Below are 115,343 nucleotides of genomic sequence, written 5' to 3' on the forward strand. Positions count from 1 at the left end.
GGAATCTGACACTGTCTCAGCTGTCGATTCATTTTGCCGGGCGGTTAGACGCTCATATTGATCTGTAATTCGCTGACACAGAATTTTGAACACCCTCGTCATTACTCGTCATCATAGTTACGATGCTGCTGGTCATCCGGTATCGGTTGAGACCATAAATGATTATGACGCAGATGGCACTCCGGATTCTGTTGATAAAGTATTACGGGAGTTCGCTGCTGATGGTGCAGTTCTTAGCGAGGTGACGTTGCGCGATTATGATGGCGACGGCGTATTTAATGGGTCCCCTTACGATGATTACGAGCGCCAGCACACTACTGATGCTTTAGCTTATTTGATCGAATTCAACACGCCCTGGGTCATATTGTCACGCATACCGGGAGATAATGAACCGAATGATTTTTGGTTGGCTCAGCTACCATTCGGTTTCGGGCTGGCGGTAATGATATCCAATATGCCAAGTAACTAGCAGTGACGTCTTAGCAGTTTGTTTCTGAACTCCGCCGGATCTTTCTGCAGCGCCATTTCCCCCGCCTGTTGCTGCTGAATGCGGCGGGTTAATAAGCGGCTCAGCCAGAAGCGCAGGGCTGCGCCTCTTAACACTAAATTCCAGTTGTTTTTTTCTGCATCGTTTAATGGCCGTACGCTTTCGTAGCCGTTTAATAAGGCTTCCGTACAACCGGCTTTCCAGTCGCCGTTAATATCGCAGCACCAGTCGTTGGCGATAATCGCCAGATCGTAGAGCAGCGCGCCATCGCAGGCGTTGTATAAATCAAGAATGGCGCCAACCTGGCCATCAGCGGTGAAGAGGGCGTTATCGTGAAACAGGTCGCCATGAATCCAGCCCTGCGGCAGACTCAGCCACTGGCTGCGCTGTTGTGTCTGAAAGCGCAGTTCGTCTTCAAGCAGCCTCTGTTCTTCGCGGGTTAAATCGCTGCTCAGCTCCGGGCTGATCGCAAGCCACCAGTCAAAACCACGGCTGTCACTGCGGCGGTTATGCAGCGGCAGGGCGGCCAGATGCAGTTCCGCCAGTGCGCGGCCAATGGCTGCGCAGTGTTGCGGTTGCGGATCATGGATATGTTCGCCGGGCAGGCGCGGACAGATAATCGCCGGTTTGTCTTTCAGGCTGTGCAGCCATTCGCCATCACGTGCGGCCAGTGGTGCCGGAACCTGCAGCCCCTGTTGCCCCAGATGATGCGCCAGACGCACAAACTCACGCACCTCACTGCTGTTATGGTGCTCAAACAGGGTGAGCACATACTCACTCTGTCGGCCTTGCTGCTGGCAGGTAACGAAGTAGTTGGTGTTCTCGATACCGGCGGCGATGCCTTTATATGAAACTAACGTACCCAATTCAAATCGGGCAAGAAAGGCTTCGGTGTCGCTCTGGCTCAGCGAGGTATAAACAGACATGGGAAGTATCCGGAGGTCAGCAGGCTGGTTGATTTTGGTCGTGTTGCGGGCCTGATTGCCGCTGGCGCCACAGGCGGGGCCATACTGGCATTCATGCCCGTCAGGGGTAATCGCCCGACAGGCTTAAAATATGGGCTTATTACCAGCGGAAGATAACCCATTTCGGTACGCGCATCTGCGGGTTATCTTTGCGTACAAACTCGTTGGTTTCCTGCTCGGAAGGAATCAGGTAGTAGGCCGGGCCGACTTTAGGCACAACTTTGATCTCGCTGATTTCGCCGTTAATGCGGAATTCGTAATAGGTATTATCGCCATCGTTGCGGATGGTGACGGTCTCGCCGACAGGCTCGGCCGCAAGGGCGCTGCCGCTGGCCAGCAGAGCCGGAACAAACAGGATTGTCGCCAGAAGTTGCTGAATCTTCATGGTAAACTGCGCCTCAATAATGAATCTTCTGGTGGCATTGTACGCCGCCCGCCACCGAAACCCCAGCCAAGGATTTGACCAATATCATGTCTAAGCCAGTGATTCTCGTCGATGGTTCGTCCTATCTGTTCCGCGCCTTCCATGCGATTCCGCTGCTGACCAATTCCAAAGGTCTGCACACCAATGCCATCAAGGGCGTGATCAGCATGATCAAACGTCTGCAGAAAGACTACACTGGCTCACAGTTGGTGGTGGTGTTTGATGCCAAAGGCAAAACCTTCCGCAACGATATTTATGCTGACTACAAAGCCCATCGTCCGCCGATGCCGGATGAGCTGCGTGAACAGATTGAGCCTATTCATAACATTATCCGCGCGATGGGTTTACCGCTGCTGATTATCGAAGGAGTAGAAGCGGATGACGTGATCGGTACGCTGGCATCCCAGGCCATTGAGCACAATCAGGATGTGGTGATTTCCACCGGCGATAAAGATATGGCGCAGCTGGTCAACAGCCATGTGTCATTGATTAATACCATGACCGATACCTTCCTCGATGTGGATGGCGTTAAAGAAAAATTCGGCGTACCGCCCGAGCATATCATCGACTACCTCGCCTTAATGGGCGACAAGGTTGATAACATTCCCGGCGTGCCTAAAGTCGGTGAAAAAACGGCTGTCGGATTAGTCGCTGGTTTAGGCAGTCTGGAAACGATTTACGACAACCTCGATAAAGTCGCTACGCTGGAATTCCGCGGTGCAAAAACCATGGCCGCCCGTCTGGAAGAACATAAAGAGCAGGCGCTGTTATCGAAAGTGCTGGCCACCATTAAATGTGATGTCGATCTGGAATTCAGCCTGCCTGAAATTAAAAGCAGCGAGGCCGATAATGCTCAGCTGCTGGATTTATTCCGCGAGATGGAATTTAAAGCCTGGATTGCCGAACTGAGTCATTCGGCCGATGCTGTTCCGGCGTTTGAATTAACCGCCTCGGCCGGTTCTGTTTCCGGTCAGCAGCAGGCCGCCGAACAGGCCATGGCCGCAGCATTCAGTGGTGAAACTCAGTACGATATTATTTTTACCCAGACAGAACTGGATGCCTGGCTGGAGAAGCTTAAAAAAGCAGAGCTCTTTGCCTTCGATACTGAAACCACCTCGCTTAATTATAAAGAAGCCCGCATTGTCGGTGTCTCCTTTGCGGTGGAAGCCGGCAAGGCCGCCTATGTGCCGCTGGCACATGACGCGGAATGTATTCCGGAAGGTAAAACCCAGCTTAATCGCGAAGAAGTTTTAGCGCAGCTGCAGCCAATTCTGGAAAGCGAGACGCACAAAAAAGTCGGCCAGCATATGAAATACGATATGCACGTACTGGCGAACCACGGTATTCAGCTGCGCGGTGTGCAGTTCGATACCATGCTGGAATCCTATATTCTCGATTCGGTTGCTACCCGTCACGATATGGACAGCCTGGCGCTGAAATATCTTGGCCATAAAAATATCAGCTTTGAAGAGATTGCTGGTAAGGGCACCAAGCAGCTGACCTTTAATCAGATTCATACCGATAAGGCCGGGCCTTATGCCGCCGAAGACGCCGATATTACCCTGCGTCTGCACCAGCGCTTATGGCCGGAATTACAGGCCGTACCAAGCCTGCAAAAAGTCTTTGAAGACATTGAAATGCCGGTTATGCCGGTACTGTGTGCTATGGAAGAAACCGGCGCATTAATTGATGCCGATTTACTGCACGAACAGAGCCAGCAGATAGAGCAGCGCCTGCAACAGCTGGAGCAGGAAGCCCATAACGCCGCCGGTCAGGTATTTAATTTAAGCTCGCCAAAACAGCTGGGCGAAATCCTGTTTGAGAAACAACAGCTGCCGGTGAAAAAGAAAACGCCCAAAGGTGCGCCCTCCACCGCCGAAGAAGTGCTGCAGGAACTGGCCGACGACGGTTACGAGCTGCCAAAACTACTGATGGAACATCGTGGTCTGGCGAAATTAAAAAGCACTTATACCGATAAGCTGCCATTAATGATTGCGCCGGAATCCGGCCGCGTACATACCTCTTACCATCAGGCGGTGGCAGCGACCGGACGTTTATCCTCTACAGACCCTAACCTGCAGAATATTCCGATCCGCTCGGAAGAAGGCCGGAAAATCCGTCAGGCTTTTATTGCGCCAGCCGGTTATAAACTGGTCGCGGCGGATTACAGTCAGATTGAACTGCGCATTATGGCGCATCTTTCTGATGATCCGAGTCTGCTGAAGGCCTTTGCCGATGGCCGCGATATTCACCGTGCAACCGCAGCGGAAGTGTTTGGTGAAACGGAAGAAAACGTCAGCGATAACCAGCGCCGTGCCGCCAAAGCCATTAACTTTGGTTTGATTTACGGCATGTCGGCTTTTGGTCTGGCGAAACAGATTGGCGTTGGCCGTGGCGAAGCACAGGATTACGTGAACCTGTATTTCCAGCGTTATCCGGGCGTGCGCGACTATATGGATAACACCCGCGAACATGCGAAAGAACAGGGCTTTGTTGAAACCATTTTTGGTCGCCGTTTATACCTGCCGGAAATCCGCGCGAAAAATGCACCACGTCGCCAGCATGCCGAGCGTACCGCGATTAACGCGCCGATGCAGGGTTCCGCCGCCGACATTATCAAACGCGCCATGATTCGCGTTGCCGGCTGGTTACCTGACAGCGGTTTTGATGCACGTATGCTGATGCAGGTGCACGATGAACTGATTCTGGAGGTGAAGGAAGATCAGGCGAAAGCCTTTGCGGCAGAACTTAAACAGCAAATGGAACAGGCAGCAGAATTAAAAGTGCCGTTAGTGGTAGAAGCCGGAATTGGTGATAACTGGGAGCAGGCACACTGATTTTTTGGGTGGTGACCACCCTGCGGAACTGGCTGGTATATCTGGTGGGTATTTCCCCACCAGATACAGCAATCTTCAGAAAGCCCACTTACCAATCCGGTCCATATGCAATGTACCCAGATACAGCCCATCCTCTTCCGGCTGAACTGAGGTCACTTCTCCAATAGCAACCGCTGCCTGGTCGTGCAGACTCTGCAATATTTCACCTTGGGCATTAATCTGCAGAATCAGACCATAAGGCTTGGGTACCGGTGCTAATGATTTTGGCAATTTAGCCAGCTGATTTTTTACCCATGGGTTAGCGTGGAATTTATCCACCAGTTTCGGCCGCAGGCCGTACATCGCAACCCAGTAAGTGCCATCGGCGGCGCGGGCAATACCATCCGGCAGGCCGGGCAATTTATCCAGCAGGATTTCTTTCTGTCCGGCTTTTTCTCCGCTCAACCAGACCTTGCTGATCTGATAGGTAAAGGTTTCGTTAATCAGCACATAACTCTGATCGGCCGATACCGCCACGCCATTGGCAAAGGCAAAACCATCAGCCAGTAAGGTCAGCTGGTTATTCTCCGGATTAAGAGCAAATAAGCGTCCGGACGGGCGGCCATCAAGAATATCGAGCACGATATCTTTCAGTGCATAACGGTTACTGGCATCGGAGAAATAAATGGTGCCGTCGGCGCCGATATCCACATCATCGACAACGCCCAGTTTTTCATTGTTATAGCGGTCGGCCAGCACGCTGATTTTGGCGGTCGGGCTCATGCTCAGCAGGCCTTTTTCTGCGTCGGCGATAATCAGGTTCTGCTCGCTGTCAAAATGCAGCCCCAGTGGCCGGCCGCCGGTATTGGTCAGCGTTTCCCAGTTGTTGTACGGGCATTTGCGCAGAATGCTGCCGTCGAGTGTGCCTGTGTATAAGCAGCCGAGTTTATCTTTGGCAATATCTTCGCCGCCAGCTTTGCCAGCCGGAAGTTTGGTTATCTGCGTGCTTTGCAGCATATCGTTAGGCGCGAGTATGCCGGCAAAATCCAGCGGACGGGATGCGTTAACCGCAACAGAGTCTATGGGTGAAGGCCAGAAAACAGCGCCGGCAAGTGCCAGTCCTGTAATCAACAGCAGTTTTTTCAGCATCGGAATGTCCTTTTTTATTTGATTATGTTGGCCACTAAGCAGGTTGCACAGGGGCAATATTGCCACAGCCGGCACAAGGGGGCTCAGGGCTGGACGGGTTGTAAGCACATTAATGTTAAAAATATTAAGAAAGCGGATGCTTTTTAAGCCATGTTTGGCAAAAATAGTGTCTTTGCACCATAGCAGGGCGTCATACGCGTTGATGGTGTGCCATTCAATGCGCGATGTGAGGCCTGTTATGCGTTATGAGTCAGTAAAAGAATTTCTCCATTTTGTTGCTCAGCGAAACCCTGGTCAGCCTGAATATCTGCAGGCCGTAGCTGAGGTGATGGAGAGTCTGTGGCCTTTTATTACCAGCCATCCGCATTACGCTGAACAGGGGCTGCTGGAGCGGCTGATTGAGGCTGAGCGCATTATCCAGTTCCGTGTGTCCTGGGTGGACGACAATGGCGATGTGCAGGTTAACCGTGGCTATCGCGTGCAGCACAGTGCTGCCATCGGGCCTTATAAAGGTGGTTTGCGTTTTCATTCGTCGGTGAACCAGTCGGTGCTGAAATTCCTGGCCTTTGAGCAGATGTTCAAAAATGCCCTCACAACCCTGCCAATGGGCGCCGGTAAAGGCGGCTCTGACTTTAATCCAAAGGGTAAAAGCCAGGGCGAGATCATGCGTTTCTGTCAGGCCTTTATCAGCGAACTATACCGCCATATCGGTTCTGATACCGATGTGCCGGCCGGGGATATTGGTGTTGGTGCGCGTGAGATCGGCTACATGGCTGGTATGCTGCGTAAGCTGACTAACCGTTCCGACTGTGTATTTACCGGCAAAGGCCTGAGTTTTGGCGGCTCCTTAATCCGTCCGCAGGCAACAGGTTATGGCACCGTTTATTTTGCTCAGGAAATGCTGCTGCATGCCGGACGTTCACTGGAAGGAATGCGTGTTGGTATTTCCGGTTCCGGCAATGTTGCGCAGTACGCCGTTGAAAAAGCCATGCAGCTGGGCGCGATCGTTGTCTGTGTATCCGACAGCAGCGGTACGGTCTACGACGAAGAAGGCTTTGACGCAGAAAAACTGGCACTGCTGATGAGCATTAAAAATGAGCGCTATGGCCGGGTGGAAGACTATGCCAAAGCCGCGGGTCTGCCTTATATGGCCGGCCGTACGCCATGGCATATTCCGGTGGATGTGGCGCTGCCATGCGCAACCCAGAATGAACTGAATGAAGACGATGCGCAGGCACTGGTTAAAAACGGCGTGCAGTGCATTGCCGAAGGCGCCAACATGCCCTGTACCGCCGAAGCCATCAGTGTGTTTGAACAGAATTCCGTGCTCTTTGCGCCGGGTAAGGCGAGTAACGCCGGTGGTGTGGCAACCTCAGGTCTGGAAATGAGCCAAAACGCCATGCGCCTGTGCTGGACCAGCGAGGAAGTGGATGCCCGCTTGCTGGAAATTATGCAGGGTATTCACCGCGCCTGTCTGAAATACGGCTGCCGTGATGACGGTAGCGTAAGCTATGTCGATGGTGCGAACATCGCCGGTTTTGTGAAAGTGGCCGATGCCATGCTGGCGCAGGGCGTTATCTGATATGAAAAATGACGGCGTTCTGTAACAGGGCGCCGTTATCGCCGTATTTTATCACCTCGTGCCCACGCTCCTAACACCTCGTTCCAACGCTCCTGCGTTGGAATGCGTACCCGGTTACTGATCGTCTTCTGATCATTTCTGTCGTCTGCTCCGTTGCCGCAAAGCATTAAAAATTTGCTCAGGCAACATCAGCAACAACAAAAGCGGATAACCCAGCGCCGGAAAGAACAACAGCAGCAGTGGCAGGCCAAGAGCGAGAATAAGTACCCACAGCAGCGCCGAGATGAACAGGTAGGTAATGCCGATTTTCACGTCCAGCGTGATCAGCAGGCCTGCCAGCAGCAAAACAAACAATGCTGATGCGGCGGCGCTGACTATCCGCTGGCGGAATGATCGGGGCGGCGGTAACGGTTTCTTCTCTCTGGTCATGTTCACATCCTTGTGTTGTTTGCCCTGTGTTTCGGTCAGCCTTTCAGGCTGTACATGCCGTCGTGCTCCGACACTATGCCAAGTTCCAGCAGTGCTCCCAATACTGACTCTACCTGTTTCCCTGGTTTGCCTTTAAATTGCTGGGTGATGGCGGCAGCAGACAGGTCGCCAATCGCCAGAGCCGCACGCACGGCCGCTACCTGCTCGCGCATATTTTTGGGCCATGCAGCTTTCTTTGCGGCTTTGGGTTTTTCGGCCGGAGTCTCGCTGTCGTCCATCGCCAGATCGGCTTCGGTTTGCTGCGGTGCTGCGCAGCTGGTTTGCTGATCCTGATTTGGGTTCTGATATTCCGGGCGCAGCCAGCGGATATGGCCGTTGGCTTCTTCGGCGGCGCGCTGGGCATTCAGTGCCACTAAACGCTGCAATAACTCTTCTTCGGCGGCGGCCTGTGCGTCTGATTTATCCGGCAGCGGCGTGGTGGCACCGGGCAGGCCAACTAGCTGATCGGCTAAATCATCCCAGCCATAGGCGGCGAATACCGCGCGGTCGAGTTCATCGTGAATTTCGCGCAGTACCGATACCAGGCCTTGTTGGTGAATCACTTTTTCTTTATCGCTGAGCACGTCGCCCGCGCGGATTTTTTCCAGCACGTTGTACATGCCGGTTAAGGTTAATTCCGGAAATTGCGCCTGCTGTTGTTTGCGGTGGGCGTCTAGCCGTTCTGAGAGCATTCGTATCTCATCTTTTTGGTGAGGCGTAAGCTCTGGCAGAGGATATGGCTCGAAGCAAAGAGTGTTGTTATATCGAGGGGTTGGCCCCAAATCAGCTCCTGCGCTTAGCGCCCATAATGTATGTGCTCTGCTAGATAAGATACCAAGCAATAGAGCGTCTTCCGAAGCAATTCCAAAGAGCGATCCATCCCAGAGACAATCAGCAGATATAAAGGTAAATACACGATGTTTGGATGTTTCTAGTGTTGCTATATAACGGGATAGGCCTTTGAGTCCATTTCGAATGACTGGACGATCCCAAGCAAACTTCCACCATTGCTCTCGGATTGATTTGCGAGGATTTTTATCTCTCAGAGGTTTAACTTCAGTTAAAACTTTTTGATAAGCAATAGGAGATATACTTTTAGCTTCCTGTTCACTGAGTCCAAAAAAATCGATAGCTATACGACCTTTGGTTCCGTTAAGTATATCCTTAGGCCCCATAATGACTCTTTTGATTGGCATTTTCGTAACAGGGTTTTGCTCACTGATACTTTCTCCCTTCGTAATATAGAATCCATCACCAACCAATTTTATTCCTTGCCCTGATAGTCCTCGATTTGATATGAGTCGAGTCGTAGAGGATATGTTCACTCCGAGACTTAAATCAGGATTAATTTTTCCCATTTTGGAATCAAATTCAACACGATATTCGTCCGAACCCGTAGATGACTCACTTCGAACAGACAAGTAGTTCCCTGAATGGTTTCCTAGTGTGGCTACGTTAATGGATATTCTAACTGCGGCCCCGTCTCCAGAATCCACCCAAGGGTGATCTGGTATAGTGAAGACGAGTGATATTGGATGGTTTTTATCTGTAATGTAGGTTTCAAGAAGTCTTCTATTGAAACTTTGTTTGATACTGTTTGTAGTGATAAAGCCAAACTTTCGAACTTCTTCATTTCTAACTTTTTGTGCTGCGATATTCCACCAATACATAACAAAATCGATTGATTCGGGCACTTCATTCCAGGTGTTACGTACGGCATCAACATACCCATCACCCAAGGCAGTGCGCATGCGTTTGTTTCCAATAAACGGCGGGTTGCCGACAATATAATCGGCTTTGGGCCACTCGGCCTTGCGCGGGTTGATATAGCGGTATTGCTCCACCTGTGCGCGTTCGTCCGGAATGGGTTCGCCGGTAATGGGGCTGGGTTTGTAGGTAATACCATCCCAGCGGGTTTGCGGAATGCCGGCGTCGTTGGTAATCACTTCCTGCTTTTCGTAAGTAATTAACGCATCGCGGTTTTCGATATTGTGGAAGTCGCGCAGCACGGGTTCGGGCGGGTTTACCTTGCCATGGGTGCGGAAGTGCCATTGCAGGTAACCAATCCACAGCACCATTTCGGCAATGCGGGAGGCGCGCGGGTTAATTTCCAGGCCTAAAAACTGGTGCGGGTCGACCGTTACACCTTCCAGTTCCAGCAGGCCTTGTGACTCACCTAAATCGTGCAGCAGGTTGAGCACTTCACCTTCGAGACGTTTCATATGCTCCAGCGTGACGTACAAAAAGTTGCCGCTGCCACAGGCCGGGTCGAGCACGCGGATATCGCACAGGTGTTTATGAAAGGCGCGCACTTCGGCGACGGCTTCTTTGTGTTTGCCTTGCTGTTCGTAGGTTAAGGCGGCGGTCTGGGTTTCCTGCCATTCGTCGCGTAAGGGCTCAATAATGGTGGGCAGTACCAGCCGTTCGACATAGGCGCGAGGCGTATAGTGCGCGCCTAATTTGTGGCGCTCGCGTGGGTTTAACGCGCGCTCCAGCAGGGTGCCGAAAATGGCCGGTTCTACATAACGCCAGTCGGCTTTGGCGGCGTTTAATAACAGTTCCATCTGGTCGCGGTTTAATGGAATGGCGTGGGCGCTGGCAAACAGGCCGCCGTTAAATTTCAGTACGGTGCTTTCCAGAATGGGTGAGAAGCCGCCGCTGTTCATGGTTTGCCACAGCTGCTCGAGCATGGGGGCAAAAATATCGGGCTTATTCTGCAGGCGTGTGAGTAATTCGGTAAAGCTGCGCTCGGGCAGCAGGCCCACGTCTTCCGAGAACATGGTAAACAGGGCGCGCATTAAAAAATCTGCGACCATTTGCGGCCCGTTGCCATCGGCTTCTAATGATTTAGCCAGCTTAGCCAGTTGGTCGGCAATGTCGCGGGTAACTTTGGCCGAATGGCGGCTGGGGTCGAGGCTGAGCGGGTTTAACCAGACGGTGCGCAGGCGTTGTTGTATTTCGGGTTTGTGTAAATCGGTAAGGCCTATGCGGTGGCTGCGGGCGTCGGGGTAAGGCGTGTAGGTGGCGCCCGAGCGGCTGAACTCGGAGTACATCTCAATGCTGCGGCCAACGTCGGTGACAATAATAAACGGTGGGCGGCCTTCGTCGGCGGGCAGGGCGCGGGCGTATTGGTCGGCCTGATTGTGGGCGCGCAGCATGGCTTTGTCCCAGCCGCTCGATTCCAGATTCAGCCCGCTTTGTTTGGCTTCCAGTACAAAGCAGCCACGCTTGTACAGGTCGATAAAACCGTTGCTGTCGGTGCCGTCGGCTTTGCGGATAATGACGCGCCGTTCAAATACATAAGCGTTATCGCGCGTATCGTCGCCGGCGGGGTCGGCTTTGGGCAACTCCAGCAGCTCACACAGTTCCAGTAAAAACAGCTGGTAGTTTGCCCGCTCTGTGCCACCGCCTTCCTTCCAGCGGCTAATAAAAGCTTCTGTTTTTTCGTGGTCGATGGGCCTTACATCCATGCGGGTACTGCTCCTGAGCGTTTTATTAATCGGCGAAGCCTAACGGCAGATAACCGGTCTGGCAACCGAAACAAAAACGCCCCGCTCAGGGGCTACCTGGCGGGGCGATTATTCGCGGGCATGGCCCGCTCCTACGGTGGTTACACCAGCAGATAACCGCCATCGACGTTAATGGCAGCACCGGTGGTGTAGCTGGAAGCATCAGAGGCCAGATACAGCACAGTACCTGCCATCTCTTCCGGCATCGCAACACGCTTCATCGGAATATGCATCATCGCCATTTTCAGGATGGCGTCGTTGCTGGTCAGGGTGCTGGCGAATTTGGTATCGGTCAGACCTGGCAGCAGGGCATTTACACGGATGCCCAGTTGCGCACATTCTTTGGCGAAGGTTTTGGTCATGGCAATAACGGATGCTTTGGTGATGGAGTAAATACCCTGCATATCACCCGGAATCACGCCGTTAACAGAAGCAACGTTAACGATGGAGCCACCGCCGTTTTTCTTCATTAATTTTGCGCCCATCGACGACATAAAGAAGTAACCACGGATATTCACATCAACGGTTTTCTGGAACGCGTCCAGACCGGTATCCAGCACGTGGCCGAAGTATGGGTTGGCGGCCGCGTTATTAATCAGAATATTCAGCTTGCCGTGTTTTTCTTCAATAGCTTTGAAGCAGGCTTCAATCTGATCCATTTCACCGATATGGCAAGCCAGTGCTTCAGCGCTGCCGCCGGCTTCTTTAATTTCGTCAGCAACACGCTGGCAACCGTCGATTTTACGGCTGGAAACAATAACGTGTGCGCCGCTTGCGGCCAGCAGTTTGGCAATGCTTTCGCCGATACCACGGCTGGCGCCGGTAACCAGAGCAACACGGCCAGACAGGTTAAACAGTTCTTGTGGGTTCATTATGGACTCCCTTTTTATGCTTCTCAGCGATACGTCAGAAAATGTTTTCCGGCCTGAGCCAGATGTTGTTGTTCGTTAAACGATGCCAGGCTGACTTTACCCTTACTGTTATACAGCAATTGGGTAATGCCACCATTCAGCAGCGTCCAGTTCATATCAAAAGCTTTATCGTGGGTTAAACCGAGGCACTGCTGGGCAATGGCGGTAATAGGGCCGCCGGAGGTAAATACCACCACATGCTTGCCCTCAGCCCTGATCAGTAATTCCTCTAAGGCGGCTGTTACCCGTCCGGTAAATGCCGCCCAGGACTCCAGATAATCGCTGTCGTGATTGCCGCTGGTCCAGCGCTCAACCGCGTTGGCAAATAATTCCTGAAAGGCTTTACGTTTGTTGGGCTGAGCCAGAATCCAGGCGCCCAGCACCGCTTTATTTTTAAATTGCGGGTAAGCACAGGCGATCACATCGTCGGAGTCAAATTCATTGAATCCGGCCATCTCGCTGACCGGGCCAAAGGTATGCCAGTGCTTCTGCGCACCCTGCATGGTTTCGCGATGGCGCTGCATCGCGCCATGCACAACCATGCCGGCCTCAATACCGCGCAGCGCCAGCGATTTACCGACTAATTCGCCCTGCAGGTGACCGGTATCGGACAGCTGATCGTAATTCAGCTTACCGAAGCCGGCCTGACCGTGACGTACCAGATAAATACCGGCCATTATTTAAAACCAGCCTTACGGGCTTTTTTCATAATGCGGTTACAGCGCCAGTTCAGGTAATGGACAAATAACCAGAAATTTTTAAAGGCCGGGTTATCGGTTTGCTTATGGTGATAGCGGTAATAAATCTGCTGCACGATGACGGCAAGACGGAATAATCCGAACACTTCGTAAAATGGCCAGAGCTTCGCATCCAGTCCCATTTTTTCGCAGTAATAATCGACAATTTCCTGCCGTGTCAGCATGCCGGGTAAATGGCTTGGCTGACGGCGGATCGCACGCATTAAAAAGTCGTCGTCGGCCTGAACCCAATACGCCAGAGCGCCGCCGAGATCCATTAACGGATCACCGAGGGTGGCCATTTCCCAGTCCAGCACGCCGATAATTTCGCCGGGGTTATCCGGATTAAGCACGACGTTATCCATACGGTAATCGTTATGAATAATGCAGGTTTTTACATCCGCCGGCATATTGGCCTTCAGCCATTGCATGGTTTTGTTAAAGCTGGGGACATTCCAGGTTTTGGATTTAACAAAACGGCTGCTCCAGCCTTCAACCTGGCGCTGCACATAGCCTGCGCCTTTGCCCAGATCGTCCAGGCCATTGGCCTGATAATCGACCTGGTGCAGATCGATCAGTTTGTCGAATACCGAAATACAGAGTGCGCGCGCCTGTTCTTTGCTGAGGCTCATGCCGCGTGGCAGATTGCCGCGCGGAATAATGCCGCGCATGCGTTCCATTACGTAGAAATCACTGTCCAGTACGCTGTCGTCTTCGCAGAAGGCGATCATTTTCGGCACGAAGGGGTACACAGGTTTAAGGCGATCCATCACGCTGTATTCGCGTTTCATATCGTGCGCCCCGGCGGCTTTGTGGCCAGCCGGTGGGCGACGCAGAATCAGATCGTTATTGCTGTACTGATCGGCGTATTTGAGGTGGTAGGTCAGGTTCGATGCGCCACCGGAAAACTGCTTAACGGCAGGTAGTTCGTCACCATAGTCATGGCCCTGCGCTTTCAGCCAGTTGTGCACGGCCTGAATATCAAAGGCATCGCTGTCACGCAGTGCCCTGGCTTCATCGATAAACTGTTCACTCATATCAGGCGTCCTTTCCCTCTTTAAAGGCTTTGCGCTGATCTTCGCGCTTCTTCAGGCCCAGCGCCATTTTGTCCATCTCGCGACGGTAGAGGAATGGCAGGTATTGCTTGATGAAATAGGCGCGACGGCCAACCGGATGCGGATTGCAGATCATCTGCTTTTTCACCATCGCCTGGTAAGCCGCGTCGGCAATGTCTTCGGCATCCAGTGCGGAAGCGGCGAACACTTTATCGACAAACTTCAGCATATCCGGGTCAGAGGTTTTCATGCCGTGATTGAGATTGGTGCGGAAGAAGCCCGGACACAGGGCGGTGGTACCGATGCCGTATGGCTTAAGCTCGAAATGCATGGTTTCGGAGATGGCAACCACGGCCGCTTTGGTGGCGTTGTAAGAGGCCATCGACGGCGCTTTCATCAGGCCGGCCAGTGAGGCAACGTTAATAAAATAACCGCTGCCCTGTTCTTTCATCATCGGCGTGAAGGTACGGCAGCCAAGGGCGACGCCTTTCAGGTTGATGTCGATCACCCAATCCCACCAGGCCCATTCACCGGCTTCGATACGGTCACCGGTCGCTACCCCGGCGTTGTTAATCACAACGTCGATTCCGCCCCAGCGTTTTTTCACTTCCTGTTCGAGCAGGGCCCACTGTTCCGGGACGGTGACGTTCAGTTCGTAGATCCAGCCTTTACCGCCGGCCTGTTCGACCATGTTCAGGGTTTCGGCTGCACCGCCCATATTGATATCTGCGATGCAGATGTCTGCGCCTGTTTTAGCAAACCGCAGAGCCAGTGCCCGGCCCAGTCCGCTGGCGGCGCCGGTGATCAGTACCTTTTTCATCCCGTATCCTCAAATGCAACAGCGGCTGAAGACGCCGCTGGAATGATTCTGATTGTGTTGTGTGCTTAATGGCCTGTTAAGGGGCGTTTGTGACATAAGTCTGGGAGTGCCGGCTGCTTACCGGCACTCCGGCAACGCCTCAGGCTTCTTTCATATATTTTTTGTATTTCATCATTTCGATCTTGGCGATCAGACCGCGGTGCACTTCGTCCGGACCATCGGCCAGACGCAGGGCGCGGGCGGCGGTATACAGGCCAGCCAGCGGCAGATCTTCAGACAGACCACCACCACCATGCATCTGCATGGCCGCATCGATGATCTGCTGCGCCATATTCGGAGCGATCACTTTGATCTGGGAGATTTCACTCATCGCCCCCATGGCACCGACTTTGTCGATCATCCAGGCGGCTTTCATGACCAGCAGACGGGCCTGCTCAATGTTCATACGGGCGTTGGCGATAATGTCGCGGTTACCACCCAGGTTCATCAGCGGCTTGTGGAAAGCGGTACGGCTGGCGGCGCGGATACACATCAGTTCCAGCGCTTTTTCCGCCATGCCGATCAGACGCATGCAGTGGTGGATACGGCCAGGTCCAAGGCGGCCCTGAGCAATTTCGAAACCACGGCCGGGGCCGGCGATCATATTGCTCAGTGGTACGCGCACGTTATCGAAGCTGACTTCGCCGTGGCCGTAGGGCTCATCGTAGAAACCGAATACCGGCAGCATACGCTCGATTTTTACGCCCGGCGCATCGAACGGAAACAGCACCATGGAGTGTTGCTGATGGCGCGGTGCATCGGGGTTGGTCAGGCCCATAAAAATACCGACTTTACAGTTCGGGTGGCCAATACCGGTGCTCCACCATTTGCGGCCGTTGAGCACAACTTCGTCACCTTCCACGGTGGCCGTGGCTTCCATATTGGTGGCATCAGAGGAGGCGACCCCGGGCTCTGTCATACAGAATGCGGAGCGGATTTCACCGGCCAGCAGCGGCTTCAGCCATTGTTCCTGCTGTTCCGGGCTGCCGTATTTTTCCAGCACTTCCATATTGCCGGTGTCGGGCGCGTTGCAGTTAAAAATTTCCGGAGCGATAAAAGAACGGCCGGTCAGCTCGGCCACAGCGGCGTATTCCTGAGTGCTCAGACCGGCACCATAGTGTTCGTCCGGCAGGAACATATTCCACAGGCCGGCTGCTTTAGCTTTGGCTTTCAGTTCTTCGATGATGGGCAGTACCACCCACTTGTTATCCAGGCTGTGCAGCTCGCGCAGGTAGTCTTCTTCAACCGGTTCGATTTCATTTTTTATGAAAGCTTTAACGCGTTTGATGTAGTCCTGTGCTTTGGCTGAATGTTCAAAATCCATAGGAATGCTCCGTAGAGTGGATGGTTAATACAGCCAGTCTACGGAGGCTTTTGATATGTATGAACTGAATAATCTGAATTGCTTGGTATTTATGGTGCTTATGTATTAGCCAGGCGGAATGCCCTGTTATGTCGCGCTGCGATGATGGTTACGGCCATTCTGTTTGGCCTGATACAGCGCCTGATCGGCAGCTGAAAGGATGCTTTCCAGGCTGTTGTGATTGCGTGCCAGATAACTGCCGGCGCTGAGGGTAAGGGCGATGGGCTGCTGCTGGTCGTCGAGTACCTCCTGCTGTGCAGCAACAGCCTGGCACAGCCGCTCTCCCAGCTGATCAAGCAGTTGCTGGTCATCGGTGCGGATCAGGATCAGGAATTCATCGCCCCCCCAGCGCGCGGCATGGTCATAAGGGCGCAGCAGATCGGTAATGATACTGGCGGTGGTCATCAGCGCCTGGTCACCACAGGCATGACCGTAACGATCATTAATGCTTTTGAAATGATCGAGATCCAGCCAGATCAGGCCAAAGGGTTCTCCTTCCCGTTGCAGGCGCTGGTATTCAAGGCTGAGTTGCTGGGTCATGCCACGACGGTTAAGCAGGCCGGTAAGGGTATCGGTCTGGGTCAGGCGCTCCAGCGCTTCGGTTCTTTCCCGTACTTTCTGCTCCAGTTCACTGCGCGCCAGCAGAGTACTGGCTGCCATTTCCTGAAAATGACGCAGCAGCCGGCCGACTTCACCGGCGCGGTGGCGTGGCAGCAGCGGCACGGTGTGCTGCCCGGAGCGCAGCTGGCCGATGGCATCTTCGAGCAGGGAAAGTGGCTTGAGGACGTAACGGTTAAGAGCAATATGAAACAGCAGCAGCGCCAGCAGCAGGCTCAGGCCGGCGGCAATAAATATGCTGTTAAAGGTGCTGAGTGGCAGCAGGGTATTGAGATCGAGCAGGGTAATTTCATACCAGTCGATCTCGGGCAGGTAGATCACTCCGGCCAGATAACGCTGCTGCTCTATGGTGAGATACATGCTGCCGACCTGCCCGGGGTTGTGCATAACCTGCGGCAGTAATGCCTGCAGCTGCGCGCGTTCCCGCGGATCACTCAGCAGCTGCTGGATGGTTTTCTTGTCGCTTGCCTGCTTGGTGATGCTGGCAAAATCAATCTGGCTGGGGTCACGGGATACCTGTATCGCGCCTTCATGGTCAAAAAACAGATTACTGATACCGGGCTCGGTCTGGCTCACAACCTGCTCGATAAAAGTGGTGAGATCGAGCCCAGTGCCGACCACGCCCAGCACGTGTTCACCATCGCGCAGCAATACATCGATCCACAGCTTGGTGACGCCCAGCGGAATATCCGGATTCACATTCAGGTGAATATCGCGGTTTTGCCCGATGATGCTGTAAAACCAGCGGTCGTTGGGATTATCGGCGCGCAGGGTGTAGCGGTATTCGGCCCCGGCAAACTCGTTGGCGGCATTGTTATGGTAATAATCGCCGGATTCGCGCAGGGCGACAAAATAGCTCTGGTCGGCAAAGTTATGGCGGAAGGTCTCCATCTCGGCCAGTGCCTGTGCCTTTAATTGCGGGTCGTCAGGCTGGCGGGCCCAGGCACGTAATATCTGGGAATCGGCCAACTGCCGGGCAAGGGTAACTTCGCGGATGATTGGCTGCAGGGTGCGGGTTTTCTCCAGTTTTACCTGGGTTTCAAAGTGACGCAGCGCCCATTCCTGCATAATCCCCAAAGCAATCTGCTGGGTGAGCAGCCACAGGCCTGCACCGCTCAGCGCGATCAGAACGGTGGTCAGCAGCAAAAACCGGGGGCGAAGATTCATGTTATATCCTGATTCATTAATGCATAAAGAATAGGCGTTTACGGCCACATCGTGCGGTTAAGGATATAACTGGTTACAAATTTCCGGCAGACGGAAACAGCGTAACCCATGCCAGCGGCTAAAGTGATAGACAGACAACATTATGGGGATGCCGCTATTTCTCCGGATCAGAACAAGGTCCCGCTGCTGGGCCATGATGCCAGTGTTCTGCGCTCAAAGCGTTTGTTGCAGATCACCAGTCTGACGCTGATGGGTCTGCTGCTGGCGGCATTTGTGGCTACAGGGCATACGCAGCTGACAGTACTGGCTGGCTGTGCCGTGTTGGTGTTGGCCGGTTGGTTTGCTCATCAGCAGCAGCCTGGTATTGCCGCCAATATTCTTCTTTGGGCACTGACGGCTATGCTGTCGGTGCTGGCCTGGCACTCCGGAGGCGTGCGCGATATGGCGGTGCTGGGTTATCCCGGCGTACTGATCTTTGCCGCCATTCTGGGCAATGTGCGGCTGTTTTCGGGGTTGTTGTTTTTTATTGTCAGCTATTGCTCGCTGATGGCCGGGCTGACGATTACTGGTTACTTTCATCCTTTTCTGCCGGAAGTCGAATTCAAACATCTGATTTTTACCGATGTGATCCTGCTTATTACTGGTTTCAGCGCTTACCTGTTATTACGTGATCAGCGCCGGCTGATGGATGGACTCAGGGAGGAAAATCAGCGGGTACGGAACAGCCAGAAGACCATTGCCCGGCTGGCCAGCCAGGATCAGCTGACCGGTTTATCTAACCGCCGCTTTGCTGAAGAATCTTATACCCGGTTATATCAGCAATGTTTGCGTGACGAGCATCCACTGGCGGTGCTTTTTCTGGATCTGGATAGTTTTAAACCGGTGAATGATTCACTTGGGCATGCCGCCGGCGATTTACTGCTGCAGCAGCTCGCCGGACGTTTGCAGGCACTCAGTCGTCCCGATGATGTGCTGTGCCGTTTTGGCGGTGATGAATTTCTGCTGATGGCGGCACTGGATGGTGATGAGGATCAGCTGACCCGGCTGGCGCAAAGTATGACTGCAGCAGCAACCACTCCCTTTTTTATTATGCAGACCCAGATCGAAATCTCCGGATCGGTAGGGGTTGCTCTGGCTCCAGAGCACGGTACGGAATTCAATACCCTGTGTAAGTATGCGGATCTGGCGATGTATCAGGCCAAGCATGAAGGGCGCAATGTTTTCCGCATATACAATGATGATATGGGCCGCGCCAATATCGATAAATTCAATCTGATGACGCAAATCCGTCAGGCATTAAAAGACAAACAATTCCGCCTGTTTTATCAGCCCAAAATTGATATCAGCAATGGCCGGGTCTGTGGTGTTGAGGCGTTGATCCGCTGGCCACAGGCGGATGGTTCTTACATTACACCGGATGAATTTATTCCGCTGGCCGAGAGCAGTGGTGTTATTGCGGATATCGGCCACTGGGTATTACAGGAAGCCTGCGCGGCCTGTACGCGCTGGCGCCGGGAGGGACATTACGGGGTAGGGGTTGCGGTTAATTTATCTTATGTGCAGTTCCGTGATGGCTCACTGGAGCGCAATGTACAGCAAGTATTGCAGCAGTCCGGCTTGCCATCGTCGGCGCTGGAGCTGGAGTTAACTGAATCGATGTTAATCGGTGAAGGCGATGATATCAGCCGTCAGCTAAGTACGATTCATAGTATGGGAGTGTCTTTTGCCATCGATGATTTTGGCACCGGTTACTCCAACCTGGGTTACCTGCGCCGCTTTAATGCCTCGCGGCTGAAAATTGATAAATCCTTTATTACAGCTCTGAGTGTCTCACAACGGGATGAGCCTCTGGTGCGTGCCATTATCCAGATGGCCGCCAGTCTGGGGTTACAGTCGGTTGCCGAAGGGGTGGAAGACGAAGCAACGCTGAACCTGTTAAAACAACTGGGGTGTGATGAAGCTCAGGGCTATTTCTGGTCGCAGGCACTTCCCGAGCATGAATTAATAGAATGGCTGAATGCTCATAACAGCCATCAGGAGTTACCGCATTCATCGGAATTGTGACAGACTCAAAGCCTTTCAATAATCAGTGGGAGTCTGTGTGAAACGACGTACTTTGCTTAAAACAGCAGTTGCTGTTCCTCTGGTTCTGGCAGGTGGTGCCGCAGGCGTTAGTGCTGTTGCCCGGAGTAAGGAATATGATCTGTCAGGGTTACTGCAGGAATTGCAGGCACTTAATGGTCAGCGTTTACGCAGTGGTACGGCCTGGTCGGTGAGTGAGGTTTTTCAGCACTGCGCACAAAGTATCCGCGGTTCAATGGATGGCTATCCTCAGCATTATTCTTCCCTGTTTAAACACACCGCCGGCAGTGCGGCGCTGGCGGTATTCCGTGCCGCGGGTTCCATGCGTCACAATCTGACCGAAGGTCTGCCGGGGATGGTGGCAGCCGATCCGGCGCTGGAACAGGAGCTGGCATTGCAGATGTTGCTGGTGGCTCTGCAGGATTTTATGGCTTACAGCGCAGAGCTGGCGCCCCATTTTGCGTATGGTGAACTGGATAAAACAGCCTATGCTGCTGCGCATGAACTGCATATCCGCAATCACCTGCAGCAGATATTTCCCGCCTGATTTTCTGCACCAGAATGTACGGGGCTTAATAATATGCCCCGTTCTGATGCACGATATTTTCTTTTTTGCGCTTAAACCGCGCGCATATTTTCTGAGTTATTTCTGATTTTTTCAGCGACTGATTACAGGAAGCCCGCCAATACCGTGGTTTTGACTCACATTACGCCGACATAGTAAAAACTGGCACGACTGTCGCTCTGTAGCTTGTATACAAGGTTGAACACACTGGCAGTGCTATGAGCGACATCACATCAGAAAAATCGGGAAAATCATTACTGGGCTGGAGTCTTGGTGACTGGAATCAGGCCTATCGTAACGGCGCTAATGCCAGCGAATTGCTGAATGCATTACGGGCAGAAGTGCATCAGCAGGAAAGCTGCAACGGCGTGCTGAAAGAAGGCAGCGTCTGGATTGAACTGGCCAGCGAGCAGCAACTGGGAGCGCAGTTAATTCAGTTGCAGCAATTACTGGATGCCGCCGATGGCGATATGCAGGCGCTGTCGTTATACGGCGTTCCTTTTGCGGTAAAAGACAATATCGACGTTGCCGGTTTTGCGACAACCGCAGCCTGTCCGGAGTTTGCTTATGAGCCACCGGCGGATGCCACGGTGGTGCGTTTGCTGCGTAATGCCGGTGCCATTGTATTGGGCAAAACCAATCTCGATCAGTTTGCCACCGGGCTGGTGGGCAGCCGTTCGCCCTATGGCGCGGTGGCTAATCCATTTAATGAAGACTATATCAGTGGTGGTTCCAGCTCAGGTTCTGCGGTTGCGGTTGCGCGCGGTTATGTGCCTTTTTCATTGGGTACCGACACGGCGGGCTCTGGTCGTATTCCGGCAGGCTTTAATCATATCGTCGGGTTGAAAGCCAGTAAGGGGGCGCTCAGTACTCAGGGGGTCGTACCGGCATGCCGCAGCCTGGATTGTGTTTCTGTTTTTGCGTTAAACACCCTCGATGCCGAGCGCATTTTTGCATTGGCCGCGCAATTTGATGCGCAGGATGCGTATTCCCGCCCAGTGGGCAATCCGCCATTAAAAACCATCCGCCGGCTGGCGGTACCAGCCGATATGCCATGGTTTGGTGATGACGTACAGCAGGCTGCATTCACAGCGGCTTTGGCAAAAGCTGAAAGTCTTGGCTTTGAATTAATCACCACCGATTTTTCGCCGTTATTTGAACTGGCTGCGCTGCTCTATCAGGGCCCCTGGGTGGCTGAGCGTTATGCCGCTGTGGGTGAATTTATCCGGCAGGATTTACCCGGCATTAATCCGGTGGTGAAAAGTATTATTGCCGGTGGTAACAGCGGAACAGCGGTTCAGGCCTTTAATGCCGAGTACCGGCGTATGGAACTGCTGCGGGAAATTCAGCAGTTATTTCAGAGCTTCGATGCACTGCTTGTTCCTACCGCACCCTGCTTTCCAACTCTTGCAGAGGTCGAAGCCGAGCCGGTTAAGGTCAACAGCCAACTGGGTACTTATACCAATTTTGTTAATCTGGCCGATTTATGTGCCATCGCTTTACCGGCCAATTTACGCAGCGATGGGCTGCCTTTCGGTATCACGGTTATTGCACCAGCCTTCAGTGAAAATGCATTACTGACTTTTGCTGCGCACTGGCAGGCGGCGCTGCGTTTACCACAGGCGCCGGTATTACTTGGCGCACGCGATGACGAATCGGTGGTGGTGGCGGTGGTCGGCGCCCATTTAACCGGTATGCCGCTGAATCATCAGCTGACCAGCCGTGATGCATTATTGCTGGAGCAAACGCTGAGTGCAAAAAAATACCAGCTTTATGCCCTGGCCAATACAGTGCCGCCAAAGCCAGGCCTGGTGCGCATTAATGATGCATTACTGAATAGTGGCTCTGAAACAGGGCATGAAATCATTGTCGAATTGTGGCGAATGGACGTTGCCGCTTTCGGCAGTTTTGTTGCGGAAATTCCACAGCCCTTGGGAATCGGCACGCTGGAGTTAGCCGATGGCCGCCTGGTAAAAGGCTTTATCTGTGAACCGGAAGCGGTGGCCAGCGCAACCCATATCAGCGGGTTCGGTGGCTGGCGTGCGTATATCGCTCATCTGCAATCCCAGAGTGGAAATTAAGCATGTATCCAACGGATACTGAAGAAAAAAAGCGCCCGCTGAATCTGGCCGAACGGATTTATCAGCAACTGAAAAACGATATCTTCGATTTCCAGTTGCTGCCCGGTGATCGCTTCAGTGAGAACGAAATTGCCAGGCGTATGCAGGCCAGTCGTACTCCGGTACGTGAAGCACTGTACCGGCTGGAGCGCGATGGTTTTGTGCAGGTGCATTTCCGCAGTGGCTGGCAGGTCCGGCCCTTTGATTTCCGTTATTTTGAAGACTTATACGACGTTCGCACCCTGCTCGAAGTGGCTGCGGTAAAACGTCTATGTGGGCGCGCCGGTCTTAAAGAGCAGCTGGCCGGTTTGCTGACGCTTTGGTGCTGCCATGAAGGCCAGCGGCTGAACGACAGTTCGCTGCTGGCAGAGATGGATGAAGACTTTCATTTTGCTCTGCTGGAGCTCAGCGGCAATCAGGAAATGGCGGCGATTCACCGTATGGTGTGTGAACGTCTGCGCATTATCCGCCGGCTGGATTTCACTCAGCAGGGGCGTATTAAAGCGACCTATGATGAGCACTCTCATATTCTGAATTTAATGCTGAATGGCAACGCAGAAGAAGCGGCCGGTTTTCTCAGCCAGCATATCGATGTCAGTAAAAATACCGTGCGCCATATTACCCTGCACCGCATTCAGGCAGCGAAGAGCCGCTACAACATTAATATCAGAGCAGATTAATGATTTATCTGGCCTGCACCAATGCGGTGAATATTTAAAAGCAGCTGAGCAATAACGGTGCGTGAATTTTCAGTAATGCGGGTTTATTCCTGTATATGGCACCTTGCTGGCTGAAAACTCTTAAAAAACAATTGGTTATAAGTTGGTACAGGCTTTGCTCTACAGGGAATGCTAACTCATAAATGGAGCTGATCAGCAGTAATCGGACTCCGGATAAAATCAAAGTACATTAAGGACGGACTCAAGATGAAAAAACTGGGATTAAACACGCTGTCAAAAGCGACCAAAGTTCTGGCGATGACCACTCTGGCTGCTGGTATCAGTCTTGCCAATGCCGCCGATACCATTAAGGTCGGTGTGCTGCATTCATTGTCCGGCACCATGGCGATTTCTGAAACCACGCTGAAAGATACCGTGCTGATGATGGTGGAAGAGCAGAATAAAAAAGGCGGTCTGCTGGGCAAGCAACTGGAAGCTGTGGTGGTCGATCCTGCCTCTAACTGGCCTTTATTTGCGGAAAAAACCCGTGAGCTGCTGGAGAAAGATAAGGTCGATGTGATTTTCGGCTGCTGGACTTCGGTTTCCCGTAAGTCTGTTTTACCTGTTGTAGAAGAGCTGAACGGTCTGCTGTTTTATCCGGTGCAGTATGAAGGTGAAGAGTCTTCAAAAAATGTTTTCTATACCGGTGCGGCTCCTAACCAGCAGGCTATTCCGGCCGTTGATTATCTGATGAATGACGTTGGCGTTAAGCGCTGGGTTCTGGCCGGTACCGACTACGTTTATCCACGTACCACCAATAAAATTCTGGAAAGCTATCTGAAGTCGAAAGGCGTTGCTGCTAAAGACATCATGATTAACTACACACCGTTCGGTCATTCTGACTGGCAGACCATTGTCTCTGACATTAAAAAATTCGGCAGCGCCGGTGTTAAAACCGCAGTGGTTTCCACCATTAATGGTGATGCCAACGTTCCTTTCTATAAAGAACTGGCGAACCAGGGTGTAAGCGCGGAAGACATTCCGGTGGTTGCCTTCTCGGTAGGTGAAGAAGAACTGTCTGGTTTCGATACCAAGCCTCTGGTTGGTCACCTGGCCGCCTGGAACTACTTTATGAGCGCTGATGGTAAAGAGAACGATGCCTTTATCAAACAATGGCACAGCTTCACCAAAGACGATAAACGCGTAACCAACGATCCGATGGAAGCAACCTATATCGGTTTCAATATGTGGACCAAAGCGGTGGAAAAAGCCGGTACTGCTGACGTCAGTAAAGTACAGGATGCCATGATCGGTATTTCTGTTCCTAACCTGACCGGTGGCATGGCGGTGATGAATAAAAACCACCATCTGTCCAAGCCGGTACTGATTGGCGAAATTCAGGAAGATGGCCAGTTCGATATCGTCTGGCAGACTGAAGGTGTGGTACCGGGTGATGCCTGGACTGACTACCTGCCTGAAAGCAAAAACCTGATCTCTGACTGGACTGCACCAATCAACTGCGGCAACTACAACACAGCAACCAAAACCTGTGGTGGCGCCGTAGCGGCCGAGTAAGCCCGACCCGCTGCACGTTTGCCGGCGTTAATATAACGCTGCGCAGGCGTGCAGTTCCTTTCCAACAGGATGTTCCCATGTTCACATTATTCAGACGTGTTTTTTTCGCCGTCTTATTACTTTCTGCCAGCCATAATCTACTGGCAAACAATGCTGATACTCAGCCTTCTCTGGCAGAACTCAGTCAGCAATTAATCAGTGCAAACTATAAAGAAAAAGCGGCGCTGGCCGAGCAGATTGCACTGGCTGAAGATGATCAGGCCATTGTTATTTTGCAGGCATTACTCGACAGCCGCCTGTATTACGTTAAAAGCAACGGGCAATTGTTACTGGTCGACAGTTCCGGTGAGCCGGACAGTGCGCAGGACGCCTTTACCCTGCAAGCCGTCACCGGGCTGGGTAAGCGCGATATTAAAAAAATTGGTGTTAATAATTCATTGCGGGTTGCATTACGCAGCCTGATTTCCCGCGCACAGATTTCATCGAAGCATAAATCACAGCGCATGGCGGCTGCACAGAATCTGCTGAAAAGCAGTGATGATATCGACCGGGCCTTTATTGATCAGGCACTGCAGCGGGAAGCTGACAATTCTGTGGCTGAGGTTCTGCACCTGGTACGCGCGTTGATGCAACTGAAAGCCGATCAGACTGAAGAGCGGATTGAGGGGCTTACCGCATTGGATGGTGCACTGTATCCGGAAGTACGTGCCGGACTGAGTGAATTTATCCGCAGTTTCAGTGATGAAGAAAAACTGTCACGTAAAAATGAATACCAGCTGGCGCAAACCACGCTGACCGATATCGAAAAACTGGTCAGCATTAATGGCTATATCGAGAATCTGTATTTTGGTCTGGCGTTGGGCGCGGTCTTGCTGCTGGCGGCTATTGGTCTGGCCATCACGTTCGGCGTGATGGGCGTTATTAATATGGCCCACGGCGAAATGATTATGCTCGGTGCCTATACCACCTATGTGGTGCAGTTGCTGATGCCGGAGCATATCGGTTTATCGCTGGTCGTGGCCGTGCCTGCAGCATTTCTGGTCAGTGGTTTAGTTGGCGTGCTGATTGAACGCAGCGTGATCCGCCATTTATATGGCCGTCCGCTGGAAACCTTATTGGCGACCTTTGGTATCAGTCTGATTCTGCAGCAGGCTGTGCGCTCGATTTTCAGTCCGTTAAACCGTGAAGTGGCCACGCCAGACTGGATGGCCGGTACCTTTATGATTAACCCGGCGCTGGAGCTGACCTGGAACCGGTTGTACATCATTATTTTCAGCCTGATGGTGCTGGCTGTATTGGCACTGGTATTAAAGCGCACCTTGTTTGGTCTGCAGATGCGCGCGGTCACCATGAACCGGCCAATGGCCAGTTCCATGGGGATTAAAACCGGCTGGGTTGATGCGCTGACTTTTGGTCTGGGATCCGGCATTGCCGGGATTGCCGGCGTGGCCTTATCGCAGCTGACCAACGTCGGCCCGAATCTGGGGCAGGCGTATATTATCGATTCCTTTATGGTTGTGGTCTTCGGTGGTGTTGGCAATTTATGGGGCACGCTGGTCGGCGCTATGACGCTGGGTGTGGCCAATAAAATCTTCGAACCATTAGCCGGTGCTGTTCTGGCAAAAATTATGGTGCTGGTATTTATCATTCTGTTTATCCAGAAACGGCCACGCGGATTATTCGCGCTCAAAGGCCGTGCTGTGGATAACGGTTAAGGGGCAGGGATATGACACAGACAAAACAATTCGGCCCTTTAACCCGTTTGCTGATGAACGATGCCGCAGGACGAAAATTACTGCTGATACTGGTGCTGATGGCGGTGTTTATTCCGCTCAGTAATCTGTTATTACCGGAAGGATCATTCTTCCACGTATCGACTTACACCATGACATTGCTGGGCAAATACCTGTGTTATGCCCTGCTGGCGATTGCGGTGGATTTAATCTGGGGCTACTGCGGTATTTTAAGTCTGGGCCATGGTGCATTTTTTGCGCTGGGTGGTTATGCGATGGGCATGTATCTGATGCGTCAGATTGGCGACCGCGGTGTGTACGGTAATCCGGAACTGCCTGACTTTATGGTGTTCCTTAACTGGACGGAGCTGCCATGGTACTGGCTTGGTTTTGATCAGTTCTGGTTTGCCATGCTGATGGTGCTGCTGGCGCCGGGCATTCTTGCTTTTGTATTCGGCGCGCTGGCATTCCGTTCGCGGGTAACCGGGGTGTATCTGTCGATTATTACCCAGGCGCTGACTTATGCCTTGTTACTGGCCTTTTTCCGCAACGATATGGGCTTTGGTGGCAATAATGGGTTAACCGACTTTAAAGATATTCTCGGTTACAGCCTGCAGTCGGATAATACCCGTGCAGTGCTCTTTGTGGCCTCGGTGCTGGCTTTAATACTGGGTTATTTAATCAGCCGCTTTATTGTCACCTCAAAACTCGGAAGGGTGCTGGTGGCTATCCGTGATTCGGAATCCCGTGCTCGCTTCCTCGGTTACCGGGTTGAGCATTACAAGCTGTTTGTCTTTGTGGTGTCGTCGATGCTGGCCGGTGTGGCCGGAGCCTTATACGTACCTCAGGTCGGCATTATTAATCCGGGTGAATTTGCGCCGATTAATTCCATTGAAATTATTATCTGGGTGGCGGTGGGTGGCCGCGGCACGCTGTTTGGTGCGGTGATTGGTGCCATGCTGGTGAATTATGCCAAGACCTATTTCACAGGTGCCTTTGCTGAACTCTGGCTGTTTATGCTGGGTGGCTTGTTTGTGCTGACCACACTGTATCTGCCGAAAGGTGTGGTGGGCTTATGGGCACAGCTGAAAGAAAAATATCAGGCAGAAGCTGAAGACAATCCGCCGGCGTTGAATACTGAAACGCAAAGCAAGGCTGCACCTGAGCAGCAGGATAAACTGAACTTTGTGCAGGGAGAAAAAGTATGAGCCTGCAAACGCCAAAGCATATTGATAACCCGGCGGTGCTGTATATGGATGGTGTCAGCGTCAGCTTCGATGGTTTTAAAGCGCTGAATTCGTTATCCATGGTCATCGCTCCGGGTGAAATGCGCGCCATTATCGGCCCGAACGGCGCCGGTAAAACCACCATGATGGATGTTATTACCGGTAAAACCCGCCCGGATACCGGCACCATTATCTTTACCGATAATGCCAACAGTCAGCACGACCTGACCCGCTTTGATGAAGCGGATGTCGCCAACCTCGGCGTCGGCCGTAAATTTCAGAAGCCCAGCGTGATCGAAAGCCTGACGGTATTTGAGAATCTGGAAATGTCGCTGAAAGGCGGACGCAGTATCTGGCAGGCGTTGCTGCATAAGCTGACCGCCGAAAAAGCACAGAAACTGGATGAGATTCTGGACATGATCGATCTGGCGGATAAACGCGATGAACTGGCCGGTAATTTATCCCATGGTCAGAAGCAGTGGCTGGAAATCGGCATGCTGCTCGGACAGGAGCCACAGCTGTTGCTGATTGATGAACCGGCTGCCGGTATGACCGATGAAGAAACCATGAAAACCGCCGAACTGTTTAAGCGCCTGGCGCAGAAACATTCATTAATGGTGGTAGAACACGATATGGATTTTATCGAAGCACTCGACTGCAAGGTCACTGTGCTGCACGAAGGTCATGTGCTGGCGGAAGGTTCGCTGGCAACGGTGAAAGCCAATCCACAGGTGATCGAAGTCTATCTGGGACGCTGATCCGGTACGGAGGATGATGGGATGTTAAATGTAAACCAACTGGATGTTTCTTATGGTGCGAGTCAGGCGCTGTATAACGTCTGCATGAGTGCCTCTGTCGGTAAGGTCACCTGTGTGCTGGGGCGCAACGGTGTGGGTAAAACCACGTTAATGAAAGCGCTGTCGGGCCACCTGAGTGCCGGTAAAGGGGATATTCAGTGGCAGGGAAAATCGCTGAACGGCATCGCTCCTTTTGATCGTGCACGTCAGGGCATTGCCTATGTACCGCAGGGCCGGGATATTTTTTCTCAGCTGACGGTGGAAGAAAATCTGCAGACGGCATTTTCAGCGCTGCCGAAAAGTCAGCGCCGTATCGACCCGGAAATCTATTCGCTGTTTCCGGTGCTGCAGCAAATGCTGAAACGCCGTGGCGGTGATTTATCCGGCGGACAGCAGCAACAACTGGCGATTGCCCGGGCGTTATTGCTGAAACCCAAACTGCTGATTCTGGATGAACCGACCGAAGGGATTCAGCCCTCCATTATTAAAGACATCGGCAGTGTGATTAAGCTGCTGCGTGATCGCGGCGAAATGGCCATTGTGCTGGTTGAGCAGTATCTTGATTTTGCCGCCGAACTGGCGGATGAATTTATTATTCTGGAGCGGGGGCGGGTGGTGGCATCCGGCGCTGGCAGCGAGTTAGCCAGCTCGCAGCAGGCGAAAGAGCTGCTGGCGATTTAGCGCGGATGCAGATGCACTAATAGAAAAAGCCGGAGCATGCTCCGGCTTTTTTATGCGCTGCTATTACTGCGTCTGATTCTGCTGCTGTTCCAGCTGGCTGAGTTTGCTTTCCAGCTCCGCCAGTTTCGCCTGGGTGCGGCGCAGCGCTTCCGCCTGTACTTCAAATTCTTCACGGCTGATCAGATTGGCGCTGCTCAGCAGGCTCTGTAACTGGCTTTGCAGCATTAAGCGTACATCGGCTGACAGACCGGCCAGTGGGCTTTGTTGCAACAGTTGTTCGACACGGTTACGGATTTGTTCGCTGTTCATCATAGGGCTTCCTTATATACCGGCGGGAGTTTACCACGCCAGGCAATATGGCCCCAGTACCGGGCGTGACCTGCGATGCCGCCATGCTTTTGCTTTATGTCAATCCGGGCCTTTGCCCCGTTTTATTTCCCCCGACCTGCTCGTGCATCAATTTAGTGCCTATGCTGATTTGCAGGTGCACCAAAAGGGGCTGAAAAACAGCCCGATGCACCGCCGTTGAACTGCTATGAGGGCTTTTTAGCGGATGGTTGTTGCTAACTCCCTGAAAAACCGCATTTTTTAAAAGTTGGCACAGCCGCTGCTATAGGACATGTACAAGGTAAGTACAGAAAGAAAACGGTGCGCTCACCGGTTTACTTAATAAAAGCTTTGAATAACTGATGAAGGAAAAGAACCATGAAAAAACTGTCTCAAGCAATCGCTCTGGCTGGTGTGATGACTGCAGGTCTGGCCGCTGTTTCTACTGCGCAGGCTGAAGTTGAAGTTTCTGCATCGGCAACTGTTGCCAGCATGTATTTGTGGCGTGGTAAGGATCTGGGGAATGGCGCTGCTGCTGTTTCTGGTGATCTGACAGTTAGTGCTTCCGGCGCTTATGCAGGCGTATGGACTTCAAGCGGTGATACCTCTTGGGGTAATGAATACGATCTGTACCTGGGCTATGGCGCTGAAATGGGTGACTTCAGTTATGACGTAAGCCTGTTGAACTACGTATATCCAAAGGGTGATGGTGCAGCTGGTAATCCGGATGATCGTGGCAATACCTTTGACTATGCCGATGCAATTATCTCTTTGGGTTATGCCGGTGCTTCTTTCACTTACTACAAGCCTATTGGTGCTGAGAGTGACGATAACTCCAGCTACTTCACCCTGGGTTATGGCTTGGATGCCTACTCTTTCACGCTGGGTAAAGCCGATGATGGCGATGACAGCGATTACACCCACCTGGATGTAGGTTATGCCTATAACGATAACCTGGCGTTCACTCTGTCCAAAGTAATCGACCAGAGTGCTGATCTGGACAAAGGCGAAGCCGGTGTTGATGAGGACCTGAAAGTGGTTGTTTCTTACAGCCTGCCTATCTCCATGTAAAAAGCATACAATGGCCCGTGCCCCCGCATGGGCCATTAATAAAACCTAAACTCGTAGCGTTTAACAAAGGGGTTTTCTATGAAACTCATTACAGCTGTGGTTAAGCCATTCAAACTCGACGATGTGCGTGAAGCACTGTCAGAGATTGGCGTTCAGGGCATCACAGTGACCGAAGTAAAAGGTTTCGGCCGTCAGAAAGGTCACACTGAACTGTATCGTGGTGCTGAATACGTGGTGGATTTTCTGCCTAAGGTAAAAATTGACGTAGCGGTAGCTGACGACCTGACCGAAAAAGTCATCGAAGCCATCACCAAAGCGGCGAACACCGGCAAGATTGGCGACGGAAAAATCTTCGTTACCAACCTGGAACAAGTCATTCGTATCCGTACCGGTGAAACCGGCGCAGACGCGATCTGATCCTTCCTCATTAAATGAATCAGAGCCTTATGCGGGGGGCTTAGAATGGAAAATAATATTTTCGAACTCCAGTACGCGTTGGATACCTTTTATTTTCTGGTATGCGGTGCGTTAGTAATGTGGATGGCGGCAGGTTTCGCCATGCTGGAAGCGGGTCTGGTCCGCTCTAAAAATACCACTGAAATTCTGACTAAAAACGTCGCTCTGTTTGCGATTGCCTGCACCATGTACCTGGTGTGTGGTTATCAGATTATGTACGGCGGCGGTTACTTCCTGTCTGGTATCACTGAAGTGGATTCTGCTGCAGTACTGGCTGATTTCGCGGCACGTGAAGATGGTTTCCAGGGTGGTTCTATCTACTCCGGCGCTTCAGACTTCTTCTTCCAGGTTGTGTTCGTAGCGACTGCAATGTCCATCGTATCCGGTGCTGTTGCTGAGCGTATGAAGCTGTGGGCTTTCCTGGCTTTTGCGGTAGTTATGACTGCGGTTATCTACCCGATGGAAGGTGCCTGGACCTGGGGCGGTGCTTCTGTATTCGGCATGTTCAGCCTGGGCGATGACTTTGGTTTCAAAGACTTCGCAGGTTCCGGCATCGTACACATGGCAGGTGCTGCTGCAGCACTGGCTGGTGTGATCCTGCTGGGTGCCCGTAAAGGCAAGTACGGTCCTAACGGTGAAATCCGTGCGATTCCTGGCGCTAACCTGCCACTGGCTACCCTGGGTACTTTCATCCTGTGGATGGGCTGGTTCGGCTTCAACGGTGGTTCTGTACTGAAACTGGGCGACATCGGTAATGCACACGCAGTAGCTGTTGTGTTCATGAACACTAACGCTGCCGCTGCTGGTGGTCTGATCGGTGCTCTGGTTCTGGCTTACATCCTGTTCCGCAAAGCGGACCTGACTATGGCTCTGAACGGTGCTCTGGCTGGTCTGGTTGCTATCACTGCAAGCCCTGATACTCCAACCCCTTTCGCTGCGACCATTATTGGTCTGGTGGGTGGTCTGATCGTGGTACTGTCTATCCTGACGCTGGATAAAATGAAAATCGACGACCCGGTTGGTGCTATCTCTGTACACGGTGTGGTTGGTCTGTACGGTCTGCTGGTTGTACCGGTAACTGCAGACGGCACTACCTTCGGCGGTCAGCTGATGGGTGCAGCAACGATCTTTGTATGGGTATTCGCGGCTTCTTTCATTACCTGGATGCTGCTGAAAGTCATCATGGGTCTGCGTGTGACTGAAGAAGAAGAGTACGAAGGCGTTGATCTGTCTGAGTGCGGTATGGAAGCTTACCCTGAGTTCACCAATAAATAATTGGTCACTCAGCAAGAGCTGAAATAAAAAAGCCGGTCAGGAAACTGACCGGCTTTTTTTGTTGGAGCAATAAACCCGGACGAAAACAGAGTGTGAACTACATCAGACATTCTGTGACACGTACTAATGCTAAAGTGCTGTATTTGGCATTTGGTATGTCGTAATCGTGACAGTCATTTGCAAGAATGCCCGCTCTTGAGAACAGGGATGGTCTCTTTTGCTGCGCAATGGAATCTGCGCATCTGCGTACTCCAGCGTCCTTCCCTGATTTCATTCTGATTCGCCATACCCCATGGCTTACTCTCTGCTTAGGAAGGAACCGATGGAACATTCGATTTTTAAAAAAGCCAAGCTGGCTGCTGCTATTGCTCTTGTCTCCTCTACAACGCTGATGACAGGCTGTTTGTTTGAGGGTGATGAAGCCAAATCCGTAACAACTGCTGAAGTTGGTAATAACTCCGAGCACGTTCAGACTCCAGTCGGTACCGTAATGGGTACTGTAGTCGACACCAATGGTAATCCTGTTAAAGGGGCTAAGATCTATGTGGGTGGTCGTGCAGTCACAACAGGCGCTGGCGGTAACTATGAACTGCGTAACGTTCCGGTCAGCAACCTGACCGTTACCGATAAAGGTAACTTCGTTGGTGGTGATATCCGCTTAACAATCGTTCCGCCAGCTGGTTTCCTCGGTGCGATTGTGACTGTTGAGCCGACAGCTGTTATTGATAATGGCCGCAGTGATCAGGGTACCACTGACGAAACCAATACTGGTTCAACCAACTACTTTATTGATGGCTTTACTGCAGTTGCTGGTGATGCAGTGTTACCAGCAATTGGTACCGGTGGTGCCACTGTAACTGGTGTGCTGCGCGATGCGGATACTGAAGCTCCTATCGCTAACCAGACTATTAATCTGGAACTGCAGGACGTTAACGGCAGTCCGCACACGAATGGTGGCGGTAATGCTATCTCTTACACCAGCGTATCCTACCCTGCAACTACTGATGCCAATGGTGCTTTCTCCATCGCTGGTGTACCAAATGACTCCGACCTGAACTTTATTGTTGGTGGTTATGCTGTTACTGGTGTTGATGCCAATAACTTTGGTGCAACCGGTGTTACTACTGATGATGAAGTAGAAACCGTACACGTAGGTAACGTCTATGCCAGCGTTATTACAAATGCGGACGATGCACGTCCATATGTAACCTCTATTGAAGAAGTTGCCACTAATGGCTCTCGTGCAAAACTGCATGACGACACCACTAATGTGCTGACTGTGCACTTCAGCGAGCAGCTGCAGGCCGCGATGATTGATGCAAACTCTGTCATCGTACGTGATCTGGATGCTGGTGCTTATCTGAATGTAACTACTGCGGTTGCAGCTGATGCGCGCTCAATGACACTGACCGCGGACAGCAATTTTGTTGCCGGTAACCGTCTCGATATTTACCTGCTGAAAGTAGACTTCCGCGATACTTCTTCTAACTTGCTGGATGAAGACAGCAACGTTGCAGCTAACGACATTTCTTACGACTTTGATAATGTTAACGGTAATAGCGACTACGTTAAGCTTCAGGTTGAAGTTTACCGTGAGCTGAATATCAATGCGGCGGTTGTTACCAACCTGACTCAGCTGACCACCGATGACAGCCCATTACGTCTGGCTAATGATCTGGATAACGCCAGCTCAGCATTCGCAGACGTTGACATGGCACTGGCTCTGAATGGCGTACAGCAGCTGAACAGTGCTGATGATGACGATTCAGCTTCCGGTATTGATACCAAAGAGCGCCTGGCGAATCTGGTCGTTGCACTGGATAAAGCGGGTATCGTTGATGCCTCATCCATCATTCAGTTAAATGAAGATGGTACTCCGGATACTTCTAACCTGGGCCTGAACAGTAACTTCTTTGTTGATGTGGCTCGTGTTAGCTTTACTCCAAGCAATGCTTCCACTTACCGCTACTGGATCCAGCGCAATGGTGCTGCTGTAACAACCAACATCGATATCGATGAGCAGAGCAGCCCGGATGCAAAAACCACCAACACTGCTTCGAACTTTACGACTATTGCCAACAACCAGGGCTACGGCACAATTGAGCCTGCGACTGGTAGTGAATATGCCGATTTCGTTGCAACAGATATTGCGTTCCTGATTTCTGCAGTTCAGCCAGGTGACATGCTGTATATCCAGTCAATGGATGACTTCGGTAATGAAGGCTCTACAACTTCCATTGCTCTGGCAGATAACGTTCCGGTAACAACTGGCCTGCAAGACTCTTATGGTGAGCAGGATCTGACTTCCACCTCAACTGTATTTGGTGAGCAGTATGGTAATGGTGGTGAGCTGGCGAACCCGGATGCGCAGTCGCTGATCGGTACCCCGCTGCTGAACATCAATGCGGGCATGCTGGCCGATCAGGATATCTATACAGATGCAACACCATCTCTGGATGACCTGTACGAGTCCAATGAGACAAACACCACAACCGGTGATTTCTACATTGATCCAGCACTGGAAATCTACGATGCGACCGCTTATGTAGCCTGGAGTGCTGATATGAGCCGTACCATTGCTGTTTCCTTTACTGAGGATCTGGCTTGGGTTGCGCCTCTGGCTGCAGATTCCAGCAAGCCTGCCGTTGGTAGCGAGCCTGTTGATACTGCCAGCGCCGCGCTGACTAACTGGACGATCATGAACGATATCACTATCGCTTCTGATACTGATGTTGTGAATGCCGACCTTGCAGCATTCAGTGTTAACAACATTTTCACTTTGGGTAATACCGATGGTCAAACCGCTAAGGTGATCGACTTTAGTGATTTGGTTGCTGATAGCGCTGGTAATGTATCAACTGCAGCTGCAAATGCTAAAGTTGTGATTAATGATGCTCTGCCACCAGTAATGACCCGTGCGGTTTATACCGGTAATGCATTGACTCTGACCTTTAACGAACCAGTTAAAGTCAGCACCGACACTGCCATTCCGGTTGTGACGCTGGGTGGTGTAAACATCTTCCTGGATGAAGACACTATCGCAGCTCATAATGCTCTGGCTGCAGCCTCTCGTACCACGCTGACCATTCCGTTCACCACGGATAATGCTGATGACATGCTGCCTCTTAACCGTGCAGCTCTCTTTGGCCTTGCTCAGTATGACGAGCCAGATGTTAGCCTTGCTGGTGCAACTGTTGGTTTCCACGGTTCTCTGAACTTCGTCAATGTACAGGATGACTTCGGTAATACCTGGGCTAATGACGCTGCCAACCTGACGGCACCGACCTTCGCTGCTTTCGATAACCTGGGTGCCATGCAGATCACTGCACAGCCAGTAGCAACTGCGATTGCGAATGGTGTCAATACCATCACGCTGACGTATACCTTCAGTCACGCAATTGATCTGGACGCTATGCTGGGTAATGCCTTTGGTACTAACCAGACTGCTCTGAATGCTGCTGATGTGTTGACCATCATGACCTATACCGGTGCTGCAACTGTGGATAATGGTGCTGCAACTAACGGAACGCTGTCTAACAATGGCAAAACTCTGACCGTTACTGTCGCTATGTCTGCTGGTACTTTTGCTACCACCGAGACCTTAGGTTTCAGCGCTGCAGTCCCAAGCTTGTGGGATAGTGTTGATGCCGTTGCTGTTCCTGTACTGACCGTACAGTAAGCAAATTGGGAGGGACTCCGGTCCCTCCCATCTTTTAATGCAGAATTATTTTGAATACCGGTGTATTCAAAATAACTTTGCCTATCTTCGATAAAGGACTGGGTTTTCATGAAACGGATTGTGCTGGGTTTTTTCTTAAGCATGTCGCTGGCAAATGTCTCTGCTTACCAGAGTGGCATTGATGCTGGTGGTTATCGTTATATAGATTCTGCAGAGGCAGAAGTTTCCTATGATTTTGACGATATCAGCACCAACCCTGATAGTGGCGTTATCTCTTTGGGAGACGATCAGAGTAAGATAATCAGCATTGGATTTACTTATAAATTCTATGGTGTTGATTACACACAGCTTTATGTAAGCTCTAATGGATTTATCTCTTTCACAAGTTCTAATCAGGGGTGCTGCACCGGTTATGTGATTCCTAGCAGCAATGCCTTTTCACGACTTGGTGTTGGTATTGCTGCCTGGTGGGAGGATCTTAATCCAGGTAATGGTGGCACGGTTCACTATCTGCTCAGTGGCACAGCTCCGGAGCGTGTATTAACTATTCAGTTTAAAAACGTCCCTGCCTATAGCAACAGTGGTCGCAACACTTTCCAGTACAAATTGTATGAAGGCAAAGAGGTTGCTGAAGTTCACTATCAGGAGCTTTACGGTGACAATGGCAATTATTCTGCGGGGATTTCCGGCAGCTCCACTGTAGGTACATCGCTATACTATGGTGTGGGTGGTAATAGTCAGAATGCTGTTCCTGGTATTACTCTGCCTTATGCTGTTCGTTATGAGCGGGCTGAAATTGGTTTTAGCTATAACGGTGGTAAACCGGTGGAATTGATTGCCCCCGGAAGTCAGCGGACAATGAATATTGATCTGAAGAGCTTTATGCCTACGGATCAGGATATGCAGTTCAGCTATCACAGTGGAAATACCGCAGTATCAGTTTCTGGCCCGGGTTATCTCTCAATTAATGCCGGGGCGACCATCGTATTGCCACTTGAACTGACTTCAGCTCCGAACGCAGAAGGTTTCTATGATGTGACCGTCAGTGTATCCAGCCCGGATAATACTTTCTCTGCATTCACCATTACGTTGCGCTTGTACACCTACGAGTTGGAGCAGATTACACCTTCCAGTTCTGATATTTCCCGTACGCCATCTCTCAGCTCAGATGGGCAGAGTGCTGCGCTACTTTCCAAAAGAGATCTTGCCAGTACCGGTAAATCAAACCTGGTTTATGATGCTTTCCTGTATAACCGGGCCCTCGACAGTTACCAGCAACTGACGGTTAACCCGGCAGGCAGAAATTGTAATAACGTGGTTATTTCAGGAGATGCCAGTACGGTTGCAATGCTGTGTAACAGCAGCCTTGATCCTACATTTCCTAATACAGGCGTAACCGACGAGCTGTACATTTATGATGTCGATTCGGGAACCCTGAGCAGGGCCCCTTACAATGTTATTGCAGACACGACAGCGGGCCGCTTAAGCATTAATTATGATGGCCAGGTTATCGCTTTTGTCAGCAGCATTAATCCGCTGGGAAGCAACACCGATGGCAGCAAAGAAGTATTTGCTTATCACCGCGGGCGGGAAAAGCTGATCCAGTTAACCGACTTCAATATCAATGGCATTGATAGTGTTGATCTTGATTATAACGGTGAGCGCTTTGTTGTTTCGGCTAACGGTAATCCGCTGGGTGCGAATGCAACGAACAGATATCAGGTATTTACAGGCACGATTAATAATGGCATTCAGCGTCAGATTACCATTGCCACTGCCCGTGATTCGAAGCAGGTAACTATCTCTGCAGATGGTGAGAAAGTAGCGTTCAGCAGTAATGCCAGCCTTCTGGGTACGAATAATCGCTACAATATTTTCGTGGCTTCATTCCGTGGCGAAGTTGAAAAGCAGATTACAGACTCCGCGTTGTTTGATTCTGTATTACCTTCGTTGTCGGGTGATGCTTCCCGGGTTGCTTTTGTTTCCTCCGCCAGCCTCGATGACCGCGGATTGAGCAATAATTCAAATAATCAGGAAGCTTATGTTTATGATCTGAAGCGTGAGCGCGGTTATCAGGTAAGTGAAGTCAATGAAAGCCGTAACGTTGAAGATCTGACTCTTGCAGATAACGGCAATGCATTACTTTTCTCCGGTACAGCTGACTGGGATACCGGCAGCAACCCGAGCGGTACCCGACAGATGTTTATCATTGAAGGCTTTGGAGATAACAGTGTTTCCGGTTATGAGGAAGAAATGACACCATGGCCTGTTGTGAAGTCGGATAACGGGGAGTTTGCAGAGAAATTCATTTCTAACGGCGGTCATACCTCGTTGTTGTGGATTGCCGGATTGGCATTACTCGGTCTGCGACGTCGCAGGAATAAGTAAATAAAAAAGCCCGCTGAATGCGGGCTTTTTTATTGGATTTTTTTTAGTCAGATTTCTTCGGCGTAGAAATCTTCCAGATCGCGTTCCAGTCGCTTACGTTCCAGGTGGGCTTCAATAGCACGGCGTGCCATCAGTTTCTTTGACATCTGGGAGTCTTTATTAACAACGACTTTGCCTTCCTGATCAAAGGAGACAACTTCTTCGTGGGCTTCGAATTTCATTGCTGCTTCCATTATCTTTCCCTCTGGTTGATCACAGTAAATCCTGCTGTGATTTTTCTTTTTATTGGTTGCAAAAGAATGACAGTAAACGCTGTTCAGGCCAAATTCTGTTCAGTGGCACTCAGGCGGTACAAAAGTACCCCCTATGGCGCTCAGCCCGCAGAAATAGTGGCATAGCATCCGCAGCTGTTTATTGAGGGATATTCGAAAGGAAGTGTACTGAGCAAAAAGTCATCGGCATTTTGGAATCATGTCGCAAAATGTCTGACCGTAAAATCTGGAACCTGACTGGTTAGTCAGATTCCAGCCGTAAAGACTTGATACTGCGCTTAATTGCATTTAGGTGTGCCGCAAACTCGGGTCCACGGCGCTGGGTTACGGCAACGGCCAGCATATCGATCACCATCAGATGGGCGATGCGCGAGGTCATTGGTGTGAATTGTTCGGTGTCTTCTTCAATATTGATATTGATTGGCAGATCGGCGGCCGCACTCAGAGCGGTGTTGGCGGGCGCCAGACTGACCACCATAGCGCCATGTTGCTGGGCCAGCTGTACCGAGTGCAGCAGATCTTTGGTGCGGCCACTCTGGGAAATCGCCACCACCACATCCTGTTCGCTCAGCGTAACTGCCGACATCGACTGCATATGCGGATCACTGTAGGCAGCCGTGGCCACCTGCAGGCGGAAGAACTTGTGCTGGGCATCAATGGCTACCGCCCCGGAAGCGCCAAAACCGTAAAACTCTACCCGTCGGGCATTACTGATGGCATTGGCCGCGGCGGCCACCTGAGTGCTTTGCAGCTGGGTCTTCACCTGATGCAGACGCTGAATGGTGGTGTCGGCAATCTTGTCGCAGATATCTTCGATACTGTCGTCTTCGATGATGGCGAACTGGCCGATATTATTGGTGATCGCCATTTCCTGCGCGATACGAACCTTAAACTCCTGAAAGCCGTTGCAGCCAATACCACGGCAGAAACGCACGATGGTCGGTTCGCTGACCTGTGCTTCCTGCGCCAGATCGACGATGCGCATATGCATCACCTGTTGCGGGGCACGCAGCACGTACTCGGCAACCTTTACCTCAGACTTGCGCAGGCTGGGGATGGCGGCGGCGATTTCGGCCAGAATCGGGCTGTTTCTCACAACAGGATTTCCTGGTGTCGGCTGGTAAGTAGGGAATTATAAAGGGCTTTTTGCAGTGAAGCCTATGGAATACTGGCCGCAGACAGAATCTGGCCGCAGTGGTGGCGTAATAGCGGCGGCGAATACGGCAGGATACTGTATAAAACAGCAGCATTTTTACCCCGGCATCTGATAGACTCGCACGCCATGGATATTTCATTACTTCTCGATCAGTTAAACGATGGCCAGCGCAATGCGGTGGCTGCAAGTTCACGCCATCAGCTGGTACTGGCCGGCGCCGGCTCGGGTAAAACCCGCGTGCTGGTGCATCGTATTGCCTGGCTGCTGCAGGTGGAAAATGTCTCGCCGTTTTCAGTGATGGCGGTGACCTTTACCAACAAGGCCGCCAAAGAGATGAAAGGCCGTCTGGAGCAGTTGCTGCAGATACCGGCGAATGGCCTGTGGGTAGGAACCTTCCACGGTCTGGCGCACCGCCTGCTGAAGTTGCACTGGCGTGAAGCGCGATTGCCGCAGCATTTCCAGATTCTCGACAGCGACGATCAGCAGCGGCTGATCAAGCGGCTGATGAAAGCCAACAATATTGATGACAGCCGCTATCCGCCGAAGCAGATTCAGTGGTTTATCAACGAACAGAAAGATGAAGGTCGCCGTGCAGCGCATGTGATGCCGTCAGCCGATCCGTTTTCGCGCACCATGCAGCAGGTCTATCAGCTGTATGAAGACAACTGTCAGCTGAACGGACTGGTGGACTTCGGTGAAATTCTGCTGCGTGCGCACGAACTGTGGTTACAGCACCCGGACTTACTGGAGCATTATCAGCAGCGCTTCCGCAATATTCTGGTTGACGAGTTTCAGGATACCAACAACATCCAGTACGCCTGGATCCGCATGCTGGCCGGGGATCGTGTGTCGGTGATGGCGGTGGGCGATGACGATCAGTCTATTTACGGCTGGCGCGGTGCCAATATCGATAATATCCGTAACTTCCAGCACGATTTCCCCGGTGCCGAACTCATTAAGCTGGAACAGAATTACCGCTCGACCAAAACCATTCTGGAAGCTGCCAACGCGGTGATCGCCAACAACACCGGACGTCTGGGCAAGAGCCTGCACACCGAAGGTGAAGAGGGCGAAACCATCCAGCTGTACAGCGCGTTTAACGAGCAGGATGAAGCGCGTTATATCGCCGATCAGGTCGATGAGTGGGCGCGCAGTGGCCGTCGGCGTGCCGAAATGGCCGTGCTGTACCGTTCCAATGCGCAGTCGCGTACGCTGGAAGAAGCCTTGTTGCGTGCCGGTATTCCTTACCGCATTTATGGCGGCCAGCGTTTCTACGAGCGGCTGGAAATTAAAAATGCCCTGGCTTATCTGCGTTTATTACTGAACCGTCAGGATGACGCATCGGTTGAGCGTGTTATTAATGTTCCGGCGCGCGCAATTGGCGAAAAAACCGTGGATATTCTGCGCAGCTATGCCCGCGATCAGGGCAGCTCGTTATGGGCGGCGGCTGAGGCGGCGGTACAGCATGGCATGCTGCCGAAACGTGCCAGTGCGGCGGTGCAGAGTTTTCTCGATCTGGTCGAAGAAATGAGCGTCGGTATCGACGAGCTGGAGCTGCATGAAATTGTCGATCAGGTCATTAATCAGAGCGGTCTGATTGAGCACCATAAAAAAGAAAAAGGTGAAAAGGGCCAGGCGCGCCTCGATAACCTTGAAGAATTAATTAATGCCGCACGCCAGTTTGAAAGCGACGATGGTTTTAATGCCGATGACAACGATGATGCCGAAGCGAATGAGCTGGCATTATTCCTCGACCGCGCGGCGCTGGATGCCGGTGACGGTCAGGCCGACGAATACGAAGATGCTGTGCAGTTAATGACGCTGCACTCGGCTAAAGGTCTGGAATTTCCGCAGGTGGTTCTGGCCGGCCTGGAAGAAGGCTTATTTCCGCACAAAATGTCGATGGACGAAGCCGAAGGCCTCGAAGAAGAGCGGCGGCTGGCTTATGTCGGCATTACCCGGGCAATGGAAAAACTGATTATTACCCATGCTGAAAGCCGGCGTTTACACGGCCAGGAAAATTACAGTACGCCATCGCGTTTTATCCGCGAAATTCCATCCGAACTGATTGCCGAAGTGCGGCTGAAAAACAGCGTCAGCCGGCCACTGACGGCCCGTGATCCTTCAGCAAGAATGAAGCAGCCTTCTTTTGTGCACGGTAATCTGCCCTACACCTTAGGACAGCGCGTGTACCACGAAATGTTCGGTGAAGGCACGGTGCTGCAATTTGAAGGGCAGGGCAGCGGTCTGCGGGTACAGGTTAATTTTGATGACGCCGGCAGCAAATGGCTGGTGGCCAGCTTTGCCAAACTGGATGCACTTTAATTCAGAACACAATACGGTTGAAACAATAACAAGGAGCAAACGGAATATGAAACGCCTGACGACCCTGCTGCTGTCCGTAGTGGCTATCGCCGGACTCAGTGGCTGCCAGAAAGATGCAGAACAAGCCGCTGTAGCCGCACCGCAGCAAACCTTTAAATGGAAGCTGGTAACGTCCTGGCCAAAAAATTTCCCGGGTCTTGGCACGGCGCCAGAGCGTTTCGCGACGATGGTGAACGATATGTCCGCCGGCCGTTTGCAGATCAAAGTCTATGGTGCCGGCGAACTGGTTCCGGCATTGCAGGTGTTCGATGCGGTATCTCAGGGCACCGCCGAAATGGGTCATAGTGGCGCGTATTACTGGAAGGGCAAAGCCGCCGCCGCACAGTTTTTTACCTCGGTCCCTTTTGGTCTGACGGCGCAGGAAATGAACGGCTGGATTCAGTACGGTGGTGGTCAGCAATTATGGGAAGAGGTTTACGCGCCGTTTAATTTATTACCGCTGCCGGGTGGTAATACCGGTGTGCAGATGGGCGGCTGGTTTAATAAAGAAATTAACAGCGTCTCCGATCTCGAAGGTCTGAAAATGCGTATTCCGGGTCTGGGCGGCGAAGTACTGGCCCGTGCCGGTGGTACGCCGGTGACCTTGCCGGGCGGTGAAATTTTCACCTCGCTGCAGACCGGTGCCATCGATGCAACCGAGTGGGTTGGCCCGTATAACGATCTGGCGTTTGGCTTATATAAAGTCGCCAAACACTACTATTACCCGGGCTGGCACGAGCCGGGTTCGATGATGGAATTTGTGATTAATAAAACCGCCTTCGAAAAACTGCCAAAGGATCTGCAGGCCATTGTGCGGGTGGCAACCAAAGCGGTTAACGAAGACATGCTGGCGGAGTACACCACGCGCAATCAGGCAGCGCTGACTGAACTGAAAGAAAAACACGGCGTGGATGTGCGTGCATTTCCGGATGATGTGCTGAGCAAACTGCAGGTGTTGTCGGAGCAGGTAGTGGCTGAAGTGTCGGCGGCTGATCCGCTGGCACAGAAGGTTTATAACTCGTACAAAAATTACCGTGATCAGGTGAAGGCTTACCATGCGGTGAGCGAGCAGGCCTATATCAACGCGCGGGATTAAATAACAGGGATTGGTTGCGGTACAGGCCGGGCGTCAGATGCCCGGTCTAATATTTATAATTACGGTAGCCAATTCCCAGCTCTTCAAAATTAGCCTCCATCTGCTCGATATCGTATTCCCCCAAACCCAGATAGGTTAATACCTCACTGCCGATATTCTGCCATTCCAGATCTTCTGACTGACGGCCAAGAATGCGGTAATTTCCGCAGATATGCTCCGCCAGCTTGAGAATAGCGAGCAGCGTTTTTGCTTCCGAATCTTTGTAATTGTCGCTGGCGAAATAGCGTGATGCGCTGTGGTGCTCAGCAATGACATCGCACAGCAGTCTGGGCAAATTCCACGACTTGGCGGTGTAATAACCGACGACCGCGTGGTTGGTATTCAGCTGCAGGTTTTCCACATCTACCACCCGCAGTTCCGGGTGGGCGTAAGACTCTTCCATTACCTGCAGATAATTATCGAAGCGTGCCATCAGTAACGGGATGCCACAGTTATGAAACAAGCCCAGCAGGTAAGCCATATCCGGATTGGGATAGCCGACCTGTTTGGCAATGGCAGTTGCTACCTGGGATATATCATTTGCGGTATCCCAGAAGCGGTTCATATTCACGATGGTTTCGTCACTCATCTGACTTTTAATGGATAAGCCATTGATGATGTTCACCACACTGTTCAGACCAATCAGGCTGACTGCCTGTGCGACGGAAGTAATACGGTTTTTAAGGCCATAAAACGGAGAGTTCACCACTTTAAGTACCGTACCGGCCAGCCCGACATCCTGGCTGATCAGTTTGGAAATACGCCCAAGATCCGGGTCGGGCATAAACTGTTCCATTTGCAGATCGACCAGAATCTGCGGCTGTGGCGGGATTTTAATCCCCTGCATGATGTGCTGTATCTGCTCTTCCGACAGTTGCTGAGGCATGACAAGTCCGGAGAAGGGAAACGAATGTCATCAAGAATAGCACCGCTTTCTGGGGAAGTTTGTCAGAGCATGCGTATAATGCGCTCCTTTTTGTAACCGGCCCCAGAGGTGAATCATGCTCCCGACACTGCGACTCAAAGCCAAGGCTGAACGCCGTCTGAAAGGCGGTCACCTGTGGGTATACAGCAATGAAGTGGATATCGCTGTTACGCCACTGAAAAACATGACCGCCGGTACTGAGGTAGTGGTCGAAGCCGCCAATGGTAAAGCGCTGGGAGTCTCCGTGGTCAGTCCGGAGCAGCTGATCTGTGCGCGCCTGTTCAGTCGTGACAGTAAACAGACGCTGGATACCTCTCTGATTGTGCATCGTTTGCAGGTAGCACAGAGTGGCCGTGAATTGTGGTATCCGCAGTCCTGTTACCGCTGGGTGTTTGGTGACAGCGATGGTCTGCCGGGACTGGTGATTGACCGTTTTGGCGATGTGGTGGTGATCCAGATTTCCAGTGTGGCAATGGAGCTGCGTCGTCAGGCCATTATTGATGCCGTCAATAAAGTCGCCAAACCACAGTGCATCGTGCTGAAAAACGATGGCAAGCTGCGCGCGGTCGAAGGTTTGCCAGAGTACGTGGAAGTGATTCAGGGCGCGCTGGAAGACGATTGTGCCCCGTTGGTAGAAAACGATACCCGTTTTATGGCGCCGGTGATTCACGGTCAGAAAACCGGCTGGTTCTACGATCACCGTGAAAACCGTGCACAGCTGAACCGTCTGGTTAAAGGCAAGCGCGTGCTGGATGTATTCAGCTACGTTGGCGGCTGGGGTGTGCAGGCGGCCAATCATGGTGCGGCGGAAGTGCACTGTGTTGACGCCTCTGCTCAGGCGCTCGACTGGGTAGAGCAGAACGCAGCGCTGAATGGTGTGGCAGAAAAAGTACATTGCTGGGAAGGCGATGCCTTTGCAGCGCTGCGCCAGCTGAAGGATAACGGTGAGCGTTTTGATGTGGTGGTGATGGACCCGCCGGCGCTGATTCCGCGTCGTAAAGATATCAAAGCCGGTGAGCAGGCTTATCACCGCCTGAACCAGCTGGCGATGCGTCTGCTGAGTAAAGACGGTTTGCTGGTGGCGGCATCCTGTTCCATGCATCTGGCGGAAGATCGTCTGCCGGATATGCTGCGTGTTATGGGGCGTGAGCTGGATCGTGAAGTGATGATTCAGCATGTCGGCAGTCAGGGCGCTGACCATCCGGTATTACCGGCCATCGCCGAAACCCGTTATCTGAAAGCGGTGTTTGCCCGCGTGTTACCGACCCGCTGAACGGCAGCCGACCGGCGGTGGTATAAAAACTGGTGGTATAAAAAAAGGGAGCTCAGGCTCCCTTTTTATTATGTGATCGTTCGCTTCAGTTGGCGCTGGCGAGTGGCACTTTAAGGGCGCTGGCGGTGCGTTGCAGCAGCGACATCAGCTCAATAAGACGCTGGCGGCATTGCTGACGCGCTTCGGCATCGGCGACGCCCTGCTGTTTCCAGTTTTCCACACTGTCATCGAGCAGCTGTAACTGCTGCTGCCATTCCAGACTCAGGTCCTCGTGGCGCTGGCCAAGCAGAGCCGGTAATCCGGTGCCGGCTTCGGTTTCACTCAGCGGAAAGTACAGGTTGCGAATACCCGCTACGATAGCACCGGTATCAGCCCAGGTGGTCTGGCTGAACTCACTGCTGGTGCCACTCAGGCGTTTGGCCAGCAATTCATCTGACAGCAATTTCTGCGTAGCGCTGAAAGCCGCTTTTAATACCTGATCCGGCTCTGAGCGCTGCAGCAGGTTGGCATAGTAACCGTTGCTTGGCTCCCAGCGGCGTTGCAACCGGTGCAAATGTTTCTGCAGCTGTTCGCTCAGCAGCTGCACGTACTGGCGACGGCGGTTATGGTTCTGAACATCAATATCGGCCGGTTCTTCATCGGCGCTGCTGGCGGCATCTTCGTGATGAACCACGTCACCGGTTTCCGCTTCGCTGTTGCTGCCACCTTCGCTGGCTACCACAACGGGAGCAGTGTTTTCCTGTGGAAAGAAGTCGCGCGGCGAACGCTGGCCCTCGGCGCCCCACAGCATAAATTCGAACGCGTGGTAGCCCAGACTGGCGTAACTCGGGTCAGAGAAACCGTGCTGTGCCAGCAGGCTGTCTTCATTCAGTTCCAGCGTCAGATCGTTAACGATGCCGCTGAATGGATAGCCGGGCACATGGTCGATATAGCCGCCCTCAATCGGCCAGCTGTCGAGCAGGCTCAGGGTATGCTGATAGTCGATGCCTTTCTTGTGCCAGTCCGGTGGATCATTGATCGGCAGCTTGGCGTAAATCAGTGTCTGCAGATACGCGCTGTAAGCATTACGCCAGGCCTGACGCACCTCGCCGAGGCTCATGGGGTTGGGATGATATAAAAAGGAGGCCAGGCGGCTGTCGAGTTCCTGCGCGGTCTGCGCAGCCATCGACACCTCTGTGTAGGCGCTCAGACCCAGGTGAGCGGCGAATGCACTGCTGTCCGGAATACTGTCCTGTTCGTTTCCAGTATCTGCGGTCTGTTCTGCAGGGCTGTCCTGTTGCAGGGCTGGCTGATCACAGCCGGCCAGTAATCCGCTTAACAACAGGGCGCTGACCAGCACCGGCTTTGCGTACTTCACAGGCTTACTCCTGATCCCTGAGGCTGATAATTGGCCAGCCTTTCTGTGCGGCGATGGCGGCCAGACGGTCATCCGGATCAACCGCTACCGGGTTATCCACAATTTCCAGCAGCGGCAGGTCATTATGGGAATCACTGTAAAAGTAGCTGCCGGCCAGTTCAAACCCCTGTTGCTGCAACCAATCCTGCAGGCGGACCACTTTACCCTGCTGGAAACTTGGTATACCGACAATATTGCCGGTATAGCGCTCATCCTGCATCTCCGGATGCGGGGCGATAATATGCTCAATGCCCAGCAGCTCGGCTATCGGGTAGGTCACAAAACCATTGGTTGCGGTGATAATCAGCAGGGTATCACCCAGACGCTTATGGTGGGCAATAAGGTCACGGCTTTTTTGTGAGATCAGCGGCATGATGCGCGCTTTGAGAAACGCGGCGCGGGTATCCAGCATATGTTGCAACGGATACTGGGTCAGAGGCTTAAGCGCAAATGCCAGATATTCGTTAATATCCAGAGTGCCGGCCTTATATTGCTCGTAAAAATAATCGTTACGGAGCTTGTGTTGTTCAGGGTCTGCAAGCCCCTGATCGACCAGATATTGTCCCCAAGCATGGTCGCTGTCGCCATCCAGCAGGGTGTGGTCGAGATCGAAAATAGCCAGTGCCACGAGAGTCAGCCTTTTTCCGGTGCCGGTTAGAAAATTAGTCGCTATTCTAAGGGCAACAGCGCATACTTTCCTTATAATTCTGAGTTTCAAACGAAGAAATAATCGAACATATTGGTTCTAAACAATGCCGGCTGCCAGGGGGCGGATTGTGGCAATTTCCGGACAATTCAGCCTGTCTCCCAGAGTCTGAATTAAGGTGAGTCCGCCACCGGATTCCTGTATGCCTTGCCCCCGTTATTGCCTGCCTTATCTTCAACTGCTTGACCTTTGTGGTGAAATCGGCAAGTTTTGAACCATCAGACTGTACTGGACGGCATTGTGATTGACGAACATGGTTACCGCCCTAATGTCGGTATTATCCTTTGCAACGACAAAGGACAGGTCCTCTGGGCCAGACGCATAGGCCAGGATGCCTGGCAGTTTCCCCAAGGGGGGATCAAAGAAGGTGAATCGCCGGAGAAGGCGCTCTATCGCGAGTTGATGGAGGAAGTTGGCCTGAGTGCGCAGGATGTGCAGATACTGGGCTGCACCCGTGGCTGGTTACGTTACCGCTTACCACGGCGTATGGTGCGCCATGACAGCCGGCCTGTTTGTGTCGGGCAAAAACAGAAATGGTTTCTGCTTAAGCTGGTGGGTGACGATTCGCGGATCAACGTCAGCGCTACCGATAAGCCGGAATTTGATGGCTGGAGCTGGGTCAGTTACTGGTTCCCGCTGGGAGGGGTGGTTGCATTCAAACGCGATGTGTATCGTCGTGCCATGACGGAACTGGCACCGCGCATTGCCAAGCTGCAACGGAAAACCAGCTGAGGGTTTATGCTTGATATTCTGAGACGCATTGTACAGGAAGTCAGTTCTGCAACCGACCTGAGCGATGCTCTGAAAGTGGTTGTGGCACGTATCCGTGCGGCCATGAATACCGAAGTGTGCTCAGTCTATCTGTTTGATCCGGAAAGTAAGCGTTATGTGCTGATGGCTACTGAAGGCCTGAAGCAGGAAGCGGTTGGCCGGGTCAGCCTCAGCTCTTCGCAGGGTCTTGTCGGCCTGGTTGGTTCGCGCGAAGAGCCGATCAACGTCGATAACGCGCCGACTCACCCACGTTTTCACTTTTTATCCGAGACCGGTGAAGACCCCTTTCTGTCTTTTCTCGGGGTGCCGATTATTCACCATAAACGCCTGATGGGCGTGATGGTGGTGCAACAGCGCGACAGCCGTCAGTTTGACGAAAGCGAAGAAGCCTTTCTGGTTACTATGTCGGCGCAGCTGGCTGGTGTTATTGCCCATGCCGAGGCCACCGGCAATATTCTCGATATCCCTTCCGCAACCAGCGAACGCAAGAAAAGCACCCGTTTTAACGGCGCGCCCGGAGCTCCCGGGGTTGGGCTCGGCCAGGCTTTTGTGTTGTCTCCCGCGGCCGACCTCAGTGGTGTGGTGGATAAAGAGGCGGAGTCGATTGATGACGAGATTGTGCGCTTTGATCTCGCCCTGGAAGCGGCCCGTGAAGAAATCCGTATATTAGGCGAGAAACTCAGCAGCGAACTGCGCCCGGAAGAGATGGCGTTGTTTGATGTATATCTGAATATGCTGGATGACCATGCGCTTGGCGCAGAGGTTAAAGCACGTATCCGTGACGGCAACTGGGCGCAGGGCGCATTACGCCAGGTGGTCATGCAATACGTTGGTCACTTCCAGCTGATGGAAGATGTGTACCTGCGCGAGCGCGCCACCGATATCATTGATCTGGGAACCCGTATTCTCGCTCATCTGCAGGGCAGTGATGCGCACGCGCAGGAGTACGATTTTCCTGCCAATACAATTCTGGTCAGTGAAGAGCTGACACCGGCGATGCTGGGTGAGGTTCCGCCGGGCAAGCTGCGTGGTCTGGTATCGGTTAAAGGCTCATCCAACTCGCATGTGGCGATTCTGGCCCGGGCGATGGGGATTCCTACGGTTATGGGGGTTGTGGATGTTCCCTACGCCCAGCTGCATGGTCTGGAGCTGATCGTTGACGGTTACCGCGGACAGATATTTTCCAGTCCTAACGATGAACTGCGTGAGCAGTATCAGGCGATCTTTGATGAAGAGCAGGCGCTGCAGAAAGACCTGCAGGTGCTGCGCGATGAACCGGCCGAAACCCTCGATGGTCACCGTATTCCGCTGTGGGTGAATACCGGCCTGATTACCGATGCAGTACGCAGTCTCGAACGTGGTGCAGAAGGTGTTGGCCTGTACCGCACCGAAGTGCCGTTTATGATGAAAGACCGCTTTCCCAGCGAGAGCGAGCAGCAGAAGATTTACCGTCAGCAGCTGGAAACCTTTGCCCCGAATCCGGTAACGATGCGAACCCTGGATATTGGTGGTGACAAAGCTCTGACCTACTTCCCGATCAGTGAGGCTAATCCGTTTCTGGGCTGGCGTGGCATTCGCGTAACGCTCGACCACCCGGAAATCTTTCTGGTACAGATCCGCGCCATGCTGAAGGCCAGTGAAGGGCTGAACAATCTGCGCATTATGCTGCCGATGATTACCAGCGTCAGCGAAGTCGACGAAGCATTACACCTGATCTACCGCGCCCATGCTGAAGTTCTGGAAGAAGGCTTTGACGTCGAAATGCCCCAGGTCGGAGTGATGATTGAAGTCCCGGCAGCGGTTTATCAGATCCGTGAACTGGGCCAGCGGGTGGATTTTCTCTCTGTCGGCAGCAACGATCTGACCCAGTATCTGCTGGCCGTGGACCGTAATAATCCACGGGTGGCTGATCTTTATCAGGCCTTTCACCCGGCGGTGCTGAATGCACTGAAGATGATTGCCGATATGGCGCACGAAATTGGCAAGCCGGTGAGTGTCTGTGGTGAGCTGGCCGGTAACCCACTGGGCGCTGTATTGTTGATGGCAATGGGCTATGACATGTTGTCGATGAACGCCACTAACCTGCCCAAGGTTAAATCGGTAATTCGCGGCATCAGTCGTGAATGGGCTGATCAGTTGCTGGCAGAGGTGCTGCAGATAGAAAGTGCGCCGGTTATTACCGCCACCCTGCAGTTATCGCTGGAGAAGGCTGGTTTCGGCCGTATTATCGGACCAGGGCGTAACTGATACGCCCTTTCTTTTAAAGCCTGATCAGGCTGTCCAGTGCCGGGTGCGTCCGGTATCAATATGAACGAAACCACTCTTCGGGTAATACCCAACACCACCGTTGCCCATGGCCAGTGCGGCGCGGTGCAGATGGCGGTGTGAAACACCGGGAATACGGATATCAATGGCACGTCCCTGCATATGCAGACTGTGCTCGGCGACGCCTGAGCTTGTATAGCGCAGGCTGGCGTTGGATTCGGGGGCACGATAACCGGAAATCACATACAGCGGTTCATGGCTGGCGAACAACTGCTGCAGTTGGTACATGTTCTGATACAGCTCTCGCTGCATGGCCATCACCTGATCGCGACGGTGATCGCGTACCAGAATATCCAGAGATTCCACACCCTCGTCGATATAACGGCCATTCGCCCAGAAAGTACTGGTGGTGAATTCACCGGTATGAATGTTGTACAGGCGCAGAGTACGTTCTTCCTGTTGCCCGGCGAATGCGCGGGTACTACTCAGGCCGGTAATACCTGCCGCACCAAGGCAGGCTGCCTGCTTCAGAAAGTGACGTCGTTGCAACATGGTGAATAGTCTCCGCTACATCTGGTTATTCAGTGTTGTATGGCTATGGGCGGAGTATGCCAAACACCTGCCAAAAGAAACGGGCATCCTTAGACAAAAACACATAACGCTACATTTGTCATACTGAATAATGTAACTGGCTGACGTTTGGACGCCACTTGCGAGCGAAGGTTACAGGCTGACAGCAGGATTGGTAGGCGGCAGGCCGGCGATCAGATCGCGGTTGTAGACATCGTCGCGCACCTGCAGATTACCGTCCTGATCAACCCAGGTAGTCCAGTACATCAGATAGACCGGTACATCATCCTGCAGGCGGATGCGGGTAGTGCGGTTCTGGTCGATGGCAGCATCGATATTGTGGCGGTTCCAGCCCTGCTGTCCGCGCAGCAGTTTTTCGGCCAGTAATCTTGGTTTTTCCACCCGCACACAACCTGAGCTTAAGGCGCGGTTGTCTAGGTTAAACAGCTGCGGCTGTGAGGTATCGTGCAGGTAGATGTCTTTATCGTTGGGGAACAGGAATTTGATAGAACCCAGCGCATTGTCATCGCCGGCTTTCTGCACCAGACGGTAAGGAAAGTTACTGGCGCTGACTTTATTCCAGTTAATGGCATACGGCGAAATAAACTGGTCAACACCATCGACCCGGCCGATCACCTGATAGCCTTTCTCTTCCAGATAACCCGGATTGCGGCGAATTTTCGGCAGCAGGCTGTTTACCGCAATACGTTTGGGTACCGACCAGGTCGGAGCCAGTTCCAGTGTGCTGATTTTCTGTGCCATAACCGGAGTCCGGCGCTGCAGGTTACCGATAATGACTTTCATATCCAGCTCAACTGAGCCACCGTTTATCAGCTGCAGGCTGTAGTCAGCCATATTCACCATGACATGGCGCTGGCCAAGATCCCGTGGCAGGTGGCGCCAGCGTTTCATATTCAGGGCGACTTTCTGTGCCATCTGGTAAGGCGGAATATTCAGCCATTTCAGCGTATTGGCATCCAGTTCACCGCTTTCGGGTAAATGATGACGTTTCTGGAAGTGGCGCAAGGCGTCAGCCAGAGCACTGTCAAACAGGAACTCCGGACGGCTCAGATCATGTGGCTCATCTTCGGCGGGTGCGCGGGTGCGTTCTTCGGCATCTTTAAACAGCCAGGACAGGGCACCTTTCTGCAGGTCGCCATACTGCCCCAGCATCCAGCGCAGATGTGGCACCAGACGGTGACGTTCATTATTTTTCAGCTGCAGGTTATCCGGCAGCGGATACCAGCCACCGGAGTTGGCAATGGCTAAGTAACGGTTCAGTTCTTTGCGCAGACGCAGGTAGCCGGGATGAGATGGTGTAAGAGTTTCAACCAGAGCGTCCAGCTCGTTGCGGCGGATGGAGTCATTCAGCAGGTCGATGATCTGTTCTTCACTGAATTGTCCGGGCTTGCTGGCAGCCGACACTTTGCGGATCGATGGGTGGTCGCCCTCACCGGTATCCGGTAGCAGCTCAGCGTTCAGAGCCTGCTGGGCGTAAGTAATGAAAGCGTCGGTCAGCAGTACTTCAACCGCAGTGGCTTGTTTGGGAATATTCGACAGACGGCTGGTTTCGCGTTCGAGGGTGGCCAGTTCGTAGCCGTAGTTGCGCCAGTCGTCGGCGGCGGTTTCGCGCAGTACCTGCAGCAGTTCGCGCCCGGCTTCGGTCAGTTCAAAACTGTTCATCCATACCGGCTGATAATCGCGGCGCAGGTAAAAAGGTTCGATGCTCTGCACATGTTTCAGCCGCACTTCTCCCGCCACATTGCGCGCGGATTCGATTAACCAGTGCTCCATATACTTCTGCGCCACCTTCGGCGGCATATAGGGCTTGGTATTAATGCTGGCTGCCAGAGCCGCAAACAACAGACCGATACACAGCAGGGCGATAAGGCCTGTCAGTGCGACGACGCGTTGCGGTTTCCGGGGTGTATTCATGCTGTTCATGCACGAAGTATGGACGCCAGATAAGCAAAATGTGACGGGAATCGCGCTACCGTTCGCAGAATTTTGTAAGCGACTGCAAACGGTCGTTCGATTGGTTTGCTGGGTGTCAAAAGAAACAACAACTTAGGTTTTTCTTTTGTAACAGGAAGACTGTTTAACGGATTTCTGGCGGCTAATTCTTTGTTCTTAAAGTGAGCAATTGTCTGCTCATTCAAGATCGACCGGCCAGGTAACCCGGCCGGCAATTCTGCCGTTACTGTCCCAGCTGAGCTCGGTTATTTCAACCCGTTCCTGCTGCGCCAGAATGCCACTGGAGCAGCGGGTGCCGTAACCCGGAGCATGGATAAACTGAGCAGAGAGTAAGCGCTCCCACTCCAGTGGAACCCCGGTTTGTGGCAGCTGATCGTCGGGGAAGGGGGAGTAATGATCAAGCAGTGCCGCCAGACTGGCGCTGCCACCCGGCTGTTGCAGCCAGCGCTGTAGTTGCGTCCGTGCCAGTTCGGTTTTCGGCCAGGGAGTATTCAGCCAGGCATTGCTCAGCGCGTGAATACCGGGCTCCAGCCGTTCCAGCCGCGGTTCGGGATAGTTGCTGGCATACCAGAGCTGGCTGCGGTTGCCGCACAGCAGATTAAACGGCGCGTAGGCATCGCCTTTCTCCAGTACGGCGCGCAGATATTTTTCCGGGTTGCGTGGCTCGCGCAGGTAGTTCAGCACCAGATGACCGCGTGACTGCGGCTCGGCTGGTCCGGCGCCGGGAGCGCGGATATTGGTCAGTGCGGCAAAGCGACCTTCTTTGGTGATACCAAGCCAGGTGCCGCCCTGCTGCAGATCGCGTCCGGCATACAGGCCCGGATACTCTTCCCACTCTTCCAGTGCGCTGGCCGGGCGGGGGTAGAATTCATCACGGTTGGCACTCAGGGTCAGCCACTGACTGTCCTGTGGTTGCCAGTTCAGTACGATCAGACACATAGGTATTTCCTGATAATGGTTACCGCAGGCACGCTCTGTTGCGCAGGCGCTGCCGACTTTGCCCGCACTTTAGGTCATAATGCCGCCCCCTTAAACCGGAATTTTCATAGCTATGATGACTTTTCTGCTGTTCCTGGCGGTTGGCTCCGTTGCCGGCCTGTTGGCGGGTTTGTTTGGCATTGGCGGCGGCATGGTGATTGTGCCGGTGCTGGTCATTACTTTTGCCGCGCAGGGGGTGAGCGAAACGGTGCTCACTCATATGGCTGTGGCTACGTCACTGGCGACCATCGTTTTTACCTCGCTCAGTTCTGTGCGTGAGCATCATCGTCAGGGAGCTGTGGACTGGACGCTGGTGGGTGTTATGAGTATCGGCATTGTGCTGGGCACTATGCTGGGCGTGTCTTTAATTACCGCTGTGCCGGGCCCGCTGCTGCAGAAAATTATCGGTGTCTTTGCCCTGTTACTGGCGGCGAAAATGTTTTTCGGGCTGGAACCAAAAGGCGCTGGTAAACGTCCAGGTAACCGGGGGCTGATTATGGCCGGTTCGGTGGTGGGTTTTGGTTCGTCCTGGTTTGGCATTGGCGGCGGTACTTTCACGGTGCCTTATCTGAGCTGGATGAAAATTCCCATGCGCCAGGCGGTGGCTACTTCGGCGGCCTGTGGCCTGCCAATTGCGCTGACCGGTGCCATCAGTAATGTTGCGGCGGGCTGGAATCATGCGGATTTGCCGGTATGGAGTACCGGGTTCCTGTACTGGCCGGCCATTATCGGCATCGTGCTGACCAGCGTGCCCTTTGCCAAAGTAGGGGCGCAACTGGCCCACCGTCTGGATCAGGCATTGCTGAAGAAGGGCTTTGCCCTGTTGTTGTGTGTGGTTGGTATTAAATTTCTGTTGTTTTAAGCGCATTTCATAAGGAGTTAAAAATAGGATGTTTTGCTTGAGCCTGACTGTTGTTGCAAGGAAGTCCGTATGCTGACGTATCCTGATATTGATCCTGTTGCGGTTGCGATTGGCCCGCTGAAAATTCACTGGTATGGCCTGATGTATCTGCTGGCGTTTGCTTCGGCCTGGGGCCTGGCTAATTACCGTGCCCGCCGTCCCGGATCAGGCTGGACGCCGGAGCAGGTGTCGGATCTGATTTTTTATGGCGCCATGGGGGTTATCCTCGGTGGCCGCTGCGGTTATGTGCTGCTGTATAATTTTCCGCAATTTCTGCAGGACCCTTTGTGGCTGTTGCGGGTATGGGAAGGCGGAATGTCGTTCCACGGTGGTCTGCTGGGTGTAATGGCCGCACTGGCGTGGTTTGGGCATAAGTATCAGAAGAACTTCTTCGACGTTGCCGATTTTGTCGCGCCACTGGTTCCGGTTGGTCTGATGTTTGGCCGTTTCGGTAATTTTATTGGCGGTGAACTCTGGGGCCGGGTGGCTGATCCGGCGCATGTGCCTTGGGCGATGGTGTTTCCACGTGCCGGCGAGCTGCCACGCCACCCATCACAGTTGTATCAGGCAGCATTGGAGGGTTTCCTGCTGTTTGTTATCCTCTGGTTTTATTCGTCCCGGCCACGGCCACAGAAAGCCGTCAGCGCCATGTTCCTGATTGGTTATGGCCTGTTCCGCACGATTGCCGAATTCTTCCGCGAGCCGGATGCACATATCGGTTTTGATTTATTTGGCTGGATGAGCCGCGGCCAGCTGCTCAGTCTGCCGATGATTGTTATAGGGATCATCCTGCTGGTTATCGCTTACCGCAGCCCGAAATCCGGAGAACAGAAAGTATGAAGCAATACCTCGATCTGATGCGCCATGTACGCCAAAACGGCACCTTTAAAGAAGACCGTACCGGCACTGGCACGTACAGCTGTTTTGGCTATCAGATGCGCTTCGATCTGAGTGAAGGCTTCCCGCTGGTAACCACTAAAAAGCTGCACCTGCGCTCTATTATTCATGAGCTGCTGTGGTTTTTGAGTGGTGATACCAATATCCGCTATCTGAAAGAAAACGGCGTCTCTATCTGGGATGAGTGGGCCGATGAAGACGGCAATCTGGGGCCGGTGTACGGCTCGCAGTGGCGCAGCTGGCCAACCGCCGATGGCCGTCATATTGATCAGATCACCCAGGTGGTGAACCAGATCAAAAACAATCCTGACTCGCGCCGCCTGATCGTCAGCGCCTGGAACGTCGGCGAAATTGAGAATATGGCGTTACCGCCATGCCATGCGTTTTTCCAGTTCTATGTGGCTGACGGCAAATTATCCTGCCAGCTGTATCAGCGCAGCGCCGATATTTTCCTCGGCGTACCGTTCAACATCGCCAGCTATGCATTGCTGGTGTATATGGTGGCGCAGCAGTGTGATCTGCAGGTGGGTGATTTTGTCTGGACCGGTGGTGACGTGCATCTGTACGCCAATCATCTTGAGCAGACTGACCTGCAACTGTCGCGTGAGCCTATGGCGCTGCCAAAACTGGTGATTCAGCGTAAACCTGACAGCCTGTTTGATTATAAATTTGAAGACTTCGTGATCGAAGGCTACGAATCGCATCCTCATATCAAAGCGCCGGTCGCCATCTGATCGGCCGTTGATCGGCTATCGCTCCGTTCCTGCCCTGGGCAGAGGCGGAGCAGACAGCCACCTCCGCTGTAACAATTCTTTTTTGTAATTCTCGTTGTCCGGCCGGACGCCGCAGCATGCTTGTCTATACTGAAGGCATCTTTGACTGCCGGTGCTGCTGGTGAACCCATTACTTGATAGCGAATTGCCGACACTGCTGCTGTTCAGTGCGGATGAGACACTGTCGTTACCGCCGTTGCCAGATGTCAGCCTGCAACAGATGTTATCCCTTGATGACATCTGTGCAGCCTGGCTGGAAGCGCAGCAGGGAGTGGTTTGTCTGTCCAGTAAGCGTTTTGACCGGCATCTGGAAGCTGCGATAGCGCGTGTGCGGCTGATGCTGCCAGAAGCGCCGCTGGTGGTTCTGCTTGAGCACCTTAGTGATGAAACCAGACTGATTGCCGCCGGTGTGCAGGAAGTACTGAGTTCGCATCAGGCACAGTCCGGCCTGCTGTTGCATGTGATGCAGATGGCGATGGCTCGCCGTCAGTACGACATTGATCAGAAACATGCCGCCCATCATGACCCCCTCACCGGGCTGGCGAACCGGGGATTGTTTCAGGACCGGCTGGATCATTGTCTGGTTCAGAGCCAGCGCCGTGGTCAGGATGTCAGTCTGCTGTTTGTGGATATCGACCGCTTCCGGGTAGTGAACGAACTGCATGGTCATCAGTTTGGTGATCTGCTGCTGATTGCCTGTGCGCAGCGCCTGCAGCAGACGCTGCGCCGTTCCGATACCGTTGCACGTCTGGGTGGCAACAGTTTCGCCGTGATTCTTGAAGCCAGTGGTGATCTGGAAAACGAGTCTATGAGTGCTGCCGTTGCCCATAAAATCAGTGCTGCTTTTCAGAAGCCTTTCAGCATTGGCGATGAAGAAATTTTCTCCACCGTCAGTATTGGTATCGAGCTGGCCAGCCGGGTCAGTTACGACGCCGGGCAGCTGGTGCGCCATGCTGAACTGGCCCTGCATCAGGCCAAGCGCGAAGGACGTAACGTCAGCTATGTGTTCTGCCACCGCAGTTCACCGGCAGACAAGATCCGCGTGGGTCTGGAGAGTGCGCTGCATCATGCGCTGGAGCGTGAAGAACTGCGCCTGGCGTATCAGCCTCAGGTCAGTGTCAGTGAACAGCGCTTTACCGGTGTTGAAGTGCTGCTGCGCTGGGAGCATCCGGTACTGGGTGATGTGTCGCCATCTATCTTTATTCCGGTGCTGGAAGAGACCGGACTGATCGAGCGTTTCGGTGAATGGGTATTACGCAATGCCTGCTGCCAATATGCTGATTGGCTGAGTCAGGGACTGGTGCCGGCAGACACTAAACTGTCGGTCAACCTGTCGCCACGCCAGTTCCGCCAGCGGGATCTGGCAGACAGCATTCAGCAGCTGCTGGCCGATGCCGGCCTGCCACCACAGAATCTGACGCTGGAGATTACCGAGAGCACGCTGATGTACAACCTGGACCATGGCGTACAGGTACTTAACCGCCTGCGCACATTGGGCGTATCGGTGGCGATTGACGATTTTGGTACCGGCTATTCATCTCTGGCCTATCTTAAAGACCTGCCCATCGACTACCTGAAAATCGACCGGATGTTTGTTAAAGACATCGTCACCGATAGCCACGATGCCGCCATTGCCAGCTCAATTATCAATCTGGCCCACAATCTGGGCCTGAAAGTGATTGCTGAAGGTGTTGAAGACAGTGAAATGCTCGATGTCCTGGCGGTTTTTGGCTGCGACCAATATCAGGGCTTTTTCTTTGCCCGGCCTTTGCCGGCTGATGATATCCCGCCGATGGTCGCGCGCTGCGCCTGACCATATCTGAAGCCAGCCGTGTCTGGAGGCCGACGTCGCCTGAGACCAGACGGAGCATAAGCGCAGTGGTATGATGGCGCTTTTGCACAACGGAAGCTGGCTGTGAAATTTTCCCTGATCGTCGCCCTCGCCGAAAACCGTGTTATCGGTATCGATAATAAGCTGCCCTGGTATCTGCCTAACGACCTGAAATACTTCAAACAGGTCACCATGGGTAAAACCATTGTGATGGGCCGCAAAACCTATGAAAGCATCGGCAAGCCACTGCCGGGCCGTACCAACATCATCATTACCCGTCAGGCCGGTTATCAGGCACCCAATGCGAACGACAGTGTAAAAGTGGTCGACTCGCTGCAGGCTGCCCGCGAACTGGCAGAGAGCATCGCGCTGATTAACGGTCAGGATGAAGCCATGATTATTGGCGGCGCCGAAATCTACAGCCAGGCGCTGACGCTGGTCGACCGTATGTATCTGACCGAAGTTCACGCCGAAGTCGAAGGCGATGCTTTCTTCCCCGAGTTTGAACGCAGTGCCTGGCAGGAAGTGGCACGCGAAGACTTCGCCGCCGAAGGCCCGAATCCTTATAACTACAGCTTTGTGGTGTATGAACGCGCCTGACCGGGTTTGAGCTGGGCTTGACCGGCTTCTGAATAGGCGCGCTGATTTGCTGCGCTGAACCTGATATCAATAGTTGCGTCTAATCCCCGCCGCCGGAGCCTGTTCCGGCGAAGGACGGGACGCCACTCATTTGTTTTATCTGCTGCACAATCCCCTGATTCTGGCTTTAGGTGTATCGCTACTGCTGCACCTGTTGCTGTTGGCTGCGCCGCTGCAGCGGGCAGTACAGCCAACAAAGCTTATGCCAGTGCTTAGTTTGCAACTGCGGTCTGCTTTGCCTGTGCCGACAGTCCCCGACAATGAGCCTCTTCAACGCGTGCCTGAACAACCCGCTACTCCTGCAGCAGAAAACCCCGCAGCTCCGGCACCTGCCGTACTGAATAACGCGCAGGAAACCTCAGAAAGCGCTGAACCTTTATTTATCTCGCCGCCGTTACTGCGTCTGCCGGCTGGCAATATGGATGCGGACTGGGGTGCGGAATTAAAAACTGTGCCTTTCGATCCGCGTCTGCGCCATCAGCTGGATGCAGTGCGCAGTGAACGGCCAGAGCCGCAACGTGATTTTATTGAAACCGGTGAGGCTGGCAGCCTTGCGCCACAGCAACGGCGTGTAGGTGACCATTGTTTTCTCTACAGCGAAAAAGATGCGCTGGATGAAGACAGCTTTGATGTCTGGTCGCCGGTAACATGCGCGCAGTAGTGTGATATTTCCGCAATAAAAAACGGGCCTCAGCTGAGGCCCGTTTTTATACGCTCGCGGTTAAATCCCGGGTATCAGGATTCTTTAGCCTGAGCGCGCAGAATAAACTTCTGGATCTTACCGGTAGAGGTTTTCGGCAGCTCGCCAAACACCACGTGACGCGGGATTTTAAAGTGCGCCATATTGGCACGGCAGAAATCCATAATCGCCGCAGCGTCTTCTTCGGCTCCCGGCTTCAGTTTAACGAAAGCACAAGGCGTTTCGCCCCATTTTTCATCCGGCTTGGCAACCACGGCGGCCTCTTCCACATCCGGGTGACGGTAAAGAATATCTTCCACTTCGATGGAGGAAATATTCTCACCACCGGAGATGATGATGTCTTTCGATCGGTCTTTGATTTCGATGTAACCATCTTCGTGCCATACCGCCAGATCGCCGGTGTGGAACCAGTCACCGGCAAAGGCTTCTTCGCTGGCGCGCGGGTTTTTCAGGTAGCCTTTCATCACGATATTACCGCGGATGAAAATCTCACCAATGGTTTCGCCATCGCGGGCAACCGGCTGCAGGTTATCCGGATCGGCAACCATCAGATCCTGCTGCATCGGGCTCTTCACACCTTGGCGGGCTTTCAGCGCGGCGCGTTCACCCGGCGTGCGCTCATTCCAGGCGTCGTCCCACTCACACACCACACAAGGACCGTAGGTTTCGGTCAGACCATACACGTGGGTTACTTTAAAGCCCATGGCTTCCATACCTTCGATCACGGCAGCCGGAGGCGCTGCACCGGCCACCATGGCGTTAACCTGATGTTCGATGCCTTCTTTCATCTCGGCTGGCGCATTGTTCAGCATGTTCAGCACAATAGGCGCGCCGCAGAAGTGCGAGACTTTGTGATCTTTAATGGCGCCATAAATGGCGTCGGCGCGTACATGGCGCAGGGAGACGCTGACACCGGCTGCAGCGGCGATGGTCCACGGGAAACACCAGCCATTGCAGTGGAACAGCGGCAGAATCCACAGGTATACCGGGTGCTTGCCCATGTCCCAGGAAATAATGTTGTTAGCGGCGTTAAGGTACGCGCCGCGGTGGTGATAGACCACGCCTTTCGGATTACCGGTGGTGCCTGAGGTGTAGTTCAGGGTGATGGCCTGCCATTCGTCCTGTGGCAGATCCCAGGCGAAATCTGCATCGGCTTTTTCCAGCAGCTGCTCGTAGGTCTGTTCGCCCAGCAGTTCACCGCCGTCAAAGTACGGGTCATCAACGGCGAGCACCATTGGCTTAACCGCCAGCAGTTTCAGGGCTTTGCTGGCCACGTCGCTGAATTCGCGGTCGACAAACAGAATGCGGGTTTCGGCGTGTTGCAGAATAAAGGCTACGGCCTCTGCATCCAGACGGGTGTTGATGGCATTCAGTACCGCGCCACACATCGGCACACCAAAGTGCGCTTCAAACATCGGGGGAATATTGGCGCACAGGAAAGAAACGGTTTCGCCGTGCTGGATACCCAGCGACTTCAGGCCAGAGGCCAGACGCACACAGCGCTCGTAGGTTTCGCCCCAGGTGTAGGTGGTGTCCTGATGAATCTGGGCGATGCGGTGCGGGTAAACAAAGGCCGCGCGCTGCAGATAGCTGATCGGCGATAAGGCGGTGTAGTTGGCCTGATTGGCATCCAGACCCATTTCATAAATGTTGTAGTGCTGCATACAGCCCCCGGATAAGCAATGAATACCGGCGCCTGACACACCCTTGTGCGTTGCGCACGCGATACATGCGGCGCCGGAGAAAGGCAGGCATTAAAAGCCCGCACCTTCTGGGTGTGAATGCGACATAGGTATAAATGGCTAGGTAGTTCTACGGATCGGGGGCTGGTGGCAGGAGGTGCCAGCGCGCCCCGGATTCAGGGCGCGACAGGAGAGGCAGTGGCTTACTTCTGCGGCATTTTCTGCTTGATGCGGCCGGTGAGGAAGTCTTTGATCATCACCCAGTCACCCATAAAGCTCCACAGCGGATACTTGAAGGTCGCTGGCTTGTTGTGCTCAAAAAAGAAGTGACCAATCCAGGCCTGACCGTAGGCGGCAACAAAGGCCAGCGGGATCAGTGAGTACTGACTGCTCCAGATGGCATAGCTGATGATGCTGATGGCACTCAGGGTGCCGGTATAGTGCAGCACCCGGCAGGTGCGGTTGGAATGCTCACCGAGATAAAACGGATAGAACTCCGCGAAGCTGCTGAACTCTTTGGCTGCCGGAGTGTATGCGGACTGCTTGCTCATGTTTACCTGCCTTGCCTGATGGCTTGTTATTAGTCGTTGTTGTTATGAGTTGTCTGATCTGTATTCAACATACGACAGCGTGATGAATGCAGATTGGCTTTTCGGGTCAAGTTGTTATCATAATGAGTCATTTATACCCGGAAGATTGTTATGTCACCGCCGCTACAGATCGGTCAGCCACCTCTGGCGACGACCTCCAGCGCCTGGGTGCGTTTGCTGTTGCAGGGCGCGGAAGGCTTTGGCCTTAACAGTGCGCTGCTGTGTGAACAGTCCGGAATCGACGCTGCACTGTTGCAGGAGCCGCAGGGTCGGATTCCCCAGACCCGGGTGACGGCGTTGTGGAATGCCATCACCGCGGCCTGCCCGGATGATGATCTGGCTCTGGCCATTGGCCGTGATATCCGCCTCGAGCATGCGCCGGTAATCAGCTTCGCCATGCAGTCCAGCCGTAACCTGCGTGAAGCACTGGAGCGGTTGCTGCGTTTTCACCGCCTGATCGGTGAAGCCATTGATTTACCACTGCAGGAAACCGCACAGGGCGTACGCATCAGCTTTCATGCCCGCCAGCCGGTGCCGTTGTTGTCACTGCATACCGCCATGGTGGCGCTGGTGGCCATGGCACGCTGGCTGACCCATCAGCCGGTCAGGCCTCTGAACGTCACCCTGCGCAGCCAGCCGCCTAAACACCCGGAGCGCTGGCAGCATTATTTTGGCTGCCCGGTGCAGTTCGCCGCGCCACAGAACAGTATCGAATTCAGCCATGAGCTGCTGACGACAGCCGTTGCCGGCGCCAACCCACAACAGGCTGCGGCGCAGGATCTGGCCGCGCGTCATGCGCTGCAACAGCTGAACGAGCAACAGGCGCTGGCCCATGTGCGCTACTGGATCGAGCAGTCGCTGGTACTGGGGGAGCCTGACCGCGCCTGGGTGGCTGGTTGTCTGGGATTAAGCATCAGCACCCTGCAGCGGCGCTTGCGTGCCCGTGGTGTGACCTTCAAGCAATTGCTGGAAGAGGTCCGGCGTGAGCAGGCAAAGCGCTTATTGCAGCAGGGCGTGGCGCTGCCGGAAATCGCCCTGCGGCTGGGGTATCAGGAGCAAAGCAACTTTCAGCGGGCATTCAAGCGCTGGTTTGGAAAAACGCCGGGGCAGGCGAGAGGAGGAGGTCTGGGTGGCTTATAATAATAAAATTCTTATTTGCGAATAATTATCGTTAGATGTATTGTTCGCCGCCTTTGATATTGGTTCTCATTAACGGGTGGCTGCAATGCAACGTTTATTCCTGCCGGTTTTACCGGTTCTGTTTCTGTTGGGCTGTGGTGCGGACAGTGATAACAGCAATGCTCCGGACATAACAGCACCACAACTCAGTGGTCAATTCCCCGCCGATTCGGCGATCTCGCAAAGCCGTCTGCTGACATTGACGGGCATCGTCAGCGACGACAACAAGCTGGGTAGCGTAGAAATTGTTAGCGGCGGGCAAAGCTTTCCCGCTGACTTGCAGCTGGACGACAATGGCCGTAGTGGGCAATTCAGTGCTGCACTCCGCTTGAGCGGTGGTCTCAATACGTATCAGATTGTGGTGAGAGATGCGGCTGGTAACCAGATCCGTGCAAGCCATCAGGCTTATTTCGGTAAGCGGGTAACGGCTGGTGGTGCGCACTCCGGCGCGATTGTTGAAGGCAAAACCTATGTCTGGGGTCGTAATAACAAAGGCCAGTTGGGACTGGGCATGACCAGCAAGCTGGCCAGTGACGAATCCCATCCGCTGACGCCGGTGTTACTGCCAATCAGCAAGACGTTTGTGTCGCTGGCGTTCAATCAGAATGCCTCACTGGCGCTGGCCGATGATGGCACGGTCTGGAGCTGGGGAGATGGCGCCAATGGTCAGCTCGGACTGGGCAGTGCAGCAGCAGAAACGGCAGATACAAGCACCCGGCTGACGCCGGTACAGGTGCCTGGCATCACTGATGCGGTGTCTGTTGTACGTGGTTACGGTCATTCGCTGGTGCTGCATAACGACGGCACAGTCTCTGCTTTTGGCAGCAATAATCTTGGCCAGTTAGGCGATGGCTCTGCCCTTAACCGTGATTATCCGGTGCGCTTAACTCTGACAGATATTGTGCAGGTAGCTGCATCGTCCGGCAGTTCTTATGCGCTGGATGAGCAGGGCGTTCTCTGGGGCTGGGGCGCCAATGACTACGCCAACCTGGGATTAGCCAGCGAAGATACCGAGGTTCACAGCACGCCTGTGCAGATTCCGCTGCCGCAAGCGATTACTGCTGTAGCTGCCGGTCGTGATCATGTACTGGCGCTGGGTAAAAGCGGTCAGGTGTATGCGTGGGGTCTGAACTTCAGCAGTCAGGTGGGTTTATTTGTCAGCGAGCAATGGCCGGAAGTGGTCACAAGCCCGCAGCTGCTGCCGTGGTTCAGCGATGTGCAGGCGGTCTGGGCTAATGGTAATCAGAGTTTTGTGAAGCGCGCCGATGGCAAGGTCTATCCCTGGGGACAGAACATGCTTGGTACGCTGGGTATTGAGCAGGACGATGATGTAGAAGCACCACTGAGCCCGATTCTGCAATTTGATAATGCGCTGGATTTAGGTAACGGGGCGCTGCATACCCTTGGCCTGCGCGGCGATGGTCAGTTGTTCTCCTGGGGCTGGAGCTTTGAGGGATCGCTGGGCGGCAGTGATCTTATTAATCTGTGGGGCTACCGCGTACCGGTATTGGTATCCGTACCCGAAGCTGCAGCGGAAGCGGCAACATCTGCGGCGATGGTGACGTCAGCGCCATGATCCGCACAGGTTATTTACTGCTAATCGCGCTGCTGCTGACCGGCTGTGGTGCCTCCGATAACTCCGGCTCCGGCGCTGGCCAACAAACGCAGGTTTGGCTGCCGGTGGGTGGCGCCGCCACGGTTGAATGGCAGGCCTCATTAGGTTTTCTGCAGTTTATTCCGGGCCTGCCGCTGGAGGAACTGGCGCAGGTCTCGCGCGGTCGTGAGCTGTTTGTTGCTGACTGGGAAATGGCGCCCGGCGCGCGTCCGCAACTCGATGGACTGGGACCGCTGTTTGTCGCCAGTGCCTGCGATCTGTGCCACACCGCCAACGGCCGTGCCGCCAGCTTACTGGCTGACGGCCAGATAGGCAGCGGTTTGCTGTTCCGTCTGGGCGACGCAAATGGTCGGCCTGACCCGCATCTGGGTGGTCAGTTGCAGCCGTTTGCCACTGTCGGGCGTGGCGAAGGCGATGTCAGCTGGCAGGATGATGGCTCTGGTAAGCCACAGTTTGTGCTGAGCAATCCGAGCCATGCACTGGCTGCCGGCATTCACCTTGGGCCGCGTTTATCGCCGCAGCTTACCGGGGTCGGTTTGCTGAATCTGGTGCCGGAGGAACAGATTCTGGCTTATGAAGATGAATCGGACAGTAACGCTGATGGTATTTCCGGCCGCGCCCATCGCCTGCAGCGCGAAGGACAGGACTGCATTGGCCGCTTTGGCTGGAAGGCGATGCAGTGTTCGCTGCGCGGACAAAGTGCCGGTGCTTTGCAACAGGATATGGGATTAACCAGTGTGGTTAATCCGCAGGAGCCCTGCACGGAACATCAGGATATCTGTACCAGCCAACCGTCCGGCGGTAATCCTGAGGTCAGCGAGGAAGCGCTGGGCCAGATCAATGAGTTCCTTACTGTGTTAGCGGTGTACGGACGACGTGTCAGCGATAACGCGGCCTTTGAACGTGGGGCGCAATTGTTTGCCCAAACCGGCTGTGCGGCCTGTCACCGGCCGACATTAACAACCGCTACCGACGCCGTGCTGGCGCCGCTGCGCGGGCAGACAATCTATGCCTATACCGATTTGCTGCTGCACGACATGGGTGCAGATCTCAGCGACGGTGTCGGCGAGGGACATGCGCAGCCTCAGGAATGGCGTACACCGCCACTGTGGGGGTTGGGTTTGCTGGAAGGTGATGGTGTCAGCCGCTTCCTGCACGATGGCCGGGCGCAAACCTTACCGCAGGCGATTCTCTGGCATGGTGGCGAAGGTCTGGCAGCAAAGCAGGCATTTGAGCAGCTGAGTCAGCAACAACGGGACGATTTACTCAGCTTCTTACGCGCTATCTGAGGTTTTATCTGCGAGACATGGAGCGGACATTATGGATGATGTCCGCTTTGCCCTCCGGCCCTGGCTGTCTGTCGGGCTTTGCTCCTTTCTGTTGATCTGGTGACGGCTTTTTTCGCTGAATTTCTCATGCTAATGGGTGATTTTTACCGCCAGTCATTCGTTGCCATACAGTTTTAACGGGCCTCATATATAGCTGTCAGCGCGGCTTTTAATAGGGTCTTTGGCGTAAAAACCAGTACAGGTTGCACAAATGACCTGTGGATTTGTCTGTGCTCTTGTTTACAGAGGACAGAAATAGCTCTGATGCGTCTTCCCAAGCGGACAAAAGCTGATCTGCATTGCAGCAAAACCGCTAAGGTTTTCTGATAGGCTAGGGTTATAACAACCAGAATGTTCTCACTGTCACCCGCCGGTGGCAGTCACGGAGGAACGATCATGCTCTACAAAATGAATGCCCAGATTATGGATGCCATGCGCCCGGTGCATGTGCTCGCACGCCATACGCGCAATATGTTTTATCAGCCGTGGAATCCACTGAATTACGGCATCTTTTTTCGTACCGTACGTGCCACGATGGAGCTGACCGAACGACTGACCGATTATTACGAGCAGCCGGACTGGGATCTGGATACCACGGAAATTGATGGCCGTACGATCGGTATTGAATATAAAACCGTGATTGAAAAACCCTACTGCAATCTGCTGCATTTCCGCCGTCGTACCCGCGGTCTGGATCAGCCTAAGGTGCTGCTGCTGGCGCCGTTATCCGGTCACTTTGCTACTTTGCTGCGTGGCACTGTGCGTGAATTTTTACCGGACCATGAGGTGTATATCACCGATTGGCGCAATGCCCGTGATGTGCCCATGAGTGATGGCGGTTTCCGTTTCGATGATTACGTTGAGTACTTAATCGAATTTATGGAAAAGCTGGGCCCGGATACCCACGTACTGGCGGTGTGTCAGCCCTGCGTACCAGCGCTGGTAGCGGCTGGCTATATGGCGATGCATAACAACCCGAATCTGCCGAAAAGCATGAGTCTGATGGGTGGCCCGGTGGATGTACGTATTAATCCGACCGATGTGAATGACTATGCTTCCGGCCGTGATCTGGAATGGTTTGAGGATAATGTTATCTGCCGCGTGCCGCCGGGTTTTAAAGGCCGTGGTCAGCTGGTTTATCCGGGGTTTATTCAGCTGACTGGTTTTATGTCGATGAATATGGACTCGCACATCAGTAAGCACTTCAAGTTTTTCAGTGATCTGGTGAAAGGCGACGGTGAAAGCGCTGAAGCCCATCGGCAGTTTTATAACGAGTATCTGGCGGTTATGGATATGCCGGCGCAATATTATCTCGACACTATCCGCCGGGTATTTCTGGAGCACCAGTTGCCTAAGGGTGAGCTGGAATTCCGTGGTGAAAAAGTTGATCTTAAGGCGATTAAAACGATGGCCCTGATGACCATCGAAGGTGAGCTTGACGATATTACCGGACGAGGCCAAACCGCCTGCGCCCTGGATTTATGCGCCGGTATTGCCAAGAGTAAAAAACAACATCTGGAAGAAGAGGGGGTTGGCCATTACGGTATCTTTAATGGCCGTAAATTCCGCGAAAGCATTGCCCCTAAAGTAAAAGCCTTTATGCAGAAACACGCCTGAGGCTTTATCAGGGCCGGGCCAATAAAAAAGCTGCCACTGTTATTAACAGAGGCAGCTTTTTTATGCGCGTCATTTCAGGGCGCTTTTTGCGCCGCCGGTGCTTCCCGGCCGGTGTGCAAGCGGGCGATACAGCGCAGCAGTTTTTCTCCGCTCAGTGGTTTTAATACCACATCATCCATGCCAGCGTTCAGACAGGTCTGGCGATCCTGCTCCATGGCGTTGGCGGTAAGGCCAACAATAGGAATACGGCGATGATAGTCATCCATTTCACGCAGCAATTGCGTGGCACGCAGCCCATCCATTACCGGCATATGCCAATCCATTAAAATCAGATCAAAACGTTGCTGCTGACAGAAGTCGAGGGCCTCCTGACCGTGTTCGGCAACGGTTACCTTAATACCGGCATGGGACAGAATTTTTTTGGTCACTAATTGATTGGTGCGGTTATCCTCAACCAGCAGGATTTTCAGATTGGGTATCCTGGGCAACGGATCAAGCTGGTGCGGCGCCGGAATATCCTGCATTAATGCCGGATAACTGAGATTAAATTCAAACACAGAGCCTTTGCCGGGCACGCTGCTGACTTCGATATTCCCGCCTTTGGCATTCACCAGATCTTTGCAGATGGTCAGCCCCAGGCCACTGCCTTCATAACGGCGGGTGGTTGACTGATCAACCTGGCTGAAAGGACGGAATAATTTATTCATATCGTCGGCATGAATACCGATACCGGTATCGACAATCCGGAAGCGCAGCTGGTGTTCCTGGCCAAGGCGCTTACTCAGATCAATGGTCAGAGAGACGCTGCCTTCGTGGGTAAACTTAACCGCATTACTGACCAGATTCAGCAGAATTTGTTTTAGCCTGCCGCCATCACCATGCAGCTGATCGGGAATGCGGCTGTCGATATTTACGCTGAAGCGGATGTTCTTTTCCTGTATCGCATGCTGTACCAGACTCTGCACATCTTTCACTGCTTCGCGCAGAGAGAATGGCGCATTTTCCAGCCGGATATTACCACTGTCGATACGGGCATATTCAAGAATATCGGAGGTTTGGCGGGTCAGAGCTTCGGTGGCGTTGAGAATCAGCCGGCACAGCTCTTCTTTCTCCTGCGGATCATCACACTTGAGTAATAACTCGGCAGCGCCACGGATTCCATTTAACGGGGTACGCATTTCGTGGCTCATATTAGCCAGAAATGAGGTCTTTACTTCGTTGGCGGCTTCGGCAGCTTTCTGCGCCTGTTTCAGGCGGGTGATGTTGCGCGAAATACCAAAGATATACTGCACCTCACCGGCGGAGCCAAAAATAGGAGAAAGTGTTGTGCTCCAATATTGTGGGCTGCCATCGTGACTGGTCAGCTCCTCAACTTCTTCGTACTGAATGGGCTCTTTACGTTCCATACAGCGTTTGTAGTTGGCGCTGACCTGTTCGTACAAATCAGGAGGCATCAGTTCTCTGATGCCCATATCTTTGGGGGCGGCGGACACCAGTTCGAGGCTCAGCTGCTGCGACAGATTGGTTTTTACAAAATAAAAATCATCTTCGCCAACCCGCAGGATAAACATGTTATCGGGAGAGTTACGCCAGATCTCGTAAAACAGGTGGGTCTCAAGATCGAGGCCGCTGTCAGGACGTTTCTCTGCGCTCATTTTTCCGCCTGTTCCGTGGTGCAGAGCGTGAGATTCAGGTCTTCAATCGGAATATAGGCAGACACCGCTACGTGGTCTTCCGGGAAGGCACTGAGAATATCGTTCAGGTCATCCATAAACTGGCTGATCACCGGCGTGATGCGGATGGCTTCCGGACAGGCGGTTCCCCACAGAGTACAACTCTGACCTTCGCGGATATCGGCGGTCGACAGTGGCGTACCGGCCGGTGTTGTACCATCGGCTGCCGCCAGCATGATATTGATGCAATCCGGTGCGATGGCATGTGGCCGTCCTTGTTTTACATCCCAGGCCAGCAGGCTTTCGTTTTTGTAATACACCCAGTAATCACCCGCAGGTGCACTGAAAATAATTTTGCCGACATCAAAACCACCGTGGGTACGGTTAATGATTTTGCTGATTTTACCTTCGGTAAATATGTAGTTATGGATATGCAGCAGATCGAGCAGCATTGATAACGCCGGGACGGATGAGGAGCTGAGAATCTGCCGGCCGATATTCAGTGCCCGGCCGACGGAGTTATAGACCAGCGAGTTTTTCGCGGCCGGACTCTGCAAAAAGTTGGTGTCCAGCGGATAGCAGGCCATACCACCGACCTGATGATACTCCGGCTGACTGACGGTTTCGCGGGCCTTTTCTTCCAGTTCGGCGGCGCTCAGGTCGAGGAACAGGGTTGAGGCAAAAGGTTCGGCCGTCCAGTCGCAGCGCAGGCCCGCGCCGGTCTGTGTGTCGGAGGCAATCATGGCCGGACAGCTCGGTGCGTTGGTTGCGGCCAGCAGGGTTTCGGTCAGGCGCGGGTCGGCACGGCCGGAGGGGTCGGCGTCGATCACGGCAATTTTGCCATCCATCATGGAGGCGATATAAAACGGGATCAGGGTATTTACCGCACCAATTTCACCGGGCAGCAGGTAAGCAATGGTTTTCTGTTCTTTTTCTTTCAGGTAAGCGCTGAGGCTTTTGAAAGCATTGACCGGAGCAGTGAAGCCGTGCCCCTCGGCGGCGGCATCGGGAGAGCCCAGATCAACCACCATCAGCGCTGTTTTATCCCGTTCCAGTTGCGTGACCGGCAGCAGGCTGACGGTACCACTCATGCGTTGCAGAAAATCGAGCGCCATACTGATCGGGCCACCGCCGCCTGAGGCAAGAAAACAGGCGCCATAAACCATGGCTTTCAGATCATCGGTATTGAGCGTGGCAGGTGTGGCAATGGGCTGCATAGCGGACTTCCTTTTCCTGAGATCTTTCAACTTTAGACCAAAGGTGAAACCACTGTATAGCGCGAAATGCCCCGTTCGCTCTGAGAATAACGACACAGAAAGCGTCAACAAAGCGAAAACGCAGCAGGAAAAGACAGTCATAATCTTGTCAGCAATGCCGCTTTTTCTTAACCTGCACTTCTGAATTCTTCTGCGGAGTCCGCACCGACATGATTTAAACGCCCTGCTTCCGTCATTAACCCTTTTCTTTTGGTTTTAATCGGCGGGCAGGACTGCGTATGTCGGGTCTGGCAGTACCTCTTTTTCACTCTCCTCTGTGTACCCGCTATGCGCCTGCTGCCGCAGGAGTCGCTTATGTCCCAATCCGTTCTTCTTGAGTGCGCACATCTGTGTGCACAAAGTGCTGCAGGTGAGCATATCCTGCAGGATATTCAGCTATCGCTGACGGCCGGCCGTTACGGTTTGTGCGGCCGTAATGGCAGTGGCAAATCATGGTTGCTGGAACTGCTGGCCGGGCAGCGCCAGGCGCAGCAGGGCCATATCCGCTGCCGCGGGCGCTGCGTCTGGTTACCGCAACAGCAGGCTGATGGCCCCCGTAACGCTCAGAGCCTGGCGGACTACTTAAATCTCAGTCAGCGGTTACAGGCCTTGCAGCGGGTGGAAGAAGGCATAGCCACCGCCGCCGATTTTGAGCTGATCGGTGATGACTGGAGTCTGCCGCAGCGTTTGCAGCAGATTCTGCAGCCTTATGGTCTGGCGTATGAGTCAGATACTTCGGCAGCGCAGTTAGTGCAGCGTTTACAACGCCCGGCGCAGGCGCTGAGTGGTGGTCAGCGTATGCGCCTGCAACTGGCGCTGCTGTTTGCATCAGAGCCCGCAGTCCTGTTACTCGACGAACCGGGCAATCATCTGGATGACAGTGGCCGGCAGTGGCTGATCGGGCAGATGGCGGCTTTTCGCGGCGTGCTGATTCTGGTCAGTCATGATGTGCAGCTGCTGCAGGCAATGGAGCATATTCTGGAGCTGCGCAGCGGCCATCTGTATCAGTACGGTGGCAACTATGATCAGTTTTTGCTGCAGCGTCAGCAGGAGCAGCAGGCATTGCTGCAGCAACTGGAAGGCAGCCGCCAGCGTCTGCAACAGGTGGAGCGCGCCACCCAGCGCAGCCAGGAAAAAGCAGCCCGCCGGGCGCAAAGCGGTAAGCGTGAGCGCCGTGACGGCAGCCAGAGCAAACTGCTGCTGGATAACAAACAACAAAGTGCGGAGCAGCAGCAGGGGCGGCAGAGCCGGGCACGCAGCCGTCAGCATGAGCAGGCTGCCCGTCAGCTGAAAGAGCGTCAGCAGCAATGGTTGCAGGAAGACAGTCCGCTCGCCCAGTGGTATCTGCCCGCGACCGGAAAACTGCGCAGTGGTCTGATTCTGCAGGTAACGGATCAGCCACTGCCGTACCGCCCTGAGCAGCGCCTGACCTTTGCCTTACAGCAGGGCGAGCATCTGTGGTTGCGCGGTGCTAACGGCTCCGGCAAAAGCAGCCTGCTGCAGTTGCTTGCGACAGCGGATCAGCAGCCAACGATTCTGCGCCGCAGCGAAATACGTCTGCTCGATCAGCACTGCAGTCTGCTGCATAACCATCTCAGTGCGCTGGATAACCTGCTGCAGGCAACATCACTGGATATGACCAGTGCGCGCACCTTGCTTGCCGGGGTTGGGTTAAATGCAGATGCCTGTCTGCGCCCGGCCGGCATCCTGAGCGGCGGTGAGCGTATGAAGCTGGCGTTGTTACTGGTGACCCAGCAAACTCCCGGAGCGTTGCTGCTGCTCGACGAGCCGGACAATCATCTGGACAGGCACAGCCGTGAACAACTGGCGCAGGCCTTACGGGCTTATCCGGGGGCGCTGATTCTGGTCAGCCATGACGGGCACTTTGCTGCGGGCTGCGGGATCAGCCAGACGCTGGTGCTGTAACAGCAACGGCGTGTTCAGGCTTGCTGCCGCTGCTGTCTTCTGGCGGCAAGCCTGATAAACTCCGCGCCTTAATTGTCAGCTTTCACCAACGCGGGAAACGAACGCTCATGCCGGATGTTATTCCCGACGACTCCGTCGGTCTGGTCACTCCCCAGTTACAGCATTTTGATCAGCCACTGACTCTGCGCAGTGGCCGGGTTCTGCCGCAGTACGATCTGATGTACGAAACCTATGGCAGCCTGAACGCCGATAAATCCAACGCGGTGCTGATCTGTCACGCCCTGAGCGGCGATCATCACGCCGCCGGTTACCACAGCATGGACGATAAAAAGCCCGGCTGGTGGGATACCGCCATCGGTCCCGGCAAAGCCATCGATACCAACCACTTTTTTGTGGTGGCGCTGAATAATTTAGGCGGCTGCTCAGGTTCGACCGGCCCGACCAGCATTAATCCGGAAAGCGGTGAAGTATACGGTCCGGATTTTCCGATTATGGCTGTGCGTGACTGGGTCAACAGTCAGGCGCGGCTGGCCGATGTGCTGGGCATTCAGCAATGGGCCGCCGTGGTCGGTGGTTCATTGGGTGGCATGCAGGTATTGCGCTGGTCGATTCAGTTTCCTGAGCGCGTACGCCATGCGGTGGTGATTGCTTCGGCACCGAAATTATCGGCGCAGAATATTGCCTTTAACGAAGTTGCGCGTCAGGCGATTGCCAAAGATCCGGATTTCCATGACGGCTGGTATCACAAATTCGGCACCATTCCGAAATCCGGTCTGATGCAGGCGCGCATGCTGGGGCATTTAACCTATCTGTCAGATGATGCCATGCGGCAGAAATTCGGCCGTGAGCTGAAAGAAGGCAAACTGAATTACAGCTTTGCGCCGGAGTTTGAGGTGGAAAGCTACCTGCATTATCAGGGCGAAAAATTCAGTACGCGCTTTGATGCCAACACCTACATGCTGATGACCAAAGCACTGGATTATTTTGATCCGGCCGCTGACTTTGATAACGATCTGGTGAAATGTCTGAGCCGCTCGCAGTGCGACTATCTGGTGGTTTCTTTTACCACCGACTGGCGTTTCTCTCCGGCGCGTTCGGAAGAAATTGTGAATGCCCTGATGCACGCCGATAAAAACGTCAGCTATGCCTGTATTGAATCCGACAACGGCCACGATGCTTTCCTGCTGCCGATTCCGCGTTATATGGATATTTTCAAAGCCTATATGCAACGTGTGGCTGACGGTCTTGGCGTGGAGGGGAAAGTATGACGGTATTACGCGATGATCTGGCCATTATCCAGCAGTGGGTTAAGCCCGACAGTCAGGTACTCGATCTTGGTTGCGGTGAAGGCTCGCTGCTGAGTTATCTGAAGCGGCATAAAAATGTGCGCGGATATGGTCTGGAAATTAATCCGGAAAAAATCACCGCCTGTATTGCCAATGGCGTCAATGTTATCGAACAGGATCTGGATAAAGGTCTGAGTAATTTTGAAGATAACAGCATTGATACCGTCATCATGACCCAGGCACTGCAAGCGGTGCAGCGCCCGGATTTATTGCTCGATGAAATGCTGCGCATCGGTGACGAAGCCATTGTCACTTTCCCGAACTTTGGTTACTGGCGTACGCGTTTTTATCTGTTGCTGAAAGGCCGTATGCCAATGTCGGAAACGCTGCCGTATAACTGGTACGACACGCCCAACATTCATATGTGTACCTTCCGCGATTTTGAGATGCTGTGCCGTGAAAAAGGCATCCGCATCCTCAATAAAACCGTGGTCGATGACCAGCATAAAGAACACTGGACGATTCGCCTGTGGCCGTCCATGCTGGGTGAAATAGCCGTTTATCACATCACAAGGAAATGATCATGAAAGCACTGACTCAGGTTTTTACCGCATGTTTATTCACCCTGTGTGCCGCCTTCAGCCCACTGCTGCTGGCCGCCGACCGTGGTGAGCAGAAACAGGTATTTGGTGACTACGAAGTTCACTATATCGGCCTTAACTCCAGCTTCCTGCCACCGGAAGCGGCTGAAGCCTATGGCATCACCCGTTCACGGGCGCTGGGCTATATCAGCGTGTCGATTCTGCATAACGAAGAAGGCAGCGATGTGCCGGCTGCGGTCAGCGGTAAAGTGACCGGCACTATCCGCAACCTGCTCGGTCAGAGCCGCGAACTGGAATTTCAGGAAATCAAAGAAACCAATGCGGTGTATTACATCACCACTTTCCGTTTCGATGATGAAGACATGTATAACGTTAACCTGAAAGCAACTCCGGAAGGCCAGAGCCGCACCTTTGATGTGAAATTCAGCCAGCGATTTTACGAAGAATGAACAAAATAGTACTCGCCAGCGGTAACGCCGGAAAACTGCGGGAATTTTCCGCACTGTTCGACACCCATTTTGCCGGGCTGAATATTGAGCTGATTCCGCAGACCCAGCTTAATGTGACAGAAGCCGAAGAAACCGGTCTCAGCTTTGTTGAAAATGCCATTCTTAAGGCACGCAATGCCTGCGCCGCTACCGGCCTGCCGGCACTGGCCGATGACTCCGGTCTTGAAGTCGATGCCCTGCAGGGCGCACCGGGTATTTACAGTGCCCGTTATGCCGCAGCCGACGATGGTTTCGGCCAGGGCGACAGTGCCAACAATGCCAAGCTGCTGGCGGCGCTTAAAGACGTTCCAGAGGCGCAGCGTACTGCCCGTTTCCAGTGCGTACTGGTGTATATGCGTCATGCCGCCGACCCGACGCCACAGGTGTTTCAGGGCTGCTGGGAAGGACGTATTTTAACCGCGCCGGAAGGCAGCGATGGCTTTGGCTATGATCCGCTGTTCTTTGTGCCGGGTGAAGGTTGTGCAGCAGCCAGTCTGAATAAAGAGCGTAAGAATCAGCTCTCTCACCGTGGTCAGGCAATTCAGCAACTTCTGGCGCGCTGGCACGTCTGATATTTCCCCGCTCAGGGATAGCAAGTCTGGCCCGCGCTTATGGTGCGGGCTTTTTTATTATTTTTTAAAAAGAGTAATGTGTGGATATTTTTGATCAGTTAGAACAGAAAGTGTTACGTACCATCAGCAGCATCGAAACCCTGCAGCTGGATAATATGCAATTGCAGGAAGATGTGCAGAAACTGAACAACGAACAGCAACAGACCCGCCAGCAGCTGGCTGAAGCTGCTGCGCAACTGGTTGAACGCGATGCTGCAGCTCTGGCTCAGCAACAGCAGATTGAGCAACTGAATGCGCAAATACTACAAATGCAGCAAGACAACGAGCGTCTGAAAAAAGACAATACCCGACTGTCACACGAAAATAATGAATGGGCCGCGAAGGCGGAAGCTTTGTTGCAGGCCCTGGATCTGGCTGAAGTCTGAGCCGGAATTTGAGGAAGTAGTCATGCTGCATCTGCCGCCGCTGAGCCTGTATATCCACGTTCCCTGGTGTATCCGTAAGTGTCCGTATTGCGATTTTAACTCGCATCAGGCTGAAGGTGATCTGCCGGAACGGGAATATATCCGCGCATTGCTGGCCGATCTGGACGAAGACCTGCGCTGGGTGCAGGGGCGTGAGATTCACAGCATCTTCTTTGGCGGCGGCACGCCGAGCCTGTTGTCGGCCAGGGCTTACGAAGCGCTGTTTAAAGGACTGAAGCAGCGCCTGACCTTTGCCAAAGATATTGAAATTACCCTCGAAGCCAACCCGGGTACGTTCGAAGCTGAAAAATTCGCAGCGTACCGCAAGCTGGGAATTAACCGTTTATCCATCGGCATACAGAGCTTTCAGCCAGAGCATCTGCAGAAGCTTGGCCGGGTACATGATCGCGAGCAGGCACTGCGGGCGATTAAACTGGCGAAAAAAGCCGGTTTCGATAATTTTAATCTCGATTTAATGCATGGTCTGCCGGGGCAAACGGTTGAACAGGCGCTGGACGATCTGCAACAGGCACTGGCGTTTAAGCCCACGCATTTATCCTGGTACCAGCTGACCATCGAACCCAATACCGAATTTTATAAACGTCCGCCGCAGTTACCGGAAGACGACGCATTATGGGATATTCAGGAGGCCGGGCTGGCATTACTGGCGGAGCACGGTTTTGACCACTACGAAATATCGGCGCATTGCCAGCCGGGCAAAGCCTCGAAACATAATCTGAATTACTGGCAGTTTGGTGATTACCTTGGCATTGGCGCCGGAGCGCACGGCAAAATCACCCTGGCCGATGCCAACGTCATCTACCGCACACAGAAAACCCGTCTGCCGCGGGATTATCTCAATCCGGATAAAACCTTCCTGACCGGTAAGCAAACCATTGAGCCGGAAGATATTGGTCTTGAGTGTTTAATGAATGGCCTGCGCCTGCGTGAAGGTATGCTGGTTGATGATTTTGAATACCGTACCGGCCTGACACTGGAGGCTGTGGCAGAACCTGTGGCAAAAGCTCAGCAGCTGGGTTTATTGAATGTGGATAAACGTATTTATCCAACGGAAAAAGGCCAGCAATATCTGAATGAACTGCTGGCGCTTTTTTTAACGGAATAAAATTCAGACCGTCCGGTCTGAATTTTTCCGGTTTTTGCTACGGTCTTTTTCTCCGCTTGCTCAGCTGTTTTCTTCACCGTCTTCATCCGGTGGCAATACCACCATTTCCAGAAAACGCTCATTCTGCAGCAGGCTTTCAAAGCTGATATCGCGGCCAGCCTGTAAGCGCAGTGAGTCGGCTTTATCGATGGCGTTCTGCAGATCGCGCAGGGCTTCTTCGGTTGCACCGCTTTCGGCATGGGCACAGGCACGCTGATAGAGCGCGTGGCTGTTTTCCGGGTCGACTTCCAGTGCGCGGTTGGCAAGGCTGGTTGCCCATTGTGCCTGACCCAGTAATAACGCTGCATCGGCTTTGTAAGTCAGGGCTTCAACGTCGTCCGGACGCAGTTGCAGAATCTGATCGTAAATGGCGATTTTGCTCTGTGGCGTATTTTCCTGTGAGGCTTTCAGCCACAGCGAATGAATTTCGTTGGTGAGTTCAATTTCTTCCTGCGCCTGGGCAATATGCCGTGATTTGCGGTGCAGTTCGTCTTCGAGTTTATCCAGACGTTTTTCATAGCTGGCGGTGATGCGGCGGATTTCGTCGTTGGCAAAAGCGCCAACCCGTTCTTTGATATCACGTAATGAATTCCAGCCAATTAATACCAGCAGCGTGGAAGCACCGGCAATCAGATAGAAAAAATAGGTGACGGTATCGGTGGCATAGGTCAGAGCCTTGCTGGATACATCAATTTCTTTATCGACAATTTTTTCGGTCAGTTCAACCCGCGCATCAGCAATCTGCTGACGCAGATTTTTAACCTCATCGAGCAGATAGCGTTCGGTAAAAGCGCTGTACAGCGGCGCCTGTAATTCTTCGATCGTCTGCTCTGCCTGCTGGTCATTCTGTTGCTGTTTTTTATCGTCGCTGTCAACGGACTGTGCAGCCGCTGGCATGGCCAGGGCTGCACAGAAGGCGCTGATGCTCAGCAATAAAGTCAGGGTCAGGCGGTTTTTTGGTCTGGCCATGTATCGGATTGCTCAATCAGTTTTGAATGAAGTGCTTTTACAGCACTGGCGTAGTCGCTGTCGCTGACCAGGAACATGATGTCCACCTGACGCATGGCCTGGTGTACCGAGTGAATATTCACCCCGGCATCGGACAGTGCTCCGGCGGCCTTTTGCAACAGACCGGTAATTTTCATGTCGCTGCCGATGGCGCTGACCATGGCCAGTTTTTCGACGCGGATATCGGCCTGCTGATAGGCTTGCTGTACGCGTTCCATCAGCCAGTTAATCCGGCGTTTATTACCTTTTAAATAAAAGGTAACGGTGTTGGCGTTAAAATCTTTGGTCAGTACCCGTACCCCGGATTCCAGTACCAGATCATTCATGCGCTGGCTGTAGGACGGATCGCCGACCATATCCTGATCGAAAATCTCCAGAGCCCAGACATTGCGTGTTCCGGCAATAATTTCCACTTTAGGAGTACTACTACAGTAGTCGCTGTGAATCACAGTGCCACTGTGTTCCGGCTCAAAGGTGTTTTTAATGCGCAGCAGAATATTCTGTTTGCGCAGCCCGGCGGCGGCACGCGGGTGAATGGCTTCCATCCCGAGGTTGGCCAGCTGGTCGGCCACGTCGTAGTTGGTCTGGCCGATCGGGTGCACTTTGCCATCACCAACCAGCACAGGGTCGGCGGTGCTTAAGTGGTATTCCTTGTGAATAACGGCTTCGCGCGCGCCGGTAATGGTGGCGATTTTGCTGAAGGTCATTTCGCTGTAGCCACGGTCAAAGGTGCGCATCAGCCCTTCGCGGCACTGGGTGTAACCGGTGACGATGGGCATTTCTGTGCTCATATCGACATCGCTGAAGGCCTGGGCAATATGGTCGTCCAGATTCAGCTGCTCGTCGGAGCGCCAGTTGGTGAGGTCGATAAAGCGTGCGTTCACATCGTGGCTGCGCAGCAGTTGCACGGAGTTAAAGGCACTGTGTGCTTCACCCAGTGCACTGAGCATTTCGCGTACACGATGCAGGTGATCATCCAGCTGGAAGTGGCCGAAGCTGCACACCACTTCCAGATGCTCGAGGCATTCCTGCACATCACGCATACGCTCCTGAATAAACTGGTCCGCGCGTTTATGCATCATGCTGTCCGGGGCAAACATTTCAGCATTGACCGCCAGCATGTTGTTCAGTACTTCATGCAGTTTGTCCTGCCATGGGCGCTTTTCATCCATTTCGGCAAACAGGGCATACACACCCGGTTCACCGCTTTTTTTATGCTCGAGCAGACCATTGGTCATACCGGCGTAAGCAGAAACGACAAATACGCGCTGGTACAGGGTTTCGCCCTGCGTCTGGTGCTGGTACGGACGCAGCCAGATATTGTGCAGAACATCCTGGTACTGACTCATCGACGTGCCGCCGATTTTTTCTACCGTATGCAGAGTCATGGGGTCTCCTTTCAGGCTTTCAGAGGGTCGGCATCCAATGCATAAACGCCGTCTTTGTCGTGTACTTCGTTGCCGATTAATGGCGGATTAAAGACACAGGCCATCTGCATATCGCTGAAACCGCGCAGCAGGTGCTGATCGTGTTTGTCGAGCACGTACAGGGTGCCGGGCTTGATCGGATAAACCTTGCCGTCGGCGGTGGTTTCGATTTCGCCTTCGCCGCTGATGCAGTACACCGATTCAAGGTGGTTCTGATACCAGATAGGGGTTTCGGTTCCGGCAAAAATGGTGGTGATGTGGAAGGAGAAGCCCATGTTGTCTTCTTTCAGCAGCATACGCACACTTTTCCAGTTGCCGCCGTTGATATTACGTGGGGAGTTTTCGCATTCTTCCAGAGTTCTTACGATCATAGTGATTACTCGTTATCGGTTGGATAAACCGCCAGCCGGGTTTCCCGGCGGCTGGCGGTTTTCTGATAGGCAATTAGGAGGGAGATGCTCAGGAGGCTTTGGAAATCTGCTCCGCCATCACATCGCCGATGCACTCGGCAAGAATGCCAAGGCCGGCTTTCAGGGTGTCTTCTTCGATGGTCAGTGGCGTCAGGATTTTTACCACCTGGCCGTCGGAACCGCTGGTTTCAATAACCAGGCCGCGCTTGAACGCCAGCTCGGTGATGCGGCTGGCAACCTGACCGTTCACACATTCCAGACCCTGCATAATGCCGCGCCCTTTGTGCTTCATCTGGCCGCCGTGCTCGGCCTGAATTTCTTTCAGGCGGCTGCGGATCAGCTGCGCTTTTTTCTTCACGCTCTGGCTGAAGCTGTCATCTGCCCAGTAGGTTTCCAGCGCCATGCGGGCGGTAATAAAGGCATGGTTATTACCGCGGAAGGTACCGTTGTGCTCGCCTGGCTTCCAGGTATCGAGTTTTTCTTTCAAAAGCACAATGGCCATTGGCAGACCGTAGCCGCTGAGGGATTTAGACAGGGTGATAACGTCCGGCTCGATACCGAATTCTTCAAAGCTGAAGAAGGTACCGCTGCGGCCACAACCTGCCTGAATATCGTCGACAATCAGCAGCATGTTGTAACGCTTACACAGCGCCTGCAGGCCCAGCATCCAGGCGGCAGAAGCGCTGTTCAGGCCACCTTCGCCCTGAATACATTCAACGATCACGGCGGCCGGGTGTCCCAGACCTGAAGAGCCGTCCTGCAACGCTTTTTCAAAATAATGCAGCGTATTGAAATCGCCGAGATAACCGTCGTACGGCATAAACTGCACACCCGGCAGCGGCATGCCGATGGCGTTTTTGTAGTAGTTATTGGCAGTCACTGCGGCGGCGCCCTGAGTCACGCCGTGGAAACCATTGGTGAACGACACAATGGTCTGACGGCCGGTATTTTTGCGCGCAATCTTCAGTGCCGCTTCCACCGCATTGGTACCGGTCGGGCCGGTAAACTGCACTTTGTACTTCATTTTACGCGGCTTGAGGATGCGCTCGTTGAAGCTTTGCAGGAACGCTGTTTTAGCCTCGGTATGCATGTCCAGGCCATGGGTGATGCTGTCCGACTCGATGTATTCCAGCAGGGCTTTCTTAAACACCGGGTTGTTGTGCCCGTAGTTCAGCGTGCCGGCGCCACCGAGGAAGTCGATGTATTCATTGCCTTCGTTGTCAGTGAGGATGGCGTTCTGTGCCTTGGTGAAAGTCACCGGAAAAGAGCGGCAGTAGCCACGCACGTTGGATTCGAGTTCGTGATAGATATCCATGGTGTTTTTTACTCCTGTGCAAAAAGCATGAAGGGACCAATATGAACCAGCGTTTCGCTGTCGTGAGCGCCGCCAAAGTGTTGTTCGCGGTCAAACAGTTCGCTGGTCTGGAGAGGGGCGCCAAGGCTGTGAGCCAGGCGACGGAAGGTATTCCACGAGGCATCGTTGCCCGGTGTGATACTGGTGTGCAGGTGATGCACAACGTGTTGATGGCGCTTAAGCAGCGCGTGCAGCATGCGACTGGCAAGACCCTGACCGCGGGCTTTGCTGTCGACCGCAACCTGCCAGACGAACAGCGTGTCGGGCTGGTGCGGCAGGCGATAGCCGGAGATAAAGCCGACCATCTCGCCGTTCTGTTCTGCCACGATGGCAGTGTCGGCAAAGTGCGAACACTGCAGCAGGTTGCAGTACATTGAATTGACATCTAAAGGCTTGCAGCGCTCAACCAGAGAGAAAGCGGCATGGCCGTCGGTTGCTGCAGGCTTCCGGAAGGTAATATTGTTTTGATCTGTAATGTTTTTTTCTGACGTTTCTGTCGAAAAAGTATCCATTTCTCGCTTTCAGTTGCCACGTACCGATTAATCAGCCTGAATTTTATTCAGTTTGGCTAAGAATTAATCATTACGGCAACTGCCATTTACTTAGAACCCTAAACAATTTAGCATCGTGGTAATTTATTTACAACTCTAAATAAAACGAGGTGAGCTGATGAATGCTCAGAAATGGCTCACATTCCGCCTGGATGAAACCTGTTACTGCCTGCCGGTGCGTCAGGTGCGTGAAGTTGCGCACTTTCAGCCGCCGGAGCCTGTTCCCGGTGCGCCGGCGGTGGTGTCGGGCATCATTAATCAGCGCGGTGATGTGGTCACTGTACTGGATGGCAGGGCGCTGCTGGGGCTGGCTGCTCAGGAAGCCACGGATGACAGCCGTATCATGACGCTGGAACTGGAGCATGAAGTGGTCGGCATGGTGATTGATCAGGTGCAGGAAATCATAGAGCTCAATGAATCGGATATTGAGCCGCCAGCGCAGACGCAGGCACTGATTCTGGGGACTTATCAGCAGGGTGATGAGTTGCTGGTTGCTCTTAATGCCGATCAGCTGGGAAAACTGCCGGAGGCCGATGGATAATGAATGTTTTGAACCCTAACGATGTTAGAATCGGCTCTTATCAGAATGATCCGGACAACGACATGAACCGCTATGATGAGGTGCTGGTAGCCCTGCGCCGTATTATCCGCGCCACCGATCTGCACTCGCGCCAGCTGAGTAAAATTGCTGGTCTGACCGCGCCGCAGTTATTGATTCTGCAATTGCTGCGCCAGCACACCGAATTAACGGTGGGTGAGGTTGCCCAGCGCGTGAGCCTGTCGCAGGCGACGGTGACCACCATTATCGACCGTTTGGAAAAACGCGGTTTTGTTAAGCGTGAGCGCGGCAGTGCCGATAAGCGCAAAGTCTACGTGTATCTGACGCCGGAGGCGGATGCGGTGTTGCTGAATGCCCCGAAACCGCTGCAGGAAAGCTTTGTGCAGCAGTATCAGGATCTGCACGACTGGGAGCAGACGATGATTCTCAGCTCGCTCGAGCGGGTCGCCTATATGATGGATGCCCAGCATATCGACGCTTCGCCGGTACTGGATGTGGGCGCTCTCGACCGCGTAGACCGCGACGCCTGAGTCGTGACGCCTTATCCGAATCCCCGACCTTTACCCCTGCCAAACGTGCCACTTATGGCCTGATAAGCACAAAGCCTGTTCCTGACCTGCACCAATGGCGGACGGCATCAGGCCGTCTTTCGGGTATAATGGCGCGCCTGCACCTGCCCGGCGTCCGGTTTTCACTGCGCCCGACAAAGAGGACAAGCGCCAGCCGTTGGACTGAATTAGCGGCTGAGGTTCATGAATTCGTCATCCTCGCTGTGCTACTCAATGCAGGCCCTCATATTCTGGAGAATTTCTATGACTGACGTAGTAATCGTTGCCGCTACCCGTACCGCTATTGGCTCATTTGCCGGCTCACTGGCCAGTGTTCAGGCGGTGGATCTGGGTGCGACGGTAATCCGTTCATTGCTGGAAAAAACCGGCATCAATCCGGCCGAAGTCGATGAAGTGCTGATGGGCCAGGTATTAACCGCCGCAGCGGGCCAGAACCCGGCACGTCAGGCGGCGATCAAAGGCGGTCTGGCCGATACCACGCCGGCGATGACCATTAACAAGGTGTGTGGCTCCGGTCTGAAAGCACTGCATCTGGCGGCTCAGGCGATTAAAGCCGGTGATGCAGACCTGATTATTGCCGGTGGTCAGGAATCTATGTCCAATGCGCCCCACGCTCTGCCAAATTCACGCAATGGTCAGCGTATGGGACCGTGGAACATGGTCGACACCATGATTGTGGATGGCCTGTGGGATGCGTTTAACGATTACCACATGGGTATCACTGCCGAAAATATCGCTGATGAGTATCAGATTTCCCGTGAAGAGCAGGACGCATTTGCCGCCGCTTCACAGGAAAAAGCGCTGGCTGCGATTGCTGCCGGTAAGTTCAAAGATGAAATCACTCCGGTGGTAATTCCACAGCGCAAAGGCGACCCTAAGGTATTCGATACCGACGAAAACCCACGCGCTGGCACCACGGCTGCCAAGCTGGCTGAAATGCGTCCGGCCTTTAAGAAAGACGGCAGCGTTACCGCGGGTAATGCCTCTTCACTGAATGACGGTGCCGCCGCAGTGATGCTGGCCAGCCGTGAAAAAGCCGAAGCGCTGGGCCTGCCGATTCTGGCCACCATCAAAGCCTATGCGAATGCCGGTGTTGACCCGAAAATCATGGGTACCGGCCCGATTCCGGCGACGAAAAAGTGTCTGGAAAAAGCCGGCTGGACTCTGGCCGATCTGGATCTGGTCGAAGCCAACGAAGCCTTTGCCGTGCAGGCGCTGTCGGTTAATAAAGGTCTGGGCTGGGATGCAGACAAGATCAACGTTAATGGCGGTGCTATCGCTCTGGGTCACCCGATTGGTGCATCAGGCTGCCGTATTTTTGTATCGCTGCTGCATGAAATGATGCGCCGTGATGCGAAAAAAGGTCTGGCAACCCTGTGTATCGGTGGTGGTATGGGTGTTGCTCTGGCGGTAGAGCGTGCTTAAGCACGGCTTTTGCCGGGTAGAATCCGGGGACTGAAATTCGGAGATTGAAATCCGGGGACTGAAATCCGGGGACTGAAATCCGGGTTCTGAAACCGGGAAAATAAAAAGGGCAGCTAAGGCTGCCCTTTTTTATTCAGCGCATTATTGCGCGGCTTTTTCGGCGAGTTGTTTTACAACCTTGCCGTTCATATACAACGCATAGCGGTCACGGGCTTCGGACTGAGTTTCGTCATCCCAGTCGGTGACCACAAAGCTGTCGTAATCGACATCGTGCAGTATCTGCGTCGGCTCGTAGCTCTCGCGGTGATAAATATGTCTGGCGTCTTTCAGATAGCCGCGATTCAGAACTTCCATGGTTTGCGGATCGGCTCCGGCAATCGGTGCTGAACGCTCACCGATCAGGTCGTAGACGGCGGCACGGTCACGGGCGTAGCCATCGGTATCGGGTAACAGCACAAAGCTTGGCGCATCGGCCATCGGCAAAATAATTTTTTCCAGGTAGTAAATGTGCTGGCGGTCTTTGGCCAGAAACGGCGTAATAATACTGATTTCATCCGGGTTCACTTCGCCAATGCGCTCAGCATCGTAATACAGCGTGGTGCCGGAAAGGGCATAGGCGGACGGGCTGCCCCAGGCATCCGGCACCCGTTTGAACTGTGCCGGGTCAGCACCGGGAATGGCCTTGCCGCCGAGGTAAATCTTTTGGTTATCGACCCAGTATTCCTCGTCACTGTCCAGCGCCCGGAAAGATGCAGCGTCGGCATCCGCCAGCAGTTCTCCGCGGAAATACACCTGCTTATTATCGCGGGCATAACCTTGGGAATAATAATTGTTGCCCAGCACCTCAAAGGTTTCGCTGTCGGCTGCGGCGACAGGACGGGCGTTGTAATACACCTGATTATTGACGTTGGAATAACCACTGCTGGCGATGCCGTTTAAGGCATTTTTCAGCAGCGAGCCATAGCCGAACACACTCAGTGCCAGCACGATAATGACGGTGGCGCCCAGGGTCAGGGTACGGCCGGAAATACCGAACAGCTCTGCACCGAATATCCAGTACAGCGCGCACAACGGAATGGGGTAACAAAGGAAGATCATCATGCCGATGATATGTTCGCGGTTATTTTCTGAACCCGGTGCATCAAATGCCATCGGCGACATCATCATGACCATTGGCCAGAACAGCAGCATCATGGTGGTTATGATCTGAAAGATTAAAAGCATCGGAATATCCTTTCCGTAAGAGTGGCAAGGTTGTCAGCCGGCCGCATGCCGGAGCAAAAAAGCATCATACAAAAAACGGCCAGCAACGGCTTTCCATTTTTATTGATAGTTTGCCTGATATAAAAAAGGGCAGCGGATGCTGCCCTTTTTTATTCCCTGCTTTGTTCTATGGCTGTCAGAGATCGACAGACAACTCTGCCGGAATGTCATTCACAACCGGGTAATACAGATCGTATCGCAGCTCTGTACTGGTCTGATCGTCAATGGATACCTGAAAGGCGAGCAGCACAAAACCGCTATCTGGTGCAGTAATACTTGCTGCCAGTTCGATAGCGTCATTCTGTTCTACCTGCTGAGTAGCAAGAACAGTCTGACTGCCATCACTGTTTACCTGAATCAGTTTCAGGGTGGCCGCCGTGCCGTAGGTGTATTCTCCACCAATATTGATTTCCTGAACCTCGCCGGCGATAACCGGTGTCTGACTCATTGGTGAAAATGTCGGCTGCAGATACGTTTCGCGTTCAAGATAGCGCGGGAAGGTACCTGCTTCGCGTTTGATGCTGATGTCATCAACCAGCCAGCCGCGGAAGCCGTTATACAGTTCGTCCTGGGTGTTAAAGCGGAAGCGCAGTTTGATTTGCTCGCCGGCCAGATCTGAGATATCAATCGGCTCCTGCCATAACCACGCTGGCGCCTTGTTATAGCCGCGGTTGGAGTAGGGCAGCGGTGCACGGTCCTGATCATCCAGACCCACCGGATCTGACAACGGATTCAGACGGGCAATGGGTGTCCATTGAATATCATCGATGCTGTATTCAATGGTCATCAGATCAAAGCCATTTTCATTCGGGTTAACCGCTTCAATTTCCCACCAGGTACGGAAGGTAAGAGACAGTGGGCCGGTTTCAGCGCTCAGATCAATATCGGGTGAAACAATTGCACCACCGTTCGGCGTTAACGATGTCCCTCCGTCGAGTTCCTCTTGTGGTTCCTCCGGCTCACCGAGGAAATTCCCCTGAGTGACACCTCCGGATGCGGCCTGGCCATACCAGCAGGCGCGGTTGCTCAGCGGGTCTGGGACTTTACCGGCAGAAGTATCATCCGGAGCAAGGAGCACCAGATCACTGACCAGTGCCTGGTTTATGATGTTAAGACCGGCATTGTGGCTGTGCCAGAGATTCTGCAGTTCTTCATCTGCTTCTTCTGCCGGGGTTTCTTCTGCATTCAGTGTAGCCAGTGGCCCCGGCCCTTCTCCAGCACCGGTATAAGATTGCGAAACGCTGACGGTCATCCAGCTACCACAGGCCGCTTCGCTGACGGGCTGCTCAAAATTTTCACTGTAAAGAGCATCACTGTTGCCAGTGGCTGCCTGCAATGAAAAATTCAGACCGCTGAGGGCAGATATCTGGGTCAGATCCAGAGGAATTACCCGTGTGCCATAGCCATCGCGGCTGATACGGATGGTGGCCGTTTTTATAGCTAATAATTTGCTTAGCGATACGTTAACGATCAGTACGAAGTGGCCGTCGTTATCGGTGGTCGCTGTGGCAATGGCACCGTTGGTCGCCGCGCCGCCGGAAATCTCAATCTGAGCATTATTCAGCGGACCATCGGCATCAAAAATAATACCGCTAAGAGAAGCGAAGAATCCCTGGCCTTCGAGGCTTTCGGCGCCGTTGTCAGTGATGACCAGAGGGGCCGCTACAGTGCTGCTGCCGGAGGCATTTTCTGCACGGATTTCCAGTGTCGTGGTTACGGTGACACCGGAGATGGTAATGGTCAGGGTATAACTTCCCGGAGCGAGATCAGGGAAGGTGATATGGCCGTTGCTGTCTGCCGTCAGTTGTACACTGTTGCTGGCGAGAACTGCGGCTACCGCGATGCCTGCAGTGTTTTTCGGGCTGATGGTTACCTGGGCCTCTGAAAGAGGCTTGCCGCTGGCATCCAGCAGAGACAATTGGCTCAGATTCTGGGTGACAGGAGTGTAATTGCCCGGTGGAGTACTGTTGTCACCACCTCCTGAATTGCCTGAACTACCCGAACCGCCGCCGCAAGCTGCCAGAAGGCCAGCCAGTATAAGAATGGAATAAGCTTTCATAGGGTAACCCTCCTTTGGTTAACGCGCTGAATCCTATCAGGCAGGAGGGAAAAATTCACAGACACGAAGGTTTGTCTTACCAGACGTTTACTGTTTTTTTATCGCAGGTTTATGTCGCCGGCCACGGATAAAAACAAATGGCTCAATTTGCCCGGAGCGGTGAAAAGTGCCTAGGGCCTGTTAACACTAATTAAACAGGGCTGTTATCGGCTAAAAAATTCCTCAGGCAAGGCGTTGGGAGTGTGGGATGTTCAGCACATCCCTGTGCTTCCCCCCTTCGGGGCTGGCACGCCAATCTGTTCCAGACAGATTGGTAACGGGTTAAGCGAGCGAACAGCAACGCAGGATGAGGGATTTTTAGCCATAACCCTTCGGGCTGAGGCCAGTTTTCCCCATTAACGTCGTCGTTCGTTATTCATTTAACCCGTTAATATCCCTCCTCACTCCTTGTTCTGAGAAAAACTGGCTCTCAGCAGGCCCGATTCAATTAGTGTTAACAGACCCTGGCATCTCATTCTATGGGAGGAGACACGCTAACAAAGCGGCCTTTGCCTCTGGCTAACAGGCGCTAAGGCTTTTAAGCTGGAGCAAACAACTCGCCATGGAACGCATTATGACACTCACTGCTTCTTCTGCTTTGGCCCATGCCGGCCAGATGATGACTCAGCCACTGATTATTTCAGACCTGCTGGAATACGCTGCTGCGCATCATGGTACGCGTGAAATTATCAGCCGCCGGCTGGAAGGTGATATCCACCGCTATACCTACCGCGATGCGTTAAAACGCAGCAAGCAGCTGGCCAATGCCTTGCTGGCTTTGGGAGTTCAGCCCGGTGACCGGGTGGCGACACTGGCCTGGAACGGCTACCGCCATTTTGAATGTTATTACGCGATCTCCGGTATCGGTGCCATCTGTCATACCGTTAATCCACGGCTTTATACCGAGCAGGTGGAATACATTATTAATCATGCCGAAGACTGCTATGTCTTTCTGGATGCCTGCTTCGCAAAATTACTGGAACCGGTGGCGGATAAATTAACCTCGGTCAAAGGCTTTATCTTTATGATCGACGCCGACCAGATGCCGCAAACCAGACTGCCAAATGCCATTAATTATGAAGATTTAATGACAACATACAGCAGCGAACTGGTATGGCCGCGGTTTCCGCAGGATACCGCCTCCGGCCTGTGTTACACCTCGGGCACTACCGGCAACCCTAAAGGCGTGTTGTATTCCCATGCCTCCACTGTACTGCATGCCTATGCCAGCCGTAATCCGGATGCACTGAATGTTTCTGCCGATTCGGTGGTGATGCCGGTTGTTCCTATGTACCACGTCTGCGCCTGGGGTATGCCTTATATTGCTCCGATGAGTGGTGCGACGCTGGTGCTGCCCGGTGATGGTATGGATGGCCAGAGTCTGCATGAATTAATCGAGCTGGCCGAGGTAGATTTAATGCTGGGCGTACCAACGGTTTGGCTGGGTCTGATCGATTATTTAAAACGTAACAATAAACGCATGGATTCGGTTAAAACCGTCGGCGTTGGTGGCTCAGCCTCACCGAAATCCCTGGTGGAAACACTGGATAAAGAATACGGCGTGTATTTATTGCCAATCTGGGGCATGACCGAAACCTCACCGCTGGCGACACTCGGCTCACCAACCAAAGCGATGCAGAAAATGAGCGACGATGAACGCTATCGTCTGCAGACTACCGCCGGCCGGCCAATGTTTGGTATTGAGCTGGAAATCTTTGGTGAGGATGATCAGCCACTGCCACACGACGGAACGTCACGCGGCTATCTGCGTGTGCGTGGCCCCTGGGTATTAACGGCGTATTATAAAAATGAAAAACCGGATTCGTTCTTTATCGATGTGGATGGTAAGCAGTGGTTCGATACCGGTGATATTGCCGTGATTGATGAAAACAGTTATCTGCAGATTGTTGACCGCGCCAAAGATGTGGTGAAGTCCGGCGGTGAGTGGATTTCCAGTATCGATCTGGAAAACGCGGCAGTAGGGCACCCGGACGTAAAAGAAGCCTGTGTGATTGGCGTGCGTCATCAGAAGTGGGATGAGCGGCCGTTGCTGTTTATTGTAAAAAGTGAAGAAAGCGATATCAATAAACAGGATATCTATAACTATCTGGAAAGCCGTGTTGCCAAGTGGTGGCTACCGGATGACATTCTGTTTGTTGAGGAGCTGCCGCACACTGCCACGGGCAAGCTGCAGAAACGTACGCTGCGTGATGAGTATATTGATTATCTGGTGGAGAAGGCCTGAGGATATTCTCTCACTCTGAATGATTAAAAAGCCCGGCAGTTGCCGGGCTTTTTTATATTGCAGGACGTTTTACTTTCTGACGCCAATACATAAAGAATACGATGTTGATCAACAGCAGAAATGCAAAAACTCCGCCGAGAATATACATCAGATTATTATCTCTGCCAGAAGCAGAATAGTCGGGTATGGCCAGCGCGGGTATGGATACTTTGCCTGAAGTTGTTGCAGCGCTCCGAGCTGGTTCAACGAGTACAGGTTGCGGTAATTTTGCGCTGATCAGACGGCCTTCTTTGGTCCCAAACTCCAGTTGCTTAACCTGAACAATACCTGGCTTGGTATTCTTAAACGCAATTGTGGCAAGGATACCAGAGCCGCTGACTGCAGGTGCCGGATTAAGCAGGCTGAGAGCAAGGCGAATGCTGTGCTTTCGAGTATCAACGCTGTTGCTGACCTCAAAGGCGGACGTACCGAACAGATTCCCGCTTTGGATCTGTATCCCTGATTTTCCGGAATCCAGATCAACGACCTCAAGCGCGGCTGCATCGTAGTCGAGAATCAGGTCGACACCATAGATATCATCCAGTGCAGTTGCTTCCAGAATCAGCCAGCGAATGCCTTCCTTGTCCTGAGTTGAAAAACTCAGGACCGGAGTTCCGGCAGAGGATGTGCTGGCTATCAATGTGAAAATTAAAAGAAGAATTCGCATGAAATATTCCAGATAATTATGAAGCAGGCGGGGTTTCCCCCGCCTGAATTTTATTGCGGGTTACACTGAACAGAGCCGAAGTGGCTGGCAAGAATAGCCAGATCCTGAACATTGATTACACTGTCTTTATTCAGATCTGCTTTCTGATCGTACAACTCATCACCATTGGCAGAGCCATACTTTCCGGCAAGGTAGGTGAAATCCGCGATATTGATTTCACCATCATCGTTGATATCACCGGCAAAGAGAGTGATCTGGCCAACATCAATATTCGCACCTTCGGAAATACTGTGATTCATGCAGCTTTGAACATAGTTGTCAGCATTGAAAGCGATGGTAAAGTCGCCGTCGCGCAGTTCGTCAAAACTGAAGTTTCCTGCACTATCAACACCGGTGGTAATCGTCCGGCCATTGATGGTTACCGATACGGTAATGTCTTCAGGATTGACCCCAACCGGAATTTCAATGCTGCCACTGAATCCGCCATTACCACCGTGAATGCCATCATCGATAGTGATCGTCGCATTCTGGACTGTCACCGGAATCAGATTACCCGAAGCGTCTGATAAGGCTGCTGAACAAACAACATTCGCGGTTGTTGTTGTCGTGTCCGCAAACAGATCCGCGCTAAGCAGCGTTCCGTTTTCTTCCAGCTCTGCATTTCCGGTATGTGTAATAGCCCCGGACATGTTCTGGCTTCCCCAATTAAGAGGCAGAGTCAGACGATTCTCACCGCCCCAGTCACCATAGTTGCTACCAGTAATATTCAGAGCGGTGGTATCTACAGAGCAGGATACTTCGGTGGCGTAGGCCTGGCCCTGAATGCCGATGGTCAGTGAGGAATAGGCATTCAGATAAGGATCTATTGTTGAGCTTTCAGGGTTTACCGTAATGATGACTCCTTCAGCTTGAGTAAGACCTGTGGTGTATATGCCATTGAAAGAGGAAAACCCGCCAGTCGAGTCCGCGGTGAAACCAAGCAGTGGTTGCAGGAATATCCCTTGCTTCACCGGACCAAAGGGCAGGGTGTTGAGTATGATATTTGATGTCAGGCTCTGGAATTCAACCAGAGAAGTATCTTCAGGCAGACCTGCGCCAGCCAGATCCTGAGGCATATCAGGATAATTCAGAAATAATTCCGGATACAATGATTTGGCTCTTTCTGTTGATTCCAGAATGTAAGTTCTGTAGGCCGAATCCAACAGTGCATCAAGGATTAAACGGCTGACAGATTCAGCTATTTCACTATTATTCGATGTGCGGGTGATGACAATATATGATGCGCCAAATTTTTCATATTCAAAAGAACGGATCGCGTATTCATATGTTCCATTTGTTGACCTTGCTGGAAAGAAATTCTGCGTGCTGGTTATAAATGACTCTGTTCCTGATGCACAGGAAAGATAATGCGTGTTATCGCTGATAAAGTGTTCGTACTCAGGTGTTAACTGCGTAAGAATGAGATTCTGAAATTCAGCATCAGTAATTCCTGACGGAAACAGCTCCTGAACATTCATTTCAATAATCAGCTCTTCATATCTTGCAGGCTTATCCGGATAGCTTGACAGGAATTCACCAACAGAATCTGACTCCATGGAGTATCTTTGAAGAAACTCTTCAAATGTCATATCTGAGTTTCTGAAATCCTGCCGAGTGCATTTATAATGCCCATCAGACTTTTTCATATAGAGGACGTTATCTATAGATTCTATGATGTCACCGTCAATTGGTGTGCCATTCTCAGGAATATAAGAGGCGTCTAAGGCGATTTCTGATACAGCGCCGTTCTCATAAGAGAAATACCGTCTTCTATCATTTTTGTCATCAACAGCAATGATTGGACTTTCACCATCAGTAATCAACAGATTGCTGTAAGATGTATCAACCTCGTCTTTCAGTAGGGATATACTAGGTTTTCCTGGTGCGCTGACCATAAGCTCCATATGAGATCCATCGGTATCAGAATATCTTTTTCTGAGCAGTGCATATCCCGAACTGTTCATTGGAAACTTGTATGTGGGAGTTAGAACTCCACTTTCAATATCTTCTATATATTCTGAATTGCCAAGATCAGAGCAGAGCTGAAGATTTGCTTGGAAGGATAATTGGATATTCCATTTTGAAAAATCACAATGATATATATTCCCTGTACCGAAACGGTCGTGGTCAGCAATCAAGGCGTAGTTGCCAGCAACCCCTACCGCAGTATAGCCAGTGATATTCTTGTATAGGTATTGCCCCCTCTGGACTTCATCCGCAGCATTTCTATCAGAGAGTCTGCGATCCCGATAAACTCGCTCGTCGTTGTCTGAGTCGTTATTCCCAGGTGTTCAAAACGATCAGGGTTCTCCGGCATATTCGGATAATTTGCCAGAAGCCCTTCTTGATAACCATTGGGCCATGGCAGTATCTCTGCGAGAGTGCTTTCACTTGTAGCTATCAGAGAACCGGTGTCTGGATCGGTAATAGTATCGATAAGACTTAGGTAGATCGGATTGGAGCTGCCGAGCTGATTGGATACTATCGCAATGCCAGAGTCAGTCCGACCTACATATTGTGATGGTTGGCTTTCATAAGCAATCATGTCGAAGTTCGCAGCCTGAGTTATTGAACTCGCAGCAATGATTGATGTGGTGAGAAGTATTTTTTTCATTGTTATTATCCATATAAACAGGACTGGTGATGCTAATTATGTACTCCTGTACCAGTCAAATGCTTCCCCTTTACTTAGTGCATAAGTATGAGATTTGTTTATTTCATACAATAAAAAAGCCCGGCAGTTGCCGGGCTTTTTATGCTCGATAAAGTCAGGATAATCAGCTTTCCTGAATCTCTTCTTCGCTGTCTTCCAGTGGCTTTTTAATCAGCCTTGAGGCCAGTACACCGGCTTCAAACAGCAGCCACATCGGTACGGCCAGAATGGTCTGGGAGATAACATCCGGTGGCGTAACCAGCATGCCGACAACAAAGCAGCCAACAAAAATATAAGGGCGCTTTTCTGTCAGGGCAGCAACGGTGGTTATACCGCTGAGTACCATCAGAAAGGTCGCAATCGGAATTTCAAAGGCGATGCCAAAGGCAAAAAAGATTTTAAGAATAAAATCGAGAATATTGCTGATGTCCGGCATAAAGGAAATACCTTCCGGTCCGGCGGCGGTAAAGAAGCCGAAGGCCAGTGGCAGCACCACAAAGTAGGCAAAGGCGATTCCGGTATAAAACAGGACAACGCTGGATACCAGCAACGGAATACCGAATTTCTTTTCGTGTTGATACAAACCGGGAGAGATAAAACTCCATACCTGATGCAGCAGAAAAGGCACTGCCAGCAGGACCGCCAGAACCAATGTCAGTTTAAACGGCACCAGAAAAGGCGAGGCCACACCGGTGGCGATCATATTGCCGCTGTCGGGCAGCAATACTGACAGTGGTTTTACCAGAATCAGGTACAGGTCGTTGGCAAAGTAGAACATGCCAAGAAACAGCACCAATACCACCAGTACCGATTTCAGCAAACGGTTTCGCAGTTCGATCAGGTGGGCAATCAGAGGTTGTTCATGATCGGTCATGATGACGCATCGGTATTATCAGGTTTTGAATTGGCGGCAGGCTGCTGCGGGCCAGATTGTTGTGGACCTGGCTGTTGAGGACCAGCGACAGCTGCCGGTTTATTGTCCGGCTGCGTTTCTGCTTTAGGCTTGGGCTGAATGCTGTTAGCCGATGGCGAATCGTCATCGAGAAACGTGGCATAAGGGTCTTTCAGCTTTTCGCGTAATTCTTCGGTGCGGACCTGGCGCTCAAGATCATCCTGGATATTGCTCATGGTGCGGCGCATACGGCCAAGAAACAGACCCACTGTGCGGGCTGCTTTTGGCAGTCTTTCCGGGCCGAGCACCAGCAGGCCCAGAATTGCTACCACCATTAATTCCAGAAAACCGATATCGAACATCAGATTTTATCTTGGTCTTTGTTGGTGCTTTTGAATTCGGCGTCTTTGGCTGCGCCTTCTTTATGCTCCAGTGTTTTTGCCGGCTCTTTACTATCGTCTTCATCGGCTTTTGCACTGCTGTCGTCATTCACAGCTTTTTTAAAGCTCTTGATTGCTCCGCCCAGGTCGCCACCCAGGTTGCGCAGTTTTTTGGTGCCGAAAATCATAATGACGATGGCCAGAACGATTAATAATTGCCAGATACTGATTCCGCCGAGCATAGGAAAATCCTCTTATTCTTAATTTAAAAATTACATCAGAAACCGGGCAGCTGATCGCCGCCCAGTATATGAAAGTGCATATGGAAAACTTCCTGCCCACCTTCTTTACCGGTATTGGTAATGGTGCGGAAGCCAGTCAGGTTTTGTGTGCGGGCAATGGCCGGCAGGCTGAGCATTAAATGGCTCATCAGGCTGGCATCAGCGTCGCTCAGATCATTCAGGTTAACGATATGGCGCTTGGGAATGACCAGCAGGTGGGTGTCCGCTTTAGGCGCAATATCGTGAAACGCCAGCAGGTGCTCATCTTCATAAACGACATTGGCCGGAATCTTTCCGGCGACAATCTGGCAAAACAGACAGTCCGGCATACTCAATCTCTCAGTTCTCTGGTCTGTACCGGTTTACTTGGGCGTACGTGACGCCTTTTCTTCCAGGCCGGACATATTAAAACGCCGTGCCAGTTCGTTAACCACGGCTTCCGGGCGCTCACCCAGCTTGGCCAGTGCCACCAGGGTGTGGAACCACAGGTCGGCGGTCTCGTAGATAACATCGCTGTTATCGCCACTGGTCTCGGCGTCTTTGGCGGCCAGAATGGTTTCGGTGGCTTCTTCGCCAACCTTTTCCAGAATCTTGTTCAGGCCCTTGTGATACAGGCTGGCCACATAGGATGAATCGGCGGCCGCGCTCTTACGTTCTTCAAGGATATCGCCGAGGGCGGAAAGTATATCGCTCATAGCTGTTTCAGTTTCGTTAAGTAGCAATCAATAAATGTCTTTCGGATCTTTCAGCACCGGATCAACGCTGACCCATTCGCCATCCTGATAGACCCGGTAGAAGCAGCTTTCGCGGCCGGTATGACAGGCGATACCGCCAATCTGTTCCACCTGCAGGGTGATGACATCGGCGTCACAGTCGAGGCGCACTTCGTGCAACTGCTGCACATGGCCGGAAGACTCGCCTTTACGCCACAGTTGCTGGCGCGAGCGGGAATAGTAGATGGCGCGGTTTTCCTGCACCGTCAGCGCCAGTGCTTCCCGGTTCATCCATGCCATCATCAGGATACGGCCGGTCTTATAATCCTGCGCAATGGCCGGTACCAGACCATCGGCGTCCCACTTTACGGCATCAAGCCAGTTACTCATAACATCCCCCGCGTTCAGAGGTCGCAGGATACCCCATGCCCGGGGTTTCGGGTAGGGCTTCACTGCCTGTGGATACGGGTGACGAAGGCAGCAAACAATACGCACCAGAACAACGCCGGCGTTATTGTCCGGCGCGCCTTTATAGTGCTGACGGTTTTATCGTTAATAGCGGGCACTAACAGTACGTAACAATTCTGATCAAATTGTCAGTATTGGCCTCTTTAGGTACTCCATCAGAGGTAGGTTTGGCCTGTTAACTCAGGCATTGGCATGGGCGCTGCTCTTCACTCCTGCAGACTCACAACAAGAGCTGCAAACCATGACGTTAACCAAGCAAAAAAGTAAAACCAGAAACCTGTCCCGCCGCGTATTCACTCCGGCACCGCTGGCGGCCTGTATCGCAACCCTGCTGTTGTCGGCGGTGATGCCGGCGGCGCAGGCAGAGCCCTTTAAGCCGGAAGTTTTTACGGTCGAGAAAACCATTCAGCCCGGGCCGAATGTGTTTATGAACGAAGCCGCCTGGGGGGGCGCCAGCCAGATTCACGTCTTCGCTCAGGATGACCTGCACTATAAAGGCTCGATGCCGGCGGGTATTACTTCGCAGATGAAAGTCTCGAAAGACGGCAAAACCGTTTACGTGCTGTCCGACTTTGCCAAGCGCATTACCTATGGTCCGGTAGAAAGCGTGGTGCAGGTGTATGACGTAGAAACCCTGAGCCGTAAGAAAGAAATCATCGTGCCTAATAAAGCCGTAAAAGCCATCGGCATGACCCAGCTACTGGAATTAAGCGCCGATGAAAAACTGCTGTATGTGCAGAATGCCACACCGGCCACCTCAGTTTCGGTAATTGATATTGCCGCCGGCGAAGTGATTACTGAAGTGCCGACCCCGGGATGTTACGGAGTTTATCCGGCACTGGAAGGCTCTAGCTTCAGTACGCCCTGTGGTACCGGACAGCTGAAAACTTTCACCCTGAAAGGTAAGGAATACAGTGTTGAAGCATCGGGCAAATTATTCGATGTGGATGCCGACCCGATTTATATCCACAGCGAACGCCGTAAAAACGGTGAGCTGATCCTGACCACCTTCGGCGGAGCCCTGTACCTCGCCGATGACAGTGGCAAAACCGTAAAAATCAAAGAAAAACTGCAGGTGAATACCGGCATCGAAGGTGACTGGGCTCCGGGTGGTTATGCCATCACAGCTTACAGCAGCACGCTGGATATGGTGTTTATGCTGATGCATTCAGGCGCTTATGACGGCAGCCATAAAAACGGCTCTGAAGAAATCTGGGCTTACAGTCTGAAAAAGAAAAAACTCATCAGCCGTTCTCCGGCACCGCACATGGTGGCGCTGAGTGTGACTGAGGGCAAAACCCCGGTGCTGTTCGGCTCCAATGAAGAAGACGAAACCATCGATAAGTACGTACTGAGCGGCGATGGCGACTTTATGTTTGAGAAGGCGGCGGCCGACGAAAAAGCCGGTTGGACCACCTCGCTGGCGGTGTCTCATGACTGAATTACTGCCACTGGCGAGCCTCACGCTACTGGTCTTTACCCTGCTGGTATTCCTGCGCGCGGCACTGCACAAAGCACTGGATTTCCTCGAATTCCAGGGCTTTGTCGCCGACTACGAGTTGCTGCCGGAAGCTTTGGTTAAGCCCGCTGCTATTGCCTTGCTGGCCCTCGAAGGCGCGCTGGTGCTGATGCTGTTATTCAGCGCCAGCCGTGCTGCCGGACTGGTGCTGGCGGCGCTGTTGCTCGGGGGATATGCCATCGCTATGGGCATCAATATCCGTCGCGGTCATACCCGCATTGAATGTGGCTGTGGCGGTACTCCGCAACTGCTGAGCAAAACCCTGTTGCTGCGTAATGCGCTGCTGATGGTCTTCGCTCTGCTGCCATTGCTCGGTCTGCCGGAAGCACTGCAGAGCGCCGAAATCGTGGTGGCCATCGCTGCTGCTGTCTTTCTGTGGCTCGCCTTCCTGTTATTTGAGCAGGTGAACGCCAACCTGCTGGCCATCAGTGAAATGGCCAACTCACTGAAACGAATTTAAGAGGTCGTTATGACTGCTTTGTATTTTGCTGTCGCATTTTTATTTGTTGCCGTAATGGCGCTGGCCCTCGCATTTTTTGTGCTGGCCCGCCAGATCGGCGTGTTGTTTGAACGTATCGCGCCGATGGGTGCGTTGATGAATGACTCCGGGCCGAAAGTCGGTGATTTAACCCCGGCCTTTACCCTTAACAGCCTGACCGGTGGTGCCGTGCATATTGGTCGCGATAAAGAAAAAGCCATGCTGGTGTTTTTCCTGTCGCCGACCTGTCCGGTATGTAAAAAACTGCTGCCGATTCTGCGCTCGGTAAAAGCCAGTGAAAAAGACTGGCTGGATGTGGTGCTGGCTTCCGATGGCGAAGAAGAAAAACACCAGCGCTTTATTCAGCACGTTGGCCTGCAGGATTTTCCATACGTACTGTCGACCGAACTGGGGCTGGGTTACCGCGTATCGCGTCTGCCGTTTGCGGTGCTGATGGATAAGCAGGGCGTGATCCGCTCGAAAGGTCTGATCAACAGCCGCGAGCAGCTTGAGAGTCTGTTCAATGCCATGGAAATGGGTGTTGGCTCGGTACAGAGTTTTCTTGAACAGCATTCCTGAACAAGCCACTCCTGAGCAAACAACTCCTGAGCATCACTCAGTAGGCAACGATTTTTAGGCAACAAGAGATATCACTATGAAACGATTTTTCGACAGCGTATTAACCGGCCTGGATAAAGGCACCGAACATTTAACCCGCAAAGTCGCACAGCGCAGCAGCCGCCGCAGTTTTTTAAGCCGCGCCGGGATGCTGATGCTGGGCAGCGCCATGCTGCCGGTTCTGCCCTTTGACCGTAATGCCGGCAAAGCCTGGGCCGGAGAAGCGGAAGACGAAGCCCCGGCCGATCCGAATGATCCGACCGCCTGTGAATACTGGCGCTACTGCGCGCTCGACGGCAATCTGTGCAACGACTGTGGCGGCACATTAACCAGCTGTCCGCCGGGCTCGGAAGCGTCCAAAGTGTCCTGGGTTGGCACCTGCCGCAACCCGAATGACGATAAAGATTATTTGGTGTCGTACAACGACTGCTGCGGCAAAGTGGAGTGCAACGGCACCTTCTGCTTTACCAGCGAGCGGGAGCGTCCGGGTTACCGTATGGGTCTGCATAACGACATTAACTGGTGTATGGCCAACGCGTCGCAGGGTTATCACTGCACCGTTGCTGTGCTGGTTGGTATGGCAGACGCCTGAAGCGGGAGCTGAGATGATGGTTCTGAAAAAATTCACCTTATCTCTGCTCTCGCTGGCAGCACTGGGAGCCGCGCTGGCGGCTCCGGTGTCTGCTGCCGGAGCAACTGAGAATAATGGCGAAGCGCTGTTTAACCAGCGTTGTGCGGCCTGTCACCAGCCGGGTGGTATTGGTACGCCGGGGCTGGCACCGCCACTGGTGAACAGCATGCTGTGGCCGGCACTGGCCGAACAGGCTCCGGCGTATTTCTGGGGCGTATTAAATAACGGTTTGTCCGGCACTATCGAAGTGGATGGCATCGGTTATTACGGCCTGGTGATGCCAGCGCAGGCGGATTTAACGGCGGCACAAATGAAAGCGCTGGCCGCCTATGTGCTGGACGATCTTAACGGTCTGAATGCAGTGCTGGCTGATGAGGTGCTGGAGCACGCCCGCAACACGCCTCAGTCTCACAGCCAGCTGCGCGGAGTACGGAAAAATGCACAATAAACAAGACGGGAAAATGCACACAAAAATGGCTGCGGCCTGGTTGTTGCGCGGCAGTCTGCTGCTGGCACTGTCAGCAGGGTCGTGCGCTTATAGTCAGGCTGCCGATGATGTTGCGCAGATAAAGTCAGCTCCGGCCCCACAGGGTGAACTCAGCCCGCAGGCTAACTATGTGCTGCGTTGTCTGGGCTGTCATCGTCCGGATGGCGCAGGTTCTCCGGCGGGAGGTATTCCCGATTTTAATAATTACGTTGCCTCATTTGCCGAAACCGAACGCGGCCGTGAATATCTGATGCACGTACCCGGCGTGGTGGGGGCCAGTCTGAGTGATAATGAAATTGCCGAGGTGATGAATTACATCATGCAACGTTGGGGCGGGACTTCCCTGCGGGCAAATTTCCAGCCGTTCAGCGCGGAAGAAGTGGCAAGGCTGAGACAAACGGACGTCGGCGATGTGGTGAAATATCGCCGTATTGTGGTGGCGGAACTGCAGGCAATGGGATTGCCGGTCGCGGATTATCCCTGGCCTTAATTCCTGATCTTAATTTTGGGCTTAATTTTGGGCTTAATTTTGGGCTTAATTTCAGAGCAGCAGCACCATTGGCATTGTAAGACCTGCGGAAGATTGCACCGTCGTCTTACAATGCACTTTTGGCCGGAGTCTGCTGGTGTCTTCATCTCCTTTATTCAAAGCTTATCCTGTGCTGCAAAAGCTCATTCCGCTGGCGGATATTCCCGGCCAGCAGATTCCGACACCTGTTACCCATAGCCTCGATACGCCGCAACTCTGGCTTAAGCACGATGATTTAACCAATGCGGTTTATGGCGGTAATAAAAGCCGCAAGCTGGCGTTTATTTTCGGCAAAATGCAGGCAGAAGGAAAAACCCGCCTGCTGACCTTTGGCGGCACCGGCACCAATCACGGTGTGGCCTGCGCCGTGCACAGTAAAGCGCTGGGTTTTGACTGTGAGATTCTTCTGTTCGATCAGCCGCAGAGTCCGTCCGTCAGAAAAAACCTGCAGGTGATGCAGCGCTATGGTGCGACGCTGCGTTATTGCGGCAGCCTGCTGAATACCGTACTGCGTTTTTATACTCTGCAGATCCGTGACCGGTTATTGCGCCGCAAACAGACCGAATATTTATTTGCCGGAGGCTCGTCGCTGCAGGGCGTTATTGCCTTTATTGATGCTGCGTTTGAATTACGTGAGCAGATTGAACGGGGAGAATGCCCAGTGCCGGAAACCATTATTTGCCCGGTGGGCTCCAGTGCGACCTTAGCCGGTCTGACGTTGGGCGTGGCGCTTGCCGGTCTGCCGTCGCGGGTTATTGGTGTGCGCGTGGCACCTGCGCATCTTGGCCCTTTTCCTGCCTGCACCGTGGCGACGGTGAAACAATTAATGCAGCAGACGCAGCAATATTTACTGCGTTTGCAGGGCGGCATTCCGCCATTCAATATTCCGCAACCGGTACTGCTCGACCAGTATTATGGCGAGGGCTATGGCGTTGCCTCGGCGGCCGGTGAGCAGGCTGAGCAATGGTTCCGTAATCAGCGCTGGGCCGATGGTTTAACCGTACAGTCTGAATGCACCTACACCGCTAAAGCGCTGGCGGCCTTGCGTGATGAACTGGCAACAGCCAATGGTCCGGTGCTGTACTGGCATACGCTTAATTCGGTGCAGGGGATTTATCGTGGACCGGATGCCGTCTAATGCATGCGAACCCGCATAGCGATCATTCACCACACATAAAAAAGCCGCAGATTCTGCGGCTTTTTTATTATTCAGCGTTTGGGTTTGTTAACGATCAGCCAAACACTTTCCGGCCATCAATAAACACGGCGTTAACCGCGCCTTTTAAGGTCTTGCCGGCCACCGGGCTGTTCCGTCCTTTTGACAGCAGCGTCGAGCGGCGGAAGCTTTGCTCAGCATCCGGATTAATCAGCACCGCATTAAACCAGTTACCTTCGCTCAGTGACTGATTCTGGCCCAGAACCTGCGCCGGTAAGGCGCTGGTGGCGCGGATAAAGGCCGATAATTCCAGCTCGCCGCGTTCCACAAGTTGCAGTGCCAGCGGCAGGAAACCATCAAAAATACTCATGCCTGGTTCGGCATCGGCAAAAGGTGCTTTCTTGGCGGCCACTTCATGCGGACGGTGGTTGGAGCTGATGGCCAGTTCACCGGCGTTAACGGCGGCAAGCAGGGCCTGACGGTCGCTTTCACTGCGCAGTGGTGGCTGCACATTGAACTGGCTGTTGTAGCCGGTAACGGCTTCGTCGGTATAAATCAGGTTGGCCAGCGGGGTGTCGGCACTGACGCGGATACCCTGCTCACGTGCCTGTGCCAGCATGCGCACACTGCGCGCGCAGCTGATCTGGCTGATATGCGCACGTACGCCGGTCTGCTCAACCAGTAACAGCATCTGCGCCAGGGCGATGGTTTCGGCGGTTTGCGGAATACCGGTCAGGCCCAGACGGGTAGCGGTCGGGCCTTCGTGCATACAGCCGCCATCCGACAGCGCAGCGTCGTCGGGGTTAAGGAATACCGGAATGTCGTAAGTCGCGGCGTATTCCATTACCCGGCGCAGTACATAACTGTCTTTGAACGGCGCGCGGGCGTTGCTCAGTGCCACACAACCGGCTTCGCGCAGGCTGAACATAGAGGCCAGCTGCTCACCGGCCAGACCCTGGGTCAGGGCGCCCAGCGGCAGTACTTTGGCAAAGCCGGCTTTGGCGGCTTTTTCCTGAATTAACTGAATCACTGCCGGGCTGTCGGCCACCGGTTTGGTGTCCGGTAAGGCGCAAACGTGGGTAAAGCCACTGGCGCAGGCGGCGCGGGTTTCGCTGGCGATGGAGCCTTTATGGGTAAAACCCGGTTCGGCCAGGTGAGCACCAAGATCGATCAGGCCGGGCACCAGTAACAGGCCACTGGCGTCGATACTGTGCTCAATACCGCCGCTCGCTGGTTTGTGGCCAATGGCGTGGATGCGTCCTTCAGCGACGTAAACATCGGTGACCTGATCCAGATTCTGTGACGGGTCGATCAGGCGGGCGTTTTCAATATGCAGGTATCTCATGCTTATGCCTCCTCCTGATCCGGCTCGTTATTGTGTTCGTTGTTCTGCTCGATGTTTTGTTCGGCGAGTTCGTTACGCTCCTGCTGCTGACCACTCATGGCCATCGCCATGACCGCCATACGCACGGCGATACCGTAGCTGACCTGATTGAGGATCACCGATTGCGGGCCGTCGGCGACGTTGGATTCAATCTCGACGCCGCGGTTAATCGGCCCCGGATGCATAACGATGGCATCGGGTTTGGCGTAGGTCAGCTTCTCTTCGGTCAGGCCGTAGAGCTTGAAGAATTCGCCTTCGCTCGGCAGCAGAGCGTTTTGCATACGTTCTTTCTGCAGGCGCAGCATGATGATCACATCGCAGTCTTTCAGGCCGTCTTCCATACGGTAGTAAGCTTTACAGCCCAGCGCTTCGATATCGCGCGGCAGCAGGGTGCCGGGGCCGATCACGCGGATTTCGGCGGCACCTAAAGTACGCAGCGCATGAATCTGTGAACGGGCAACACGGGAATGCAGAATATCGCCGACGATGGCAACGATTTTACCTTCGATAGAACCCTGATGGCGGCGGATAGTGAGCATATCCAGCATCGCCTGAGTCGGATGCGCGTGGCGACCGTCGCCGGCGTTGATGATGGCAACGTTGGGGGTGACGTGTTCGGCAATAAAGTGGGCGGCACCGGAATCGGCATGACGCACGACGAACATATCGGAATACATGGCCTCGAGGTTCCACAGCGTATCCATCAGGGTTTCGCCCTTGGCGGTCGCGGATTTGGCGATATCGAGGTTAAGAATATCGGCCGACAGGCGCTTGGCCGCCAGCTCGAAGGTGGAACGGGTACGGGTACTGTTCTCGAAGAACAGGTTGACCACGGTCTTGCCGCGCAGCAGCGGGACTTTTTTCACGTCCCGCTCCTGAGTGCTGATAAAAGAATCGGCGGTGTCGAGAATCTCGGTCAGGAGTTCACGGCTCAGGCCCTCGGTGGTGAGGAAGTGCTTCAGACGCCCGTCGGCGGTCAGCTGCACCTGGCTTGGGTCAGTGGTCATTGTTGCTACTCACAATATGTTGGTCAGTCAGGTGGTGATCAGGACAGGGTCAGCTGCAGTGGCTGCGGGCCACTTAACTTAACCAGCTGGCCTTCTTCCAGTTCCAGCCGGACACCGCACAGGTCTGGCTGGATAGGGAGTTCGCGGCGGCCGATATCCAGCAAACAGACCAGGCTGATGCTGGCCGGGCGGCCATAATCGAACAGCTCGTTCATGGCGGCGCGGATGGTGCGGCCGCTCATCACGACGTCGTCGATCAGAATAATGTGGCGGTCTTCGATGCTGTCCGGCAGCTCGGAGCCCATGACCTGCGGGTGCAGGCCGTGACGGGTGAAATCGTCACGGTAGAAGCTGATGTCGAGGGTGCTGACGCCGTCTTCGGTCTGCAGTTGTTGTTGCAGGCGTTCGGCAATCCATACGCCACCGGTACGGATACCGACCAGCAGCGGTTGTTCAATATGGTTCTGTTGCAGATAAGCCGCCAGACGCTGGCCCAGCTCGGTACAGGTTTGTTCGATATCAGGCAGATGCATAGGTGTCCTTTATTCAGGCGGCGTGTCGGTTAATGGCCAGGCCGCCATCCAGCTTTCGAGAATTAATTGTGCGGCAATACCGTCCACCGAGTTGGCGCCAAAATCGCGGCTGCCACCCTGGGCGATTACCATGCCTTTGGCTTCGTAACTGCTCAGGCGCTCGTCATGGGTAAACGACGGGCGGTGAAAACGGCCTTCGAGACGCCCGGCAAACTTCTTCGCGCGGCGGCTCATATCGCTGGCTGTGCCATCCATATTCAGCGGCAGACCAACGACAAAGGCATCGGGCTGCCACTCATCAATAATGCGCTGCAGTACATCCCAGTCGGGTACGCCGTCGCGCGCTTTAACCGGATTCAGTGGGCGGGCGGTGGCGCTGATGCGCTGGCCGGTGGCGATGCCGATCCGCTGGGTGCCGAAATCAAAAGCCAGCAGGGTTTTAACCCGCGCCGACGGTGCCGGGCTGCTCATCAGGCATGCCCCGCATCGGAACTCAGAAATTCGGCACTGACGCCAAGCTGGCTGAGCGCGGCCTGATACAGCTCGTCGTGGGGCACTTCAAACAACAGATGTTCGGTGGCTTCAATGGTGAGCCAGGAGTTGGCCAGTATTTCTTCGTCCAGCTGCTGTGCATCCCAACCGGCGTAACCCAGAGTCAGGCGGTAATCCTGCGGGCCGGAACCGGCGGCGATGGCCTTGAGAATATCTTTTGACGAGGTCAGGTGTGCCTGTTCGGTGACATTCAGCGTCGCCCCCCAGTTGCCCTGCTGACGGTGCAATATAAAGCCATGTTCCTGGCTGACCGGGCCGCCGGCGTAAATCTCCGGATCGATACCGGCCAGGCGGGTGATTTCCAGCTGTTCACAGATCTCGTGAAAGGTAACCGGCAGCGGTTTGTTCAGCACGATGCCCATGGCGCCGTCGGCGTTGTGTTCACACAGATAGGTGACGGTGCCGGCAAACCAGGAGTCTTCCAGTTGTGGCATGGCAATCAACAGATGGTTTTTCAGGCTGTTAAGCTGTTGCATTAATTGGCGTCCGAAATGTAGCGGTTACCCTTGAACTGCCAGGTACGGATAATTTCCAGAATATCGGTCTGCTTGCGCATTTCTTCGGTAAAAGGAGCGAAAGGGGCAGACAGGCGCACAATGCGCAGCGCGGCATCATCGAGCACTTTTTTACCGGATGATTCGAGAATGCGCAGCTCGTTGATGGTGCCATCGGGGTTGATGGCAACCAGCAGACGCAGGCGGCAGTTGTCGAAGCAGCTTTCCGCTTCGCGTGGATAGTTCAGGGCACCCATCTGTTCAATCTTGTGCCGCCAGCTGTTCACGTAATAGGCATCGTTGGCCTTCATGGTGGATGAGGCTGTCAGGCGCTGAATACGTGGTTTTTTAGCATAAGCCTGCCGTTCAGAGTCGAGCTTGGCTTCAAGGCTGGCCATTTCCAGGCTGCGTTCCAGTAAGGTTTTTTCCGGACCGTCGGGCTTATCAGTCTGCACGCTGAAGCGCTCCTGCCTGCTGGGCGCTCTATTGCGGCTGCTGCCGCTGGTGGTCACCAGCTGGCGATCACCCTGTACCTGACGCGGCGCGCTGGCCTGTTGTTCCTGCGGTGAGGTTTCGTTGATTTCGTTGGCGTGGAAGGTGGCTTCGACATCGGTGGTCAGCATGCGCGCTTCATCTAAGGTGCCGCTGCCTTCCTGATTTTCCTGAGCGAGAAAATCGGCCTGTTCCGGCGCTTTGTCGCTTTTGTAGGTCGCCAGGGTGACTTCCAGCGTCTTGGACAGGTTATCGCGGTCGCTGGCGGTGAAGCTGATGCCGAGAATAAGAACGGCATGGATCAGCAGAGCCAGAAACAGGGCGAAGGACAAGCGATCGGAGCTGGTCACGGCGGTGGCTGACATGCGTGCGGAAGTACCTGTTTAAAGTCCGGAAAACGGGTGCAAGTCTGCGCTTTCAGGGCGGATTTGTCCATATTCGGACTGAGTGGCCGCCGCCCCGTGGTTTCCGGTGCGGCGGCTGTTGCCAGTGCTGCTGGCGGGCGTGTTGCCCTGTTGGTCTTTCAGCTTTATTGCGTAAGCTTAGCCAGCAGGCAGTCAATCAGCAGACCGGCTACGTCGATACCGGAATCACGGCTGATTTCACGCACGCAGGTCGGGCTGGTGACGTTAATTTCCGTCAGGTTGTTGCCGATGATATCGAGGCCAACAAAATACAGCCCTTTTTCTTTCAGGACAGGTCCGACTTTTTCGGCAATGGCGCGGTTTTCATCACTCAGAGGCTGGGTAACGCCCTGGCCACCGGCGGCCAGGTTGCCGCGGGTTTCGCCCTGCGCCGGAATGCGCGCCAGGCAAAAAGGCACAGGCTCGCCATCAATCATCAGGATACGTTTGTCGCCGGCGGTGATTTCCGGGATAAAACGCTGCGCCATGATTTGCTGGCTGCCATGGTTGGTCAGGGTCTCAATGATGACGCTGACGTTCGGGTCGTCGGCGCGCAGCCGGAATATAGAGGAGCCGCCCATACCATCGAGAGGTTTGAAGATGACGTCGCCATGCTCTTTGTGGAAAGCCTTCAGCAGATCGGCGCGGCGGGTAACGATGGTTGGGCTCATCAGTTCCGGGAATGCCGTGGCGAATACCTTCTCATTACAGTCGCGCAGGCTCTGTGGCTTATTGGCAACCAGAACGCCTTCCTGTTCGGCACGCTCAAGGATGTAGGTGCTGTAGATAAACTCGCTGTCGAACGGTGGATCTTTGCGCATCAGAATGATGTTCAGCTCAGCCAGCGGCTGCTCGCTGTAGTCACCCAGATCGAACCAGTGATCCGGATTCATGGCGACTTTTAACGGCGCCATGCGCCCCATGGCTTTGCCGTTCTGGATCGACAGGTCGCTCTGCTCCATATAAAAGAGTTCACAGCCACGTTCCTGAGCGGCGTGCAGCAGGGCCAGCGAGGTGTCCTTTTTAAAGGCGATGTCGGCGATGGGGTCCATCACCACACCCAGTTTAATGCTCATATAAAGGCTCCGTAAGATCAGGTGCTCAACGATGGCGCCAGTGTAACCTATGCATTGTCCCGGCGGCGTAACTTAATTGTGTGACGCAGCGCAGCGCGCCGGCCTAGCCTTTGTTGCATAATCTGTGATACAAACGTGCGCAATGGCGTCTCCTGCGATTGTTGAACACAACCGCTCACTAAAACATAAGAAATGGATGGTTAAAGGCCTCCCTATGGACGATAACTTTCAGAATATTAAAGTCATGGTCATCGACGACAGTAAAACCATTCGTCGTACGGCTGAGACTTTGCTTAAAAAGGTCGGCTGCGAAGTCATTACCGCCACAGACGGTTTTGATGCGCTGGCCAAGATTGCCGATACTCACCCGGATATCATCTTTGTCGATATCATGATGCCGCGTCTGGATGGTTATCAGACCTGCGCCCTGATCAAAAATAACTCCAAATTCAAATCGACACCGGTAATCATGTTGTCCAGTAAAGACGGTTTGTTCGATAAAGCTAAAGGGCGCATTGTTGGATCTGATGAATATTTGACCAAGCCTTTCAGTAAGGAAGAGCTGTTGGGTTCAATTCGTCAGTACGTAAAATCCTGAGCCAGCGACAGCTGAAAGAGTTTTAAGAGGTAACAGGCATGGCCCGTATTTTGGTAGTAGATGATTCTCCGACAGAAACTGAAGCGTTCCGCTCCATGCTGGAGAAAAATGGTCACGAAGTTCTGACCGCAGAAAACGGTGCTGATGGTGTGGCACTGGCGCGCAAGGAAAAGCCGGATGTAGTGCTGATGGATATCGTGATGCCGGGCCTTAATGGTTTTCAGGCAACGCGTCAGCTGACCAAAGATCCGGAAACTCAGCATATTCCGGTGATTATTGTCACCACCAAGGATCAGGAAACTGACCGTGTATGGGGTAAGCGTCAGGGCGCCAGTGGTTATCTGGTTAAGCCGGTTGCAGAAGCAACCCTGCTGTCCGAGATTGCTTCCGTAATGGCTGGCTGATATGCATCCGTACGCGCAGCTGCTGGACATCGCCGAACGTAGCCGACGCAATGCGTCGGCTTTGCCGCAACAGGTGGAAGCGGTTTCTTACTGGCGTGGCGTAGGCTTTATGCTTGCCGGTCAGACCTTTGCTGCAGACATGATTGATGTCGCGGAAATTCTGCAGCCGCCACGTCTGACCAAAGTGCCGGGTGTGCGCAGCTGGGTTCTGGGTGTGGCCAATGTGCGTGGGCGCATGGTGCCGGTTATGGATCTGGCGGGCCTTCTGGGTCTGCCATCCAAAGCCAACTGGCGTAGTCGCCGGGTTCTGGTCGTCGAACAGGACGACCACCTGACGGGCCTGTTGGTGGATGCTGTGTTGGGGATGCAGCAATTTGCAGTCGATCGCCGGGTGGATGTTTCCGAACTTGATCCGGCTTTCAGAAAATTTGTAGAACATGGTTTCGAGCGGGATGGGCGCGAGTGGCCGGTATTTCAGTTGCGTGAGCTGATCCGGGCGCCGGAGTTCCTGCAGATTGCGGTATAACAATGCCCGCGCAGCGGGTATGGTTAGGTAATCTGATCGAATCTGCCATCAGGCAGATAATAATTAAAATACATGCAGTGAGTGTGGAGAGAACGGCATGAGCGGAAATACAGGAAGCGTCTTGTCGACGGTCTTCAGAAACCGGATTAACGGTGTTCTGGCGGGTCTGTTGTTCGTGTTTCTGGCGGTGTTTATCGGTATTACGGTGTACGTAAACCTTTTGGCAAACCAGGATGAGCAATACATTGATCACGCCGGTGAGCTGCGCGTACTGTCGCAGGAACTGGCAAAGAACGCGGTAGAAGCCGCGGGTGGTAAACGGGAAGCATTCGGTCAGTTGAAAATTGCCCGTGATAACTTCGCGACCCGCTGGGGTTACCTGACCAAGGGTGATTCTGCTAACGGCCTGCCGCCAGCAGAAGTTGCTACCATGACCAACGTAGAAGGCGTCTGGAATAAAGTTCAGGGCAACGCTGACCAGATTATCCGTGCTCAGGATATTATTCTCTCCCTCCACGAAGTTGCCGCGACGCTGGCAGAAACCATTCCGCAGCTGCAGGTGGAATATGACGAGATTGTAGAAATTCTGCTGGATAACGGTGCGCCGGCCGATCAGGTTGCGGTAGCACAGCGTCAGTCCTGGCTGGCAGAACGTATCGTACGCTCCGTTAACAAAGTACTGGCCGGTGGTGAAGATGCGGTAATGGCCGCGGACGCCTTTGGCCGTGACGCCTCGCTGTTTGGCCGCGTACTGAACGGTATGATTCAGGGCAATGTGGCCATGAACATCTCTCAGGTAAAAGATGAAGAAGCAATTTACGCATTGGCGGAAGTTGCTGAACTGTTTGAATTCGTATCCGGCTCCGTTGACGAGATTCTGGAAACCTCTCCTGAACTGTTCCAGGTGCGTGAAGCATCGGACTCTATCTTTAACGACTCCCGTACGCTGCTGGAGCAGACATCCAAGCTGACCGAAACCATTCAGGCGGGTGCCGGTGAACGGGGAAATTTCCAGATCGTTGGTTATGTTTCTGCGATGCTGGCTCTGGTTATGATGGTGGCGTTTGGTGTGGTGTCTTACCGCGAAACCCGTCGTGACCTGGATGCAACGGCGAATAAGAACGAACAGAACCAGATGGCGATTCTACGTCTGCTGGACGAAATTGCTGACCTTGCGGACGGTGACTTAACAGCCTCTGCGACGGTAACCGAAGACTTTACCGGTGCGATTGCTGACTCCATCAACTACGCGATCGACCAGATGCGCTCTCTGGTATCGGCGATTAACGAAACAGCGGTACAGGTATCTTCGGCGGCCCAGGAAACTCAGGCCACGGCGATGCACCTGGCGGAAGCTTCTGAACACCAGGCGCAGGAAATTGCCGGTGCTTCTGCGGCGATCAACGAGATGGCGGTGTCCATTGACCAGGTATCGGCCAACGCCTCGGAATCATCTGCGGTTGCGGAGCGGTCGGTAGCGATCGCCAACAAAGGTGCGGAAGTGGTACAGGCAACCATTAACGGCATGGATAACATCCGTGAACAGATTCAGGAAACCTCCAAGCGTATTAAACGTCTGGGTGAATCCTCACAGGAGATTGGTGACATCATCTCCCTGATTACCGATATTGCTGACCAGACCAACATTCTGTCCCTGAACGCTGCGATTCAGGCATCCATGGCCGGTGACGCCGGCCGGGGCTTCGCGGTGGTTGCGGACGAGGTACAGCGTCTGGCAGAACGTTCAGCCGCTGCGACCAAGCAGATTGAAGCACTGGTTAAAACGATTCAGAACGATACCAACGAGGCAGTAATCTCGATGGAAACCACCACCTCCGAGGTGGTGCGCGGTGCACGTCTGGCGCAGGACGCGGGTGTGGCACTGGAAGAAATTGAAAACGTATCTAAAAACCTTGCGGAACTGATTCAGAACATTTCCAACGCGGCCCGTCAGCAGGCGTCGTCTGCGGGTCATATTTCCAACACGATGAACGTTATTCAGGAAATTACTTCGCAGACTTCTGCGGGTACTACTGCAACCGCGAAGTCGATTGGTAATCTGGCGGAAATGGCCAACAAGCTGCGTGAATCAGTAGCCGGCTTCAAACTGCCGGAAGCAGAGCTGGACCTTCATCAACGACAGGTGCTGTAACCTGACAGATGGTTGGATGACTTTTAATGAACCATCAGTTACGTACAGGTTTGAGCACCGTTCCGGAAATGGACGACGCTCAGTTCGTTCGCTGGCAGAGTTTGCTGGAAGAGCGCACCGGGATGTGCCTGGCGCCACAACGCCGCTCGTTTCTGCAGACCAGTCTTGGTCTGCGGATGCGCGAAGTCGGCTGTGACAACTATCAGGAATACTACGAGCGCATCGTTAATGGTGCCTCGGGTGCGATTGAATGGAGCACGCTGGTCGACCGTCTGACCGTTCAGGAAACCCGCTTCTTCCGTGATCCCGATGCTTTTGCTTTTGTTGAACAATTTGTGCAGCAAAAAGCAGCAGAAGCTGGCAGCGATGACACGCTGGAATTCTGGAGTGTCGGTTGCTCTTCCGGCGAAGAAGCCTACAGCCTGGCCATGGTGGCAGAGCGTTACCTGACTCCACAGGGTAAACGTTATGCCGTCACCGGCACTGATATATCCACCATCGTATTACGTAAAGCCCGTGCCGGCCGTTATCAGCCACGTGCCCTCGATTGGGTCGCGAATGAATACCGCCAGCTGGGGTTCAGGGATCTGCAGCCGGGCAGCCCGGTGCAGGTATCCGACACGCTGCGTCAGCGCTGTTGTTTCAGTCAGGTTAATATCCTGAATCTGGCCAACTGCCCGCTGCAGTCTCAGCATGTTATTTATTGCCAGAATGTACTGATTTATTTCCGTCGCTGGCGTCGCCGTGAAATTCTTAATGTCCTCGCCGAGCGTCTCGCTCCCGGTGGCATATTAGTGATTGGTCTTGGGGAAATGGTGGACTGGCAGCATCCGTTACTGGAACAGGTTCATAGCAGCCGGGTATCCGCGTTTGTGCGTAAGCAATCGAATTCGACAGGGGAGACCACAAGGCGATGAGCCAGGACTACATCGCCCTGGAATGGGTAAAAGGGGAAATCGAAGAGACTCTGCAACAGGCCCAGCAGGCGCTGGAAGCTTATGTGGAGAATCCCCAGGACAAAAGCCGGCTGAAATTCTGCCTGAGTTACCTGCATCAGATTCACGGTACTCTGCAGATGGTCGAATTCTATGGTGCCGCTCTGCTGGCTGAAGAGATGGAGGCTATCGCGTCAGCGCTGGCCGACTCTGCGCTGGGCAATGAGCGCGACGGTCTCGAAGTGCTGATGCAGGCCATTATTCAGCTGCCGCATTACCTTGAGCACGTCAAAGTCGGTCGCCGCGATCTGCCGGTGGTACTGCTGCCAATTCTTAACGAACTGCGTTCAGCGCGGGGCGAAAGTTTCCTGTCTGAAACGGCCCTGTTCGCCCCGAACATTCAGCAGAATGCTGCATTGACCGACGCTCAGGCGGCGACTTATGCCAGTGATGATTTCCGTAACTGGGCACGCAAAATCCGTCAGATGCTGCAGACTGCCACCCTGCAGTTGCTGCAGAACAAACAGCCGGATGTCGCCAAACAATACCTGAACAAAGCTTTCGCCCGACTGCACAAAGCGCTGGGTAAAACGCCACAGGGTCTGGTGTGGTTGCCGGCGCTGGCATTCAGCGAATGGCTGCTCAAGCAGCAACATTTGCCAAACAGTGCCAAACAACTGCTGCGTCAGCTGGATCATTTGCTGAAAACCGCCATTGAAGAAGGCGCGGCGGCTATTAATCAGCCGCCATCGGATGAGCTGCTGAAGAACCTGCTGTTTTATGTCGCCCGTACAGATGTCAGCGGTGAAGCTATCCGTCAGGCACAGGAACAGTTTGGTCTGCGTCAGGCGCTGCCGACAGAAGCAGAAATCCAGCAGGAACGTGATGCGTTATCCGGCCCCGACCGCGATACCGTCGGTCATGTGCTGGGCGCGCTGGTGGAAGAAATTGCGGCTATTAAAGATCGTCTTGATCTGCTGGTACGCAGTGACGATGACCGTAAAGATTCTCTGGCAGCGATTGCGCCAAACCTGAAACAGGTTGCCGATACCATGGGTATGCTCGGTCTGGGCATGCCGCGTAAGGTGATGCAGGAACAGCAGAGTCTGGTTGCCCGTCTGCTGGACAGTGGTGATATTGATGACAGTCATCTGCTCGATATGGCCGGAGCCTTGCTGTATATCGAAGCCACCCTCAGTGGTATGCAGCGTGAGGGCGACCTGAATGCCCATGCCGGTGAAAGCACCCTGTCTGATGCTCAGAAGGCTGTACTGCGCGAAGCGCGTAATGTGCTGGAGCAGGTAAAAGACGCCATCGTTGAATACATTGCCAAGCAATGGTCGGTTGACGAGCTGCAGGATGTTCCGGGCCTGCTGCACACCATTGAAGGTTCGCTGAACATGATCCCGCTGCCACGGGTGGCGGGTATCCTGTCGCGTGCTGCCGCTTTTGTGCAAACGCAGCTGATTGATGAACGTCTGAAGCCACAATGGTCGGTGCTGGATATTCTGGCCGACGTCCTGAGTGGTGTTGAATACTTTATTGAGCGTTACTCTGAGAACCCGCGCAGTGCCGGTGCTGAGTTGCTGGATAAAGCCGAAGTCTCACTGCAGGATTTACCGGCGACAGAATCATTGAGCGACTCGCTCGATGATATTTCCTTTGAAGGGGATGAAAACCTGCCGGAAGTAGATGTCACTTCGTTTGGCGAAGCGCTTGCTATTGATGACGACGAAGATGCAGAGATTGTTCATGCAGAACCCGAGCTGCATCAGGCTGTACAGCTGGAAGAAGCCGATCTTGATCTGAGCGCCGAGGATGTTGGCCCTGATGTCGTAACCGATATTGAATTACCAGAGCCTGAGACTGACCGCGACGATAATGTGGTCAGCCTGGATAGTGTGGCTGGTGAGGATATCAGTTTCGATTTTGACGAACTGCAGGCAGAAGATGATACGGCTGACTTGCATGAGCTGGTCGATCACCTGCGTGAAGAGCAGGCTGCAGAAGAACAGAGTGCTGCAGAATACGATATTACAGCTGCAGAGTCCGACAGTGCAGAGGTTGTTTCTGAGGCAGAAGTTGTTACTGCAAGCGCTACTGCAGCGGCGGATGACGATGACGACGACCTGATCGACGATGAGATTATCGAAATCTTCCTCGAAGAAGCTGAGGAAGTGACCGAAACCCTGAATGAATTCTGGCCACAACTGGTATCAGATCCCGCCGATAAGGAAGCGCTGACCACTGTGCGTCGTGCATTCCATACTCTGAAAGGCAGTGGCCGTATGGTCAGAGCCGAATTTATCGGTGAGCTGGCCTGGTCCATTGAGAACATGTTTAACCGTGTACTCGACAACACCATTGAGATTGATGCCAACCTGATTGCACTGGTTGACCATGTAATCACCCAGCTGCCATTGCTGATTGATGATTTCCGCCAGAAGCGTCCTGCATCCATCCCGACACAACCCCTGATGGATTACGCCACCGCTCTGGCCGCTGGTGAGAGTGTTGCTGCCTTTTCGCAGACACTGCAGCCGCAAGGCGGAGAAGAGCCGCTGGCCGTTGCCGATACTCAGACCGTCGCCGAGACGGAAGACAGCAGTGATGA

At 53.3% G+C, this 115,343-nt stretch carries 103 protein-coding genes (1 of these 103 running past the window's edge); 56 read left to right on the forward strand and 47 right to left on the reverse strand.

What is annotated here, in order from left to right:
* Window positions 1-85 precede the first annotated feature (85 nt).
* On the forward strand, window positions 86-469 hold the full coding sequence (locus LGT44_RS07830) for a hypothetical protein (RefSeq protein WP_230331335.1): 384 nt from the start codon (window positions 86-88) through the stop codon (window positions 467-469).
* On the opposite strand, the gene LGT44_RS07835 is transcribed toward LGT44_RS07830, so the two are convergent.
* Complete coding sequence (locus LGT44_RS07835) at window positions 466-1,413, reverse strand: homoserine kinase (RefSeq protein WP_230331336.1); 948 nt, start codon at window positions 1,411-1,413, stop codon at window positions 466-468. The two genes, LGT44_RS07830 and LGT44_RS07835, sit on opposite strands and share 4 nt — an antisense overlap.
* A 139-nt stretch (window positions 1,414-1,552) precedes the next feature.
* Window positions 1,553-1,837, reverse strand: coding sequence for a DUF2782 domain-containing protein (locus LGT44_RS07840; protein WP_145467093.1), 285 nt, complete (start codon window positions 1,835-1,837; stop codon window positions 1,553-1,555).
* A gap of 86 nt (window positions 1,838-1,923) precedes the next feature.
* Between LGT44_RS07840 and polA the strand changes: the two genes are divergently transcribed.
* Window positions 1,924-4,713: a DNA polymerase I gene (gene polA, locus LGT44_RS07845; RefSeq protein ID WP_230331337.1), complete on the forward strand. Its 2,790-nt coding sequence runs from the start codon at window positions 1,924-1,926 to the stop codon at window positions 4,711-4,713.
* Window positions 4,714-4,788: 75 nt separating this feature from the next.
* Here polA and LGT44_RS07850 read toward each other — a convergent pair whose 3' ends face one another.
* Complete coding sequence (locus tag LGT44_RS07850) at window positions 4,789-5,841, reverse strand: SMP-30/gluconolactonase/LRE family protein (protein ID WP_230331338.1); 1,053 nt, start codon at window positions 5,839-5,841, stop codon at window positions 4,789-4,791.
* A gap of 238 nt (window positions 5,842-6,079) precedes the next feature.
* On the opposite strand from LGT44_RS07850, the gene gdhA reads away from it, so the two are divergent.
* Complete coding sequence (gene gdhA, locus LGT44_RS07855) at window positions 6,080-7,423, forward strand: NADP-specific glutamate dehydrogenase (protein WP_230331339.1); 1,344 nt, start codon at window positions 6,080-6,082, stop codon at window positions 7,421-7,423.
* 132 nt (window positions 7,424-7,555) lie between these two features.
* Here gdhA and LGT44_RS07860 read toward each other — a convergent pair whose 3' ends face one another.
* The 8 genes from LGT44_RS07860 to LGT44_RS07895 all read right to left on the reverse strand — a co-directional run bounded on the left by LGT44_RS07860 (window position 7,556) and on the right by LGT44_RS07895 (window position 18,110).
* The gene (locus LGT44_RS07860; protein WP_230331340.1) at window positions 7,556-7,768 is read right to left on the reverse strand and encodes a hypothetical protein; all 213 of its coding nucleotides are present in this window, start codon (window positions 7,766-7,768) and stop codon (window positions 7,556-7,558) included.
* Window positions 7,769-7,887: 119 nt separating this feature from the next.
* Window positions 7,888-11,361, reverse strand: coding sequence for a class I SAM-dependent DNA methyltransferase (locus LGT44_RS07865; protein ID WP_230331341.1), 3,474 nt, complete (start codon window positions 11,359-11,361; stop codon window positions 7,888-7,890).
* 140 nt (window positions 11,362-11,501) lie between these two features.
* A complete protein-coding gene (locus LGT44_RS07870) occupies window positions 11,502-12,272 on the reverse strand; it encodes an SDR family oxidoreductase (protein WP_230331342.1) in 771 nt (256 codons plus the stop codon).
* A 23-nt stretch (window positions 12,273-12,295) separates the two neighbouring features.
* Window positions 12,296-12,988: a histidine phosphatase family protein gene (locus LGT44_RS07875; protein ID WP_230331343.1), complete on the reverse strand. Its 693-nt coding sequence runs from the start codon at window positions 12,986-12,988 to the stop codon at window positions 12,296-12,298.
* Window positions 12,988-14,085, reverse strand: a complete 1,098-nt coding sequence (locus LGT44_RS07880) for a phosphotransferase family protein (RefSeq protein WP_230331344.1) — start codon at window positions 14,083-14,085, stop codon at window positions 12,988-12,990. The genes LGT44_RS07875 and LGT44_RS07880 overlap by 1 nt, the downstream gene beginning before the upstream one ends.
* 1 nt (window position 14,086) lies before the next feature.
* A complete protein-coding gene (locus tag LGT44_RS07885) occupies window positions 14,087-14,923 on the reverse strand; it encodes an SDR family oxidoreductase (RefSeq protein ID WP_145467077.1) in 837 nt (278 codons plus the stop codon).
* Window positions 14,924-15,062: 139 nt separating this feature from the next.
* The gene (locus LGT44_RS07890) at window positions 15,063-16,286 is read right to left on the reverse strand and encodes an acyl-CoA dehydrogenase family protein (protein ID WP_145467075.1); all 1,224 of its coding nucleotides are present in this window, start codon (window positions 16,284-16,286) and stop codon (window positions 15,063-15,065) included.
* 126 nt (window positions 16,287-16,412) lie between these two features.
* Window positions 16,413-18,110, reverse strand: coding sequence for a GGDEF domain-containing protein (locus LGT44_RS07895; RefSeq protein ID WP_230331345.1), 1,698 nt, complete (start codon window positions 18,108-18,110; stop codon window positions 16,413-16,415).
* Window positions 18,111-18,218: 108 nt separating this feature from the next.
* Here LGT44_RS07895 and LGT44_RS07900 point away from each other — a divergent pair, with 108 nt between their 5' ends.
* The 9 genes from LGT44_RS07900 to urtE all read left to right on the forward strand — a co-directional run bounded on the left by LGT44_RS07900 (window position 18,219) and on the right by urtE (window position 29,548).
* Complete coding sequence (locus tag LGT44_RS07900) at window positions 18,219-20,174, forward strand: putative bifunctional diguanylate cyclase/phosphodiesterase (protein WP_230331346.1); 1,956 nt, start codon at window positions 18,219-18,221, stop codon at window positions 20,172-20,174.
* Between the two features lie 37 nt (window positions 20,175-20,211).
* Window positions 20,212-20,739, forward strand: coding sequence for a DUF1569 domain-containing protein (locus LGT44_RS07905; RefSeq protein ID WP_230331347.1), 528 nt, complete (start codon window positions 20,212-20,214; stop codon window positions 20,737-20,739).
* A 236-nt stretch (window positions 20,740-20,975) separates the two neighbouring features.
* On the forward strand, window positions 20,976-22,838 hold the full coding sequence (gene atzF, locus LGT44_RS07910) for an allophanate hydrolase (RefSeq protein WP_230331348.1): 1,863 nt from the start codon (window positions 20,976-20,978) through the stop codon (window positions 22,836-22,838).
* A gap of 2 nt (window positions 22,839-22,840) precedes the next feature.
* On the forward strand, window positions 22,841-23,557 hold the full coding sequence (locus LGT44_RS07915) for a GntR family transcriptional regulator (protein WP_225691394.1): 717 nt from the start codon (window positions 22,841-22,843) through the stop codon (window positions 23,555-23,557).
* A 297-nt stretch (window positions 23,558-23,854) separates the two neighbouring features.
* Complete coding sequence (urtA, locus tag LGT44_RS07920) at window positions 23,855-25,111, forward strand: urea ABC transporter substrate-binding protein (RefSeq protein ID WP_230331379.1); 1,257 nt, start codon at window positions 23,855-23,857, stop codon at window positions 25,109-25,111.
* Between the two features lie 77 nt (window positions 25,112-25,188).
* Window positions 25,189-26,826, forward strand: coding sequence for an urea ABC transporter permease subunit UrtB (gene urtB, locus LGT44_RS07925; RefSeq protein WP_230331349.1), 1,638 nt, complete (start codon window positions 25,189-25,191; stop codon window positions 26,824-26,826).
* Between the two features lie 11 nt (window positions 26,827-26,837).
* The gene (gene urtC / locus LGT44_RS07930) at window positions 26,838-28,052 is read left to right on the forward strand and encodes an urea ABC transporter permease subunit UrtC (protein ID WP_230331350.1); all 1,215 of its coding nucleotides are present in this window, start codon (window positions 26,838-26,840) and stop codon (window positions 28,050-28,052) included.
* Window positions 28,049-28,828, forward strand: coding sequence for an urea ABC transporter ATP-binding protein UrtD (gene urtD / locus LGT44_RS07935; RefSeq protein WP_145467061.1), 780 nt, complete (start codon window positions 28,049-28,051; stop codon window positions 28,826-28,828). The genes urtC and urtD overlap by 4 nt, the downstream gene beginning before the upstream one ends.
* 21 nt (window positions 28,829-28,849) lie before the next feature.
* Entirely contained in the window at window positions 28,850-29,548 is a 699-nt protein-coding gene (urtE, locus tag LGT44_RS07940; RefSeq protein WP_230331351.1) for an urea ABC transporter ATP-binding subunit UrtE, read from the forward strand.
* 63 nt (window positions 29,549-29,611) lie between these two features.
* Here urtE and LGT44_RS07945 read toward each other — a convergent pair whose 3' ends face one another.
* The gene (locus LGT44_RS07945; protein WP_230331352.1) at window positions 29,612-29,860 is read right to left on the reverse strand and encodes an accessory factor UbiK family protein; all 249 of its coding nucleotides are present in this window, start codon (window positions 29,858-29,860) and stop codon (window positions 29,612-29,614) included.
* A gap of 393 nt (window positions 29,861-30,253) precedes the next feature.
* On the opposite strand from LGT44_RS07945, the gene LGT44_RS07950 reads away from it, so the two are divergent.
* The 5 genes from LGT44_RS07950 to LGT44_RS07970 all read left to right on the forward strand — a co-directional run bounded on the left by LGT44_RS07950 (window position 30,254) and on the right by LGT44_RS07970 (window position 38,744).
* Window positions 30,254-30,946, forward strand: a complete 693-nt coding sequence (locus LGT44_RS07950) for a TorF family putative porin (RefSeq protein ID WP_230331353.1) — start codon at window positions 30,254-30,256, stop codon at window positions 30,944-30,946.
* 78 nt (window positions 30,947-31,024) lie between these two features.
* Window positions 31,025-31,363: a P-II family nitrogen regulator gene (gene glnK / locus LGT44_RS07955; RefSeq protein WP_145467055.1), complete on the forward strand. Its 339-nt coding sequence runs from the start codon at window positions 31,025-31,027 to the stop codon at window positions 31,361-31,363.
* A 45-nt stretch (window positions 31,364-31,408) separates the two neighbouring features.
* Window positions 31,409-32,677: an ammonium transporter gene (locus LGT44_RS07960; RefSeq protein WP_145467053.1), complete on the forward strand. Its 1,269-nt coding sequence runs from the start codon at window positions 31,409-31,411 to the stop codon at window positions 32,675-32,677.
* Window positions 32,678-32,999: 322 nt separating this feature from the next.
* Complete coding sequence (locus tag LGT44_RS07965; RefSeq protein WP_230331354.1) at window positions 33,000-36,356, forward strand: carboxypeptidase-like regulatory domain-containing protein; 3,357 nt, start codon at window positions 33,000-33,002, stop codon at window positions 36,354-36,356.
* Window positions 36,357-36,464: 108 nt separating this feature from the next.
* On the forward strand, window positions 36,465-38,744 hold the full coding sequence (locus LGT44_RS07970; protein ID WP_230331355.1) for a hypothetical protein: 2,280 nt from the start codon (window positions 36,465-36,467) through the stop codon (window positions 38,742-38,744).
* 47 nt (window positions 38,745-38,791) lie between these two features.
* Here LGT44_RS07970 and LGT44_RS07975 read toward each other — a convergent pair whose 3' ends face one another.
* Together LGT44_RS07975 and LGT44_RS07980 are read right to left on the reverse strand one after the other, a co-directional pair.
* On the reverse strand, window positions 38,792-38,965 hold the full coding sequence (locus LGT44_RS07975; protein ID WP_225670593.1) for a PA3496 family putative envelope integrity protein: 174 nt from the start codon (window positions 38,963-38,965) through the stop codon (window positions 38,792-38,794).
* Window positions 38,966-39,257: 292 nt separating this feature from the next.
* Entirely contained in the window at window positions 39,258-40,112 is an 855-nt protein-coding gene (locus LGT44_RS07980; protein ID WP_145467045.1) for an SIS domain-containing protein, read from the reverse strand.
* A gap of 186 nt (window positions 40,113-40,298) precedes the next feature.
* On the opposite strand from LGT44_RS07980, the gene uvrD reads away from it, so the two are divergent.
* Window positions 40,299-42,497 (forward strand): DNA helicase II, encoded by a 2,199-nt coding sequence (gene uvrD, locus LGT44_RS07985; RefSeq protein ID WP_230331356.1) that lies wholly within the window; start codon window positions 40,299-40,301, stop codon window positions 42,495-42,497.
* 46 nt (window positions 42,498-42,543) lie between these two features.
* Window positions 42,544-43,632, forward strand: coding sequence for a TRAP transporter substrate-binding protein (locus LGT44_RS07990; RefSeq protein WP_230331357.1), 1,089 nt, complete (start codon window positions 42,544-42,546; stop codon window positions 43,630-43,632).
* A gap of 46 nt (window positions 43,633-43,678) precedes the next feature.
* On the opposite strand, the gene LGT44_RS07995 is transcribed toward LGT44_RS07990, so the two are convergent.
* Window positions 43,679-44,557 (reverse strand): HDOD domain-containing protein, encoded by an 879-nt coding sequence (locus tag LGT44_RS07995; protein WP_230331358.1) that lies wholly within the window; start codon window positions 44,555-44,557, stop codon window positions 43,679-43,681.
* A gap of 115 nt (window positions 44,558-44,672) precedes the next feature.
* On the opposite strand from LGT44_RS07995, the gene LGT44_RS08000 reads away from it, so the two are divergent.
* Entirely contained in the window at window positions 44,673-45,869 is a 1,197-nt protein-coding gene (locus tag LGT44_RS08000; protein ID WP_230331359.1) for a class I SAM-dependent rRNA methyltransferase, read from the forward strand.
* Between the two features lie 85 nt (window positions 45,870-45,954).
* Here LGT44_RS08000 and LGT44_RS08005 read toward each other — a convergent pair whose 3' ends face one another.
* Together LGT44_RS08005 and LGT44_RS08010 are read right to left on the reverse strand one after the other, a co-directional pair.
* Window positions 45,955-47,226 (reverse strand): imelysin family protein, encoded by a 1,272-nt coding sequence (locus tag LGT44_RS08005; RefSeq protein ID WP_230331360.1) that lies wholly within the window; start codon window positions 47,224-47,226, stop codon window positions 45,955-45,957.
* 4 nt (window positions 47,227-47,230) lie between these two features.
* Window positions 47,231-47,893: a histidinol-phosphatase gene (locus LGT44_RS08010; RefSeq protein WP_145467033.1), complete on the reverse strand. Its 663-nt coding sequence runs from the start codon at window positions 47,891-47,893 to the stop codon at window positions 47,231-47,233.
* 318 nt (window positions 47,894-48,211) lie between these two features.
* Here LGT44_RS08010 and rppH point away from each other — a divergent pair, with 318 nt between their 5' ends.
* Both rppH and ptsP read left to right on the forward strand, forming a co-directional pair.
* Window positions 48,212-48,703 (forward strand): RNA pyrophosphohydrolase, encoded by a 492-nt coding sequence (gene rppH, locus LGT44_RS08015; protein WP_225691494.1) that lies wholly within the window; start codon window positions 48,212-48,214, stop codon window positions 48,701-48,703.
* A gap of 6 nt (window positions 48,704-48,709) precedes the next feature.
* Window positions 48,710-50,989: a phosphoenolpyruvate--protein phosphotransferase gene (gene ptsP, locus LGT44_RS08020; RefSeq protein ID WP_145467031.1), complete on the forward strand. Its 2,280-nt coding sequence runs from the start codon at window positions 48,710-48,712 to the stop codon at window positions 50,987-50,989.
* Window positions 50,990-51,013: 24 nt separating this feature from the next.
* On the opposite strand, the gene LGT44_RS08025 is transcribed toward ptsP, so the two are convergent.
* The 3 genes from LGT44_RS08025 to LGT44_RS08035 form a co-directional block, all read right to left on the reverse strand.
* Window positions 51,014-51,559 carry a DUF882 domain-containing protein gene (locus LGT44_RS08025; protein WP_225691407.1) on the reverse strand — a complete coding sequence of 182 codons (546 nt, stop codon included), beginning with the start codon at window positions 51,557-51,559 and terminating at the stop codon, window positions 51,014-51,016.
* A 171-nt stretch (window positions 51,560-51,730) separates the two neighbouring features.
* Entirely contained in the window at window positions 51,731-53,512 is a 1,782-nt protein-coding gene (locus LGT44_RS08030) for a L,D-transpeptidase family protein (protein ID WP_186435798.1), read from the reverse strand.
* A gap of 216 nt (window positions 53,513-53,728) precedes the next feature.
* On the reverse strand, window positions 53,729-54,490 hold the full coding sequence (locus tag LGT44_RS08035) for an NRDE family protein (protein ID WP_230331361.1): 762 nt from the start codon (window positions 54,488-54,490) through the stop codon (window positions 53,729-53,731).
* Window positions 54,491-54,602: 112 nt separating this feature from the next.
* On the opposite strand from LGT44_RS08035, the gene LGT44_RS08040 reads away from it, so the two are divergent.
* From LGT44_RS08040 to LGT44_RS08065, 6 genes are all read left to right on the forward strand, one after another.
* Window positions 54,603-55,391, forward strand: coding sequence for a sulfite exporter TauE/SafE family protein (locus tag LGT44_RS08040; RefSeq protein ID WP_328296341.1), 789 nt, complete (start codon window positions 54,603-54,605; stop codon window positions 55,389-55,391).
* 69 nt (window positions 55,392-55,460) lie between these two features.
* Window positions 55,461-56,270, forward strand: coding sequence for a prolipoprotein diacylglyceryl transferase (gene lgt, locus LGT44_RS08045; protein WP_145467022.1), 810 nt, complete (start codon window positions 55,461-55,463; stop codon window positions 56,268-56,270).
* Window positions 56,267-57,061 (forward strand): thymidylate synthase, encoded by a 795-nt coding sequence (gene thyA / locus LGT44_RS08050; protein ID WP_230331362.1) that lies wholly within the window; start codon window positions 56,267-56,269, stop codon window positions 57,059-57,061. The genes lgt and thyA overlap by 4 nt, the downstream gene beginning before the upstream one ends.
* Before the next feature lie 160 nt (window positions 57,062-57,221).
* On the forward strand, window positions 57,222-58,913 hold the full coding sequence (locus LGT44_RS08055; RefSeq protein WP_230331363.1) for a putative bifunctional diguanylate cyclase/phosphodiesterase: 1,692 nt from the start codon (window positions 57,222-57,224) through the stop codon (window positions 58,911-58,913).
* A gap of 102 nt (window positions 58,914-59,015) precedes the next feature.
* A complete protein-coding gene (locus LGT44_RS08060; protein WP_225691410.1) occupies window positions 59,016-59,531 on the forward strand; it encodes a dihydrofolate reductase in 516 nt (171 codons plus the stop codon).
* Between the two features lie 316 nt (window positions 59,532-59,847).
* Window positions 59,848-60,231: a hypothetical protein gene (locus LGT44_RS08065; RefSeq protein ID WP_230331364.1), complete on the forward strand. Its 384-nt coding sequence runs from the start codon at window positions 59,848-59,850 to the stop codon at window positions 60,229-60,231.
* Between the two features lie 74 nt (window positions 60,232-60,305).
* On the opposite strand, the gene LGT44_RS08070 is transcribed toward LGT44_RS08065, so the two are convergent.
* Both LGT44_RS08070 and LGT44_RS08075 read right to left on the reverse strand, forming a co-directional pair.
* A complete protein-coding gene (locus tag LGT44_RS08070; RefSeq protein WP_230331365.1) occupies window positions 60,306-61,934 on the reverse strand; it encodes an acyl-CoA synthetase in 1,629 nt (542 codons plus the stop codon).
* Window positions 61,935-62,155: 221 nt separating this feature from the next.
* Window positions 62,156-62,503 (reverse strand): DUF962 domain-containing protein, encoded by a 348-nt coding sequence (locus LGT44_RS08075; protein WP_230331366.1) that lies wholly within the window; start codon window positions 62,501-62,503, stop codon window positions 62,156-62,158.
* Window positions 62,504-62,653: 150 nt separating this feature from the next.
* On the opposite strand from LGT44_RS08075, the gene LGT44_RS08080 reads away from it, so the two are divergent.
* The 4 genes from LGT44_RS08080 to LGT44_RS08095 all read left to right on the forward strand — a co-directional run bounded on the left by LGT44_RS08080 (window position 62,654) and on the right by LGT44_RS08095 (window position 68,281).
* The gene (locus tag LGT44_RS08080; protein ID WP_145467007.1) at window positions 62,654-63,682 is read left to right on the forward strand and encodes an AraC family transcriptional regulator; all 1,029 of its coding nucleotides are present in this window, start codon (window positions 62,654-62,656) and stop codon (window positions 63,680-63,682) included.
* Between the two features lie 85 nt (window positions 63,683-63,767).
* On the forward strand, window positions 63,768-65,297 hold the full coding sequence (locus LGT44_RS08085; protein WP_230331367.1) for an RCC1 domain-containing protein: 1,530 nt from the start codon (window positions 63,768-63,770) through the stop codon (window positions 65,295-65,297).
* Window positions 65,294-66,625, forward strand: coding sequence for a di-heme oxidoredictase family protein (locus LGT44_RS08090; protein WP_230331368.1), 1,332 nt, complete (start codon window positions 65,294-65,296; stop codon window positions 66,623-66,625). The genes LGT44_RS08085 and LGT44_RS08090 overlap by 4 nt, the downstream gene beginning before the upstream one ends.
* Before the next feature lie 435 nt (window positions 66,626-67,060).
* Window positions 67,061-68,281, forward strand: a complete 1,221-nt coding sequence (locus tag LGT44_RS08095; RefSeq protein ID WP_145467001.1) for a polyhydroxyalkanoate depolymerase — start codon at window positions 67,061-67,063, stop codon at window positions 68,279-68,281.
* Between the two features lie 74 nt (window positions 68,282-68,355).
* Here the strand turns inward: LGT44_RS08095 and LGT44_RS08100 are convergent, their stop codons facing one another.
* Both LGT44_RS08100 and LGT44_RS08105 read right to left on the reverse strand, forming a co-directional pair.
* Entirely contained in the window at window positions 68,356-69,936 is a 1,581-nt protein-coding gene (locus LGT44_RS08100) for a PAS domain-containing sensor histidine kinase (protein WP_145466999.1), read from the reverse strand.
* Entirely contained in the window at window positions 69,933-71,171 is a 1,239-nt protein-coding gene (locus LGT44_RS08105; protein ID WP_230331369.1) for a DUF917 domain-containing protein, read from the reverse strand. Before LGT44_RS08105 ends, LGT44_RS08100 begins: the two co-directional genes overlap by 4 nt.
* 354 nt (window positions 71,172-71,525) lie before the next feature.
* Here LGT44_RS08105 and LGT44_RS08110 point away from each other — a divergent pair, with 354 nt between their 5' ends.
* The 7 genes from LGT44_RS08110 (at window position 71,526) to hemW (ending at window position 77,674) form a co-directional block, all read left to right on the forward strand.
* Window positions 71,526-73,136 carry an ATP-binding cassette domain-containing protein gene (locus tag LGT44_RS08110; protein WP_230331370.1) on the forward strand — a complete coding sequence of 537 codons (1,611 nt, stop codon included), beginning with the start codon at window positions 71,526-71,528 and terminating at the stop codon, window positions 73,134-73,136.
* Window positions 73,137-73,243: 107 nt separating this feature from the next.
* Complete coding sequence (metX, locus tag LGT44_RS08115) at window positions 73,244-74,404, forward strand: homoserine O-succinyltransferase MetX (protein WP_145466993.1); 1,161 nt, start codon at window positions 73,244-73,246, stop codon at window positions 74,402-74,404.
* Entirely contained in the window at window positions 74,401-75,003 is a 603-nt protein-coding gene (gene metW, locus LGT44_RS08120; RefSeq protein ID WP_145466992.1) for a methionine biosynthesis protein MetW, read from the forward strand. The genes metX and metW overlap by 4 nt, the downstream gene beginning before the upstream one ends.
* Before the next feature lie 2 nt (window positions 75,004-75,005).
* Window positions 75,006-75,473: a DUF4426 domain-containing protein gene (locus LGT44_RS08125; protein WP_145466990.1), complete on the forward strand. Its 468-nt coding sequence runs from the start codon at window positions 75,006-75,008 to the stop codon at window positions 75,471-75,473.
* Window positions 75,470-76,084: an RdgB/HAM1 family non-canonical purine NTP pyrophosphatase gene (gene rdgB / locus LGT44_RS08130; RefSeq protein WP_230331371.1), complete on the forward strand. Its 615-nt coding sequence runs from the start codon at window positions 75,470-75,472 to the stop codon at window positions 76,082-76,084. The genes LGT44_RS08125 and rdgB overlap by 4 nt, the downstream gene beginning before the upstream one ends.
* Window positions 76,085-76,164: 80 nt before the next feature.
* Window positions 76,165-76,509 (forward strand): hypothetical protein, encoded by a 345-nt coding sequence (locus tag LGT44_RS08135; RefSeq protein WP_145466986.1) that lies wholly within the window; start codon window positions 76,165-76,167, stop codon window positions 76,507-76,509.
* Window positions 76,510-76,531: 22 nt separating this feature from the next.
* The gene (hemW, locus tag LGT44_RS08140; protein ID WP_230331372.1) at window positions 76,532-77,674 is read left to right on the forward strand and encodes a radical SAM family heme chaperone HemW; all 1,143 of its coding nucleotides are present in this window, start codon (window positions 76,532-76,534) and stop codon (window positions 77,672-77,674) included.
* A 60-nt stretch (window positions 77,675-77,734) separates the two neighbouring features.
* Here hemW and LGT44_RS08145 read toward each other — a convergent pair whose 3' ends face one another.
* The 5 genes from LGT44_RS08145 to ectA all read right to left on the reverse strand — a co-directional run bounded on the left by LGT44_RS08145 (window position 77,735) and on the right by ectA (window position 82,424).
* On the reverse strand, window positions 77,735-78,682 hold the full coding sequence (locus tag LGT44_RS08145; protein ID WP_225691421.1) for a TPR end-of-group domain-containing protein: 948 nt from the start codon (window positions 78,680-78,682) through the stop codon (window positions 77,735-77,737).
* Window positions 78,658-80,109, reverse strand: coding sequence for an aspartate kinase (locus tag LGT44_RS08150; protein WP_230331373.1), 1,452 nt, complete (start codon window positions 80,107-80,109; stop codon window positions 78,658-78,660). The genes LGT44_RS08145 and LGT44_RS08150 overlap by 25 nt, the downstream gene beginning before the upstream one ends.
* An 11-nt stretch (window positions 80,110-80,120) precedes the next feature.
* Window positions 80,121-80,519: an ectoine synthase gene (locus LGT44_RS08155; RefSeq protein ID WP_225691423.1), complete on the reverse strand. Its 399-nt coding sequence runs from the start codon at window positions 80,517-80,519 to the stop codon at window positions 80,121-80,123.
* A gap of 88 nt (window positions 80,520-80,607) precedes the next feature.
* Window positions 80,608-81,873 (reverse strand): diaminobutyrate--2-oxoglutarate transaminase, encoded by a 1,266-nt coding sequence (gene ectB / locus LGT44_RS08160; protein ID WP_230331374.1) that lies wholly within the window; start codon window positions 81,871-81,873, stop codon window positions 80,608-80,610.
* Window positions 81,874-81,881: 8 nt separating this feature from the next.
* Window positions 81,882-82,424 (reverse strand): diaminobutyrate acetyltransferase, encoded by a 543-nt coding sequence (ectA, locus tag LGT44_RS08165; RefSeq protein ID WP_230331375.1) that lies wholly within the window; start codon window positions 82,422-82,424, stop codon window positions 81,882-81,884.
* Window positions 82,425-82,581: 157 nt separating this feature from the next.
* Between ectA and LGT44_RS08170 the strand changes: the two genes are divergently transcribed.
* From LGT44_RS08170 to LGT44_RS08180, 3 genes are all read left to right on the forward strand, one after another.
* A complete protein-coding gene (locus tag LGT44_RS08170) occupies window positions 82,582-83,004 on the forward strand; it encodes a chemotaxis protein CheW (RefSeq protein WP_230331376.1) in 423 nt (140 codons plus the stop codon).
* The gene (locus tag LGT44_RS08175) at window positions 83,004-83,552 is read left to right on the forward strand and encodes a MarR family winged helix-turn-helix transcriptional regulator (protein WP_328296342.1); all 549 of its coding nucleotides are present in this window, start codon (window positions 83,004-83,006) and stop codon (window positions 83,550-83,552) included. Before LGT44_RS08170 ends, LGT44_RS08175 begins: the two co-directional genes overlap by 1 nt.
* A 282-nt stretch (window positions 83,553-83,834) precedes the next feature.
* Window positions 83,835-85,016 (forward strand): acetyl-CoA C-acetyltransferase, encoded by a 1,182-nt coding sequence (locus LGT44_RS08180; protein ID WP_225691426.1) that lies wholly within the window; start codon window positions 83,835-83,837, stop codon window positions 85,014-85,016.
* Between the two features lie 141 nt (window positions 85,017-85,157).
* Here the strand turns inward: LGT44_RS08180 and LGT44_RS08185 are convergent, their stop codons facing one another.
* Entirely contained in the window at window positions 85,158-86,240 is a 1,083-nt protein-coding gene (locus LGT44_RS08185) for a DKNYY domain-containing protein (protein ID WP_230331377.1), read from the reverse strand.
* Between the two features lie 175 nt (window positions 86,241-86,415).
* Window positions 86,416-88,338, reverse strand: coding sequence for a carboxypeptidase regulatory-like domain-containing protein (locus tag LGT44_RS08190; RefSeq protein ID WP_230331378.1), 1,923 nt, complete (start codon window positions 88,336-88,338; stop codon window positions 86,416-86,418).
* Between the two features lie 613 nt (window positions 88,339-88,951).
* On the opposite strand from LGT44_RS08190, the gene LGT44_RS08195 reads away from it, so the two are divergent.
* Complete coding sequence (locus LGT44_RS08195; RefSeq protein ID WP_230331056.1) at window positions 88,952-90,622, forward strand: long-chain-fatty-acid--CoA ligase; 1,671 nt, start codon at window positions 88,952-88,954, stop codon at window positions 90,620-90,622.
* Between the two features lie 52 nt (window positions 90,623-90,674).
* Here LGT44_RS08195 and LGT44_RS08200 read toward each other — a convergent pair whose 3' ends face one another.
* The 9 genes from LGT44_RS08200 to hisI all read right to left on the reverse strand — a co-directional run bounded on the left by LGT44_RS08200 (window position 90,675) and on the right by hisI (window position 96,676).
* Window positions 90,675-91,328, reverse strand: a complete 654-nt coding sequence (locus LGT44_RS08200; RefSeq protein ID WP_230331057.1) for a cohesin domain-containing protein — start codon at window positions 91,326-91,328, stop codon at window positions 90,675-90,677.
* Between the two features lie 50 nt (window positions 91,329-91,378).
* Window positions 91,379-93,505 (reverse strand): dockerin type I domain-containing protein, encoded by a 2,127-nt coding sequence (locus LGT44_RS08205; RefSeq protein WP_230331058.1) that lies wholly within the window; start codon window positions 93,503-93,505, stop codon window positions 91,379-91,381.
* Window positions 93,506-93,525: 20 nt separating this feature from the next.
* Window positions 93,526-93,981, reverse strand: coding sequence for a hypothetical protein (locus tag LGT44_RS08210; protein WP_230331059.1), 456 nt, complete (start codon window positions 93,979-93,981; stop codon window positions 93,526-93,528).
* 163 nt (window positions 93,982-94,144) lie between these two features.
* A complete protein-coding gene (gene tatC, locus LGT44_RS08215) occupies window positions 94,145-94,894 on the reverse strand; it encodes a twin-arginine translocase subunit TatC (RefSeq protein ID WP_230331060.1) in 750 nt (249 codons plus the stop codon).
* Window positions 94,891-95,274: a Sec-independent protein translocase protein TatB gene (tatB, locus tag LGT44_RS08220; RefSeq protein ID WP_230331061.1), complete on the reverse strand. Its 384-nt coding sequence runs from the start codon at window positions 95,272-95,274 to the stop codon at window positions 94,891-94,893. The genes tatC and tatB overlap by 4 nt, the downstream gene beginning before the upstream one ends.
* Complete coding sequence (gene tatA, locus LGT44_RS08225) at window positions 95,274-95,534, reverse strand: Sec-independent protein translocase subunit TatA (RefSeq protein WP_145466952.1); 261 nt, start codon at window positions 95,532-95,534, stop codon at window positions 95,274-95,276. Before tatA ends, tatB begins: the two co-directional genes overlap by 1 nt.
* A gap of 35 nt (window positions 95,535-95,569) precedes the next feature.
* Window positions 95,570-95,902: a histidine triad nucleotide-binding protein gene (locus LGT44_RS08230; protein WP_230331062.1), complete on the reverse strand. Its 333-nt coding sequence runs from the start codon at window positions 95,900-95,902 to the stop codon at window positions 95,570-95,572.
* Window positions 95,903-95,935: 33 nt separating this feature from the next.
* Window positions 95,936-96,268 carry a phosphoribosyl-ATP diphosphatase gene (locus tag LGT44_RS08235; protein WP_145466948.1) on the reverse strand — a complete coding sequence of 111 codons (333 nt, stop codon included), beginning with the start codon at window positions 96,266-96,268 and terminating at the stop codon, window positions 95,936-95,938.
* A gap of 27 nt (window positions 96,269-96,295) precedes the next feature.
* On the reverse strand, window positions 96,296-96,676 hold the full coding sequence (gene hisI / locus LGT44_RS08240) for a phosphoribosyl-AMP cyclohydrolase (RefSeq protein ID WP_145466946.1): 381 nt from the start codon (window positions 96,674-96,676) through the stop codon (window positions 96,296-96,298).
* Between the two features lie 319 nt (window positions 96,677-96,995).
* Here hisI and LGT44_RS08245 point away from each other — a divergent pair, with 319 nt between their 5' ends.
* The 7 genes from LGT44_RS08245 (at window position 96,996) to LGT44_RS08275 (ending at window position 102,154) form a co-directional block, all read left to right on the forward strand.
* Window positions 96,996-98,195 carry an amine dehydrogenase large subunit gene (locus tag LGT44_RS08245; RefSeq protein WP_230331063.1) on the forward strand — a complete coding sequence of 400 codons (1,200 nt, stop codon included), beginning with the start codon at window positions 96,996-96,998 and terminating at the stop codon, window positions 98,193-98,195.
* A complete protein-coding gene (locus LGT44_RS08250; protein WP_230331064.1) occupies window positions 98,188-98,733 on the forward strand; it encodes a MauE/DoxX family redox-associated membrane protein in 546 nt (181 codons plus the stop codon). The genes LGT44_RS08245 and LGT44_RS08250 overlap by 8 nt, the downstream gene beginning before the upstream one ends.
* A gap of 9 nt (window positions 98,734-98,742) precedes the next feature.
* Window positions 98,743-99,330: a methylamine dehydrogenase accessory protein MauD gene (gene mauD / locus LGT44_RS08255; protein WP_230331065.1), complete on the forward strand. Its 588-nt coding sequence runs from the start codon at window positions 98,743-98,745 to the stop codon at window positions 99,328-99,330.
* A 76-nt stretch (window positions 99,331-99,406) separates the two neighbouring features.
* Entirely contained in the window at window positions 99,407-99,961 is a 555-nt protein-coding gene (locus tag LGT44_RS08260; protein WP_145466938.1) for a methylamine dehydrogenase light chain, read from the forward strand.
* Between the two features lie 13 nt (window positions 99,962-99,974).
* A complete protein-coding gene (locus LGT44_RS08265) occupies window positions 99,975-100,448 on the forward strand; it encodes a c-type cytochrome (protein WP_230331066.1) in 474 nt (157 codons plus the stop codon).
* Window positions 100,449-100,461: 13 nt separating this feature from the next.
* Window positions 100,462-100,977 carry a c-type cytochrome gene (locus LGT44_RS08270; protein WP_230331067.1) on the forward strand — a complete coding sequence of 172 codons (516 nt, stop codon included), beginning with the start codon at window positions 100,462-100,464 and terminating at the stop codon, window positions 100,975-100,977.
* A gap of 136 nt (window positions 100,978-101,113) precedes the next feature.
* Window positions 101,114-102,154: a 1-aminocyclopropane-1-carboxylate deaminase/D-cysteine desulfhydrase gene (locus LGT44_RS08275; protein ID WP_230331068.1), complete on the forward strand. Its 1,041-nt coding sequence runs from the start codon at window positions 101,114-101,116 to the stop codon at window positions 102,152-102,154.
* Window positions 102,155-102,248: 94 nt separating this feature from the next.
* On the opposite strand, the gene LGT44_RS08280 is transcribed toward LGT44_RS08275, so the two are convergent.
* The 7 genes from LGT44_RS08280 to gshB all read right to left on the reverse strand — a co-directional run bounded on the left by LGT44_RS08280 (window position 102,249) and on the right by gshB (window position 108,114).
* The gene (locus LGT44_RS08280) at window positions 102,249-103,517 is read right to left on the reverse strand and encodes a dihydroorotase (RefSeq protein WP_225691440.1); all 1,269 of its coding nucleotides are present in this window, start codon (window positions 103,515-103,517) and stop codon (window positions 102,249-102,251) included.
* A gap of 2 nt (window positions 103,518-103,519) precedes the next feature.
* The gene (locus LGT44_RS08285) at window positions 103,520-104,563 is read right to left on the reverse strand and encodes an aspartate carbamoyltransferase catalytic subunit (protein WP_230331069.1); all 1,044 of its coding nucleotides are present in this window, start codon (window positions 104,561-104,563) and stop codon (window positions 103,520-103,522) included.
* 38 nt (window positions 104,564-104,601) lie between these two features.
* The gene (gene pyrR / locus LGT44_RS08290) at window positions 104,602-105,096 is read right to left on the reverse strand and encodes a bifunctional pyr operon transcriptional regulator/uracil phosphoribosyltransferase PyrR (RefSeq protein WP_230331070.1); all 495 of its coding nucleotides are present in this window, start codon (window positions 105,094-105,096) and stop codon (window positions 104,602-104,604) included.
* A 9-nt stretch (window positions 105,097-105,105) separates the two neighbouring features.
* Window positions 105,106-105,567 (reverse strand): Holliday junction resolvase RuvX, encoded by a 462-nt coding sequence (gene ruvX, locus LGT44_RS08295; protein WP_230331071.1) that lies wholly within the window; start codon window positions 105,565-105,567, stop codon window positions 105,106-105,108.
* Window positions 105,567-106,124 carry a YqgE/AlgH family protein gene (locus LGT44_RS08300; protein ID WP_145466921.1) on the reverse strand — a complete coding sequence of 186 codons (558 nt, stop codon included), beginning with the start codon at window positions 106,122-106,124 and terminating at the stop codon, window positions 105,567-105,569. The genes ruvX and LGT44_RS08300 overlap by 1 nt, the downstream gene beginning before the upstream one ends.
* Window positions 106,124-106,999, reverse strand: coding sequence for an energy transducer TonB (locus LGT44_RS08305; RefSeq protein WP_230331072.1), 876 nt, complete (start codon window positions 106,997-106,999; stop codon window positions 106,124-106,126). Before LGT44_RS08305 ends, LGT44_RS08300 begins: the two co-directional genes overlap by 1 nt.
* Before the next feature lie 164 nt (window positions 107,000-107,163).
* A complete protein-coding gene (gshB, locus tag LGT44_RS08310; RefSeq protein WP_145466917.1) occupies window positions 107,164-108,114 on the reverse strand; it encodes a glutathione synthase in 951 nt (316 codons plus the stop codon).
* A gap of 214 nt (window positions 108,115-108,328) precedes the next feature.
* Between gshB and pilG the strand changes: the two genes are divergently transcribed.
* The 6 genes from pilG to LGT44_RS08340 all read left to right on the forward strand — a co-directional run.
* Window positions 108,329-108,712, forward strand: a complete 384-nt coding sequence (pilG, locus tag LGT44_RS08315; RefSeq protein ID WP_145466915.1) for a twitching motility response regulator PilG — start codon at window positions 108,329-108,331, stop codon at window positions 108,710-108,712.
* Between the two features lie 38 nt (window positions 108,713-108,750).
* Entirely contained in the window at window positions 108,751-109,116 is a 366-nt protein-coding gene (pilH, locus tag LGT44_RS08320) for a twitching motility response regulator PilH (RefSeq protein WP_145466913.1), read from the forward strand.
* A gap of 1 nt (window position 109,117) precedes the next feature.
* On the forward strand, window positions 109,118-109,642 hold the full coding sequence (locus LGT44_RS08325) for a chemotaxis protein CheW (RefSeq protein ID WP_145466911.1): 525 nt from the start codon (window positions 109,118-109,120) through the stop codon (window positions 109,640-109,642).
* Between the two features lie 97 nt (window positions 109,643-109,739).
* On the forward strand, window positions 109,740-111,794 hold the full coding sequence (locus LGT44_RS08330) for a methyl-accepting chemotaxis protein (protein WP_145466909.1): 2,055 nt from the start codon (window positions 109,740-109,742) through the stop codon (window positions 111,792-111,794).
* Window positions 111,795-111,820: 26 nt separating this feature from the next.
* Window positions 111,821-112,711 carry a CheR family methyltransferase gene (locus tag LGT44_RS08335; RefSeq protein ID WP_230331073.1) on the forward strand — a complete coding sequence of 297 codons (891 nt, stop codon included), beginning with the start codon at window positions 111,821-111,823 and terminating at the stop codon, window positions 112,709-112,711.
* Window positions 112,708-115,343 carry the beginning of an Hpt domain-containing protein gene (locus LGT44_RS08340; RefSeq protein ID WP_230331074.1) on the forward strand. It continues 4,120 nt past the right edge of the window, so the window shows 2,636 of its 6,756 coding nt (coding positions 1-2,636); its start codon is at window positions 112,708-112,710; its stop codon lies off the right edge, out of view. The genes LGT44_RS08335 and LGT44_RS08340 overlap by 4 nt, the downstream gene beginning before the upstream one ends.

Source organism: Thalassolituus alkanivorans (assembly GCF_020447205.1).
Classification (GTDB): Bacteria; Pseudomonadota; Gammaproteobacteria; order Pseudomonadales; family Oceanobacteraceae; genus Venatoribacter; species Venatoribacter alkanivorans.

Bases quoted from the DNA above. Each gene is read 5' to 3' on its own strand.
- LGT44_RS08175 (WP_328296342.1), top strand. From the start codon at position 83,004: ATGAATGTTTTGAACCCTAACGATGTTAGAATCGGCTCTTATCAGAAT.
- LGT44_RS08155 (WP_225691423.1), bottom strand. From the start codon at position 80,519: ATGATCGTAAGAACTCTGGAAGAATGCGAAAACTCCCCACGTAATATC.
- LGT44_RS07840 (WP_145467093.1), bottom strand. From the start codon at position 1,837: ATGAAGATTCAGCAACTTCTGGCGACAATCCTGTTTGTTCCGGCTCTG.
- ruvX (WP_230331071.1), bottom strand. From the start codon at position 105,567: ATGAGCAGCCCGGCACCGTCGGCGCGGGTTAAAACCCTGCTGGCTTTT.
- LGT44_RS08325 (WP_145466911.1), top strand. From the start codon at position 109,118: ATGCATCCGTACGCGCAGCTGCTGGACATCGCCGAACGTAGCCGACGC.
- LGT44_RS08150 (WP_230331373.1), bottom strand. From the start codon at position 80,109: ATGACTCTGCATACGGTAGAAAAAATCGGCGGCACGTCGATGAGTCAG.
- LGT44_RS08000 (WP_230331359.1), top strand. From the start codon at position 44,673: ATGCTCCCGACACTGCGACTCAAAGCCAAGGCTGAACGCCGTCTGAAA.
- LGT44_RS08170 (WP_230331376.1), top strand. From the start codon at position 82,582: ATGAATGCTCAGAAATGGCTCACATTCCGCCTGGATGAAACCTGTTAC.
- LGT44_RS07850 (WP_230331338.1), bottom strand. From the start codon at position 5,841: ATGCTGAAAAAACTGCTGTTGATTACAGGACTGGCACTTGCCGGCGCT.
- LGT44_RS08285 (WP_230331069.1), bottom strand. From the start codon at position 104,563: ATGACCACTGACCCAAGCCAGGTGCAGCTGACCGCCGACGGGCGTCTG.
- LGT44_RS07880 (WP_230331344.1), bottom strand. From the start codon at position 14,085: ATGAGTGAACAGTTTATCGATGAAGCCAGGGCACTGCGTGACAGCGAT.
- hisI (WP_145466946.1), bottom strand. From the start codon at position 96,676: ATGAGTAACTGGCTTGATGCCGTAAAGTGGGACGCCGATGGTCTGGTA.
- LGT44_RS08095 (WP_145467001.1), top strand. From the start codon at position 67,061: ATGCTCTACAAAATGAATGCCCAGATTATGGATGCCATGCGCCCGGTG.
- LGT44_RS08305 (WP_230331072.1), bottom strand. From the start codon at position 106,999: ATGTCAGCCACCGCCGTGACCAGCTCCGATCGCTTGTCCTTCGCCCTG.
- polA (WP_230331337.1), top strand. From the start codon at position 1,924: ATGTCTAAGCCAGTGATTCTCGTCGATGGTTCGTCCTATCTGTTCCGC.
- LGT44_RS07975 (WP_225670593.1), bottom strand. From the start codon at position 38,965: ATGAAATTCGAAGCCCACGAAGAAGTTGTCTCCTTTGATCAGGAAGGC.
- LGT44_RS07895 (WP_230331345.1), bottom strand. From the start codon at position 18,110: ATGAATCTTCGCCCCCGGTTTTTGCTGCTGACCACCGTTCTGATCGCG.
- thyA (WP_230331362.1), top strand. From the start codon at position 56,267: ATGAAGCAATACCTCGATCTGATGCGCCATGTACGCCAAAACGGCACC.
- lgt (WP_145467022.1), top strand. From the start codon at position 55,461: ATGCTGACGTATCCTGATATTGATCCTGTTGCGGTTGCGATTGGCCCG.
- ptsP (WP_145467031.1), top strand. From the start codon at position 48,710: ATGCTTGATATTCTGAGACGCATTGTACAGGAAGTCAGTTCTGCAACC.
- LGT44_RS08270 (WP_230331067.1), top strand. From the start codon at position 100,462: ATGCACACAAAAATGGCTGCGGCCTGGTTGTTGCGCGGCAGTCTGCTG.
- LGT44_RS08070 (WP_230331365.1), bottom strand. From the start codon at position 61,934: ATGCAGCACTACAACATTTATGAAATGGGTCTGGATGCCAATCAGGCC.
- LGT44_RS07890 (WP_145467075.1), bottom strand. From the start codon at position 16,286: ATGGATTTTGAACATTCAGCCAAAGCACAGGACTACATCAAACGCGTT.
- tatB (WP_230331061.1), bottom strand. From the start codon at position 95,274: ATGTTCGATATCGGTTTTCTGGAATTAATGGTGGTAGCAATTCTGGGC.
- LGT44_RS07885 (WP_145467077.1), bottom strand. From the start codon at position 14,923: ATGAAAAAGGTACTGATCACCGGCGCCGCCAGCGGACTGGGCCGGGCA.
- hemW (WP_230331372.1), top strand. From the start codon at position 76,532: ATGCTGCATCTGCCGCCGCTGAGCCTGTATATCCACGTTCCCTGGTGT.
- gshB (WP_145466917.1), bottom strand. From the start codon at position 108,114: ATGAGCATTAAACTGGGTGTGGTGATGGACCCCATCGCCGACATCGCC.
- tatA (WP_145466952.1), bottom strand. From the start codon at position 95,534: ATGCTCGGCGGAATCAGTATCTGGCAATTATTAATCGTTCTGGCCATC.
- gdhA (WP_230331339.1), top strand. From the start codon at position 6,080: ATGCGTTATGAGTCAGTAAAAGAATTTCTCCATTTTGTTGCTCAGCGA.
- LGT44_RS08125 (WP_145466990.1), top strand. From the start codon at position 75,006: ATGAAAGCACTGACTCAGGTTTTTACCGCATGTTTATTCACCCTGTGT.
- LGT44_RS08250 (WP_230331064.1), top strand. From the start codon at position 98,188: ATGACTGAATTACTGCCACTGGCGAGCCTCACGCTACTGGTCTTTACC.
- LGT44_RS08025 (WP_225691407.1), bottom strand. From the start codon at position 51,559: ATGTTGCAACGACGTCACTTTCTGAAGCAGGCAGCCTGCCTTGGTGCG.
- LGT44_RS07970 (WP_230331355.1), top strand. From the start codon at position 36,465: ATGAAACGGATTGTGCTGGGTTTTTTCTTAAGCATGTCGCTGGCAAAT.
- LGT44_RS08235 (WP_145466948.1), bottom strand. From the start codon at position 96,268: ATGAGCGATATACTTTCCGCCCTCGGCGATATCCTTGAAGAACGTAAG.
- glnK (WP_145467055.1), top strand. From the start codon at position 31,025: ATGAAACTCATTACAGCTGTGGTTAAGCCATTCAAACTCGACGATGTG.
- pilG (WP_145466915.1), top strand. From the start codon at position 108,329: ATGGACGATAACTTTCAGAATATTAAAGTCATGGTCATCGACGACAGT.
- urtA (WP_230331379.1), top strand. From the start codon at position 23,855: ATGACCACTCTGGCTGCTGGTATCAGTCTTGCCAATGCCGCCGATACC.
- ectA (WP_230331375.1), bottom strand. From the start codon at position 82,424: ATGGATACTTTTTCGACAGAAACGTCAGAAAAAAACATTACAGATCAA.
- LGT44_RS07995 (WP_230331358.1), bottom strand. From the start codon at position 44,557: ATGCCTCAGCAACTGTCGGAAGAGCAGATACAGCACATCATGCAGGGG.
- pyrR (WP_230331070.1), bottom strand. From the start codon at position 105,096: ATGCATCTGCCTGATATCGAACAAACCTGTACCGAGCTGGGCCAGCGT.
- tatC (WP_230331060.1), bottom strand. From the start codon at position 94,894: ATGACCGATCATGAACAACCTCTGATTGCCCACCTGATCGAACTGCGA.
- urtD (WP_145467061.1), top strand. From the start codon at position 28,049: ATGAGCCTGCAAACGCCAAAGCATATTGATAACCCGGCGGTGCTGTAT.
- metX (WP_145466993.1), top strand. From the start codon at position 73,244: ATGCCGGATGTTATTCCCGACGACTCCGTCGGTCTGGTCACTCCCCAG.
- LGT44_RS07945 (WP_230331352.1), bottom strand. From the start codon at position 29,860: ATGATGAACAGCGAACAAATCCGTAACCGTGTCGAACAACTGTTGCAA.
- LGT44_RS08100 (WP_145466999.1), bottom strand. From the start codon at position 69,936: ATGAGCGCAGAGAAACGTCCTGACAGCGGCCTCGATCTTGAGACCCAC.
- LGT44_RS08075 (WP_230331366.1), bottom strand. From the start codon at position 62,503: ATGAGCAAGCAGTCCGCATACACTCCGGCAGCCAAAGAGTTCAGCAGC.
- LGT44_RS08145 (WP_225691421.1), bottom strand. From the start codon at position 78,682: ATGGCCAGACCAAAAAACCGCCTGACCCTGACTTTATTGCTGAGCATC.
- LGT44_RS07965 (WP_230331354.1), top strand. From the start codon at position 33,000: ATGGAACATTCGATTTTTAAAAAAGCCAAGCTGGCTGCTGCTATTGCT.
- uvrD (WP_230331356.1), top strand. From the start codon at position 40,299: ATGGATATTTCATTACTTCTCGATCAGTTAAACGATGGCCAGCGCAAT.
- LGT44_RS07865 (WP_230331341.1), bottom strand. From the start codon at position 11,361: ATGGATGTAAGGCCCATCGACCACGAAAAAACAGAAGCTTTTATTAGC.
- urtE (WP_230331351.1), top strand. From the start codon at position 28,850: ATGTTAAATGTAAACCAACTGGATGTTTCTTATGGTGCGAGTCAGGCG.
- LGT44_RS08105 (WP_230331369.1), bottom strand. From the start codon at position 71,171: ATGCAGCCCATTGCCACACCTGCCACGCTCAATACCGATGATCTGAAA.
- LGT44_RS08245 (WP_230331063.1), top strand. From the start codon at position 96,996: ATGACGTTAACCAAGCAAAAAAGTAAAACCAGAAACCTGTCCCGCCGC.
- LGT44_RS08200 (WP_230331057.1), bottom strand. From the start codon at position 91,328: ATGCGAATTCTTCTTTTAATTTTCACATTGATAGCCAGCACATCCTCT.
- LGT44_RS08185 (WP_230331377.1), bottom strand. From the start codon at position 86,240: ATGCTTTTAATCTTTCAGATCATAACCACCATGATGCTGCTGTTCTGG.
- LGT44_RS08300 (WP_145466921.1), bottom strand. From the start codon at position 106,124: ATGCAACAGCTTAACAGCCTGAAAAACCATCTGTTGATTGCCATGCCA.
- LGT44_RS07875 (WP_230331343.1), bottom strand. From the start codon at position 12,988: ATGGCCGGTATTTATCTGGTACGTCACGGTCAGGCCGGCTTCGGTAAG.
- LGT44_RS08030 (WP_186435798.1), bottom strand. From the start codon at position 53,512: ATGAATACACCCCGGAAACCGCAACGCGTCGTCGCACTGACAGGCCTT.
- urtC (WP_230331350.1), top strand. From the start codon at position 26,838: ATGACACAGACAAAACAATTCGGCCCTTTAACCCGTTTGCTGATGAAC.
- metW (WP_145466992.1), top strand. From the start codon at position 74,401: ATGACGGTATTACGCGATGATCTGGCCATTATCCAGCAGTGGGTTAAG.
- LGT44_RS07950 (WP_230331353.1), top strand. From the start codon at position 30,254: ATGAAAAAACTGTCTCAAGCAATCGCTCTGGCTGGTGTGATGACTGCA.
- LGT44_RS08265 (WP_230331066.1), top strand. From the start codon at position 99,975: ATGATGGTTCTGAAAAAATTCACCTTATCTCTGCTCTCGCTGGCAGCA.
- LGT44_RS08330 (WP_145466909.1), top strand. From the start codon at position 109,740: ATGAGCGGAAATACAGGAAGCGTCTTGTCGACGGTCTTCAGAAACCGG.
- ectB (WP_230331374.1), bottom strand. From the start codon at position 81,873: ATGGATATCTATCACGAACTCGAATCCAACGTGCGTGGCTACTGCCGC.
- LGT44_RS07835 (WP_230331336.1), bottom strand. From the start codon at position 1,413: ATGTCTGTTTATACCTCGCTGAGCCAGAGCGACACCGAAGCCTTTCTT.
- LGT44_RS08190 (WP_230331378.1), bottom strand. From the start codon at position 88,338: ATGAAAGCTTATTCCATTCTTATACTGGCTGGCCTTCTGGCAGCTTGC.
- atzF (WP_230331348.1), top strand. From the start codon at position 20,976: ATGAGCGACATCACATCAGAAAAATCGGGAAAATCATTACTGGGCTGG.
- LGT44_RS08035 (WP_230331361.1), bottom strand. From the start codon at position 54,490: ATGTGTCTGATCGTACTGAACTGGCAACCACAGGACAGTCAGTGGCTG.
- LGT44_RS08080 (WP_145467007.1), top strand. From the start codon at position 62,654: ATGTCACCGCCGCTACAGATCGGTCAGCCACCTCTGGCGACGACCTCC.
- LGT44_RS07990 (WP_230331357.1), top strand. From the start codon at position 42,544: ATGAAACGCCTGACGACCCTGCTGCTGTCCGTAGTGGCTATCGCCGGA.
- LGT44_RS08195 (WP_230331056.1), top strand. From the start codon at position 88,952: ATGACACTCACTGCTTCTTCTGCTTTGGCCCATGCCGGCCAGATGATG.
- LGT44_RS08040 (WP_328296341.1), top strand. From the start codon at position 54,603: ATGATGACTTTTCTGCTGTTCCTGGCGGTTGGCTCCGTTGCCGGCCTG.
- urtB (WP_230331349.1), top strand. From the start codon at position 25,189: ATGTTCACATTATTCAGACGTGTTTTTTTCGCCGTCTTATTACTTTCT.
- LGT44_RS08085 (WP_230331367.1), top strand. From the start codon at position 63,768: ATGCAACGTTTATTCCTGCCGGTTTTACCGGTTCTGTTTCTGTTGGGC.
- LGT44_RS08230 (WP_230331062.1), bottom strand. From the start codon at position 95,902: ATGCCGGACTGTCTGTTTTGCCAGATTGTCGCCGGAAAGATTCCGGCC.
- LGT44_RS08180 (WP_225691426.1), top strand. From the start codon at position 83,835: ATGACTGACGTAGTAATCGTTGCCGCTACCCGTACCGCTATTGGCTCA.
- LGT44_RS08260 (WP_145466938.1), top strand. From the start codon at position 99,407: ATGAAACGATTTTTCGACAGCGTATTAACCGGCCTGGATAAAGGCACC.
- pilH (WP_145466913.1), top strand. From the start codon at position 108,751: ATGGCCCGTATTTTGGTAGTAGATGATTCTCCGACAGAAACTGAAGCG.
- LGT44_RS07900 (WP_230331346.1), top strand. From the start codon at position 18,219: ATGCCAGCGGCTAAAGTGATAGACAGACAACATTATGGGGATGCCGCT.
- LGT44_RS08090 (WP_230331368.1), top strand. From the start codon at position 65,294: ATGATCCGCACAGGTTATTTACTGCTAATCGCGCTGCTGCTGACCGGC.
- rdgB (WP_230331371.1), top strand. From the start codon at position 75,470: ATGAACAAAATAGTACTCGCCAGCGGTAACGCCGGAAAACTGCGGGAA.
- mauD (WP_230331065.1), top strand. From the start codon at position 98,743: ATGACTGCTTTGTATTTTGCTGTCGCATTTTTATTTGTTGCCGTAATG.
- LGT44_RS08110 (WP_230331370.1), top strand. From the start codon at position 71,526: ATGTCCCAATCCGTTCTTCTTGAGTGCGCACATCTGTGTGCACAAAGT.
- LGT44_RS08335 (WP_230331073.1), top strand. From the start codon at position 111,821: ATGAACCATCAGTTACGTACAGGTTTGAGCACCGTTCCGGAAATGGAC.
- LGT44_RS07915 (WP_225691394.1), top strand. From the start codon at position 22,841: ATGTATCCAACGGATACTGAAGAAAAAAAGCGCCCGCTGAATCTGGCC.
- LGT44_RS08280 (WP_225691440.1), bottom strand. From the start codon at position 103,517: ATGAGATACCTGCATATTGAAAACGCCCGCCTGATCGACCCGTCACAG.
- LGT44_RS08210 (WP_230331059.1), bottom strand. From the start codon at position 93,981: ATGAAAAAAATACTTCTCACCACATCAATCATTGCTGCGAGTTCAATA.
- LGT44_RS07870 (WP_230331342.1), bottom strand. From the start codon at position 12,272: ATGAACCCACAAGAACTGTTTAACCTGTCTGGCCGTGTTGCTCTGGTT.
- LGT44_RS07960 (WP_145467053.1), top strand. From the start codon at position 31,409: ATGGAAAATAATATTTTCGAACTCCAGTACGCGTTGGATACCTTTTAT.